The sequence below is a fragment of the Tritonibacter mobilis genome, assembly GCF_001681715.1.
Lineage (GTDB): Bacteria > Pseudomonadota > Alphaproteobacteria > Rhodobacterales > Rhodobacteraceae > Epibacterium > Epibacterium mobile.
The window spans coordinates 57,154-145,714 of record NZ_LNWY01000024.1 but is presented as its reverse complement, the minus strand read 5'-3'; the positions used below and the strand labels follow the sequence as shown (position 1 = coordinate 145,714).

85 protein-coding genes and 1 tRNA gene (1 of these 86 cut by a window edge) are annotated in these 88,561 nt (G+C 60.6%); 41 read left to right on the top strand and 45 right to left on the bottom strand.

What is annotated here, in order from left to right:
• Positions 1-473 precede the first annotated feature (473 nt).
• Positions 474-1,727, bottom strand: a complete 1,254-nt coding sequence (locus tag UB90_RS20355; protein WP_227512086.1) for a glycosyltransferase family protein — start codon at positions 1,725-1,727, stop codon at positions 474-476.
• Positions 1,728-2,139: 412 nt separating this feature from the next.
• Between UB90_RS20355 and UB90_RS20350 the strand changes: the two genes are divergently transcribed.
• Positions 2,140-2,475 carry a TfoX/Sxy family protein gene (locus tag UB90_RS20350; RefSeq protein ID WP_065326630.1) on the top strand — a complete coding sequence of 112 codons (336 nt, stop codon included), beginning with the start codon at positions 2,140-2,142 and terminating at the stop codon, positions 2,473-2,475.
• A gap of 117 nt (positions 2,476-2,592) precedes the next feature.
• Here UB90_RS20350 and ndk read toward each other — a convergent pair whose 3' ends face one another.
• From ndk to UB90_RS20335, 3 genes are all read right to left on the bottom strand, one after another.
• The gene (gene ndk, locus UB90_RS20345) at positions 2,593-3,015 is read right to left on the bottom strand and encodes a nucleoside-diphosphate kinase (protein ID WP_005616290.1); all 423 of its coding nucleotides are present in this window, start codon (positions 3,013-3,015) and stop codon (positions 2,593-2,595) included.
• Positions 3,016-3,162: 147 nt separating this feature from the next.
• The gene (locus tag UB90_RS20340) at positions 3,163-4,371 is read right to left on the bottom strand and encodes a multidrug effflux MFS transporter (protein WP_065326629.1); all 1,209 of its coding nucleotides are present in this window, start codon (positions 4,369-4,371) and stop codon (positions 3,163-3,165) included.
• Between the two features lie 122 nt (positions 4,372-4,493).
• Positions 4,494-6,083: a DUF2235 domain-containing protein gene (locus UB90_RS20335; protein WP_065326640.1), complete on the bottom strand. Its 1,590-nt coding sequence runs from the start codon at positions 6,081-6,083 to the stop codon at positions 4,494-4,496.
• Positions 6,084-6,283: 200 nt separating this feature from the next.
• Here UB90_RS20335 and UB90_RS20330 point away from each other — a divergent pair, with 200 nt between their 5' ends.
• From UB90_RS20330 to UB90_RS20320, 3 genes are read left to right on the top strand one after another with little or no spacing between them, the layout of a single operon-like run.
• Positions 6,284-8,146, top strand: a complete 1,863-nt coding sequence (locus tag UB90_RS20330) for an ABC-F family ATP-binding cassette domain-containing protein (protein ID WP_065326628.1) — start codon at positions 6,284-6,286, stop codon at positions 8,144-8,146.
• The gene (locus UB90_RS20325; protein WP_005613274.1) at positions 8,143-8,766 is read left to right on the top strand and encodes a MarC family protein; all 624 of its coding nucleotides are present in this window, start codon (positions 8,143-8,145) and stop codon (positions 8,764-8,766) included. Before UB90_RS20330 ends, UB90_RS20325 begins: the two co-directional genes overlap by 4 nt.
• A gap of 49 nt (positions 8,767-8,815) precedes the next feature.
• Positions 8,816-9,397: a retropepsin-like aspartic protease family protein gene (locus UB90_RS20320; protein WP_065326627.1), complete on the top strand. Its 582-nt coding sequence runs from the start codon at positions 8,816-8,818 to the stop codon at positions 9,395-9,397.
• 252 nt (positions 9,398-9,649) lie between these two features.
• On the opposite strand, the gene UB90_RS20315 is transcribed toward UB90_RS20320, so the two are convergent.
• Positions 9,650-10,114, bottom strand: coding sequence for a DNA polymerase III subunit chi (locus UB90_RS20315; RefSeq protein ID WP_065326626.1), 465 nt, complete (start codon positions 10,112-10,114; stop codon positions 9,650-9,652).
• A gap of 7 nt (positions 10,115-10,121) precedes the next feature.
• On the bottom strand, positions 10,122-11,594 hold the full coding sequence (locus tag UB90_RS20310) for a leucyl aminopeptidase (protein WP_065326625.1): 1,473 nt from the start codon (positions 11,592-11,594) through the stop codon (positions 10,122-10,124).
• 222 nt (positions 11,595-11,816) lie between these two features.
• Between UB90_RS20310 and lptF the strand changes: the two genes are divergently transcribed.
• The 6 genes from lptF (at position 11,817) to rsmA (ending at position 19,476) form a co-directional block, all read left to right on the top strand.
• Positions 11,817-12,956, top strand: coding sequence for an LPS export ABC transporter permease LptF (lptF, locus tag UB90_RS20305; protein WP_065326624.1), 1,140 nt, complete (start codon positions 11,817-11,819; stop codon positions 12,954-12,956).
• Positions 12,953-14,059, top strand: a complete 1,107-nt coding sequence (lptG, locus tag UB90_RS20300) for an LPS export ABC transporter permease LptG (protein ID WP_009179244.1) — start codon at positions 12,953-12,955, stop codon at positions 14,057-14,059. The genes lptF and lptG overlap by 4 nt, the downstream gene beginning before the upstream one ends.
• Positions 14,043-16,244 (top strand): LPS-assembly protein LptD, encoded by a 2,202-nt coding sequence (locus UB90_RS20295; RefSeq protein ID WP_065326623.1) that lies wholly within the window; start codon positions 14,043-14,045, stop codon positions 16,242-16,244. Before lptG ends, UB90_RS20295 begins: the two co-directional genes overlap by 17 nt.
• The gene (locus UB90_RS20290) at positions 16,229-17,506 is read left to right on the top strand and encodes a peptidylprolyl isomerase (protein WP_009179307.1); all 1,278 of its coding nucleotides are present in this window, start codon (positions 16,229-16,231) and stop codon (positions 17,504-17,506) included. Before UB90_RS20295 ends, UB90_RS20290 begins: the two co-directional genes overlap by 16 nt.
• Complete coding sequence (gene pdxA, locus UB90_RS20285) at positions 17,503-18,483, top strand: 4-hydroxythreonine-4-phosphate dehydrogenase PdxA (RefSeq protein WP_065326622.1); 981 nt, start codon at positions 17,503-17,505, stop codon at positions 18,481-18,483. Before UB90_RS20290 ends, pdxA begins: the two co-directional genes overlap by 4 nt.
• A 150-nt stretch (positions 18,484-18,633) precedes the next feature.
• Positions 18,634-19,476, top strand: coding sequence for a 16S rRNA (adenine(1518)-N(6)/adenine(1519)-N(6))-dimethyltransferase RsmA (gene rsmA, locus UB90_RS20280; RefSeq protein ID WP_065326621.1), 843 nt, complete (start codon positions 18,634-18,636; stop codon positions 19,474-19,476).
• 90 nt (positions 19,477-19,566) lie between these two features.
• Here the strand turns inward: rsmA and UB90_RS20275 are convergent, their stop codons facing one another.
• The 3 genes from UB90_RS20275 to prfA form a co-directional block, all read right to left on the bottom strand.
• Positions 19,567-20,211 (bottom strand): DUF4167 domain-containing protein, encoded by a 645-nt coding sequence (locus UB90_RS20275; protein WP_046002319.1) that lies wholly within the window; start codon positions 20,209-20,211, stop codon positions 19,567-19,569.
• A gap of 231 nt (positions 20,212-20,442) precedes the next feature.
• Positions 20,443-21,279: a peptide chain release factor N(5)-glutamine methyltransferase gene (gene prmC / locus UB90_RS20270; RefSeq protein ID WP_065326620.1), complete on the bottom strand. Its 837-nt coding sequence runs from the start codon at positions 21,277-21,279 to the stop codon at positions 20,443-20,445.
• A complete protein-coding gene (gene prfA, locus UB90_RS20265; RefSeq protein ID WP_065326619.1) occupies positions 21,276-22,328 on the bottom strand; it encodes a peptide chain release factor 1 in 1,053 nt (350 codons plus the stop codon). Before prfA ends, prmC begins: the two co-directional genes overlap by 4 nt.
• A gap of 72 nt (positions 22,329-22,400) precedes the next feature.
• Between prfA and UB90_RS20260 the strand changes: the two genes are divergently transcribed.
• On the top strand, positions 22,401-22,709 hold the full coding sequence (locus UB90_RS20260) for a hypothetical protein (protein WP_039983696.1): 309 nt from the start codon (positions 22,401-22,403) through the stop codon (positions 22,707-22,709).
• A 100-nt stretch (positions 22,710-22,809) separates the two neighbouring features.
• On the opposite strand, the gene speB (UB90_RS20255) is transcribed toward UB90_RS20260, so the two are convergent.
• From speB (UB90_RS20255) to UB90_RS20245, 3 genes are all read right to left on the bottom strand, one after another.
• On the bottom strand, positions 22,810-23,757 hold the full coding sequence (gene speB / locus UB90_RS20255) for an agmatinase (RefSeq protein WP_065326618.1): 948 nt from the start codon (positions 23,755-23,757) through the stop codon (positions 22,810-22,812).
• The gene (gene speB, locus UB90_RS20250) at positions 23,754-24,719 is read right to left on the bottom strand and encodes an agmatinase (RefSeq protein ID WP_065326617.1); all 966 of its coding nucleotides are present in this window, start codon (positions 24,717-24,719) and stop codon (positions 23,754-23,756) included. Before speB (UB90_RS20250) ends, speB (UB90_RS20255) begins: the two co-directional genes overlap by 4 nt.
• 89 nt (positions 24,720-24,808) lie before the next feature.
• Complete coding sequence (locus UB90_RS20245; protein WP_065326616.1) at positions 24,809-25,972, bottom strand: M20 aminoacylase family protein; 1,164 nt, start codon at positions 25,970-25,972, stop codon at positions 24,809-24,811.
• A gap of 63 nt (positions 25,973-26,035) precedes the next feature.
• Here UB90_RS20245 and mazG point away from each other — a divergent pair, with 63 nt between their 5' ends.
• From mazG to UB90_RS20230, 3 genes are all read left to right on the top strand, one after another.
• Positions 26,036-26,857: a nucleoside triphosphate pyrophosphohydrolase gene (gene mazG / locus UB90_RS20240; protein WP_065326639.1), complete on the top strand. Its 822-nt coding sequence runs from the start codon at positions 26,036-26,038 to the stop codon at positions 26,855-26,857.
• Between the two features lie 126 nt (positions 26,858-26,983).
• Positions 26,984-27,925, top strand: a complete 942-nt coding sequence (locus UB90_RS20235; RefSeq protein ID WP_065326615.1) for a nucleoside hydrolase — start codon at positions 26,984-26,986, stop codon at positions 27,923-27,925.
• Positions 27,922-28,371 (top strand): GNAT family N-acetyltransferase, encoded by a 450-nt coding sequence (locus tag UB90_RS20230; protein WP_065326614.1) that lies wholly within the window; start codon positions 27,922-27,924, stop codon positions 28,369-28,371. The genes UB90_RS20235 and UB90_RS20230 overlap by 4 nt, the downstream gene beginning before the upstream one ends.
• Positions 28,372-28,445: 74 nt before the next feature.
• On the opposite strand, the gene UB90_RS20225 is transcribed toward UB90_RS20230, so the two are convergent.
• Together UB90_RS20225 and eno are read right to left on the bottom strand one after the other, a co-directional pair.
• Positions 28,446-29,057 carry a GNAT family N-acetyltransferase gene (locus UB90_RS20225; protein ID WP_065326613.1) on the bottom strand — a complete coding sequence of 204 codons (612 nt, stop codon included), beginning with the start codon at positions 29,055-29,057 and terminating at the stop codon, positions 28,446-28,448.
• 133 nt (positions 29,058-29,190) lie between these two features.
• The gene (eno, locus tag UB90_RS20220) at positions 29,191-30,468 is read right to left on the bottom strand and encodes a phosphopyruvate hydratase (protein WP_065326612.1); all 1,278 of its coding nucleotides are present in this window, start codon (positions 30,466-30,468) and stop codon (positions 29,191-29,193) included.
• A gap of 248 nt (positions 30,469-30,716) precedes the next feature.
• Between eno and UB90_RS20215 the strand changes: the two genes are divergently transcribed.
• Positions 30,717-31,955, top strand: a complete 1,239-nt coding sequence (locus tag UB90_RS20215; protein WP_065326611.1) for an MFS transporter — start codon at positions 30,717-30,719, stop codon at positions 31,953-31,955.
• A gap of 2 nt (positions 31,956-31,957) precedes the next feature.
• Here UB90_RS20215 and UB90_RS20210 read toward each other — a convergent pair whose 3' ends face one another.
• The gene (locus UB90_RS20210; RefSeq protein WP_065326638.1) at positions 31,958-32,851 is read right to left on the bottom strand and encodes a DMT family transporter; all 894 of its coding nucleotides are present in this window, start codon (positions 32,849-32,851) and stop codon (positions 31,958-31,960) included.
• Positions 32,852-33,035: 184 nt separating this feature from the next.
• Positions 33,036-33,452 carry a Fur family transcriptional regulator gene (locus UB90_RS20205; RefSeq protein WP_065326610.1) on the bottom strand — a complete coding sequence of 139 codons (417 nt, stop codon included), beginning with the start codon at positions 33,450-33,452 and terminating at the stop codon, positions 33,036-33,038.
• Positions 33,453-33,894: 442 nt separating this feature from the next.
• On the opposite strand from UB90_RS20205, the gene UB90_RS20195 reads away from it, so the two are divergent.
• The gene (locus UB90_RS20195) at positions 33,895-35,223 is read left to right on the top strand and encodes a DEAD/DEAH box helicase (protein ID WP_065326609.1); all 1,329 of its coding nucleotides are present in this window, start codon (positions 33,895-33,897) and stop codon (positions 35,221-35,223) included.
• A 218-nt stretch (positions 35,224-35,441) separates the two neighbouring features.
• Here the strand turns inward: UB90_RS20195 and UB90_RS20190 are convergent, their stop codons facing one another.
• Positions 35,442-36,860 (bottom strand): protein adenylyltransferase SelO, encoded by a 1,419-nt coding sequence (locus tag UB90_RS20190; RefSeq protein ID WP_065326636.1) that lies wholly within the window; start codon positions 36,858-36,860, stop codon positions 35,442-35,444.
• A gap of 67 nt (positions 36,861-36,927) precedes the next feature.
• Between UB90_RS20190 and UB90_RS20185 the strand changes: the two genes are divergently transcribed.
• Positions 36,928-37,380, top strand: a complete 453-nt coding sequence (locus UB90_RS20185) for a cupin domain-containing protein (RefSeq protein WP_081285626.1) — start codon at positions 36,928-36,930, stop codon at positions 37,378-37,380.
• A 150-nt stretch (positions 37,381-37,530) separates the two neighbouring features.
• Here UB90_RS20185 and UB90_RS20180 read toward each other — a convergent pair whose 3' ends face one another.
• Positions 37,531-38,658, bottom strand: a complete 1,128-nt coding sequence (locus UB90_RS20180) for an anhydro-N-acetylmuramic acid kinase (RefSeq protein ID WP_065326608.1) — start codon at positions 38,656-38,658, stop codon at positions 37,531-37,533.
• A 142-nt stretch (positions 38,659-38,800) separates the two neighbouring features.
• On the opposite strand from UB90_RS20180, the gene tyrS reads away from it, so the two are divergent.
• The 3 genes from tyrS (at position 38,801) to UB90_RS20165 (ending at position 42,111) form a co-directional block, all read left to right on the top strand.
• The gene (gene tyrS / locus UB90_RS20175; RefSeq protein WP_065326607.1) at positions 38,801-40,048 is read left to right on the top strand and encodes a tyrosine--tRNA ligase; all 1,248 of its coding nucleotides are present in this window, start codon (positions 38,801-38,803) and stop codon (positions 40,046-40,048) included.
• A gap of 292 nt (positions 40,049-40,340) precedes the next feature.
• A complete protein-coding gene (locus UB90_RS20170; RefSeq protein ID WP_065326606.1) occupies positions 40,341-41,264 on the top strand; it encodes a GNAT family N-acetyltransferase in 924 nt (307 codons plus the stop codon).
• A gap of 91 nt (positions 41,265-41,355) precedes the next feature.
• Positions 41,356-42,111, top strand: a complete 756-nt coding sequence (locus UB90_RS20165) for an SDR family NAD(P)-dependent oxidoreductase (RefSeq protein ID WP_065326605.1) — start codon at positions 41,356-41,358, stop codon at positions 42,109-42,111.
• 143 nt (positions 42,112-42,254) lie between these two features.
• Here the strand turns inward: UB90_RS20165 and UB90_RS20160 are convergent, their stop codons facing one another.
• The 3 genes from UB90_RS20160 to UB90_RS20150 all read right to left on the bottom strand — a co-directional run bounded on the left by UB90_RS20160 (position 42,255) and on the right by UB90_RS20150 (position 45,515).
• The gene (locus UB90_RS20160) at positions 42,255-44,060 is read right to left on the bottom strand and encodes an ABC-F family ATP-binding cassette domain-containing protein (protein ID WP_065326604.1); all 1,806 of its coding nucleotides are present in this window, start codon (positions 44,058-44,060) and stop codon (positions 42,255-42,257) included.
• Positions 44,061-44,122: 62 nt separating this feature from the next.
• Entirely contained in the window at positions 44,123-44,899 is a 777-nt protein-coding gene (locus tag UB90_RS20155) for a GNAT family N-acetyltransferase (RefSeq protein WP_005623427.1), read from the bottom strand.
• A gap of 148 nt (positions 44,900-45,047) precedes the next feature.
• Positions 45,048-45,515: an outer membrane protein assembly factor BamE gene (locus UB90_RS20150; protein WP_065326603.1), complete on the bottom strand. Its 468-nt coding sequence runs from the start codon at positions 45,513-45,515 to the stop codon at positions 45,048-45,050.
• 86 nt (positions 45,516-45,601) lie between these two features.
• Between UB90_RS20150 and UB90_RS20145 the strand changes: the two genes are divergently transcribed.
• The 8 genes from UB90_RS20145 (at position 45,602) to UB90_RS20110 (ending at position 52,838) form a co-directional block, all read left to right on the top strand.
• Positions 45,602-46,150: a YceD family protein gene (locus UB90_RS20145; RefSeq protein ID WP_065326602.1), complete on the top strand. Its 549-nt coding sequence runs from the start codon at positions 45,602-45,604 to the stop codon at positions 46,148-46,150.
• Between the two features lie 288 nt (positions 46,151-46,438).
• On the top strand, positions 46,439-46,645 hold the full coding sequence (gene rpmF, locus UB90_RS20140) for a 50S ribosomal protein L32 (protein ID WP_005623419.1): 207 nt from the start codon (positions 46,439-46,441) through the stop codon (positions 46,643-46,645).
• 41 nt (positions 46,646-46,686) lie between these two features.
• Positions 46,687-47,814, top strand: a complete 1,128-nt coding sequence (plsX, locus tag UB90_RS20135) for a phosphate acyltransferase PlsX (RefSeq protein WP_005623416.1) — start codon at positions 46,687-46,689, stop codon at positions 47,812-47,814.
• Between the two features lie 15 nt (positions 47,815-47,829).
• Positions 47,830-48,801, top strand: a complete 972-nt coding sequence (locus tag UB90_RS20130; RefSeq protein ID WP_005623414.1) for a beta-ketoacyl-ACP synthase III — start codon at positions 47,830-47,832, stop codon at positions 48,799-48,801.
• Positions 48,802-48,888: 87 nt separating this feature from the next.
• Complete coding sequence (gene ihfA, locus UB90_RS20125; RefSeq protein WP_005623412.1) at positions 48,889-49,191, top strand: integration host factor subunit alpha; 303 nt, start codon at positions 48,889-48,891, stop codon at positions 49,189-49,191.
• 105 nt (positions 49,192-49,296) lie between these two features.
• Positions 49,297-51,417: a MerR family transcriptional regulator gene (locus UB90_RS22620; RefSeq protein ID WP_074712620.1), complete on the top strand. Its 2,121-nt coding sequence runs from the start codon at positions 49,297-49,299 to the stop codon at positions 51,415-51,417.
• Positions 51,418-51,518: 101 nt separating this feature from the next.
• Positions 51,519-51,595, top strand: a tRNA-Pro gene (locus tag UB90_RS20115).
• 163 nt (positions 51,596-51,758) lie between these two features.
• Complete coding sequence (locus UB90_RS20110; RefSeq protein WP_065326601.1) at positions 51,759-52,838, top strand: 2'-deoxycytidine 5'-triphosphate deaminase; 1,080 nt, start codon at positions 51,759-51,761, stop codon at positions 52,836-52,838.
• 8 nt (positions 52,839-52,846) lie between these two features.
• Here the strand turns inward: UB90_RS20110 and UB90_RS20105 are convergent, their stop codons facing one another.
• On the bottom strand, positions 52,847-53,371 hold the full coding sequence (locus UB90_RS20105) for an Lrp/AsnC family transcriptional regulator (protein ID WP_009178969.1): 525 nt from the start codon (positions 53,369-53,371) through the stop codon (positions 52,847-52,849).
• An 86-nt stretch (positions 53,372-53,457) separates the two neighbouring features.
• Between UB90_RS20105 and UB90_RS20100 the strand changes: the two genes are divergently transcribed.
• The gene (locus tag UB90_RS20100; RefSeq protein WP_065332070.1) at positions 53,458-54,654 is read left to right on the top strand and encodes an MFS transporter; all 1,197 of its coding nucleotides are present in this window, start codon (positions 53,458-53,460) and stop codon (positions 54,652-54,654) included.
• Here the strand turns inward: UB90_RS20100 and UB90_RS20095 are convergent.
• The 7 genes from UB90_RS20095 to UB90_RS20065 all read right to left on the bottom strand — a co-directional run bounded on the left by UB90_RS20095 (position 54,608) and on the right by UB90_RS20065 (position 61,984).
• Entirely contained in the window at positions 54,608-54,847 is a 240-nt protein-coding gene (locus UB90_RS20095) for a hypothetical protein (protein WP_009178719.1), read from the bottom strand. The genes UB90_RS20100 and UB90_RS20095 overlap by 47 nt on opposite strands.
• Positions 54,848-54,935: 88 nt before the next feature.
• Positions 54,936-55,544: an SMC-Scp complex subunit ScpB gene (gene scpB / locus UB90_RS20090; RefSeq protein WP_227431662.1), complete on the bottom strand. Its 609-nt coding sequence runs from the start codon at positions 55,542-55,544 to the stop codon at positions 54,936-54,938.
• Positions 55,545-55,619: 75 nt separating this feature from the next.
• Entirely contained in the window at positions 55,620-56,417 is a 798-nt protein-coding gene (locus UB90_RS20085) for a segregation and condensation protein A (protein WP_009179018.1), read from the bottom strand.
• Positions 56,410-57,504 carry a glycoside hydrolase family 3 N-terminal domain-containing protein gene (locus tag UB90_RS20080; RefSeq protein ID WP_065326599.1) on the bottom strand — a complete coding sequence of 365 codons (1,095 nt, stop codon included), beginning with the start codon at positions 57,502-57,504 and terminating at the stop codon, positions 56,410-56,412. The genes UB90_RS20085 and UB90_RS20080 overlap by 8 nt, the downstream gene beginning before the upstream one ends.
• A 4-nt stretch (positions 57,505-57,508) precedes the next feature.
• On the bottom strand, positions 57,509-58,819 hold the full coding sequence (locus tag UB90_RS20075) for an SPOR domain-containing protein (RefSeq protein ID WP_074712622.1): 1,311 nt from the start codon (positions 58,817-58,819) through the stop codon (positions 57,509-57,511).
• A gap of 113 nt (positions 58,820-58,932) precedes the next feature.
• Positions 58,933-60,675, bottom strand: a complete 1,743-nt coding sequence (argS, locus tag UB90_RS20070; RefSeq protein WP_065326598.1) for an arginine--tRNA ligase — start codon at positions 60,673-60,675, stop codon at positions 58,933-58,935.
• Between the two features lie 166 nt (positions 60,676-60,841).
• Positions 60,842-61,984: a deoxyguanosinetriphosphate triphosphohydrolase gene (locus UB90_RS20065; protein WP_065326597.1), complete on the bottom strand. Its 1,143-nt coding sequence runs from the start codon at positions 61,982-61,984 to the stop codon at positions 60,842-60,844.
• A gap of 90 nt (positions 61,985-62,074) precedes the next feature.
• On the opposite strand from UB90_RS20065, the gene UB90_RS20060 reads away from it, so the two are divergent.
• Positions 62,075-62,398: a HesB/IscA family protein gene (locus UB90_RS20060; protein ID WP_009178672.1), complete on the top strand. Its 324-nt coding sequence runs from the start codon at positions 62,075-62,077 to the stop codon at positions 62,396-62,398.
• A 30-nt stretch (positions 62,399-62,428) separates the two neighbouring features.
• Here UB90_RS20060 and UB90_RS20055 read toward each other — a convergent pair whose 3' ends face one another.
• The 4 genes from UB90_RS20055 to UB90_RS20045 all read right to left on the bottom strand — a co-directional run bounded on the left by UB90_RS20055 (position 62,429) and on the right by UB90_RS20045 (position 65,156).
• Positions 62,429-63,412 (bottom strand): DMT family transporter, encoded by a 984-nt coding sequence (locus UB90_RS20055; RefSeq protein WP_065326596.1) that lies wholly within the window; start codon positions 63,410-63,412, stop codon positions 62,429-62,431.
• Positions 63,409-64,473, bottom strand: a complete 1,065-nt coding sequence (locus UB90_RS20050) for a DUF6902 family protein (protein WP_065326595.1) — start codon at positions 64,471-64,473, stop codon at positions 63,409-63,411. The genes UB90_RS20055 and UB90_RS20050 overlap by 4 nt, the downstream gene beginning before the upstream one ends.
• Positions 64,474-64,560: 87 nt before the next feature.
• Entirely contained in the window at positions 64,561-64,776 is a 216-nt protein-coding gene (locus UB90_RS22615; protein WP_065326594.1) for a DUF6749 family protein, read from the bottom strand.
• A 179-nt stretch (positions 64,777-64,955) separates the two neighbouring features.
• Positions 64,956-65,156, bottom strand: a complete 201-nt coding sequence (locus UB90_RS20045; protein ID WP_131818806.1) for a hypothetical protein — start codon at positions 65,154-65,156, stop codon at positions 64,956-64,958.
• Here UB90_RS20045 and xth point away from each other — a divergent pair.
• Positions 65,134-65,940, top strand: a complete 807-nt coding sequence (gene xth / locus UB90_RS20040; protein WP_065326592.1) for an exodeoxyribonuclease III — start codon at positions 65,134-65,136, stop codon at positions 65,938-65,940. The genes UB90_RS20045 and xth overlap by 23 nt on opposite strands.
• A gap of 158 nt (positions 65,941-66,098) precedes the next feature.
• Here the strand turns inward: xth and UB90_RS20035 are convergent, their stop codons facing one another.
• Together UB90_RS20035 and dksA are read right to left on the bottom strand one after the other, a co-directional pair.
• Positions 66,099-67,268, bottom strand: coding sequence for an FAD-dependent monooxygenase (locus UB90_RS20035; protein ID WP_065326591.1), 1,170 nt, complete (start codon positions 67,266-67,268; stop codon positions 66,099-66,101).
• Positions 67,269-67,362: 94 nt separating this feature from the next.
• Positions 67,363-67,785, bottom strand: coding sequence for an RNA polymerase-binding protein DksA (dksA, locus tag UB90_RS20030; RefSeq protein WP_005634254.1), 423 nt, complete (start codon positions 67,783-67,785; stop codon positions 67,363-67,365).
• Positions 67,786-67,972: 187 nt separating this feature from the next.
• On the opposite strand from dksA, the gene UB90_RS20025 reads away from it, so the two are divergent.
• The 4 genes from UB90_RS20025 to UB90_RS20010 all read left to right on the top strand — a co-directional run bounded on the left by UB90_RS20025 (position 67,973) and on the right by UB90_RS20010 (position 71,917).
• On the top strand, positions 67,973-68,812 hold the full coding sequence (locus tag UB90_RS20025) for an AAA family ATPase (RefSeq protein ID WP_065326590.1): 840 nt from the start codon (positions 67,973-67,975) through the stop codon (positions 68,810-68,812).
• A gap of 188 nt (positions 68,813-69,000) precedes the next feature.
• Entirely contained in the window at positions 69,001-70,428 is a 1,428-nt protein-coding gene (locus UB90_RS20020) for a DUF2927 domain-containing protein (RefSeq protein ID WP_065326589.1), read from the top strand.
• Between the two features lie 29 nt (positions 70,429-70,457).
• A complete protein-coding gene (locus tag UB90_RS20015) occupies positions 70,458-70,712 on the top strand; it encodes a hypothetical protein (RefSeq protein WP_065328084.1) in 255 nt (84 codons plus the stop codon).
• 20 nt (positions 70,713-70,732) lie between these two features.
• Positions 70,733-71,917 (top strand): vWA domain-containing protein, encoded by a 1,185-nt coding sequence (locus UB90_RS20010; protein ID WP_065326587.1) that lies wholly within the window; start codon positions 70,733-70,735, stop codon positions 71,915-71,917.
• 182 nt (positions 71,918-72,099) lie between these two features.
• Here the strand turns inward: UB90_RS20010 and UB90_RS20005 are convergent, their stop codons facing one another.
• The gene (locus tag UB90_RS20005; RefSeq protein WP_065326586.1) at positions 72,100-72,465 is read right to left on the bottom strand and encodes a hypothetical protein; all 366 of its coding nucleotides are present in this window, start codon (positions 72,463-72,465) and stop codon (positions 72,100-72,102) included.
• Positions 72,466-72,702: 237 nt separating this feature from the next.
• Entirely contained in the window at positions 72,703-73,860 is a 1,158-nt protein-coding gene (locus tag UB90_RS20000) for a VPS10 domain-containing protein (RefSeq protein WP_065326585.1), read from the bottom strand.
• A 118-nt stretch (positions 73,861-73,978) separates the two neighbouring features.
• Between UB90_RS20000 and UB90_RS19995 the strand changes: the two genes are divergently transcribed.
• Both UB90_RS19995 and UB90_RS19990 read left to right on the top strand, forming a co-directional pair.
• Positions 73,979-74,665: a M48 family metallopeptidase gene (locus UB90_RS19995; protein WP_065326584.1), complete on the top strand. Its 687-nt coding sequence runs from the start codon at positions 73,979-73,981 to the stop codon at positions 74,663-74,665.
• Between the two features lie 90 nt (positions 74,666-74,755).
• Positions 74,756-75,742 carry an LLM class flavin-dependent oxidoreductase gene (locus tag UB90_RS19990; protein WP_065326583.1) on the top strand — a complete coding sequence of 329 codons (987 nt, stop codon included), beginning with the start codon at positions 74,756-74,758 and terminating at the stop codon, positions 75,740-75,742.
• Between the two features lie 92 nt (positions 75,743-75,834).
• On the opposite strand, the gene UB90_RS19985 is transcribed toward UB90_RS19990, so the two are convergent.
• The 5 genes from UB90_RS19985 to UB90_RS19970 form a co-directional block, all read right to left on the bottom strand.
• Positions 75,835-76,377 (bottom strand): RSP_2648 family PIN domain-containing protein, encoded by a 543-nt coding sequence (locus UB90_RS19985; protein ID WP_065326582.1) that lies wholly within the window; start codon positions 76,375-76,377, stop codon positions 75,835-75,837.
• Between the two features lie 10 nt (positions 76,378-76,387).
• Positions 76,388-77,605, bottom strand: a complete 1,218-nt coding sequence (locus tag UB90_RS19980; protein WP_065326581.1) for an RSP_2647 family RNA methyltransferase — start codon at positions 77,603-77,605, stop codon at positions 76,388-76,390.
• A 150-nt stretch (positions 77,606-77,755) separates the two neighbouring features.
• Positions 77,756-77,896 (bottom strand): hypothetical protein, encoded by a 141-nt coding sequence (locus tag UB90_RS22895; protein WP_157888773.1) that lies wholly within the window; start codon positions 77,894-77,896, stop codon positions 77,756-77,758.
• A 205-nt stretch (positions 77,897-78,101) separates the two neighbouring features.
• Entirely contained in the window at positions 78,102-78,437 is a 336-nt protein-coding gene (locus tag UB90_RS19975) for a hypothetical protein (RefSeq protein WP_319822661.1), read from the bottom strand.
• The gene (locus UB90_RS19970) at positions 78,418-81,234 is read right to left on the bottom strand and encodes a [protein-PII] uridylyltransferase family protein (protein WP_065326579.1); all 2,817 of its coding nucleotides are present in this window, start codon (positions 81,232-81,234) and stop codon (positions 78,418-78,420) included. Before UB90_RS19970 ends, UB90_RS19975 begins: the two co-directional genes overlap by 20 nt.
• A 577-nt stretch (positions 81,235-81,811) precedes the next feature.
• Here UB90_RS19970 and UB90_RS19965 point away from each other — a divergent pair.
• The 4 genes from UB90_RS19965 (at position 81,812) to UB90_RS19950 (ending at position 84,146) form a co-directional block, all read left to right on the top strand.
• A complete protein-coding gene (locus UB90_RS19965) occupies positions 81,812-82,261 on the top strand; it encodes a DUF2852 domain-containing protein (protein WP_065326578.1) in 450 nt (149 codons plus the stop codon).
• Between the two features lie 77 nt (positions 82,262-82,338).
• Complete coding sequence (locus tag UB90_RS19960) at positions 82,339-82,770, top strand: RDD family protein (RefSeq protein ID WP_009178809.1); 432 nt, start codon at positions 82,339-82,341, stop codon at positions 82,768-82,770.
• A gap of 162 nt (positions 82,771-82,932) precedes the next feature.
• Positions 82,933-83,757 (top strand): arginyltransferase, encoded by an 825-nt coding sequence (locus tag UB90_RS19955; RefSeq protein WP_065326577.1) that lies wholly within the window; start codon positions 82,933-82,935, stop codon positions 83,755-83,757.
• Positions 83,758-83,762: 5 nt separating this feature from the next.
• Positions 83,763-84,146: a VOC family protein gene (locus UB90_RS19950; protein ID WP_065326576.1), complete on the top strand. Its 384-nt coding sequence runs from the start codon at positions 83,763-83,765 to the stop codon at positions 84,144-84,146.
• 140 nt (positions 84,147-84,286) lie between these two features.
• On the opposite strand, the gene UB90_RS19945 is transcribed toward UB90_RS19950, so the two are convergent.
• The 3 genes from UB90_RS19945 to UB90_RS19935 form a co-directional block, all read right to left on the bottom strand.
• A complete protein-coding gene (locus UB90_RS19945) occupies positions 84,287-86,641 on the bottom strand; it encodes a TRAP transporter large permease (RefSeq protein ID WP_065326575.1) in 2,355 nt (784 codons plus the stop codon).
• A 16-nt stretch (positions 86,642-86,657) separates the two neighbouring features.
• Positions 86,658-87,605: a TRAP transporter small permease subunit gene (locus tag UB90_RS19940; protein WP_009179126.1), complete on the bottom strand. Its 948-nt coding sequence runs from the start codon at positions 87,603-87,605 to the stop codon at positions 86,658-86,660.
• Between the two features lie 141 nt (positions 87,606-87,746).
• Positions 87,747-88,561: the 3' portion of a TRAP transporter substrate-binding protein gene (locus UB90_RS19935; protein ID WP_009179192.1), read on the bottom strand. 271 nt of this gene lie beyond the right edge of the window; 815 of the gene's 1,086 nt are visible here — the last part of the coding sequence; its start codon lies beyond the right edge, outside the window; it ends in the stop codon at positions 87,747-87,749.

Sequence of the window (88,561 nt, the reverse complement as noted above, 5' to 3'; positions counted from 1 at the left end):
TTTTGTCAACACGTCCTAGAAGGCCACAATAATGCGGCAAGCTCCAGCACACCTGTCGGATTGAGCAGACCCGTTGCTCGCTTGTGGCGCTGCTTGCGCCCCGCAGTATGATTTCCGCACGCCCCTGTCGCACCTACGGCATTGGATATCAGACAGCGTGTCGCGATGGATCGTTTTCGGACTTCGCTCAACCCAACACCATATCATCACGCTGCGACGCAAACTGGCAGTTCGATTGCCTTTCTCAACGGCTGCGGCCCTTCTAGAGTTGAGATGCGACCTCCTCGCGTGCTCCCTCCCACCGTGACGGTATCACCAGGACCCTTCCCCCTCGCACATAAGCCTATGGCGCACAGTCTCCTGATATCATGCGGTTTCACTCGGCTCTCAAAAATAGGGCGAGGTCCATAAAAAGACGCCCCGCGTGGGCGCGCGGGACGTCAGTAAGCCGGGTTGCGGGACAAGAGGGGGGGTTAGGCAACTCCGGCGGGGGGAAGGCTGTGCAGCGGGCTGTGGTCCTTGGTGCCCGTCAGCGGGGTAACTTGTAGCTGGATCAAGACAAGCGTGCCCGATCCAGGGTTTTCGATGCGACGCGAGCGACCACAGGGGATACGGGCGCTCTGCCCTTCCCAAACAAGTCGAACATGATCGCCAAGCGTCACCAACACCGATCCCTGCGCGACAACCCAATGCTCCGCGCCCCCCGCACCGGCGCTGAGTTCCAACGCGGCTCCGGGCGCGATGGCCATACGCTGCAGGGTAAAACCAGGCCCCATCGCGAGGGTTTCGTGACGGCCCCATTTGTGCTCGGTGCTACGCGCTGTCAATGCGTCGTCTTCGGTGGCCTGAGCAAGGCTTGCGTAGACTGCCATCATATCGGCAGCATGCGGGTGCAGATCAGAGGAAGCGGCACGTGCAGCGCCTGAGAGATCTTCTGCAAGATCCTGATCCCAAGCAGATATCGCGCGATCGGCCGCTGCATCCTGATCCCATTGCTGTACTTCGCTCCAGGCCGGATCAAGCTGAATGGCGCAGACGTTATCGATCTTTTCTGCAACCGCTTTTTCAAAGGTGATCGCTTTGACGCGCCGGTAGGTTGCCGCATCCAACATCTTTGTCCCATCGACTGCCTCGGCCCGCTGCAACGCATTCTTGACCGGCAGAAAAAGACGGCTTGCGTGGCTCTTGAACGCCGCAAGCAACACGTCAACGCGGGCGACATAGATCCCCATGCCCCAGAGCTGATGGTTGCCCTGCAATAGATGTGAAAGCGTGGTTTGGCGGCCAGAGGCCAAAACGCGACTTACGGCCACCGGCACGTTCTCATGCGGCTGAGACACCACTTCCATAATGCCGTAGCCAGCATAGGCCCGTGTGGTGCGCTGACCAAGCATCACAATCTCGCCGCGCTGCGCGGCAGGGATGGCGTTGCAGAGCGCCAGATCGAGCTTGCGCGCATCTTCCAAATCGGCAGAGGCCGGAGCGACGACCACAAGTGCGCCGGGCATGTGACGCAGGGAGAGAACCGCACTCAGGAGGGCTGCGGCAGGCTTGTGGGTGTCGGGTTCCACGATCAGGCGGGCTTTGCGGTGTGCGGATTGACGGTCGACCAGCGGCGCGCTGTCTTGGGTGGTGACAACAACCGGTGCTGAGAAGACGTCGCCAGACAGGGCGGACAAGAGCCGTTCAAACCGGCTGGGTGCGCCGGGCGCGGCTTCCAGAGGCATTGGGCACACCCCGCTCGCCCGTTCACTTGACTGGTGTACGCTGCCTGCGAGAATGATGGGGTGTAACATTGGAACCTCTTGGTGTTTGTATTCCGATGTGTACAAATCTAATTGAGTTTGCATGTTCGTACGTCCTATCCATCGGTTTCTGCGGCCCTCCCCAAAGGATAGGACCACGCCTTCGGGATAGGGTTTACCCACGCCGAGGGTCACAAAATCACAGAATTTTCAGGTAACATTATTTCGCCGCCCACACACTAACGCCCGTTAACCATGATCTGGCTAACACATTGGGATCATTAACCATTAACTTGAGAATCAGTGCCAGCACAGCCACTGGCGCTCCTCCCTTATACGCAGTGGCGATCCATTCAGGGCTGACGTCAGCGCGGGGCCAGAGTATGGTCGCCTCATGAGCACACCCGTTTCCTCCATTAAGAACCTCGGCCCCGCTTTTGAGGCCGCCTGCACCCGTGCGGGCATTCACTCGGCCGAAGAATTGCGTGCCCTTGGCGCCGATGCGGCCTATGGCAAGTTGCTCGAGAGTGGCGGCAAGCCGCACTTCATCGGCTACTATGTGTTGGTGATGGCGTTGCAGGGCCGCCCGTGGAACGACTGCAAAGGCGAGGAGAAGAAAGCGCTGCGCACACGCTTTGATGCGATCAAGGACCAGAGCTTTGACAGCGACCGCTCGGCATTTGATGCGATCCTGAATGAAATCGGTGTGGTGGAGCGTCGCCCCGGCTGAATTGCAGGCCATATCTCACCCACAAAAAAGCCGCCACGCGCGGGGCGTGACGGCCAAAATTCTCAGCGGTTCAATGATTGAACTAAGTTCGCCGTCGATTGCTCAACGGCTAAACTATTAGCCAACCAGCTCGAGACCGGAGAAGAAGTAGGCGATTTCTACAGCTGCGGTTTCCGGAGCGTCGGAGCCGTGCACAGAGTTTTCACCCACGGATTCTGCAAACTCGGCGCGGATGGTGCCGGGGGCTGCGTCTGCCGGGTTGGTTGCGCCCATGATTTCGCGGTTCTTTGCGATAGCGCCTTCGCCTTCGAGAACCTGCACGACCACCGGAGCGGAGCACATGAATTCGCACAGCTCGTCATAGAAGGGACGCTCGGCGTGCACTTCATAGAACTTGCCAGCCTGTGCTTTGGTCATGTGGATGCGCTTTTGTGCAACAATGCGCAGGCCTGCTTCTTCGAACTTGGCGTTGATTGCGCCAGTCAGGTTGCGGCGGGTTGCGTCGGGCTTGATGATCGAAAAAGTGCGTTCCAGTGCCATCGGGCGATCTCCTTGAGACATTCTGAGGTCGATTAGGTCACGGTGGCCGCGATGACGGTCGCCGCAACATTCTGGCGCCGGGTAGCACGACAGCCCGCCCATGGGAAGAGGCTTGTGCCCAGCGCTTAGGCGAAAGCCGCGTATGGATCAGCCATGCGCGGTTTCCAATGGATCCTGAAGGTCGACAACCAACACATAGATCGCCGAGATCAGTGCCAGAAGGCTTGCGCCCAGCATGATCCCCAGCACCGCATAGGGCGCGGTCTCCGGCTGTACCGCGATCCCCGTCACGGTGGTCAATGCCGCGCCCAGCGCCACCGTCATTGCCCCCGAAAGCCCTGCAGCGCTGCCCGCGAGTTCCGGGCGTACGGACATCAAACCCGCACTGGCATTGGCGATGGTCAACCCGTTGCCCAGCCCGACACATATGGCAGAGCCGAAAAAGACCAGCTCACTCCCCTGCCCAATCCAGAACAGACCAAGGCCCAGCGCAGGCCCCACACAGGAGATCACCCGACCGATCATAATTAGCGTCATGAGGGGAAGCCGCTGAGCCATTTGCCCGGTGACAAAGTTCCCCACCATGAAACCACAGGTGATGATGCCGATCCCCAGCCCCACCATTGCCGGGCTGAGATCAAACCAAGCCGCAGCCACCATCGGCGCGCCCGTGACAAAGGAGTAGAACCCTCCAATCGAAAAGGCGACGCAGGCCGAATAGCCCCAGAAGCGGCGCGAGGCAAAGAGATGCGGATAAAGACGCATCTGCGCCCGGAACGTGGCTGAACGATTGGTATTGGTCTCTCCCATATCGCCCCACGTGAGCCAGAGCACCAACAGCCCAAGTCCCGTATAGAGCCAGAACCCTGCCCGCCAGCCAAAGGCCATATCAAGCGCGCCTCCGATCATCGGCCCGGTCATCGGGGCCAACGCCATGATCATTCCCATATAGCCGAGTTTACTCGCCGCTTCGCTGGGCGGGTACATATCGCGAATAACCGCGCGCGAAATCACCTGCCCGCTGATGATCGCGCCTTGTAGCAGGCGAAAGCCGAGAAACACCCAAATGTTGCTTGCCAATGCGCAGCCCACAGAGGCCAGCACGAACATCGCACAACACAACAGCATCACCTTACGCCGACCATAAAGATCCGACATCGGCCCCATGACAATCTGAAGCGCTGCAGAGATCGCGAGGTAGCCAGCAACCGAAAGATTGGCGAGCCCGTAGTCGACCTGAAACTCTTTGGCGATGCCGGGCAGCGAGGGCAGGAACATATTGAGCGACAGCACCGACAGTGCAGTGCCAACGATCAGTGTCATCAGCGTTGGGGGTGTTTGGGCTGCGCGCAGCATCTGCCTATCCGTTCTCTCCGCGCGTGACAGCGATGGCCTGTGCCGGCGGATACCTTGGGTCCTGCATATGTTAAACAGTGCTCTTGGTTCGGATACAAGTGCGCTATTCTTAGATGCCTGCCCTAGCTGAGCCGTGTCACCTCAACGCGCAGCACACCGGCGTTGTTGCCGTACATTTGCCATGCGTCATTGGCAAAGAGGTAGAGATAACCGCTTTGACTCGGCGCGATCACCGCTTCCTGACCAAGGCAGTGGTATTCGTGATCAGAGACCTCGTCCTCGCTGGTTTGAGTCACCTGCCCGTTGGCGATTGCTCCGATAAGCGCAAACCAAGGCGCGCCATCAATGCGGCGCGAGAATGGCACATCAGCGCTGGCAAATCCCTTGCGCATCCGGATCGCTTTGCGCAGCAATTCGGGAACCGCCGCCAACGCATATCCGATCTTGCCCAGATATATCCCCGGATTTGCCCCATCAGCGGTGGCAGGGATCGATGCATCCTGCCATTGCCCTTTGGCCTTTATCCGGTATTGGGCCCCCCGCTCCAAATATACCCCGGTGGCGTTCCAACGCTTGCGTGCCGCCGCGATGGTCTCGGTGCTTTGGGCGACGCCCAACACATGGGTGGGCCAATAGCTTTTTTCTCCCGGTGGGGATGTCATGTGCCGCGCAATCACCGAGGCATCAAAACGGGTACGGCTGGTCCAATCGGCCACATCGGCTGCGGCCTCCGACACCTCGGGGACAGCACGCGGCCGGGTGGGACGCAAACGAAACCAGCCCAGATAGGAATTGTGCCGCCGCGCGAACGCATCCGGGTTCATACGCCCCGGTGAGATCTCGCGCAGAGCAAGACCATTGGCCCGTGCCTCTTGCAGCATCCATTCCAGCGTCAGATCCCCAAGGCCGCTATCGGCGTAGCTGCCGCCGACATCACCGTGAACGCCGGGGAACCAACGCTGTTCGACATCCTGCCCCCGCGCCCAATCTGTCCAGAGCGTCGGGGTAAAATCCTTGCGCCGCTCATCCATCGCCAGCGCATGGCGGGCGCATTCCACATTGCGGCCCAATGTGGTGTCGCCAAACTCATGTTTGAGAACATCCCCAAGGAGCAGCCGCAACAGCCCCTTGTCATCCGGAATGCCCAGCGCGCCGACCGTGTCCCAAACGCCGATGAACCGAAAGCCGATATCTGCTGTCTCGTTGTGGAACTGGACCGACACTGGGCGCTCTTCCAGAAACTGTTTCTGAAGCCCTGCCTTCTCGTCTCCTGCTTTGCGCGCCTGATAGGTCCGCATCAAGCGTTTCACCACCTCCCAGCTGTCCTCATAGGGCGACAGATGCGCGGGGCGTAAATCAGCAAGCCCCACTTTTGAGACCATCCCCGCAAGGCTCCGTACCGTGTAGGCCCCTCGACTGAACCCAAACAGATAGATCTGATCGCCCGGCTCATAGGTCTCGGCGAGGAACTTGTAAGCACTCATGATATCATCTTCGAGCCGGAGCCCGATGGCCCCTCCCAGCATGCGTCGCAATAGTCCGCCGGATGTGCCGACCCCGCGCCGGTAGTAATCGATCTGTTCGATCCCATCATGACCGGTCCGGGCCACCAGAGAATGCAGCTTCGCCACATTGGTCGGTGTCGGCACGCCTCCGGTGTGCTGATCTGCGGTGTTCCATGTGCCATCACAGCAAATAATCAATCGACGCATGATAAAATCCCCCTTTGGTTCAATCTCGCCCCCGTGCCGCGCACCCATCACGCCCCAGAGGCTGCCTCAAATAATGTCTAGCGTAACATGGACGCGATCCTCGCCAATGTGAGAAATCCGCTGTTCTTGCGCATAACTCATGACTGCCTCGTGACGGATAGTGATTGACCACCCCGGTCCCTTTCGACATGAGAGACCTCATGCTTAGGATCGATAACATTACCTATTCCGTCGAAGGCCGCCCCCTTATGGAGGAGGCCTCTGCCACTATCCCAACCGGTCACAAGGTCGGTGTCGTGGGCCGCAATGGCACCGGCAAATCCACCCTGTTCCGCCTGATCCGCGGAGAGCTTGCGCTGGAGACCGGTTCCATCACCCTGCCCTCTCAGGCGCGGATTGGCGGTGTGGCACAAGAAGTCCCCTCGTCGGACACATCCCTGATCGACACGGTGCTGGCAGCCGATACCGAGCGTGCGGCGCTGATGGCCGAGGCCGACACCGCAACCGATGGCACCCGCATTGCGGAAATCCAGACCCGGCTGGTGGATATTGACGCATGGTCCGCCGAGGCCCGCGCCGCCTCGATCCTCAAGGGGCTTGGCTTTGACGATCAGGACCAGCTGCGCCCCTGTTCCGATTTCTCCGGCGGCTGGCGGATGCGCGTGGCGCTTGCGGCGGTGCTCTTTGCACAGCCCGACCTGCTGCTGCTGGACGAGCCGACCAACTACCTCGACCTTGAAGGTGCGCTGTGGCTCGAAAGCTATATCGCGCGCTATCCGCATACGGTGCTGATTGTCTCTCACGACCGCGGGCTTTTGAACCGGGCGGTGGGGGCGATCCTGCATCTGGAGGATCGCAAGCTGACGCTCTATCAGGGCACTTACGACACCTTTGCCGAAACCCGCGCCGCGCGCATCGCCGTGGCACAATCCGAGGCGCGCAAGCAGGAAACCCGCCGCGCCCATCTGCAAAGCTTCGTGGACCGCTTCCGCGCCAAGGCCTCAAAGGCGAAGCAGGCCCAGTCTCGTCTCAAGATGATCGAGAAGATGAAACCGATCTCAACCCCGCAAGAGGCCGCGCTGCGGGCGTTCACTTTCCCGGAACCCGAAGAGATGTCACCGCCGATCATCCAGATCGAAGGCGGTGTCACCGGCTATGGCGACGTGGAGATTCTGAGACGCCTCGACCTGCGCATCGACCAGGATGATCGCATCGCGCTTCTGGGTAAGAACGGTCAGGGTAAATCCACCCTGTCCAAACTGCTCTCGGACAGGCTGCCCCTGATGGCGGGCAAGATGGTGCGCTCGTCCAAGCTGCGCATTGGCTATTTCGCCCAGCATCAGGTGGACGAGCTTTATGTGGACGAAACCCCGATCGATCACCTGCGTCGACTGCGTCCCCATGAGGCACCCGCAAAATGGCGCACGCGTCTGGCGGGCTTTGGCCTGCTGGCCGCGCAGGCCGAAACCGCAGTCGGGCGGCTGTCCGGTGGTCAAAAGGCCCGCCTCAGCCTGCTTTTGGCGACGCTCGATGCGCCCCATATGCTGATCCTCGACGAGCCGACCAACCACCTCGACATCGAAAGCCGCGAGGCGCTGGTCGAGGCGCTCACCGCCTATAGCGGCGCGGTCATTCTGGTCAGCCACGATATGCATTTGCTGAGCATGGTGGCGGATCGGCTCTGGCTGGTGTCAGATGGCACCGTGGCGCCTTATGATGGCGATCTCGACAGCTATCGCGAAATGCTGCTGATGCGCGACAAACCCGCCCGCAAAGCGGATGCAAAAGCCGCGTCCAAGCCAAAGCCCAAGCGCGCCAGCCGCGATCAGATCCTTGCCCTGCGCAACGAGGTCCGCAAGGCCGAGGCCCGCATCGAGAAACTGACCGAGATGCAGGACAAGCTGGACGAAAAGCTCGCCGATCCGGAGATCTACGAGTCGAGCCGTGCCGGTGACCGGGCGGTCTGGCAGAAAAAACACGCCGAATGCATGGACGCGCTGGACCGCGCCGAGGAACTCTGGATGAAGGCACTTGAGAAACTGGAGGTCGCCGAGGCGCAATGATCGACACCGCGTTCCTGATCACCTCATTTGTGACGCTCTTTGTGATCATTGACCCGATCGGGTTGATGCCGGTGTTTCTGGCGTTGACCCAGGGCATGACCAGCAAGCAACGCCGCGCCATCGCCATTCGTGCCTCGATCACAGGGGTCGGCATCCTCGCGGTCTTTGCGCTGTTTGGCGAAAGCGTTCTGGGCTTTATCGGGATTTCCATGCCGGCCTTTCGCGTTGCAGGCGGCATCCTCTTGTTCCTCACCGCGCTCGATATGCTGTTTGAGCGCCGCACCGCGCGTCGTCAGCACCAAGGCGACGAGATCGCCCCCGAGGATGATCCCTCTGTCTTTCCCATGGCTATTCCGCTGATCGCGGGGCCCGGTTCCATCGCCACGGTGATCCTCCTGACCGGGCAGCATCCGGGCATCGAGGGCTTTGCCTCGGTGATGGCCATTGTAGTGGCGGTGATTGCGCTAATGCTGGGGATGTTTTCGATTTCGGGCCTACTGGAGCGTCTGCTGGGTCCCGTCGGCATCAATGTGGCAACCCGGTTGCTGGGGATGCTTCTGGCCGCGCTTTCGGTGCAATTCGTGCTTGAAGGTCTGCGAGCCTTTGGCTTTGCCAGCTAGACATAGGTGCGGTGAACACCTACCTCCCTGATATGGAGGACAAAGACCCATGAATTCAGACGATATCGGCCAGCTGATCTATCTGGTCCTGCTGCTACTGGCAGTGGGATCTTGGGTCTTTGTGCAAAACCGTCAGACCCTTGGTAAAACAGCCCAACAATTGCTGATCTGGGTTTTGATTTTTCTCGGTGTGATTGCCGCCTACGGCCTCTGGGACGATATTCGCGCAACGGTCATGCCGCAACAGGCCGTGCTCTCTGAAGAAGGCCAGATCTCAGTGCCCCGCGCCCGTGACGGACACTATTATCTGACGCTCAAGATCAACGATAAGCCAGTGGAGTTCCTTGTCGATACTGGCGCCAGCGACATGGTCTTAAATGCCGAAACGGCACAACAACTCGGGATCGATACGGGGTCTCTTGTTTATCTGGGGCGTGCGATGACGGCCAATGGCGAAGTCCGCACCGCGCGCGTGACACTCGAGAGCGTCACCTTAGGGCCGATCAGCGATCAAAATGTCTCGGCTTGGGTCAATAAGGGCGCATTGGAGCAATCCCTGCTGGGGATGGGGTATCTTCAGCGTTTCTCTGGCATTGAAATTCGCAACAATGAGCTGATCCTCACCCGTTGAAATCGTGCCTCACGGCGCGGGCCTCCGGCGGGGATATTTGTGGTTAGAAGAAACTGGAACCTGCCACACAAGCGGCGCGCGCCCATGCGGCAGGTCCTCTCCTAACACGGCCATCGGCTTCCCAGCCTGTTCCGCAATCCTATCAGTGCGCAAACTGGTTACCGAAACCTTTCTGCATGGCACAACTGACGCTCTTCTAACGCTAAATATCCCGGGGTGAATTGGCCGCTCGGCCAAGAGGGGCAGCGCCCCTCATTCCCCGCTTTCGGCCTTTTTCTCCCAGCGCCCGCCTTCTTCGGACCAATATTGCGCCGCACAGCCTGCCGCCGTCAGCGCCTTCCACTGGCCGCGCGCCTGCTGAACCGCATCCGGATCGGTTCCGTCAAACAATATGCAGACCCGCTCCAGCGCGGAGACTTCCTCGGGCGTCACCTCTGCCCCATCCACGCTCATCACACAGGTGGCATCGTTTGGTGCATCAGCGGACGTGGTCAGCAGGATCGGCTGCAGTTTATCATGGGGGCCGCCTGCAAGCCCGTGCGGCAGGAATGTCGCGTCCCCGCCCAGCCAAAGCGTATCATCCAGCCACGCTAACCGTTCAGGATCACGCCCGCGCACGGCGATACGCCAGCCCGCGCCCCGTGCCTTGTCGAGCAAAACAGGTAGCGTTTCCTGCAAGGGCTTGCGGGTCAGGTGATAAAAATAGGCGGCCCCCATTGCGGTGTTACTCTGCCTCGAACTGATCTTGTACCAGACGGCTCAGCGCCATCACGCCCCAACCGGTCGCCCCTTTGGGCGCATAGGCTGTGTTGGATTTCACTGAGGCCACACCGGCGATATCCAGATGAATCCAGGGGGTGCCGTCCTTGATGAAACGTTGCAGGAACTGCGCCGCCGTGATCGAACCCGCCGGGCGACCACCGACGTTTTTCATATCCGCCACATTGGATTTGAGTTGATCGTCATAGGCCTGCCCCAAGGGCATCCGCCACGCGCCTTCGCCTTCGGCCTCAGCGGCCTTGAGGAATGCAGAACAGAGCTTGTCGTCGTTGGAGAACACGCCCGCATTGTCATGCCCCAGACCGATGATGATCGCGCCTGTGAGGGTGGCCAGATCGATGACACCGGCCGGTTTGAACCGCTCTTGCGTATACCAGAGCACATCACAGAGCACCAAGCGCCCCTCGGCGTCCGTGTTGATGATCTCGACCGTGTCGCCCTTCATGGATTTCACCACATCACCGGGACGGATCGCCGTGCCGGAGGGCATGTTTTCCACAAGCCCCACAAGCCCCACGACATTGGCCTTTGCCTTGCGCAGCGCCAGTGCCCGCATGGTGCCCGCAACAACGCCCGCGCCGCCCATGTCCATGGTCATGTCTTCCATGCCGGCAGCCGGTTTCAGCGAGATACCACCGGTGTCGAACACAACGCCCTTGCCGACCAGCGCCAGCGGGGCTGCGTCCTTGTCGCCGCCGTTCCATTTCATGACAACAACCTTGGAGGGGCTGGCAGACCCTTGGCCGACACACAAGAGCGTGCGCATGCCGAGCTTCTCCAGCTCGGCTTCCTCCAGAACCTCCACCTCAAGACCGAGCGAGGTCATGTCCTCCAGCCGCGCGGCAAATTCGGTGGTGGTCAGCACGTTTGCGGGTTCGTTGACCAGATCGCGGGTCATATGCACGCCTTCGGCCACCGCCATAAGCGGCGCAAAGGCGGCTTCGATCTCTTCGGGCTTATTGTGGCCGATGGTTACGGTGCCGGGCGTTTCCGAATCCGCGGATTTATGCGCATCAAAGCTGTAGCTGCGCAGCGCCAGCCCCAACGCCAGATCGGCGGCGCGGGACATGTTCCCCGCCTTCACCGTCAGCGCTTTGTTGCCGCGCGCTTCGGCCAGTTTTGCGCCAGCCTTACGCGCCTCGATCGCGGTGATGCGACGGGGGAGCACAACAACATGCAAGGCCTCAGCCGCCAGACCCGCAGGCCATGCCAGCGTGATCACCTGACCGGTCTTGGCCTTAGCAAACCCATCGGAGGCGATCAGACGCGCCACCGCGCCCTTGCTCAGTCGATTGGCGCTGCGGGCAGCCTGATCCATTGTGCCTTCGGGCGTGACCACCACGGCCAGATGGCCTTCGACCTCGGCCAGCGATTTCGGATCAAAGGTAGAAAAACGGATCGGGGTGAGCGCGCTCATTCAAATCTCCTGTGGTTGATCTGCTCTTGTCGCCGCTTACGCATCTGGCTGACAGTCCCGTAACAGGTAGCTGTTGGCAATGCTGAATACCAGAGCAGGCAGTGCGCGAATTACAATCCTTACCGATCAGGCATCTGCCGGGGAAGATTGCAGTTTTCCCCCCCGCACAATTCCTCTAAGGTCCGGCGAACAGTCCGAGCGCAAGATCTATGGGGGGATCGGGTGTCACGATACGACAGATATGTGCTGTCGCAATATCTTTTGTTCTTTGGCTTTTTTGCCTTGATTCTGGTGGCCGTGTTCTGGATCAACCGGGCCGTTAGCCTGTTTGACTGGCTCATTGGCGACGGGCAGAGCGTGTTGGCGTTCCTTGAGATCTCCGCGCTGAGCCTGCCGAACCTTGTGCGTATGGTGTTGCCGCTGGCAGCCTTTGCCGCAACGGTCTGGGTCACTAACCGGTTGAATTCAGAGAGCGAACTGACGGTATTGCGTGCAACAGGGTCTAGCCCCTGGCAATTGGCGCGCCCCGCCATGGCCTTTGGCGTGTTGAGCGCGGCGATGATGTCGGCGCTCAGCCTGTTCTTGCTGCCTGCGTCCTTGGCTCAAATGCAACTGCGCGAGGCGGAGCTCTCGCGAAGTGTCAGCGCCAAGCTGTTGAATGCAGGTAATTTCTTGCACCCCAGCGCGGGCATTACATTCTTTATTGGCAGCATTGATCCCGATGGGACACTCAACAATGTATTCCTGACAGATCAACGCGACCCCTCGGTGGAAATCACCTACACCAGTGACCGCGCCTATCTGGTCCGCGAAGACGACATGGCGCATTTGATCCTCGTGGATGGTCTTGCACAGCGCAAAGAGGCGCATAATGATCGGCTGTCGACCACGGCCTTTGCCGATTTCTCATATCCATTGGGCGACCTTTCGCCTGCGCGCACGATGGGCGCGCGACCGCTGCGCAATATCCCTACTCTTGATCTGCTCAGGGATCGCGATGACATCACTCAAAACGAGGGCCACAGCGCCGGTGCGCAAGCAGAAGAGCTTCATCTGCGCTTTGCCCGCGCTGCCGTGACCTTTGCGGTGGTGATGATTGGCGTCTCTACCCTGCTGCTTGGTGGCTTTAGCCGATTTGGCATCTGGAAGCAGGTTCTGGTGGCCTTTGTGCTGCTGATCCTGATTGAGGGTATGCGTGGCGTGGTCTCTGAGCCGGTGAGAGACAATGCGCAAATGTGGCCATTGATCTATCTGCCCGCAGCGATTGGCGTGCTGATATCCGTGATTTTCCTGCATCTGGCGACCCGCCCGCAGGCTCTGGCCCGCTTCAGGCCGCGCCGCAAGCAGGAGACGGCCACATGATTCTCGATCTCTACTACGCCAAGCGCTTTTTTCAGTGGTTTTTGGTGATCGCCGCTGTGTTGATGAGCCTCGTCATGCTCATTGACCTGAGCGAGCAGTTCCGCCGTTTCGATGGGCAGGATCTGCAATTCGGACAATTGCTGGAGCTGACGCTTCTCAACACACCCGCAGCCCTGAATGAATTCCTGCCGCTGATCATGATCCTGACCACCATCGTTCTTTACGTGGGAATGGCGCGCAGCAGCGAACTCGTGGTCACGCGCGCGCTGGGGCGTTCCGGCATCCGGGCCTTGTTGCCGCCTGTGGTGGTTGCGCTGATCCTCGGTGGGCTGGCGGTGAGTACGCTCAACCCGATTGTTGCGGCCACCACCAACCGCTTTGACTCGCTGTCGGAAAGCTACCGTCAGACTGGCGGCCCGGCGGCCGTGTCGCTGAGTGGCGAAGGGCTGTGGTTGCGTCAGGGCGGCCAGAACGGGCAATCGGTCATCCATGCTGCCAACTATCGCGGGGATGCGGAAAACCTGTTTCTCTATGATGTCTCGATCCTGACCTATACTCCGGACGGTGGTCCGACGCGGCGCACCATTGCCGCTGAGGCCCGGCTTGATGGCGAAGACTGGGTGCTGCGTGACGCAAAAGTCTGGCAGCTGATCGTTGGCGTCAACCCGGAGCGCAGCGCCAAAAGCTATGACGAATTGCGCCTGCCCACCACGCTGACCAATGAACGCATTCGCGACACTCTTGGCTATGCGGAGGGGATTTCGATCTATGAGCTGCCCCAGACCATCAAGTCGCTCTCTGAGGCTGGGTTTTCGACCACCCGGTTTCAGGTCTGGCTTCAGGTGGAACTGGCACGGCCCTTGTTCTTGGTGGCGATGGTGCTGGTGGGGGCGGCCTTTACCATGCGCCACACCCGCCTTGGGGGAACCGGCATTGCCGTGCTGACGTCGGTCCTGCTGGGTTTTGCCCTTTACTTTGTCCATAATTTCGCGCGGATACTTGGCGAAAACGGGCAGATTCCGATTTTGCTGGCCGCGTGGGCGCCGCCAGTGGCCTCGATACTATTGACGATGGGATTGCTCCTGCATGCCGAAGACGGTTGATTTCATAAAAAAGCGGCGAGGAGCGCTGCTGTCCACGGTTGTACCTTTGTGGCTGGGGCTTATGGCCGCGCCTGCGCTGGCGCAGACCTCGGCTCTGGCATCAGAAGCCGTCGGCGCGGCCCCGGCCATGCTGGTGGCGGATCGGGTTTTTGTATCCCCCGACCGCAAGCTCGTGGCCGAGGGCAATGTCGAAGCGTTTCAGGGCGATATTCGCCTGCAAGCCAATCGCATCACCTATGATCGTCAAACTGGTGTCCTCAATATGGAAGGACCGATCCGCATCGATCAAAGCGGCTCCATCACGGTGCTGGCCAATGCGGCGGAACTCGACAGTGGCTTGCGCAACGGGATTTTGCGCGGCGCGCGCATGGTATTTGACCAGCAGGTGCAACTGGCCGCCCTGCAGATGACGCGCGTCGAGGGGCGATATTCTCAGCTCTATAAAACCGCCGTCACCTCCTGCCATGTCTGCGAGGACGGAAGCCCGCCCCTATGGCAGATCCGCGCAGAGCGCATCACCCATGATGAAGCCGAACGTCAGCTCTATTTCGAAGGTGCTCAGCTGCTGATCAAGGATGTGCCGGTGTTCTATTTTCCGGCCCTGCGCCTGCCCGATCCAACATTAGAGCGCGCGGACGGCTTCCTTGTACCGTCGCTCTCCAGTTCCTCAACGCTCGGGCTTGGGCTGAAGCTGCCCTATTTTGTGACCATCGGGCCGCACAAAGACCTGACCATCACCCCTTATCTCTCTGAAAAAACCACCACGCTTGATCTGCGCTACAGGCAGGCCTTCCGCAATGGCGACATCGAAATCTCCGGTGCTTTCAGCCGCGACGATATTCAGCCCGATGACAGCCGGGGTTATCTATCGGTACGTGGTGATTTTGATATCCCCTATGATTTCAAACTGGGATTTGATCTCAAGACTGTCTCGGATGATGCCTATTACGCGGATTACGATATCTCGGATACAGACCGCATTCGGTCCGAATTGTCCCTGAACCGGGTGCGGCGTGATCAGTTGATCGAAGGGAAGATCTACAATTACAAAACCCTGCGCGACGCCGAAAATCAGGATTTCATCCCCTCGACGATCCTGACCGGTACATTTGAACAGCGCCTGTTTCCCAAATATGTCGGCGGCGAATTACGTCTGCGGCTGAATGCAGCGCAATTCACGCGAAAATCCTCGCTGGACGCCACGCTTGCGGATGCCAACGGACGCGATATGAGCCGCGTCTCCGCCGATGCCACATGGCTGCGCAGTTGGATTTTGCCTTGGGGCGTCGAATCCATCTGGACCGCAGGCATCGGCATCGACAGTTTTGCGCTCTCTGATGATGCAGCCTTTGACAATGACGCCACCCGCGTGACCCCAAAGGCCGCATTGACCCTGCGTCGCCCGATGACCCGCCAGACCGCCTCCGGTGCGGTGCAGGTGCTGGAACCGATCGTGCAATTTGGCTGGACCAATGTGAACGGCGACGACACGCCGAATGAGGCCAGCAATATCTCGGAATACGACCAAGGCAACCTGCTTGCTCTCTCACGTTTTCCGGAAACCGATGTGCGAGAAGACGGCGACACCTTGATTTATGGCGTGAATTTCGCACATTTCGACACCACCGGCTGGTTTGCAACTGGCACCATCGCCCAGATTCATCGCGACCAAGCGCAGTCAGGCTTTACCTCTTCTTCGGGACTGGACGGACGAAACTCAAACGTGCTTGTGGCCGGTCAACTGGGCCTACGCAACGATCTGACCCTCACGGCGCGCACCCTGTTTGACGAAGAATGGTCGGTGACAAAGGCAGAATTTCGCGGCGATCTGGAGCGTGACCGGGTCTCTCTTGCGGGCAGCTACTTGTGGCTGCAGGCCGATCCTGCGGAAAACCGCGTGCAGGAAACCTCGGAGCTGTGGTTTGACGGCGCCTATGACCTCAACCAGATTTGGCGCGCAAGCGCCAATATGCGCTATGACATTACCGATGGGCGCGCGACCCGTGCAGGCCTTGGTCTCACCTATCGCAATGAATGCGTGACCCTCGACCTATCGCTCAGCCGTCGCTATACCTCGACGACAAGTGTTGAGCCATCAACAGATTTCGGATTTACACTGTCGCTCAACGGCTTTTCCGTAAAGAGTGGCGATACAACAAGCAGGCGATCATGCAGCAATACGTAAACTTCCGCCAGATTCCGCTGGCCCTGATCAACTGGACCCGTCAGGCAACCTGCGCAGGCGGGCTGGCACTTGCGGTTGCATTGACGCTCCCCGCCGCCGATGTCGGGGCGCAGGGGCTGTTTTCGCCCGTGATCACCGTCAATGAGGATGTGATCACCACCTACGAGCTGCAACAGCGCGCCCGTTTCCTCACTGTGCTGGGCTCTGTTCAGGGTGATCCGCTGGAAACCGCCCGCAACGATTTGATCGAGGACCGCCTGAAACGTCAGGTCATGCGCGAAGTCGGGCTGACGCTGAGCGAAGACGAAATCACCGAAGGCATGCGTGAGCTGGCGCAGCGTGCCAATCTGTCGCTCGAGGAATTCCTTTCTGGCCTGCGTCAGGCAGGTGTGGACCCGGAAACGGTGCGTGATTTCACCTCTGCCGGACTTGGCTGGCGCGAATACATTCGCGGCCGCTTCCTTGCGCAGGCACGCCCGTCCGAGGCCGAAATTGACCGCGCCATGGGCACCGCCGGCACCGGTAGTGTGCAGGTGCTTCTGTCGGAAATCATCCTGCCACTCACCCAGGAAAACGCGGCGCAAATTCAGGAACTTGCCACTCAGATTTCCGAACTGAAGAACGAGGCAGCCTTTACCGCATCTGCCGCGCAATTCTCCGCCTCCGACAGTAGCGCCAATGGCGGGCGTCTGCCGTGGATGTCGCTCAGCCGACTGCCGCCACAGCTGCAAGAGGTTGTGCTTGGGCTGGAACCCGGCCAGATTACCCAACCTCTGCCCATGCAGGGCGCGATTGCCATTTTCCGCATGCGCGGTCTGCGCGAGGTCGACGGGCGCAGCGCCAGCTTTGCGGCGATTGATTACGCCACCTATCGCATTCCCGGCGGGCGCAGCGCCGAGGCTCTGGCACGCGCCACAGAGCTTCGCAATGAGATCGACACCTGTGATGATCTTTATGGCATCAACAAAGATCAAAACCCGGACATCCTATTCCGTGGCAGCAAAGCGCCCAAAGACATCCCACAGGATATCGCGCTGGAACTGGCACGGCTGGACGCCAATGAATCCTCGGCAACCCTCACCCGCGACAATGGCCAGACCCTGCTGTTCGTCATGCTCTGCGGTCGCACCAGCGAATTGGTCGCCGCACAGGAAAACGCACGCGCATCAGTGGCAAACGCATTGGTGCAGCAGCGCCTCAACGATCTTGCCGAAAGCCATGTGGAACAGCTGAAAGCCGACGCTCGGATCGAGATCCAATGACACCAACGCCGCAGGTGATTGCGCTCTCCTGCGGCGAACCTGCGGGGATCGGACCGGAGATTGCCGTCGCCGCATGGGATCATCTGCGCGCAGACTGTCCTTTTGTCTGGATCGGTGATCCACGCCACCTGCCTGAGTACACGCAATGGCGGCAGGTAAATGCGCCTGCGGACGCACGTGATGTCTGCGCAACCGCCCTGCCCGTCATTCCGCTCGCATTTGCAGGCGATGCCGCCAAAGGCCGGGCTGATCCTAAGAATGCCGCCGGGGTGATCCAGTCCATTGAAACCGCGGTTGGCTTGGTCACCTCCGGGCAGGCTTCTGCGGTCTGTACCGCTCCAATTCACAAAAAAGCGCTGATTGATGGAGCGGGCTTCTCTTATCCCGGCCATACCGAATTCCTCGCCGCGCTCGCAGGCGTGGATCATGTGGTGATGATGCTCGCCAGCGCGCAGCTGCGCGTGATACCGGCGACCATCCATATCCCCCTGAGCGCCGTCCCAACGGCCCTCACCCCCGCCCTCCTGCGTCAGGTCATCACCATCACCGCAAGTGGCCTGCGCGATCAGTTTGGCTTCACATCCCCACGCATCGCCATCACGGGCCTGAACCCCCATGCGGGCGAAGGCGGCGCCATGGGACAGGAAGAACTCGACTGGATCGCGGATCTGATCGCTGACATGCAACACGAAGGCCATGCTCTCACCGGCCCCCACCCCGCCGATACATTGTTTCATGCAGCGGCCCGGCAACGCTATGACGCAGCGATCGCAATGTATCACGACCAAGCGCTGATCCCGATCAAGACGCTGGATTTTGACAAAGGCGTCAATGTGACCCTTGGTCTGCCTTTTATCCGTACCTCTCCGGATCACGGCACCGCCTTTGACATCGCAGGCCAAGGCCTCGCTACCCCTTCAAGCCTCATTGAGGCACTGCGTCTTGCACAATCCATGGCGGCCACGCGCGCGGGCTGACCTGCCTCTTCTAACCCAAAATATCCCGGGGAGTGTGAGGGGCTGCGCCCCTCACCTGAACAAGCCTGCGCGCAGGGCATTTGCCCGGCGCACCGTTTCACAACAAAAGCCGCTTTCCAGATCGGTATCGGCCCCTTATGAAGACGCATCATGAGCGCCATCGACAATCTCCCCCCGCTGCGTGAGGTCATCGCGACCCATCAGCTCTCGGCCCGCAAATCGCTGGGCCAGAATTTCCTTCTGGATCTAAACCTGACTGCGAAAATCGCGCGTCAGGCTGGAGATCTGACTGGCTGTGACGTGCTGGAAATCGGCCCCGGCCCCGGCGGCCTCACGCGGGGGTTGCTGAGCGAAGGCGCTCGCAAGGTGCTCGCCATTGAAAAAGACCAGCGCTGCCTGCCCGCGCTGGCAGAGATCGCCGATGCTCATCCGGGCCGCCTGGAGGTGATCAATGGCGATGCGCTGGAGATCGACCCGCTGGCGCATCTGACCCCCCCGATCCGCGTCGCCGCCAACCTGCCCTATAACGTCGGCACCGAACTGCTGGTACGCTGGCTCACCCCAAAGGACTGGCCGCCGTTCTGGCAAAGCCTCACCTTGATGTTCCAACGCGAAGTGGCCGAACGGATCGTGGCGCAACCCGGCTCCAAAGCTTATGGGCGGCTTGCGATCCTTGCGCAGTGGCGCGCGGAGGCCAAGATCGCCCTGTCGCTGCCACCGGGGGCCTTTACGCCGCCGCCAAAAGTGTCCAGCGCCGTGGTCCATCTGACCGCCCTGCCAGAGCCGCGTTTCCCGGCCGATGCGGCCATCCTCAGCCGCGTGGTGGCTGCCGCCTTCAACCAGCGCCGCAAGATGCTGCGCGCCTCGCTCAAAGGCGTCTCGCCCCAAATCGAGGATCACCTGAACGCCGCAGGCATCCCGCCTACAGAACGCGCAGAGCAAGTCAGCCTAGAAGGGTTCTGTGCCCTCGCCCGCAACCTCGCGCAGACTTGATCTCTCCGAGCGGTCAAAAAAACACCCAACAACGTAAAAAACCCCGCAGCAAGCGCTACGGGGTTTTCTTTCATCTCATGCAAAGCAGCCTTATTCGGCGGCTTCCTGCGGCTCATCCGGCTTTGGTTTGGGCTTTGCGCGGCTGCGCTTTGGCTTGGCCTCCGCCTCCGGTTTTGCCTCGCCGGTCTCTCCATCTTTGGGAGCTGCCGGTTTGCGGCTGCGTGGTTTGCGCGCCGGCGCTTTCTTGGCGGGTGCAGCCTCGGGATCGGCAGTCTTGCCTTCCGGTGTTTCCACCAAACCGCTGTCATCCTGCGGCACCTGAGGCGCGGCCTCACGCGGGTCGGCGATCTCGGGCTGTGGCCCATCACCTGCAGCAACCTCGGCCGCTTCGCGCTCCTGACGCTCTAGACGCTCGGCGCGCTCACGGTCACGCTCAGCTTGGCGTTCGCGGTTCTGGCGTTCCTGCTCTTCGCGCTTGGATTCGATCTCGCGCTGCGCCTCGTTCAGCATACGCAGGTAATGTTCCGCGTGCTGCTGAAAATTCTCGGTTGCCACACGGTCATTTCCAAGCTGCGCATCGCGCGCCAGCTGGTTGTACTTATCGATGATTTGTTGCGGCGTTCCGCGAACCTTACCCTCGGGTCCAGAGCTGTCGAACACGCGGTTGACAACATTGGCCCCATTCGGGCGATTACGGTTCGACTTCGAACGCGAACGTGATTTTGACGATCTCATATGCCTAACGTCAGCCTTGGTTCTAATTGTCGAAGACCGCGTACCGCGCTTCCTGCGCATGGGCCTGCGAACGTTTTTGGGCTTGGCGTCGCCGAGAGGTCCGTTGACGTCCTCTTGCAACAGCGACACCTTGAGTAACCACGTTCCTCCGTCACAAACAAGGGGGGAACGTCGGTTTTTTGTCTCTTTTTGCATGGAGACTTCAAAATATAGCGCAATTGGGCCCTAAAGTCACGGATTTCGGCCCAAAACGACACGATCCCGACTATCGAGATCGGGCAGCACCGTCACCTCAACTAGGCCCGCAGCCCGCATCATTTCGGCCACAGCGGCCCCTTGGGTTGGACCGATCTCAACCAGCACACGCCCCCCTTGCGCCAGATGACACCCAAGCCCCGCGCAAATCAGCCGATAAGCGCTGAGACCATCAGCCCCATCCGTCAGCGCCATTTGCGGCTCATGTTCGCGCACCTCTTCCGAGAGATCATCCATCTCGTTCAAGGCGATATAGGGCGGGTTGGAGACGATCAGGTCAAACTGGCCTTTGACGGCAGAGAACCAATCCGACTGGCGAATGTCAGCCCGTGCCTCGACCCGGTGCAACACCGCATTGGCGCTGGCCTGCAGGCAGGCAGCCTCGCTCAAGTCCACACCGAGGCCCAGCGCACCCTGCTGTTCCGCCAAAAGCGTCACCAGAATGCAGCCCGAACCCACACCAAGATCCAGCACCCGCTCGAATGGTTCTGATAGGGCAGATTCGATCAGGGTCTCAGTTTCGGGGCGCGGATCCAGCACCTCCGCCGAGACCTTAAACCGGCGCCCGTAGAAATCCCGCTCGCCGATCAGATGCGACACCGGCACCCGGATCGCCCGCAGGGAAATCAACTGGTCGTAGCGCTCTGCCACCTCGTGCGAGAGTTCCTCGGGTGCAATCAGCGTCACCCGCGCCGCCTCAATGCGCGCCGCATGGGCCAGAAGCACCCGCGCGTCGCGCGCCGGATCGTCCACCCCCGCCGCCCGAAGACGTGCGGTCGCAGCAACCATGGCCTGCGCGGCGGTGGTGGTCATTGCCCCATCTCCGCCAGAAGTTTTGCCTGATGTTCGGAAATCAGCGCATCGATGATCTCATCCAGATCTCCCCCCATGATCTGCTCTAGCTTATAAAGCGTGAGGTTGATCCGGTGATCCGACATGCGCCCTTGTGGGAAATTATAGGTGCGGATGCGTTCCGAGCGATCTCCCGACCCCACCTGAGAGGCGCGATCCGCTGAGCGTTCGCTGTCGATGCGCTGCCGTTCCAGATCATATAGCCGGGTTTTCAGCACCTGCATTGCGATCTCGCGGTTGCGGTGCTGGGATTTCTCGGAACTCGTCACCACCAGTCCTGTGGGCAGGTGCGTGATCCGCACCGCCGAGTCGGTGGTGTTCACGTGCTGCCCGCCCGCACCGGAAGAGCGCATGGTATCAATGCGCAGGTCATTGGCGTCGATCTTGATATCCACGTCCTCAGCCTCTGGCAGTACCGCCACCGTGGCCGCAGAGGTGTGAATGCGCCCGCCACTCTCGGTGACAGGTACGCGCTGGACGCGGTGCACACCGCTCTCATACTTGAGCCGGGCAAAGACACCATCGCCATTGATCCGCGCCACCAATTCCTTGAGCCCGCCCAGTTCGGAGACCTGCTCTTCGATCACGTCGATCTTCCAGCCCTGCGCCTCGGCATAGCGGCTGTACATACGGTAAAGATCACCGGCAAACAGCGCCGCCTCATCGCCCCCGGTTCCGGGACGGATTTCCAGGATCGCCGCACGGCTGTCGGCTTCATCTTTGGGCAAGAGCGCCAGTTGCAGCGCATGCTCCGCCTCTGGCAGCGCCGCCTTCAGGGTGGGAATTTCTTCTTCTGCCAGCGCCTTCATATCCGGATCGGCCAGCATTTCCTCAGCCTCGGCCAGATCACTCAGCAACTGGCGATAGGCGCTAATTTGCTCTGCAACCGGGCGCAGGTCGGAATATTCCTTGGCGAGTTTTGCAATGTCGCCGCCTGCCCCATCGGCCATTGCGGCTTCAAGGTACTGATAGCGTTGCAGGATCTGTTCCAGCCGGTCTTCGGGGATCATGTCGTGGCGTGTCTCGCTGTTGGGTGCGCCTCTTGCTTTGGCGCGGGGCTTCACCTGTGATAGGCTAGAGCCATGAAACATGCCAGTGGTCTTGTCCGGTTTGCAGCCTGCGCCGCTCTTGCGGCGGGGGCTGCTTTTGCGCCATTCGCGCGGGCCGATGTCACCGGCCCTGGCGGCAAAACCATTGATTGCTACTGCACCGACACCAAAGGCGGGCGTATTGAGCTGGGCGAAACCATCTGCCTGCAGGTGGATGGGCGCATGTTCATGGCGCAGTGCCAAATGTCGCTGAATGTGCCGATGTGGCGCAAGGTCGAGGATGGCTGTCTCTCAGCGGAAAACCGTTTCAGCCCGCTGCCCCAAACACTCCCGCGCCTTTAAGGCGCTGATCGCCGGGCGATAGCCCGGCGCCCGGCCCAACGGGAGCGGATCAGCGTTGCTGATCTGGCGACGGGCGGGAGCCTCCCGCTTGGGCTTGTCTTTACTCGGATGCGCGCTCCGGCAGGATGCAGAGCAGTTCGTAGATCAGGTTGGCCGCCACCAATGCGGTATTGCCCGACGGATCATAGGGCGGCGACACTTCCACCAGATCGCAGCCCACCACATTCAGCCCCTTAAAGGCGCGGATCAGCTCCAGCGCCTGCATGGTGGTCAGCCCGCCGATTTCAGGCGTGCCGGTGCCCGGTGCAAAGGCCGGATCAAGGCTGTCGATATCATAGGAAATATAGACCGGACGTGCGCCAATATCGCGGCGAATTTCCGCGCCCATATTGTGCAACGAACGATTCCACAGCTCGGACGCAAGGAAATGCTGAAAGCCCCAGCCCTGTGGTTCCTTGAAATCATCCGGCCCATAGCCGGTGCCCCGCAGACCGATCTGATAGACCTTGTCGGCCTCTAGCAGCCCCTCCTCATAAGCGCGGCGGAACACCGTGCCATGGGTTTCCTTCTCGCCGAACATCTCGTCATTGACGTCTGCGTGGGCATCCACATGGATCACCGCGACGGGGCCGTGTTTGCGCGCAATCGCGCGCAGGATCGGCAGGGTGATCGAATGATCTCCCCCCATCGCCAGCGGCATCACCCCGGAGGCAAGGATCGCATCATAGCTTTCCTCGATGATGCGCAAGGAGTCCGCAAGGTTGAACGTGTTGATCGCCAGATCGCCAATATCCGCGATATTGAGCGTCTCAAACGGCGCCGCGCCCGTGGTCATGTTATAGGGGCGGATCATCGCGCTCTCGGCGCGGATCTGTTTGGGGCCAAACCGGGTGCCGGACCGCCAGGATGTGCCAATATCCATTGGCACGCCCAGAATGGCCACATCCAGCCCCTCCAGCGAGGTGGCCTGCGGCAGTCGCATAAACGTCCCCGGCCCGGAAAACCGTGCCAGATCATTGCCGCTGATGGGTTGATTGAACTCGCTCATCGTCCTGTCATCCTCCAGCCCAGAAGGCAGATAATACTCATGGCCACATGGGCGCCCGCAATGGCGGTGGCGCCGGTGGTGTCAAAGGGCGGTGAAACCTCGACGATATCGCCGCCCACAATGTTGATGCCACGCAGGCCCTTCAGGATGGCCTCTGCCTGCGCCGTGGTCAGACCGCCCCAGACCGGCGTGCCGGTGCCCGGCGCATAGGCCGGATCAAGGCAATCGATGTCAAAGGTTAGATAGACCGGCCGGTCGCCCAGAACCTCGCGGATGCGGCGCGCGGTCTCGACCGGGCCGATCTCATGCACGGTGGGGGCATCGATGGTCGGCACGCCGAGATTGTCCTCATTGGTGGTGCGAATGCCCACCTGCACCGAGGTTGCGGGATCAATAATGCCGGATTTCACCGCCTTGTAGAACATCGTGCCATGATCGACGCGGCTGAAATCATCATCGGCCCAGGTATCGCTGTGGGCATCGAAATGCAGCAACGAGATCGGCCCGTATTTCTCAGCATAGGCCTTGAGGATCGGAAAGCTCACATAATGGTCGCCGCCAATCGCAACCGAGGCCGTCTCCGTCGCCAGAATGCCCCGGATATGGTCCGTCAGCGTGTCGGGAAAGGCCGGAACATTGGCATAATCAAACGCCAGGTCACCATAATCCACAATCGCCAGTTCGCTTGCAGGGCAAATGTCCCACCCATAAGGCGCATCCGGGCTTTGCAGGGCAGATGCCTCACGCACCGCACGCGGCCCAAGCCGAGTGCCGGGCCGGTTGGTCACCGCCTGATCAAACGGGATGCCCGTGACCGCGATATCCGCATGTGTCAGATCCTTAGTGTAGCGCCGTCGCAGAAACGATGTTGCCCCGCCAAAGGTATTCTCAAAGCTGAGACCCTTAAGATCCTCGCGAGTAAAGGCTTGATCTACCTGTGTTTTTGCGTCTTCCAGCGCCATGTCGGACTGCTCCCTATTCTCGGGTTATGCTCACGTCCTAGCCAATGCAGGCGGGCTTGTCATCCGAAAGCCCGCCACCGATTGCGATTTCACGCCAAAGGCTGTGCTTTCTCCACCAGACGGGCAAAGAACGACGCCCCGACCGGAGAGATCTCATCGTTGAAATCATATTCCGGGTGATGCAGCCCGGCGGTGTCGCCTTGACCAAGGAACAGATAAGCGCCGGGACGAGCTTGCAGCATATATGAGAAATCCTCCGCCCCCATCTCGCGGCCCGCATCCCCCTGCACATTAGCATCGCCAGAGATTTCGCGCGCAATATCGGTGGCAAAGGCCGCCTTTTCAGCATCATTGATGGTGGCGGGATACCCAACCGCATAATCAAGCTCTGCATCCACTCCGTAAGCCACCGCACAGCCCTTCACGATCTCATCAAAACGCGCCATCACCATGCGCTGCACCTCCGGATTGAAGGTGCGCACCGTGCCGTTGATATAGGCGGTTTCGGGGATCACATTGTCGACGGTGCCGGTGTGGATCTGAGTGACGGAAATCACCAGATCCTCGGTCGCATGATGGTTGCGGCTGACGATGGTCTGGATCGCTTGCGCCATGCCACAGGCGGCCATCACCGGATCACGGGTCTCATGCGGCATTGCACCATGACCGCCCAGCCCTTTGATGTTGATGGTAAACTCATCCACCGCCGCCATCAGCGCGCCCGGCGTGGTGACAAAATGGCCAACCGGCAGCCCCGGCGCATTGTGCAGCGCGTAGACTTCCTTGATGTCAAAGCGCTCCATCACGCCTTCCTCAACCATGATCTGCGCGCCGCCGATCACCTCTTCGGCGGGCTGGAACAGCAGCGCCACCCGGCCTTTGAAATTGCGCGTCTCGGCCAGATATTTCGCCGCGCCGAGCAGCATCGTGGTGTGCCCGTCATGGCCACAGGCATGCATTTTCCCCGGTTCCTGAGACTTGTAGTCCAGATCGCGCACCTCGGTGATCGGCAGTGCGTCCATATCCGCGCGCAGACCAAGGGTCGGCCCGTCGCCCTGACCCTTGATGATGGCCACAATCCCGTTCTGCGCGATCCCGCCGTGGATCTCATCAACGCCGAATGTCTCAAGGATCTCAGTCACATATGCGGCGGTCTTTACGGTGTCCAATCCCAGTTCAGGGATCTGGTGAAGATGGCGTCGCCAGGTCTTCATGTCTTCGGCATAATCGGCGATGCGGTTCACGACCGGCATGGGGTGGACTCCTGTCAAATAGTCGGGATGATGCAGCAGAACACGAAATCCCGGGCAGGTGCAATGAGCGACGACAGGTTGATCCACGATGAAAATGCAGGAATCGAACGGCTCTTGGAAATTATGCGTCGCCTGCGCGATCCCAAAACCGGCTGCCCATGGGATATCGAACAAAGCTTTGCCAGTATCGCGCCCTACACCATCGAAGAGGCCTATGAGGTCGCCGACGCCATTGAGCGCGAAAAATGGGACGAGTTGAAAGGCGAGTTGGGCGATCTTCTGTTCCAATCGGTCTTTCACGCGCAAATGGCAGAGGAAGCCGGGCATTTCACCTTTCAGGACGTGGTCACCACCATGTCCAACAAGATGGTCTCGCGCCATCCACATGTGTTTGGCGACGAGAGCCGCGATAAATCCGCCGACCAGCAAACGCAGGATTGGGAGACGATCAAGGCCGCCGAACGCGCTGCCAAGGCAGAGACCGGTGCGCTGGATGGTGTTGCCGTGGGGCTGCCCGCCTTGCTGCGGGCCTACAAGCTGCAAAAACGGGCCGCGCGGGTCGGGTTTGACTGGCCGTCCGCCCAGAACGTGCTGGCCAAGATCGCCGAAGAATCTGCCGAGTTGGTCGAGGCTCAAGAGAGTCTCACTCAGGATGAAGTCGAAGAAGAGTTTGGCGACCTTCTGTTCGTGATGGCCAATCTGGGCCGCCATCTCGGCGTTGAACCCGAAGCCGCCCTGCGTCGCACCAACGCCAAATTCACTCGCCGTTTCAAGGGAGTAGAGGCCAAACTTGCCGCTCGCGGCAAGCGCGCAGAGGACAGCGATTTGGATGAAATGGACGCGCTTTGGAACGATGTAAAAGCTGAGGAAAAAGCCCGCAGCTAACCCGCCCGCCCGGCCTCTGACGCCGGAACTTTGATCATTTGTTGTGCGCTTGCGCTCAAAACACATAGCCGTGCAATGCACAGACCCCGGTTTGTCGCCGCCCACTTACCCCGATGGAGCCCCCCAATGCCCCCCCGCAAAATTATCATCGACACGGACCCGGGACAGGACGATGCGGTCGCAATCCTGCTGGCTTTGGGCTCTCCCGAAGACATTGATCTGCTCGGGATCACCACGGTCGCCGGAAATGTGCCGCTGGCCCTGACGCAAAAGAACGCCCGCATCACCTGCGAAGTTGCAGGACGGCCAGAGATCAAAGTGTTCGCCGGCTGTGATGCCCCGCTGGAGCGCCCCCTCGTCACCGCCGAACATGTCCACGGCAGCACTGGCCTCGACGGGCCGGATCTGTTTGAGCCCACCATGGCGTTGCAGGACCGGCATGGCGTCGAGTTTATCATCGACACCCTGCGTGCAGAGGCCCCCGGCACCGTGACGCTCTGTCCTCTCGGCCCGCTCACCAATATTGGAGCGGCTTTTCGCAAAGCTCCCGATATCATTGATCGCGTTCAGGAAATCGTCCTGATGGGAGGCGCTTATTTCGAGGTCGGCAATATAACCCCGGCTGCAGAATTCAACATCTACGTCGATCCCGAAGCCGCCCGGGACGTCCTCGCCTCGGGCGTCAAGATCACCATGATGCCGCTTGATGTCACTCACAAGGCGCTGACCTCGCGGGCACGGGTTCAGGCCTTTCGCGACCTTGGCAGCCGCGTCGGCAACTTCACCGCAGATATGCTTGATTTCTTTGAACGATTTGACGTTGAGAAATATGGCTCCGAAGGTGGTCCGCTGCATGACCCTTGTGTGATTGCCTACCTGATCCAACCAGAACTGTTCTCCGGCCGCCACATCAACGTCGAGATTGAGACCGCCTCTCCCCTGACCCTCGGGATGACAGTTGCGGACTGGTGGGGCGTTACAGACCGTCCAGCCAACGCGCTGTTCATCGGCGATGTCGATGCAGACGGTTTTTTTGCCCTGCTGACCGAACGGCTGGGCCGACTATGAGTGCCTCTCTACATCTCGCCCGCCCCGAAGATCTGGAAAAACTGCTCACCTTGGTGGAGGGATTTCACGCCGAAGAAGGCATCGACAGCACGGATGAGCAACGGCGCGGCGCGCTGCTACCGCTCCTCGAAGGGATCCCCTATGGCGCAATCTACCTGATCGGCCCGGTGCGTGCGCCTATCGGCTACATCATTGTGACCTTCACATGGTCGGTGGAGTTTGGCGGCCTCGATGGGATGATTGATGAGTTCTTCATTCGCCCCGCCGTGCGCGGACGCGGCATCGCCACGGAGGTGCTTCATGCCCTGCCCCGCACCCTTGCAGAGGCAGGCGTGCGCGCCCTGCACCTCGAGGTTGATCGCGACAATGAACCCGCAATCAAACTCTACACCCGCGCCCGCTTCAGCGCCCGCGAGCGTTACATTCTCATGAGCCGCGCGCTCTGATCAACGCCGCCGCCTTTTCAACTTCTTATAAATATCTCGGGGAGCGCGAGGGGCTGGCCCCTCGCCCCCTCACCTCACACCTTGATCAGAGGGATATGCGGGGCGCGCGCCTCTGGGATCAGACCTGAAATCCGTGGATCATCCGCAATTTCAACAGCGCGCCCATAAGGCACAAACCCCGAGCGCGTATAAAACCCTAGCGCCTGCGGACTGTCGAGCGTACAGGTATGCACAAAGAAGCGGTTGATATCGCGGGAAAATGCACGCGCGATGGCATGTTCCATCAGCCAGCGCCCCACACCGCCACCGATCAGATCTGCGGACAGGCCAAAGAACGACAATTCGCAATCCCCGTTCGCCATCCACTCCAGTTCCAACAGGCCCAGATCCTCGCCCTGTTTTTGCACCGACCAAACCTCGACCGCATCCGATTTCAGATGCGCCGCAAGGTCCGCCTCTTCCCAAAGCAGGCGTGAAAACCACAGGTAATCCTCGCCCACAAGGCGGTAGAGACCACGATACCACGCCACAGAAGGCGCATCATGCAACGCCAACGTCAGATCTGGCTGCGGTGCGCTCTTACGCGGCTTTGGGCGCACTTTCATCTCCAGATAGGTCACAACGGACGCCAGCTTTCCCACGGGCAGGTCGGTGATGCCATCCGGCAAGGTTGGGGCAAATGTCATAGCGCGCATCCGAGTATTTTGTATCCAATCTCCCCATGACTAAGGCGCTGTCCGCGCTTGCACAACCCATGCGCCAAATGCAAAACGCCCCGGATCTCTCCGGGGCGCCTGCCATCAAAGAAGTGCGTAAAAATCAGCCCTTGAGGATCGAACGCCCCGCATATTCCGCGATCTCGCCGAGGGTTTCCTCGATACGGATCAGCTGGTTGTATTTCGCGAGCCGGTCAGAACGCGCCAGCGAGCCGGTTTTGATCTGACCGCAGTTGGTCGCGACGGCGAGGTCAGCGATGGTGGCGTCCTCGGTCTCGCCAGAGCGGTGCGACATCACATTGGTATAGCGCGCGCGATGCGCCATATCGACTGCTTGCAGGGTCTCGGTGAGCGAGCCGATCTGGTTCACCTTCACCAGCATGGAGTTGGCACAGCCGCGCTCGATGCCTTCTGCCAGACGCACCGGGTTGGTCACGAACAGATCGTCGCCCACCAACTGCACCTTATCGCCAATCTGGTCGGTCAACGCCTTCCAGCCGTCCCAGTCATCCTCGGACATGCCGTCCTCGATCGAGATGATCGGGTAGTCATTGACCAGAGCGGCCAGATAGGCGGCGTTTTCTTCCGAGGTCAGGGTCTTGCCCTCGCCCGACAGGACGTATTTGCCGTCTTTGTAGTACTCAGTGGCTGCACAATCGAGCGCGAGGTAGATCTCCTCGCCGGGCTTGTAACCCGCCTTCTCGATGGACTTCAGAATGAAATCAAGTGCTTCACGGGTGGAGGCAATGTTGGGGGCAAAGCCACCCTCATCGCCGATCCCGGTGGACAGACCCGCCGCCGACAGCTCTTTTTTCAGGGTGTGGAACACTTCAGAGCCCATGCGGACCGCGTCGCGGATGTTTTCCGCAGCGACCGGCATGATCATGAATTCCTGAATATCGATCGGGTTATCCGCATGCTCGCCACCGTTGATGATGTTCATCATCGGCACCGGCAGAACCCGTGCCGCCGCACCGCCGACATAGCGATAGAGCGGCTGGGTGGTGAAATCCGCCGCCGCCTTGGCCACCGCCAGCGACACGCCGAGGATGGCGTTTGCGCCCAGACGGCTCTTGTTGTCGGTGCCGTCGAGTTCGATCATCGCGCGGTCGATGGAGACCTGCTCGGTGGCATCAAAGCCCACCAGCTCATCGGCGATCTCGCCATTGACGGCTGCAACCGCCTCAAGGACGCCCTTGCCCATGTAACGGGACTTGTCGCCGTCGCGCTTTTCCACCGCCTCATAGGCACCGGTCGATGCGCCAGACGGCACCGCCGCGCGGCCCATGGTGCCGTCTTCGAGAACGACATCGACTTCGACGGTGGGGTTGCCCCGGCTGTCGAGGATCTCGCGGGCGTGAATGTCGATAATGGTGCTCATCGCAAATGGTCCCTCACTGTGACACGATTTGCCCCCGGTCATAGCAAGCCCGTGTAAAAAGTAAACCTGAGGCGTTATCGCTAACGGTCGTTATTCGAGAGGTTTAACCCTAACATTGGGAAATTTTCTCCACTGCCCTCGCTGCCCTCACCTCACGCCGCGACAAAAATGACGCGGCAGCGGCGTGAAGCATCACGATGGTAGCGCTCACCCTTGCGTGCAATTCTTAACAGATCAAGCATACGCGCATGTCCAAACCCATCCGATTCCACGAATTTCTCCTCAGCAACGCGCCCTATCTTTCGGCGGGTGTGCTGCTGACCTTTCTGTCGAGCTTTGGGCAGACCTTTTTCATTTCGATCTTTGCCGGGCAGATCCAGACGGAGTTTGGTCTCAGCCATGCGGGCTGGGGCGGGCTTTATATGGTGGGAACTACGGCCTCGGCTCTGTTGATGGTGGCGGCGGGGGGCCTCTCGGACATTTTGCGGGTGCGTCAGCTCGGTGCCCTCGTGCTCTGTGGGCTGGCGGCGGCCTGCGTGCTGATGGCGCTCAATCACAACTACTGGGTCTTGCCGCTGTCGATATTCGCTCTGCGGTTCTTTGGTCAGGGCATGAGCACCCATCTGGCGATCGTCGCCATGGCGCGGTGGTTTGTCGCCACGCGCGGACGGGCGCTGTCGATTGCGGCACTTGGCGTTGCCCTTGGGCAGGCCCTCTTGCCACTGATCTTTGTGGCACTGATGACGATACTGGACTGGCGCACGCTCTGGCTCGTCAGCGCTGCCGTTTGCCTTATGGGCGCACCTGTGTTGGTGCGGTTGCTCTCGCAGGAACGCACGCCGCAATCCTCCTCAGAGGATGTCAGCAGCACTGGCATGGACAACCGCCACTGGACGCGCTGGGAGGCTCTGCGCTCTCCGGTGTTCTGGTTGATGGTGCCATCCATTCTGGGACCTGCGGCCTTCACAACGGCATTCTTCTTTCACCAGCTTCATTTTGCTACTACCAAAGGCTGGACCCTGTTGGAACTGGTGGCGTATTTCCCCTTTTTTACCGTGATGTCGGTCGTCTCAATGCTGGTGGCGGGCTGGGCGCTGGATCGCTGGGGCGCAACACGGCTGATGCCGCTTTATCAGCTGCCCCTGGTCGCGGCCTTCATCATCTTTGCCACCGTCTCCAGCGGCGTGGGCATGGCTGCGGGGTTCCTCTGCATGGCGGCCTCGGTCGGGGCGCATTCGGTACTGCCAAGTTCGTTCTGGGCCGAAGTCTACGGCACCCGCAGTATTGGCGCGATCAAGTCACTGGTGATGGCGGTCATGGTCTTTGGCACCGCCGTCGGGCCGGGCCTGACCGGGCTGCTGATCGACCTTGGCATCAATTTTGACAAGCAAGGCTATGGGATCGCGGTATATTTCCTGCTCACCACCCTCTGCATGGTGTTCGGTGTTGCAACCGCACGCGGGCGGCTAACAGCCGCCACCGCCTGAGATCAGGCGGGCTGTACCGCCATCCGCGCGGCCCGACGGGCCAGACGGCGTTCACGCACAAAGGTATAAAGCCCGGTGGCAATGATCAGCGCCGATCCCAGCAGCGTCATCGCATCGGGGCGCTCGGAAAACACAATCGCGCCGCCAATCATTGAAAACACCAGACGCGAATAGCGAAACGGTGTGATGACCGCCGCGTCGGCAATCCGCGTCGCTGTGACGATGCCATAATAAGCCACCACCCCAAAGATCGTACCCCCTGCGAGCATCCCCCACTCAAAAGAGGTCGGCGCAACCATTGTCTGTGGTGTCAACAACAGCATCGCTCCGCCCGCGACGACAACCGCAAGATAGGCCTGAACGCTCACCACAGAAGACGGAATGCTTGCGGGCATCCGGCGGGTCATCAGATCACGCGCAGCCACGCAGAGCACCGAAACCAGCACCAACAGCGCGTTGGGCTCGAACCCTGCCAAACCCGGACGGATGATGATCAAAACACCGATAAAGCCCACAAAAATCGCACTCCACCGGCGCCAGCCCACTTGTTCCCCCAGAAACAGGGCCGCGCCCATGGTGATCGCCAACGGCGTCGCCTGAAACACCGCCGCCACCACCGAGATGTCGACCAAGGCCAGCGCGGTGGCAAAGCTCATCGCAGCGCCCCCTTCCGCCAAGGCGCGCAACACAGGCATCGGCTGCCATGCATCGCGGCTCCAGAGACTCTGTTTTTGCAAGCGCAATGCGACAAAGAACACAACACCCGCGCCAAGACCGATGAACAAGAGGATCTGGCCCACAGCGAGGCTGCCGGAGAGTTGCTTGATGAACAGATCCTCGATGGTAAAGCCAACCATCGCGATCAGCAGCAGCACAATACCTTTGACATTATCCATGGGGCGCGCGTCCTTGGCGAAAGCTCGGAAATTTTGCCAGCCATCGCGCGATGCGACCGCATGACGCAAGGCCCAAATCATGCCCGCATCAGCAGAAGTTGTGACGCCATGCATTCACAACGCTGATAGGTCATCCACCTGCGGGATATGGATTGTCATGGAGATAAAGCCAGCCTGACGCGGTTCAGCCGTTCTTTTTGAGTGGCACGCCATAGAGTTCGAGCTTGTGGCCCTTGAGCTGATAACCCAGCTTTTTGGCGATTTTTTCCTGCAGTTCTTCGATTTCCGGATCGCAGAATTCGATCACTTCACCGCTGTTGAGATCGATCAAATGGTCATGATGATCGCGGTCTGCATCCTCATAGCGCGCACGCCCATCGCCGAACTCAAGCCGTTCAAGAATACCTGATTCTTCAAAAAGTTTGACGGTGCGATAGACCGTCGCCAAAGAAATCCCGGAATCCTGTGCATTGGCGCGGGCATGCAATTCTTCCACATCCGGGTGGTCGTCGCTTTCCTGCAGGACGCGGGCAATGGTGCGCCGCGGCGCGGTCATACGCAGGCCGCGGGCCTCGCAGCGGGAGATAATCGTATCTGTCATGCCTGTTACGTCCCTGTCGTTCACTGCGGGGTCCCTTGCTTGGCGCTTCTTTTTAGCGAATGCAAGCCACATCGCAAACAGCCAACTTGCCGCCCCCACCATTGACATTTGTGCCGCGCCACGCCATTTGCGCCTCAGGCACACCCTCTGCCGCGTGAGCAGAGATCCGCAGCGCCGCCAGCCCATCAATGGTTTGGCCCGCCCCTGTCCCTTGCACTTGCTGATGTTAGCAGGCGTTGAATGGGCAGTTTGCAACGGATCTTGTCGGGGATGCCATGGTTCCAAGATCACGCGTGGGGCTAGTTGCGGCAGATCGACCGAACGGCATGCGGCCGTCTGGGTCTGAGGTCTCCGCCCCACTGAATGATCGGGAGGTACGGCTAAACGCCTGCCCCCGAAACGGCTGTGCGCCTGCGGGCGGCAGCTGTTGAGAGGACTTTGAATGACTGAATTTTCCACGATGGATCTGCCCAAGCACCTGCACACCCGCATGGAAGCCATGGGTTTTAACACCCCCACCCCCATTCAGGCGCGCGCGATCCCGCATGCTCTGAACGGTCAGGATGTACTGGGTCTCGCCCAGACCGGCACCGGCAAGACCGCGGCCTTTGGCGTGCCGCTGGTGGCGCAGATGCTGGAATATGGCCAAAAGCCCGCCGCCGGGACCGTGCGCGGTTTGATCCTTGCCCCGACGCGCGAGCTTGCAAACCAGATCGCTGAAACCCTGCGTGGCCTCACCGAAGGCAGCCCGCTCAAGACCGGGCTGGTGGTTGGCGGTGTCTCCATCAATCCGCAGATCAACCGATTGTCCCGTGGCACCGACATTCTGGTCGCCACGCCCGGACGTCTCTTGGATATTCTCGACCGCAAGGCGCTGGATCTGGGATCTTGTGACTTTCTGGTTCTGGACGAGGCCGACCAGATGCTGGATCTGGGCTTTATCCATGCCCTGCGCAAGATCGCAGCGCTTCTGCCCGAAAAGCGCCAGACCATGCTGTTCTCGGCCACGATGCCCAAGCAGATGAACGAGATCGCAAATGCCTATCTCAAGAGTCCCGTGCGCATTGAGGTGACCCCTCCGGGCAAGCCCGCCGCCAAGGTGACACAGTCCGTGCATTTCATTGCCAAGGCAGAGAAACTCAGCCTTCTGAAGGAGTTGCTGGCCAAACATGATGGCGAGCGTACGCTGGTCTTTGGCCGCACCAAACACGGCATGGAAAAGCTGATGAAGGTGCTGGACAAGGCAGGCTTCAAGGCCGCCGCGATCCACGGTAACAAAAGCCAGGGCCAGCGCGAACGGGCGTTGAAGGCCTTTAAGTCAGGCGAGATCACCGTTCTGGTGGCGACGGATGTGGCGGCACGCGGGCTGGATATTCCGGATGTGAAATACGTCTATAACTACGAGCTGCCCAATGTGCCGGATGCCTATGTGCACCGGATCGGCCGCACCGCGCGCGCGGGCAAGGATGGTCAGGCCGTGGCCTTCTGTGCCCCCGATGAGATCGGCGATCTGAAAGCGATCCAGAAAACCATGGGCATCACCATTCCTGTGGCCTCGGGCCGCGCCTGGGAAGAACTGCCCGATCCGGCCGCCAAACCCGCGCGTGGTGGCGGACGTGGTCGCCCCGGCGGCGGTGGTGGCCGTGGCAAAGGCAGCGGCAAACCCGGTGGTGGGCGTCGTCGCTTTGGCGGTGGCAAATCCGAAGGGCAGCCCGGTGGTGGCGAAGCCCGGAACTCCGCGGGCGGTGGCGGGCGGCGGCGTAAATCCTGATCGAAGCGCCCTTTCGAACAGCGCGCCTACGGCGCGCAGGCTCAAGATCCGTGGATCTTGAGCCTCCCTCCCGGGCATTCTCCCGCCCCTTTCACAGGCGCTAAAGCGCCAACAAAAGCGTTGGGCCGCGCAGGCCGCGCCAAAGGCGCGGCCTGCGCCCCCGGGCGACGCGGAACGCGGCGCAAAACCTCTTGCCTTGGCAGGGCAGACCCTTCTGCTCAGGTGCCGCAGAACGTCGCCTGTACAACCTCATCCTCCGCAGGGGGGCGGCGCAGATCGGCAAATTCTTCGCTGGTCTCAAACGGCGCCGCCAATGCGGTCATCAGACGCTCAAACGGTGCATAATCACCTGCCACCGCCGAGGCGATCATCTGCTCGATCCGGTGGTTGCGCGGGATCAGAACCGGGTTGGCACGCGCCATTCGCGCTTGGGCATCAGTTTCGCGTTGTATACGCTCTTTCCAGCGCGCCTCCCACGCATCAAAGCTTGCAGGCTCAAGAAACTGATCGCGGGCATTTCCCTCAAAAAGCGCGCGGAAGCTATTGGTGAAATCGGCCTGCCCTTGCGCCATCACTTGCAGCAGATCGCTCACCAATTCCAAATCGCCCTCAGCGACAGTGCCGATGCCGATCTTTGCACAGAACTGGCGCAGCCATGCTTCTTGCAACAGATCCGGCATAGCGTGGACGATTTCGGTTGCTTCATCGAGCACGCTTTCGGGATCGTCCTCCAGCTGAATCAGCGCCGTGGCGAGTTGCGCGAGGTTCCAGACCGCGATCTGCGGCTGGTTCGCATAGGCATAACGCCCGGTGCGATCAATCGAAGAAAACACCCGGTTTGGATGATAGACGTCCATAAAGGCGCATGGACCATAATCGATGGTTTCCCCTGCGATGGAGGAGTTATCCGTATTCATCACCCCATGAATGAACCCCACGCCCATCCACGCGGAGATCAGCTCTACCTGTGCATCCCGCACCGCCCGCAACAGCCCCATTGGCCCCTGCGCCTCCGGGTAGTGGCGCGCAATAGCGTAGTCCGTGAGGGTCCGCAGCGCCTCTTGATGGCCGCGCGCGGCAAAGATCTGAAAGGTGCCCACGCGCAGATGGCTCCGCGCCACACGGGTCAGAACCGCCCCGGGCAAGCCCCCCTCGCGCCAGACCGTCTCGCCCGTTGCCACGGCTGCCAGCGCCCGCGTGGTCGGGATACCCAGCGCGTGCATGGCCTCAGAGACCACATATTCCCGCAGAACCGGGCCGAGCCAAGCGCGCCCGTCGCCATTGCGCGAATAAGGCGTGGGACCGGAGCCCTTGAGCTGGATATCACGGCGAATGCCATCGGTGCCCACAACCTCGCCCAAAAGCACCGCGCGCCCATCGCCAAGCTGCGGGTTGTAACTGCCAAACTGATGCCCCGCATAAAGCTGCGCCAACGGATCAGCCCCCTCAGGCACCACATTGCCGCCAAAGATGTCGGCCAGTTCCTCATCGCGCCCGCGGGTGATCCCCAACCGGGCGGCAAGCGCGTCATTGAAGGCGATGAGCCGAGGGGCCTTTACCGGGGTTGGGGCCTGCCGGCTGTAGAACTCGGGCGCAAGTTGCGCATATGTATTGTCAAACGGGATATCGAGGGTCATGGGCCAAACATATGCCGCCCCACCTGAATTACCACCCGCAATCACACCAACTCCGGAGCCATAGTGCATGACGCAGGACATGAGCGCAGATGAGATTATCCAGATCCTTGGACTGGAACGCCACCCCGAGGGCGGCTGGTACCGCCAGACCTGGGTTGAGGACACCGGCGAAGACCCCCATCGTCCCTCATCTCGGCCCTGTGGCACCTGTATCTACTTCCTGCTTGGCGCGGGCGAGCGCAGCCACTGGCACCGGGTCGATGCCACGGAAATCTGGCTCTATCACGCAGGGGCGCCGCTCATCCTCTCCCTTTCAGAGACCGACCAAGGCCCGGCCAGCGATCACCTGCTGACCCCAAACCTGCGTGAGGGCCGCCCGCAGGTGATTGTTCCCAAAGATCACTGGCAAGCCGCACGCAGCACTGGCGCGTGGACATTGGTCAGCTGCACGGTGTCGCCGGGGTTTGAGTTTTCCGGCTTCACCCTCGCGCCGGAAGGCTTTGACATTCCACGCAACTAACCACGCCTGAGGTATTTCGCTTCGGGCAAAGCCCGAAGCGACCCGCGCCGCGCAGCCGTTCCGGCTGCGCGGCGCTCGGCCCAACGGGAGCGGGTGCATTTCATATGCGGCCCGCGACGGGCGGGAGCCTCCCCGTCCTTGAGAAACACATTAACTGGCGCGCGCAGTCCAACCCTCGGGCACCGTCACAATGCCGCCGCCGACACAGGCGCGCACGCCGGTTGTGCGGGGTGCAGAGGTTGCCATGCCCCGCGCCACCCGCACCGCCAGATAGGCAAAAGCCTGTGCCTCCAGCATATCGCCATCCAGCCCGACGGCCTCCACTGGTTCCACCGGGCAATCCAGCGACACGCTGAGCATTTCCATCAGCACCGGGTTATGCCGCCCCCCACCGGTGACCAGCACCTTTGCAGGGGCCACAGGGCAATGCTCCATCCCCTGCGCCACCGCAGCGGCGCACATGGCCGTAAGTGTAGCAGTGGCATCCGCATTGCTCAACTCGGTCACAAGACCAATCATTTCCGGAAAATCATTTCGGTCCAGAGACTTCGGCGGCATCCTTGAGAAATAGGGTTCTGCCAGAAACAGCTCCAGCGCGCCATTCTCGACCACACCTTCACTGGCCACCTTGCCGCCTTCATCCATCTGAAGGCCAAGACGCGCCTGCAGGAAATCATTGATCGGCGCATTGGCAGGCCCTGTGTCAAACGCCAGCAAGGCACCCGCATCCTCGGGGCGCTCCACCCGCGGATCAACATAGGTGAGATTGCCGACACCCCCGAGGTTCAGAAAACACAACGGCTCCGTTGCGCCAATGTAGCGTGCGCAGGCGTGGTGGAAGAACGGCGCCAGCGGTGCGCCCTCGCCGCCCATACTGACATCATCAGTGCGGAAATCCCAAACCACCGGTCGCTCCAGTGCCTCTGCCAGAATGCCACCGTCGCCCACCTGAAGCGTGCCCTGCAAACGCGGCGCATGTGCGACCGTCTGGCCGTGAAATCCGATCAGATCCACATCCAGATGATCCTTCATCACCTCGATATGCGCGGCCTCAACCACCCGTGCCGCAGCCGTTACCGCATCGCCACTCCATTGGCCGAGGGCCGCTCGCAGCGCCTCACGTTCCGCGCTTGAATAGGCGCGATAGCCCGTCTCGCCAAAGCCGAAAATCGCCTGTCCGTCGGTCTCCAGGACCGCAACATCCACCCCATCGAGCGATGTCCCGCTCATCGCCCCCAGCGCCCGCACCGGGCCTGACTTGGATATGGCTCTGCTCATCTCTGCACACTTCCTTGCAAAACCGGGCCGTACCGCCCGTTGGCAGACATATTACACCGCGCAATTTGTCCCGAAAACAGGTTCCAACCGGTTGCGATGCGATTTATACAGCCGCTTGCATATTCAAAAGCCGAGGCATGCTATGACCTACCATCCGAAATCGGACTTCATCGCCATCATGATGGAACGCGGGTTCCTGGCGGACTGCACCGATTATCAGGGTCTCGATGAGGCGCTGGTGAGCGGTACGCAGACGGCATACATCGGCTATGACGCCACAGCACAGTCGCTGCATGTGGGTCACCTTCTGAACATTATGATGCTGCGCTGGTTGCAAAAAACCGGTCATCGCCCGATCACCCTGATGGGCGGCGGCACCACCAAGGTCGGCGATCCTTCGTTCCGCTCGGACGAACGCCCTCTGTTGGGGCCCGAGCAGATCGACGCCAATATCGCCGGCATGCAGAAGGTATTTGCCAAATACCTCGACTACGGCGAGACTGGCGCGATGATGCTCAACAACGCCGAGTGGCTGGATGGGCTCAATTACCTTGAGTTCCTGCGCGACATCGGCCGGCATTTCTCGGTGAACCGGATGCTGTCCTTCGAGAGCGTGAAATCGCGCCTTGATCGCGAACAGTCGCTGTCCTTCCTCGAATTCAACTACATGATCCTGCAGGCTTATGACTTCCTTGAGCTAAACCGCCGCTACGGCTGCGTTCTGCAGATGGGCGGCTCGGACCAATGGGGCAATATCGTCAACGGGATCGACCTCACCCGCCGGGTGCTGGATCACGAGATTTTTGGCCTGACCTCGCCGCTTCTGACCACCTCGGACGGGCGCAAGATGGGCAAATCGCAAGGTGGCGCGATCTGGCTCAATGACGAAATGCTGAGCCCTTATGAGTTCTGGCAGTTCTGGCGCAACACCACGGACGCCGATGTGGGGCGGTTCCTGAAACTCTATACCGAGCTGCCGGTTGCGGAATGCGACCGTCTGGGCGCGCTTCAAGGGTCTGAGATCAACGAGGGCAAGATCATTCTTGCCAATGAGGTGACGTCGCTCCTGCACGGGGCCGAAGCCGCCAAAGCCGCAGAGGCCACCGCGCGCGAAGTGTTCGAGAAAGGCGGCGTGGGCGATGATCTTCCGACCCTGTCGCTCTCGGCTGCAGAGCTGGGCGAGGGTATGTCGATCGTGCAGATCATTGTAAAATCAGGTCTGGCCAAATCCGGCAAGGAAGCCAAGCGGCTGATCTCTGAGAATGGCGCAAGGCTCGATGATGCACCGCTTACGGATGCGGGTTTGATGATCGACGCGGCAGCGCTTGCGTCGCCGATCAAGCTCTCTGCGGGCAAAAAGCGCCACGCGCTGGTGCAGCTCGACGGCTGAGCGCCTAGCGCAGATCAAGAGCTGTCAGGAGGGGCGTTGCCCCTCTTGGCCTACGGCCAATTCACCCCAGGATATTTGGGGTTAGAAGAATGAGCCTTGCGATTTCGTGCTACAGGAAGGCGAAATCGATCAACGTCAGTATGATAAAGGTTGGAATTGACAGCGCCGTGGCGATCAACAGCGCCGCGCATTTTGTCATACGCGCGCCGGGGGCGGTTTTTCCGTAGATTTTAACGGTCCTTTTCATGGTTTCATTAACCATGAATTAGGTTTCAATCCTGTTAATGGCGTCATGTTTGATCTTGGCTCCGCAGCTGTCATGCCCCGCACCTTGAAGCGTACAGAAACCATCCGCGCACTCCCGCAATCGACCGAGTTTTCGCGTGCTCTGCAGATGTTGGGACAACGCCCGATGCGTCTGGACCGCATGCAGGATATGCTCGTATTGCGGCGGAAAGTTTGGGGCCTTCCGGTTGCGATGATCAATCGCGCAGAGCTTCACAAACCCGCACGCCTGCTGGAAATCCTGCAAGAAGAAGGGCTGCGGCGCACGCCTGTGATTTTATCGCCGGAACGCCCGGTACCCGAGCTTGCACGTCTTGGGGCGCTGCCCCTGATGACTCCGGCCAGTGTTGGCGTGGTTGATATCCACCCTGATCGTACTCTGCGACGCAGCGGGCTGGAGCAGAAATGGCGCAATCGGCTCTCACACGCGGAGACACAAGCTTTGCGCATCACCCGGCAGAACATGCCGATGGTCCCCGATCACTGGCTGCTGCGCGCCGATGCCGCGCAACAGAAACGGCGACGCTATCGCAGCTGGCCCACCGCCCTGACACTGGCCTATGGCGAGGCCAATCGCGGCGCGGCCAAACTGTTTGAGGCGCATGAGGGGCGCGAGACGGTTGCAGGCATTCTGGTGCTCACCCATGGCGATGGGGCAACCTATCATATCGCGCATAGTACGGATCGCGGGCGGGGTCTGTCGGCGCATAACCTATTGATTTGGAACGCGATGGAGTGGCTTGCCTCTAAGGGCATTCGCCAGCTCGATCTAGGCGTGATTAATACTGAGGATGCCAGCGGGCTTGCACGGTTCAAACTGGGGACTGGCGCGCGCCTAGAACGTCTGGGGGGAACATGGCTCTATTGGCCTCCGATGGGACGGCGTTTGGCGCCTCTGGCGTCGATCGATCTGAACCTGATGGGGGCCTGACTCTCGCCTCAGGGGGAATGACCGCACTAGACAGCTTCGGCCTGCCATGATTATTTGAACATGTGTTCATTTCATGGGAGGAGCGGGACAGATGAAACTCGCAACCACACGCGCCGTGGTCACTGGCGGCGCATCCGGTCTTGGGGAGGCCACCGCTCGCCATTTCCGCAACGCAGGTGCTGAGGTGACCATTCTGGACCGGGACGTTGATCGTGGTCAGAAAATCGCTGAAAGCATCGGTGCGCATTTTGCTGAAACCGATGTGACCAGCGAAGACAGTGTTGAAGCTGCAATCGCGCTGGCGGTGGAGAAAATGGGCGGCTTGAGCGCGGCCGTAAACTGCGCCGGCATCGCTCACGCGATCAAGACAGTTGGCCGTGACGGCCCGCATCCCCTTGGTGCGTTTCAGAAAACCGTCGATATCAATCTGGTGGGGAGTTTTAACGTTTCGCGTCTGGCGGCGGCAGAGATTGCAAAAAACAGCCCCGAAGCAGATGGCGCGCGAGGCGTCATCATCAACACCGCTTCGATCGCCGCTTTTGATGGTCAGAAGGGCCAAGCGGCCTATGCGGCGTCCAAGGGTGGTATCGTGGGCATGACCCTGCCCATGGCACGAGATCTCGCTTCTTCAGGGATTCGGGTGATGGCGATTGCGCCGGGAATTTTCATGACGCCGATGCTAGCGGGCCTGCCCGAAGAGGCACAAGCCCAGCTTGCCGCCGATGTGCCAAACCCTGCCCGGCTGGGGCAGCCGGAGGAATACGCGCGCCTGGCCGGGTTCATCGTCGAAATGGGCTATCTGAATGGCGAGGTGATCCGCCTCGACGGCGCGCTGCGGATGCGTTGACTCCCAGGTGTCAACGGCGGGAGCCCTCCCGCCCGTCCTCACCGCCCCCAAAGGGACGGATCGATCCCATTGGGCCGAGCGCCGCGCACCCCGCAGGGGCGCGCGGCGCTGGTCGCTTCGGGCAAAGCCCGAAGCGAAACACCTCATCCGGCGGCTTTTTCTTCCAAGAGTAGCCATTCCTCTTCGGATGCGGCCAGTTTTTCCTGTCGCTCCACAAGCGCCTCAGTGGCTTTCTTGAACTTCACCGGTTCGCGCGTGAACAGCTCTGGATCTGCCATCAGCTCTTCGAGCTTGGCGATCTCCTTTTCCAGCCGGTCAATCTCGTCGGGCAACGCCTCAAGCCGGTGCTTTTCCTTGAAACTGAGCGCCTCTTTTGGCGATTCGGCTTTTGGCTTCGGCTTAGAGGCTTTTGTTTTTTCGACCTTTTCGGGTCCCTCAACCGGCGCGCGCTGTGCGAGATAATCGCTCCATCCGCCCGCATAGGCCGTGGCCTGCCCCTGACCTTCCATCGCCACCGTCGTGGTCGCCACACGATCCAGAAAATCGCGATCGTGGCTGACCAGCAGCACGGTGCCGTCATAGGCGTCCAGAAGCTCCTGCAGCAGATCCAGCGTCTCCACGTCTAGATCGTTGGTCGGCTCGTCCAGCACCAGCATATTCGACGAGCGCGCCATCAGTTTGGCCAACAACAGCCGGGCCTTTTCACCGCCCGAAAGCGAGCGCACCGGCGCGCGGGCTTGGCGCTCGTCAAAGAGGAACTCCTTCAGATAGCCGACCACATGTTTGGGCTGCCCGCGCACCATCACCTGATCCGCCTTGCCGGAGATCCCCATCAACGGGTCGGCGGTGAGGTTCTCCCACAGGCTCGAATCACCATCGAGCTGATCGCGAGTCTGGTCGAACACGGCGATTTCCAGATTGGTGCCCAGTTTGACCGTGCCCCCATCCGGGGTTTCCTGCCCCAAGAGCATCTTCAACAGCGTCGTCTTGCCCACCCCGTTGGGGCCGACAAAGGCCACACGCTCGCCGCGCTGCACAGTTAGGGAGAACCGGTTGAGGATCTGCTTGTCGCCAAAGCTTTTGGCGATGCCCTCGGCCTCGATCACCTTACGGCCGGATTTTGGCCCCGCCTCCAGTTCCATCGCCGCCGCGCCCTGCCGCTTGATCTGGCTGGCGCGTTCGGATTTCAGATCCTGCAAAGCGCGCACCCGGCCCATGTTGCGTTTGCGCCGGGCCGAGATCCCCTCAACCGCCCAGCGGCTCTCGGATTTGATCAGCCGGTTGAGCTTGTGGCGCTGCATGTCCTCGTCTTCCCATACCTTGTCGCGCCACGCTTCAAAATGCTCAAACCCCTTGTCCTGACGGCGTACCTGACCACGGTCCACCCAGAGCGTGGCACGGGTGAGTGCGCGCAGGAACGCCCGGTCGTGCGAAATCAGCACAAAGGCGGCGCGCGTCGAGGCCAGCTCGCTCTCCAGCCAAGAAATCGCTTCAATATCAAGGTGGTTGGTCGGCTCATCCAAGAGCATTAGCTCGGGCGCTTCGGCCATAAGCTTGGCCAGCGCAGCACGGCGGCGCTCGCCACCAGAGGCAGTCTCCACCGGACGGGCGGGATCGAACTTCAGCCCCTCTCCCGCGCGTTCCACCTTATAAAGCTCGCCGGGTTCCAGCTCTGAGGCGGCAAAATCCCCAAGCGTCGCAAACCCCTCCATTTTGGGGTCCTGCTCCATATAGCCCACGGAATTGCCGGGCGGGATCACGATGGAGCCGGCATCCGCCTCCACAAGACCGGCCATGACTTTCATCAGGGTCGATTTACCCGATCCATTGCGCCCCACAAGCGCCACCCGGTCACCGGGCTGCACCACGAGGTCGAGGTCGGAAAACACCGGATCGCCACCAAAGGTCAGCGAAATCCCGGACATCTGCAAAAGAGGAATACGTGCCATAGGAGCGGAGCTAAACCGCGCCGCTGCCTTCGTCAACGTGTCATGAGATGCAGAAGGTGCGCCTAGCCCGCAACAGCACGCAGCAGGCGCTTGCGGGCGGGGGGGATGGCACCGATTTCAAGGCCGGTGAACACATGCAGCGTGTTCATATGCCGGTCGACCACCGCGTGATCGCTGACCCAACCGCCCATCATCAGATAGGTGCGCAGCAAGGGCGGCATCCGCAGCATCGCCTTTTTGGCGTCCGGTTTGCGGCGCAGCCGCGCGGCAAAGCGGAACACATCGGGTGCCTTAACACGGGGCAGCCAGCGTTTGGGGGCCAGATGGCGATGTTTCAGCATCGCAAAGGCATCCAGATAGTCTTCGGTCTCGGTCCCGGCAAACGACGAACAGCCAAACAGCATCTGGATGTTCTCACGATCCACAAAGGTGGTCATCGCCCCCCATGCAACGCGCAAAATGTCCGGGTCATTCCAGCCCTGATGGATGCAGAACCGGCCCATTTCCACCATGCGACCCTCAAAATCCTGCAACCCCGAGAGATCGTAATACTGTGCGGAATAAGTGCGCGCGACCTCTGCGCCGCCCTCCAGAACCAGCATGCGGAAACAGCACACCAATGCCCCGTTGCGCGTATCTTCGACCAGAACATGGGCGCAAGTGTCGTCAAACCCGTCGCGATCAATCTCTGCAGTGCGAAAACACAAGGTCCGCAAAGCCTGAACCGCAGTGACATCCGCAGGCGTTGCCGCAAGCCGGGCCTGATAGCGCCCTTTCGTCAGCAAAATTTCGGCATCGGAGAACGTGTCGGGGGATTGGGACCGGGAGGACATGGCCATGGTCTGCTCGCGTCTGCTTGTTCATTAGCTTGCGCCGCCCCAAGAGGCGACGGGTGCTTTGCATTGCTATCACAAAACATGTGAAGTCCGGGTGACGAATTCATCCCCCGGACCAAATTTAACTGCTGCCATGCGATATCGCAGGGCCTTATTGCAGGAAGCTACCCGGATTAAAGTTGCCGAGGTTGCCAATCAGCTGACGCAGGAAGGTCTTGTCTTCGAGGCTCGAGTCGGTGACCCGGCGCTCCAGCGGGATGACCCGACCGTCTGCCAATGTGTAGCGCTGAACGCTGTCGACAACGCCGCGCCCGTCAAAGGTGATCGCGACCAGATCGCGCGAGACCACCTCAGGCTGCTTGGCGCCAAAGCGTTTGATGCGCGAGGTCACGTAGTAATAACCGCTGTCATCCACGAGCGAGTCGATGGTCGGCTCTCCGATGGTCTCGGAAACCGAATCGCGGGTATCGACACCGACCACAACTTCGTTCAAGAGTTCCGGCCCCGGAATCCAGCCATGCTTGCGATATTGGGCGGTACAGGCGGTCACCACCACCAACGCGCCGACGAGAAGCGCACTCCGCATCGCGGATTTTACGGTCTTCGGACTTGCAATCATGCGCTTCCCCTGTCGTTCGGGTTGATAAAGACTGAAGTCCCGATTACCTAACTCGAGCTAATGGTTCAAGAAATGAAAGTACACTCGTGAGTTCGACCCCACCTGAAACTGCCGCCCTGCGGGTTGCCGATCTGCCGCAGAACCGCCCCACGCGGTTCACACTGACGCCAGAGGCCAAAGCGCTGACGGATATTGCCAGTGAGCTGGGCGTTGACGCGTTGCGCAAGTTGCGTTTCGAAGGCGAGATCAAGGCCCGCGGCAAACGCGACTGGGTTCTAAAGGCCAAACTCGGCTTTACCGTAACACAGCCCTGTGTCGTCACGCTGGAGCCGGTAACAACCCGGATCGACACCGACGTGCAACGCCTCTTCCTCGCGGAGCTCGACATCCCCGACGAGGCCGAAGTCGAGATGGGCGAAGATGATAACATCGACGAACTTGGTGACGTCATCTCTCCTTATGATGTGATGCTGGAAAGCGTTGCGCTCAATCTGCCGCAGTATCCGCGCAAGGATGGCGCGGAACTTGGTCAGCATGTGCATGCTGAACCGGGCACGCAGCCGATGACGGATGAGGACACCCGCCCCTTCGCAGGGCTTGCAGATTTGCTCAAACCCGGCGACAAGGACTCCTGAGACAAAAGGCTCAATCGGGCACAGGCGACCGTGGCTTCGGTGAAAGGCGGAAATTTCCACCCTTCTGATGTTGGCACTGGCGCTCAAGACCGCTGAGCTCTAAGAAATCGCTTGCGCAAACGAAGATTCGCAGTATTTTCGCGCGCTCATCGGAATTTTTGGTTGGACATCGGAGAGACTGCGGCCTACACGCACGTCACACCGGACGTCACACCGATTGACACGGAAACATGAAACGCGCCTGAAGGCTCTGCTGCTTGATGGCCCTAGTTAGACAAAGGTTGAGACATGGCTGTCCAACAGAACAAAGTATCCAAATCGCGCCGCAACAACCGCCGCGCGCACGATGCTCTGGTTGCTGCAAACCCGAACGAATGCTCCAACTGCGGTGAACTGCGTCGTCCTCACCACGTGTGCCCCTCCTGCGGCCACTATGACGACAAAGAGATCGTAGCTCAGGCCGACGAGATCGACCTGGACGAAGACGCGGCCTGAGTCGAAACGGGATCACGAATGCCAGGCAGGCACGCAGTCGTATGACGGGTAACACCGCTCCATCGCAGGCAGATGCCCGCCGCACCGTGATTTCGGTGGACGCCATGGGTGGCGATGCCGGCCCGGCCGTAGTGGTCGCGGGCATCGCCAAATCCGCGAGCAAGAATCCCGACATCGGGTTTCTGCTCCATGGCCCTGTCGAACAGCTTGAACCCCTTGTGGCCCGCAGGAAAACCCTGAAGGGCCGCGTGGAGATTCGTGACGCACGCGATGTGGTCACGATGGAAGACAAGCCAAGTCAGGTCATGCGCAATGGCAAGGGCACCTCAATGTGGTCTGCCCTCGAATCCGTGCGCTCTGGCGAGGCGGATGGCGTGGTATCCTGTGGCAATACTGGCGCGCTGATGGCGCTGTCGATGCTACGGCTGCGCAAACTTCCGGGCGTTAACCGCCCGGCGATTGCGATTCTCTGGCCCTCGCGCAATCCGCAGGGCTTTAACGTCATGCTCGACGTGGGCGCCGATGTGCGCGCCGATGCAGAGGATCTGCTGCAATACGCCCTGATGGGCACCTCCTATATCCGCAACTCGATGGATCTCCCCTGCCCACGTGTGGGGCTGTTGAACGTCGGCACCGAAGAGCACAAAGGCCGCGCAGAGCTGAAAGAAGCCTATGCGCTGATCTCTCAGAACGCGGAGAAGGCTAATTTCGAGTTTGTGGGCTTTGTCGAGGGCAGCGACATTCCCGGCGATATCGCCGATGTGATCGTGACCGACGGCTTTACCGGCAATGTCGCGATCAAAACCGGCGAAGGCACCGCCAGCCTGTTGCGTTCGGCGATGCGCGAAGCCTTTGAATATTCGATTCTATCGCGCCTTGCGGCGCTGTTGGCCTATACCTCGCTGTCGCGCCTCTCCAAGCGGATCGACCCACGCCGGGTGAACGGTGGCGTTTTCCTTGGCCTCAATGGCACTGTTGTGAAATCACATGGTGGTGCCGATGCGACCGGTGTTTCGGCCGCGGTGAAACTGGCGTTTCTCCTTGCAGAACAAGGATTTGCGGAAAAGCTTGCAGCCCGGGTTGCATCCGCCGTAGAGCTTGCCCAAGATGACGCAACGTCCGCAGACGCGGGCGGTCCCGGCGATTCTGAGACCGGGAGTTTGAATTAGAAGGCAGGCAAACGAATGACGCGACGCGCAGTTGTGATTGGCGCAGGGCACTACCTCCCCGAACGCATTGTTGAAAACGCGGAATTCGAGGCCACGCTGGAGACCTCAGACGAGTGGATTCGCTCCCGCTCTGGTATTGAACGCCGCCATTTTGCCGCCGAAGGTGAAACCACCTCGCAAATGGCGACCCGTGCAGCCGAGGCTGCGCTGAAATCCGCCGGTCGCACCGCAGAAGATGTGGACGCCATCGTGCTGGCCACCTCAACCGCCGATCTGACCTTCCCCTCTGCCGCGACTATGGTCCAGTCGCAACTGGGCATGACCAAGGGCTTTGCCTTTGATGTGCAGGCGGTTTGCGCGGGTTTTGTCTATGCGCTGTCCAATGCCAATGCGCTGATTGCCTCCGGTCAGGCCGACCGGGTGCTGGTTATCGGTGCCGAGACGTTTTCGCGCATTATGGACTGGAGCGACCGCTCAACCTGCGTGCTTTTTGGCGATGGCGCTGGCGCGCTCCTCCTGGAGGCGCAAGAGGGCGCAGGCACCCCAGAGGATCGCGGTATCCTTGCCACGGATCTGAATTCTGACGGTCGTTACAAGGACTTGCTCTATGTGGATGGGGGTGTGTCCACCCAATCCACCGGCCATCTGCGCATGCAGGGCAATCAAGTATTCCGCCACGCGGTGGAAAAACTGGCCTCAACTGCAACCACCGCGCTGGAACGCGCCGGGGCCAGCACCGACGACGTGGACTGGATTGTCCCGCATCAGGCAAATATTCGTATTATTCAAGGCACTGCAAAGAAAATGGGCTTGCCCATGGACAAGGTGGTCGTGACCGTTCAGGATCACGGGAACACCTCAGCTGCTTCCATTCCACTGGCTTTGTCCGTCGGCGTTGAGCGTGGCCAGATCAAACCGGGTAATCTCATCGTGACCGAAGCCATTGGCGGCGGTCTGGCGTGGGGTGCTGTGGTTTTGCGGTGGTAATGCGAGGGAAACCGCGTCTTCCAATTCATTGATATTGACAGGTAAATTCCTGACCTCCTATTGTTTTGGGAAACAACGGGGATGGCAATGACAGAGAAAACGATTACGAGAATGGATCTGAGCGAGGCAGTGTTTCGCGAAGTAGGCCTGTCACGCAACGAAAGCGCGCAACTGGTGGAGAGCATGCTCCAGCATATGTCCGACGCTTTGGTGCGCGGCGAACAGGTAAAGATCTCTTCCTTTGGTACCTTTAGTGTGCGCGATAAATCCGCGCGTGTCGGGCGCAATCCCAAAACCGGTGAAGAAGTGCCGATCCAGCCCCGCCGGGTGCTGACCTTCCGCCCCTCTCACCTAATGAAAGATCGCGTCGCGGACGGAAATAAGAGTTAACCGTCGTCGACTATAATGTTCGATGTCTCAATCTTGGCCCCCATCAGCGGGGCCACATCCATTTGCGCCAATCCTGTGCGCCACAGTGAATAAAGGGTCGTCCCAATGTCCAAGTCTCCTGACGCCTTTCGCACCATCAGCGAAGTCGCAGAATGGCTGGATGTCCCGGCCCATGTGCTGCGGTTCTGGGAAAGCAAATTCACGCAGGTAAAGCCAGTCAAACGCGCGGGGGGGCGGCGCTACTATCGCCCCACCGACATGCTGCTTTTGGGCGGCATTCAGAATCTGCTGCACGACAAAGGCCTGTCGATCAAAGACGCTCAGGCGCTCTTGCGTGAAGAAGGCATCCAGCACGTCCAGTCCTTGTCCAAACCTCTTGATGGCGAGGAAGAAGACGAATCACCGATTGAGGCAAAACCGGCGAGCAAATGGGTTGATCCCGCAGCCGCCGAGCCCGAGGCGGAAAAGCCGCGTCGCCCAGTGGTAGACCGCGAACCCCTCAGTGAAGAGGAACACGCGCCGCGCAAAGTGGCACCGCCCGCACCGCCGCCCTACCCTGCGGGACCGCCCAAAGCGGCCCCCACACCTGCGGCACCGGGTGCCGACGCGCCGCAGGCCGACGTTGCACCTTCGGCCCCTGTTGAGGCGCCATTGCCTGAATCGGATACGGCGCATGCACCGGCAAGCACCTCGCATGAGGTGGAATCGCCCGCGCCTGACTCGCCGGCACCTGCCGCCGCCGCCCCTCAGGCGTCAGAAAACGTGGCACCCACAGGGCCTGTGTCAGACGACAACACACCGATTGCAGATCATGCGCCCTCCACCGCGTTTGAGGATATGGGCGCTGCGCCTGTCGCTCCCTCACCGACAGCTGCACCGCAATCGGATGTCGCGCCTCAGACCACACCTGTCGCCCCAGCGTCCACTCGCCCGCCAGAAGCGCCTGCGCCCTCCGTTGGCGCCGCTCCTGCGGCTCAACCTGCCCCGGCTTCGGGTGCAGCGCAGCCCTCGCAGCCCAGCCTCTCTGCCGACGAGCCAAGCGAAACGGCACCGGCGGAGCTGCCACAGTCTGAGCTTTCGGCTGACGATCACTCAACCGACGCGCCCATATCCGCCGCGCCGCAGGAACAGGCCGTCGATCAGATTGCCATGCCCTTTGATCTGCCCGATGCCCCCGCACCCACGCGGGATGTGGCAAGTCAGGCGCAAGCGATCCAACAGGCCACCTCCCCGGCTTCTGCACCTGCACCGACAAGCGCCGCAAGCGCTCCCGCATCGAGCCATCAACAGGATTTCTTTGCCGCGCCGCCGCAGCAACAGACCGCCACCTCGCCTCAGTCGGAGCCTCAGTCGGAGGAGTTGCCAGCGGGTTTGCCCGAGGTTTCGCAAGAGCTGGGCACCGATGAGGCCACTCCCGAATCTCAGCCCATGGACGTGGCTCCTGCGACAGAGATGCGCGCGCCAGAGGTTTCCGAAGATATGATCGCAGCCGAGGACGTGGCGACAGAGGAGGTTGCGCCCTCTTTTGACGCACCGCCCGTTGACGAAAGTGCCGAGTTGCCAACAGAGGCGACCCCCGCTGCAGATCCTGTCGCAGAAAATGATTTCTCCTCAGACACCCCGGACGAGGTCGCAGAGACCGAGTTTGGCTCGACAGCAGAAGAAGAGGTGACGCCCGAAGAAACGGTCCAAGTGCCAGAACCGGCTCCGTCCTCCGATCCGGCTGCCGAAATGGCTGCGGCCATGGCGGCAGCGACAGCCGCACTTTCTGAGACACCTTCCGTCGAATTCGAGACAGACACTCCGGAGTTTGCCTCGGACACCACTGAGACAGACATCACCGATGCGGATGCTGAAAACATCTTTGCCGCAGTGGACGAGCCGCAGGATGATGCGATTGCGGACGCCGAGACCTCTCTCGATGCCGCCGCACAATCCTCCCTCCCGGAATCTGACTTTACCGCTCCGGATCAAGACCTTGCGGATGGTATGGATGCGGAACACGCGGCACCAGATGTTGCCGAGGCACCAGTCTCCGATATGGAACTGGGCAACAGCAGCACGCAACCGCGCCCCCGCATGATCGAGGTTTCAGACACCCCCACAGGTGATCTTCCGGCTGGATTGTTGCAGCGTCTGTCCGCACTCAACGCGCTGTCGGCTGTGCAGCAAGGGGAGCTTCGTGAAATTGCAACAGCCCTGCGCGGCATCATTGCATCGCGATAACCTTTGAAATCCCGCGCCCCCCGTGGGCACTTTGAAAAAGCGTGAAAAAATCGAATTCGCCTCTTGCCCCTGCCGCAAAAAGCAGTAGAAAGCTCCAACAACGGGCTATGGCGCAGCCTGGTAGCGCGTCCGTCTGGGGGACGGAAGGTCGCAGGTTCGAGTCCTGCTAGCCCGACCATAACAAAACGCCCGAGCGGTCAACGCTCGGGCGTTTGTGTATCCGCCACCTGCTTTGCCGTTGGTTTTCAAAGAGAATTCGCAACGCGCATCAAAGATATTGTGGCACGACAGAATATGCGTCAGCCTCCCTCGGGACAGGGACGCCATCAGGGGAACGGCATATGACCGGTGTTTTGCCCAGCCAGACGATCGAAACCATGCTCGCGCGCGAGGAGATCAAACTCGCCGCCCCCTTGATTGAGGGCCAAATCCAGCCCGCCAGCCTCGATCTGCGATTGGGCACCGTTGCTTACCGGGTGCGCGCGTCGTTCCTCGCGGGTCAGGGCCGCACTGTGGCCGAGCGCCTTGAAGAGTTTGAAATGCACCGCATTGACCTCAGCGATGGCGCGGTGCTGGAAAAGGGCTGCGTCTATGTGGTGCCCTTGATGGAATCGCTGGACCTGCCCTCAGACGTCACCGCCGTGGCCAACGCCAAAAGCTCCACCGGGCGGCTCGACCTTCTCACCCGCACCATCACCGATGGCGGCGAAGAATTCGACCGTATTCGCGCAGGCTATTCCGGCCCGCTCTATGCCGAGATCTGCCCGCGGTCGTTTTCCGTTCTGGCGCGTCCCGGCATGCGCCTCAATCAGATCCGCTTTCGCAACGGTCAGGCGGTGCTTGACGATGCCACTCTGGCCAAGCTGCACGCCGAAACCCCGCTGGTGGATGGCGAGGCTGTCATCGAGGATGGGCTGGGATTTTCCGTCGATCTGCGCCTGCCCGGCACCGATCTGGTGGGCTACCGCGCCAAACCGCACACGGGCGTGATCGACCTCGACCGGATCGCCGCCTACGACCCCCGCGACTATTGGGAGGAAGTGCGCAGCGACAAGGGCCGGATCATCCTTGATCCGGGGGCGTTTTATATCCTCGTGAGCCGCGAGGCCGTGCATATCCCGCCCGAATACGCCGCTGAGATGGCGCCTTATCTTGCGATGGTCGGCGAGTTCCGGGTGCATTACGCGGGCTTTTTTGACCCCGGCTTTGGCCATGCCGAAGCGGGCGGCGCTGGCTCTCGCGGGGTGCTTGAGGTGCGCTGCCATGAGGCGCCGTTTGTGCTCGAACACGGGCAAGTGGTGGGCCGTCTGGTTTATGAGCGCATGGCCGAACTGCCGCAACAGCTCTATGGCGCGGGCATTGCCTCGAACTATCAGGGCCAGGGGCTGAAACTGTCGAAACATTTCCGCGCACCGGAGTAACCGCCAGATCAACGCGGGTAGCTGACGCGTTCCAGATCTGCCGTGACATCGGCCTGCGCTGCACGTTCCAACACTGTCGACAGTGTCAGATAGGTGCTGGTGCCGCGCACGCCCTCAATGTCGTAGATCTTGGACAACAGCCCCTCCAGCGCATGCGGGCTTGCGACGCGGACCTTCATGATCAGGCAAGTATCCCCGGTGGTGGAGTGGATTTCCTCCACTTCGGGAAATTGCTCCAGCGCAATAATCTCGCGGGTCTTGCCCCAGCCGATGGTATCGACATGAACAAAGGCGAGAATGGGTTTGCCCACCTGCGCGCCGTCGATCTGTGCTACGGTGGCCTTAATCGCGCCAGACGCCCGCAACCGTTTCACCCGTTCATGCACCGCCGGGGCCGAGAGGCCGACCTGCTCGCTGATGGCGGCATAGGATTGGGTTGCGTCGCGGCTCAATGCGCCTAATATTTTTCGGTCCAGGGCATCAATACCCCGGCTGGAACGGGAGCTGCTCCGAATGGTCTCTGTTTTTTCCATCTCTCGGTCTTTAACATCTTCACAGAATGACTTTCACCGATTAGGCCAAACTGCCGAATGAAATTCAACATCAATCGAGACCTCTCATGTCACCTTCTGCCCCGCCGCTCTGGATCTCTATCGCCACATTGATGTGTGCCATTGCCATCGTGGGCACCAACGCGCTGCTGCTGTCGCCGCTGGTGCAGACGGTGGGGGCGGATCTTGCGGCCAGCCCGGCGCAGGTGCTCTGGGCCTCCAGCGGCTATGGGCTTGGCGTGGCGGCGGCGGCGCTGATGCTCGCGCCCATAGGCGACCGCATCGGTGCAGGCCGGCTGTTGCGGATGGCCCTTGCCGCGCTGACGCTTGGCTTTATCGCGAGCGCGCTGGCCCCCACGCTGGTCGCCCTGATCGCAGCGCAGGTGCTCTGTGGGATCGCCGGGGGGGCCGCGCTGCCGTCGATCTACACCATGGCCGCCGTGATCGCACCAAAGGGCCGCGAGGCGCGTGTGGTGGGCGCGGTTCTCACCGGCTGGACACTGTCGCTGGTGCTGGGCGTCAGCCTTGCTGCGTGGAGCGCAGAACTGGTGGGGTGGCGCATGGTCTATGGTGCGCTGGCGGCGCTCTGTGCGCTGGTCTGGGGGCTCAGCGCTCCGCTGGCACGTCTGGACGAGCCGGGCGGATCGGCAAGCTCACCTCTGAGCGCGCTCAGGGTTCCGGGGATGGGACGCGGCATTCTGGCCTCTGTAGGGCTGATGCTCAGCTTCTACGTGACCTATTCCTACACCGGCGCCCATGCCACGGTCACCCTTGGTCTCAGCACCGGTCAGGCGGGGCTGTTGCCACTGATCTATGGGCTTGGCTTTGGGGGCGCGGTGCTGCTCGACCCGCTTTTGGACCGGATCGGCATGGCGCGGGCCACAACGCCGGTTTTCCTCGCGCTCAGCCTTGTTTACGTGGCCATGGGTGTCTTTGGTGCCAGCTATCCGCTGTTTCTTGCACTGGCGGTTCTGTGGGGGATCTTCCAGCACTTTGGGCTGAACCTGCTGGTGGCGCGTCTGACGGTACTGGATGTGCGCCAGCGCGGTGCCATCATGGGGCTTTACTCCACCACCACATATCTCAGCGTCTTTGCAGCCCCGTTTGTCGGCGGGATCGGATTTCAGGCCCTCGGCATCCTAGGCTGTGTGCTGATATCAGCCGCGCTCACCACGATTGCCGCGATTGAGGCGCTCAGCCTGCGCCGCACACTCCCCTTCAGGACTGATCCCGCTGCGCCCGACGTGCCCGACGCGCCTGCCTGACTTCACGGATGCGCTCACGCTCGGCCTGTTCTTCTGGAGTGCGTTCGGCGCGCTGCGGCGGGTGATCTCCACGGCTTGATTTCTTGCCGCCGCCACGTTTGGCGACAGCGTTGATCCCGGCGTTTACGCCCGCGTTCACCGCCCGCCCGATCAGGCGGCGCAGGACCATATTGGCGATCCGGTCAAATCCCATAAAAACCTCGCTGGGGTTGCTGTGATATCAACTGCACTCTTCCATATAGGGGCAGAGTGCGGCGATTTCTTGGCATCGCGCACTTGCATCAGTCTTCGTCGAACAACTCTGGTTGTTCTGCGTCGCGGCGTTCGTCCTCGCTGTCGCCCTGACCGATGGGGAATGCGCCCGGTGGTGGGCGGTTTTCCAAGAGCCCGGCGGCGCGCAGCTCCTTAAGCCCCGGCAGATCACGCGCGCTTTCCAGACCAAAGTGATCCAGAAAGGTCGGCGTCACCACAAAGGTCACCGGCCGCCCCGGTGTCATCTTGCGCCGCCCCAGCCGAATCCACTCCATCTCCAGAAGCTGGTCGATGGTGCCGCGCGACACCGATACGCCGCGGATCTCTTCGATCTCGGCCCGGGTCACCGGCTGATGATAGGCGATGATCGCCAAAGTCTCGATGGCGGCGCGCGACAGCTTGCGGCTCTCCACCGTTTCCTTCTGCATCAGATAGCCAAGATCCGGCGCCGTGCGCATCGCCCATGTATCGCCCACCTGCACCACGCGCACACCGCGCCCCTCATAGCGCTTGCGCAGATGCTCCAGCGCCTCGCCCGGGTTGCAGCCATGCGGCATGCGCGACATCAGATCGCGCACCGTCACAGGCTCCGCACTGGCGAAGAGCACCGCCTCCACCATGCGTTCCTGTTCCGCCATGGGGGGCGCATCAAACAGGCTGTCGCTGTCACGGCGCGGCGGCTGCTGCGCGTCAGTCTGGGTCTGGTCGTCCAATCAACTCTCCTCTGGCCGGTTGCGCAGCTGGATCGGGGCAAAACTCTCGCTCTGGCGGATTTCCAGCTTGCCCTCCTTCACCAGTTGCAGCGAAGCGGCGAATGTCGCGGCGGTGGCCGAGCGGCGCTTGACCGGGTCACTGTGCCAGCCATCCGGCAGGTAGCTCAGCATATCGGTCCAACTGCCGGTAAAGCCAAGCAGCCCGCGCATGCGTTCTAATGCTTCTTCCATGGTGAACACGCTGTCACGGTCCATCACAAAGGGGCGGAATTCATCCTTGGTGCGGATGCGGGCATAGCCCTGCATCAGGTCGAGGAGGTTCGCGGTGTAGGTCACCGTCTTGATGCGCTGCACATCCTCGGCCTGTCCCCGCGCAAAGAAATCGCGCCCCAACCGGTCACGCGCCATCAGGCGGGCCGCCGCATCGCGCATGGCCTGCAAACGCTCCAGTTGGAAGGCCAGATGTGCGGCCAGTTCCTCGCCGGAGGGGCCTTCCTCTTCGGGGTCCGGGGGCAGCAGCAGGCGGGATTTCAGGAACGCCAGCCAGGCCGCCATTACCAGATAGTCGGCCGCCAGCTCGATGCGCAGCTCCTTGGCCTTTTCCACAAAGGTCAGGTACTGGCGCGCCAGCTCGTAGACAGAGATCTGGCGCAGATCGACCTTCTGCGTGCGCGACAGCGTCAGCAGCAGATCAAGCGGCCCTTCAAAGCCCTGCACATCCACGATCAGCGCCTCCGCTTCGAGCCGCTCCTCGACCGTCAGTGTGTCCTCTGGAAATAGCGAGTCTTCGTCAGCCATATACCTGTCCGCCCATGAGGGCAGATAGTTCCGCTTCCACCGCCTCGGTGTCAAGCGCAGCAGGGGTTTGGCGGCAGGCGAATGCGGCCTCGGCGCGCCGTTGTGCGGCGTCAGTCATCAAGCCGGCAGCCTCCACAACGGCAGCACGGGCGGCCAGCGAGGAGTTGCAGAACAGCGCAACATCGCAGCCTGCATCGAGGGATGCCCTCGCAATTGCCCCGGCCGCCATGTCTGGATCGTCTGGCCGCAGACCTTCCCCCCGGTAGGGCGCTTCGTCCCCACCCAGGCTCGGGCGGTGTCCTGGTTTCTGAAGCTCAGGTGCCCACAAGGCCTTCATCGAGATGTCATCCGTCATCACCAGACCATCATAGCCCAGTTCCTGCCGGATCACCTGCATCATCACAGGCGAGAGCGTCGCCGGGCGCGGATCAAACGCGTCGTAAACCAGATGTGCCGTCATCGCCATCGGCAGATCCCTGAGTTGCGCAAAGGCGGCAAAATCCTCGGCCCGCAGCACCTCGACCGGGGCCGTCACATGTGGCAGATCATGGTGGCTGTCCATGGTGGAGCGCCCATGTCCGGGGATATGTTTCATCACCGGCACCACGCCACCATCCAGATGCCCCTCGGCACAGGCGCGGGCAATGGCGGCCACATCGGCGGCATCGGTCCCGTAACAGCGATTGCGCAGGAACGGATGCGTCCCCGCGCCCGCGACATCCGCCAGCGGCGCACAATTGCTGTCGATGCCAAGGTCGTGCAGTTCCGCCGCAATCAGCCGCGCCCGCAGATACATCGCCCGCATGGGGTCAGAGGCTGCCTCCAAATGATCCAGCGCCGGACGCCACTCGCGCGCAAGCGGCGTGCGCAACCGCTGCACCCGACCCCCTTCCTGATCAATGGTGATCAGACAGTCATGCCCCGCCGCCGCGCGAAAATCATCACACAGCGCGCGCACCTGATCGGCGCTCTCGATATTGCGGGCAAAGAGGATAAAGCCAAAAGGCGCTGCTTCTCGAAACAGCGCCTTTTCATCAGCCGTAAGACGCAGACCTTCTGCGTCGAGGATCGTCGCACCAAACCGCATTGGATCAGCGCATCGTCACAGGGATACAATCCGCATTGCCCGCCACAAGGGCAGAGCAGAAGCGACGTGCATCCGACAGATCTTCAAATCCATGGGCGCGCAGACGGTAGAAAATACGGCCACCGCTTTCGGCGCGCTGCACCACCCGCGCCTTGTCATCAAAGAACTCACCAAACTTGGCGCTGATCCGGGTCCATTCGCTGCGCGCCACTTCGGCGCTCTCATAGGCACCAAGCTGAGCCAACCGCGTGCCCACTTCAAGGCTCTTGGGGTCGATATCAACGGTACCACGCGCAGGTTGCACAGCTGCCGTCCCGGATGCAGGCGCAGGCGAGAACCGGGCCGGGCGCACCAGCGGACGCGGGGTTTCACGCACACCCGGCGCATTGCGCACCGCTGCCGGAACAGTGGTGATCGCCGCAACATCCGTGGTGTCCAAAGGTGCGGGCTGCGTGATCGAGGCAGATGTTTCGCGCAAATCCTCAAGCGGGATCGCATCTTCGGTGAGCGACGCCACAAGTGCGTCGATATCATTGTTGCGCTGCTCCAGCGGCGACACCTCTGCCACCTCTTCTGGGCCTTCAACCGTGGCACTCAGGCCAGAATCCTGCGCGGCATATTCTGCTTCCAACGCAGCTTCTTCCTCAGCCGCCTGTGTCAGGGTTGGGATCGGCTGGTCATCTTCGGTCAGCGCAATCGCCTCGGGTGCCAGTTGCAGACGGTCTGCCGGATCTTCGGCGATGCCATTGGCGGCGACCGAATTCACCGCAAGCCCCTGATTGTCGGCCAATTCACCGCCCGGGTTCTCCGGCGCAATCCGCATCGGTCCAGAAAGCGCGCTCACCACGGGTACACCGGACACATCCCGCATGATCAGCTTGTAGCCCCACATGGAGATGCTCACCACCAGCGCAATCGACGCCGCAGCGCCCAGAAATGCCGCCATACGACCCAATTCGCTGCGACCGGGCGGAGGCGCAAAAAGCTCGGCCTCATCGCCACCATAGCCATCGCCATAGTCGCCCACATAGTCATAACCGGCTTCGGGATACCCGCCTTGCGCGCTTGCTCCTCCTGTCGCCCCCCCGACACCGGAGAAGGTGCCGACATTCACGGTCGGCGACTGGCTGATGCCAAAGCTCGGATAGGATGTCTGCGCCACTGGCTCCGCCTCGGGCTCCGCCGGATAGCTCTGCACCGGATCGGGTGCGCGCGAATACTGATGAGAGGAGAACGGATCGAAAGCGGAGCCTCCGCTGTCACCATCGCCATTTGAAGAGGGAGCGCCCGCGCCCACCTGTGCAAAATATGCCATATCCGCCTCACTGCCCGATTATCGCAGACACCCCACCACCGAAATAAGGGCGGGATATCTGCGCTTTGGGTCTCTTGATCTGCCTCGATCCGGCGGTTCGGGTGACTTTGGTGTCACATCTCCTGCGCCGGTTTGACGCCAAGAATACCAAGCCCGGCGGAAATGACAATGGAAACAGCCCGCGCCAGCGCCAAATTGGCATGTGTTGCCGATTCGCTGCTCTCGTTAACAAATCGTAAACTTTCTTCAGATTTGCCAAGGTGGTACAGCCCGTGCAGATCTGACGCCAGATCATAGAGGAAAAACGCAATCCGGTGCGGCTCATTGGTGCGCGCCGCGATCTCAACCTGACGCGGCCACTCGGCGATTTTCCGCGCGACCGACAGTTGCGCCTCATCTGTAAGCTGGCCCAGATCCGCCGCGTTCAGTGTCGCATCATCACAGGCGATCCCCGCCTCGCGCGCTTTGCGTAGGGTCGAGTGGATCCGCGCGTTGGCGTATTGCACGTAAAAGACCGGATTGTCCTTGGACTGCTCCAGCGCCTTATCGAGATCAAAGTCAAAGCCCTGATCGTTCTTACGTGTCAGCAGCATAAAGCGGGTCACATCCGCCCCCACCGCATCAACCACATCGCGCAGGGTCACAAAGGTCCCTGCCCGCTTGGACATCTTGAACTCCTGACCGTCCTTAAACAGCTTCACCAACTGGCAGAGTTTAATATCAAGCGGCACCTGACCATCAGAGAGCGCCGACACCGCCGCCTTCATCCGTTTGACATAGCCGCCATGATCGGCCCCAAAAATGTCGATCAGCATGTCAAAGCCACGGCTGACCTTGTCATAGTGATAGGCGATATCGGGCGCAAAATAGGTCCATGCGCCATCGGATTTCTTCACCGGGCGATCAACATCATCGCCGTGCTCGGTGGATTTGAACAGGGTCTGGACGCGGGGCTCCCAATCGTCAGGCTTTTTGCCCTTCGGCGGCTCCAGCACGCCTTCATAGATCAGGCCCTTGGCATCAAGGCTCTCCAGCGCGGCTTCGATCCGCCCGGTGCCATAAAGCGATTTCTCCGAGTAGAAGACATCCATCTTCACGCCCAAGAGGCCCAGATCCTCACGGATCAGATCCATCATCATCTCGGTGGCAAACGCGCGCACCTCTTCCAGCCAGACATCCTCGGGCTGGCCAACGAAGGTATCGCCAAACTTCTCTTTCAGCGCCGCGCCGACGTCTTTCAGGTATTCCCCCGGATAGGTGCCATCGGGGAATTCCACACTCTGGCCATGGGCCTCGAGGTAGCGCAGATAGGCGGAGCGGGCGAGCACATCGACCTGCGCGCCGCCATCGTTGATGTAATATTCGCGGGTGACGTCATAACCTGCGTAATCCAAAAGGCTCGCCAAGGCGTCGCCAAAGACCGCACCCCGCGTATGGCCCACATGCAGCGGGCCTGTCGGATTGGCGGACACATATTCCACGTTCACCCGTTTGCCCTGCCCCATGTCAGAGCGGCCATAGGCCTCACCCTCATGGAGCGCCTTGCCCAGCACGCCCTGCCAGACCGACAGATCCAGCCGCAGGTTCAAAAACCCCGGCCCCGCCACCTCGGCAGAGGTGATGCGCGCATCCTGACCGAGCTTTGCAGCCAGCGCCTCGGCAATATCGCGCGGCTTCATCTTTGCAGGTTTCGCCAGAACCATCGCCGCATTGGTCGCCATATCCCCATGCGCCGCATCTCGGGGCGGCTCCACGGCAACATTGGCAAAATCGAGCCCCTCCGGCAGGGCCCCCTCGGCCGTCATGGCCGCAAGGCTGTCGATCACAAGCGTACGGATATCGGTAAAGAGGTTCATATCTGGCGTCCCATAGGTATCAGCTTCTGCGGATACCGAGGGGCGCGCTCAGGGTCAACCGCCTAGCACGGCCTGCCCTCAGCCACCCCATCTCTTCTAACCCCAAATATCCCGGAGCGCGAGGCAGAGCCTCGCATCCCCGACCGCCTCAAGAGACGTCAGAAAATCACGCCCCAAGCGCCAGCTCATCATAAAGCTGCAGTGCAAAGCGATCCGTCATCCCGGCGATATAATCCGAGACGATCCGCGCACGGTCCGTCTCGCTCTCGGCTTTACGGATTTCTGCGTGCCAACGCTCCGGCATCGCCATGGTGTTCTTAAGGTAATAGGCAAACAGCGCCTTCACCACCACGGCCACACGTTCGCGCACCACCATCACCGAGGGCGCGCGGTACATCTGCGTGAACATAAATCCCCGCAGCTCTTTCAACTGAGCCCAGACCTCATCCGAGAACGTCACAACCGCATGATCCAATGCGCGGATTTCTTCGACCGATTGCGCGCCAGAGGCGGCGACCTTGGCCCTAGATGTGTCGATCACGTCGCTCACCATCACCCCGAAGAACCGGCGCAGCGCCTCATGGCGGCGGCGACTCTTATCAAGGCCCGGATATTTTGCATCCACCTCCGCATAGGCCGGCGCAATAATCGACAGGCTGCACACATCGTCATCGTTGAACAGGCCCGCACGCAGACCGTCATGCAAATCGTGGTGGTTATAGGCGATGTCATCCGCCAAGGCCGCCACCTGCGCCTCGGCGCTGGCGTGAGTGTGCAGCTCCAGATCAATACCATTATTACAGGCCGCCAGCGCCCACGGCAGATCGCCGACCACGGGGCCGTTGTGCTTGGCAATCGCCTCCAGCGTCTCCCATGTGAGGTTCAGCCCATCAAATTCGGCATAGTGTTTTTCCAGCGCGGTCACGATGCGGATCGCCTGCGCATTGTGATCAAAGCCGCCGTAAGGCGCCATCATCTCATGCAGCGCATCCTCGCCAGTGTGGCCAAAGGGCGTATGACCCAGATCATGCGCCAGCGCCACGGCCTCGGTGAGCTCCTGATTAAGCCCCAGCGCCCCCGCAATGGTACGCCCCACCTGCGCCACCTCGATCGAATGGGTCAAACGGGTGCGGTAATTGTCGCCCTCGTGCTCGACAAAGACCTGTGTTTTGTGCTTTAGCCGCCGAAAGGCGCTGGCATGGATAATCCGGTCCCGATCCCGTTGGAACGGCGAGCGAAAACTGCTCTCTTCCTCGGAAACGGATCGCCCGCGCGAACGGTCGGGCATGGTGGCATAGGGCGCGTACATGTGTTTCTTTTCCCCGGCAAATCTTGTCGCCTCGCGCGCACCTTTCTATATTTGACCTGACGCTGCAACACGCCATCGGAGAAAACCAGCATGCAACTGCCCCCAAAAGTGACGGATCGCGCCTTTGACCGGCTCGCCGAGATTGGCGCAGCGGATCAGGGCCAGGCCCTGCGCATCGCGGTCGAAGGCGGCGGCTGCTCGGGCTTTCAGTATGAAATCGCGCTCGACACGCCCAAGGCGGATGATCTCGTGCTCGAAGGCAAGGGTCAGAAAGTCGTCGTCGACGAAATCTCCCTGCCCTTTCTGGAAAACGCGGTGATCGACTTCACCGAGGAACTGATCGGCGCGCGCTTTACGATTGAGAACCCCAACGCCACCTCCAGCTGCGGCTGCGGTACGTCCTTTTCCATGTAATCTGAGGGTAGTCGCTGGCGTGCTGGGGGCTTAGCGCCCCGCCCGCCACGCGCCACCGCGCCGGACACTGCGCCCTTCGGTGATGCCGCGCGCCTCAGGGCGCCCGCGGCGTCGGCTGGCGTTGGGCGTGACGACTGCGGCGGCCACCGGCACCCTGCGCGTGCCCTGCGCCTGATCCCAGATCAAAAACACCCCGGATGCCGCAACCACTGCCATCCCGAGATAGGTCGAGACAAAAGGCACTTCGCCGAAAAACAACAAGCCGATCAGGGCCATCCAGACAAATTGCAGATTGAGCAACGGCGTCACCGTGTAGGCTGGCAATTGTCTCAGCGCCAGAACCAGCAGCCAGCGCGCGCCAAACAACAATACGGCATAGGCTCCGATCCACCCGACATCCGCACCTTCCATCGGGCGCCAGACGAAGGGCAGAAAGCACATCATCACGATGCCCAGCGTCAGATTGGGGTAAAACACCTGCGCCAAGACATTGCTGTCATAGCGGCTGATATAGCGCGCCATGATGATCGACAGCGTCCCAAAGCCCACGCCACTCACCGCCAGAGCCGAACCAATGACACCGCCCACCTGCACCGTCGGGCGCATCACCAGAATACCCACGACCCCAAGGCTGAGCGCCAGCCACACGACAGGACGGATGCGTTCCTTCAGGATCACCCCGGACATCAGCGCCGCCATCAAGGGCATCAACGCGATAAAGACAAAAACCTCCGCCAGGGCCAGATAGCGAAACGCGAGATAAAACGACGTACAGGACAGAACGGTCGCAGCCGAACGCAGCATCATGGCCCGCCTGCAGGTGGTCCGCAATCCGTCGGGGTGCCCCTGCACCCGGCTGACAATCGCGCAAAACCCGGCAACCAGCAGACCGGAGACCGCGAACAATTGTGCCGGGGCAAATCCCCCGGCCATCATCTTTACGATCCCATCCGCAGCAGCAATCAGCCCCGTGTAGAGCAACACCGCCAACACCCCTGCGGTGATGGCATTCATGCGCTGCCCACTTGGCCGAACCGAGAGAATGTCTCAAAGAAAGGTTCGAACACTTGAGTGCTTTCTTCGGCGCGACGCAGCACGTCCCCCTCTTCGGAACTGAGCGATTGCAGCAGCGGCTCGCGCACCCGCGCCCAAGATCCGGGCGCTTGATCCAACAGGGTATAGAGTGCCATCGACATGCCTCGCAACGCACCGGGACGCCCCGGCCCTTCAATCACAACCGTACCTTTACAGTCTGCATCAGAAAAACCCGTGCGTCCAACCAGAAGTTGAAACCAGTTGCACATAAGGTAGGGATGGTAGTCATCGTGACCGACCCGCCCCGGAACGGATTGCAGGGTAAATCGCTGTGTTTGTCGCTCCAGCCAATGGCACCAATCTTGCGGCGGCTGCTCATCGCAAAACGTAAGAGCAATACAAATTTCGGCCAAAAGATCGGAATCCTGATCCAAAAACGCAATCAAACCGGCAAATAATAGGCTTTGACGCTCTGGTTCTTCCAGTTGCAGCGGCTTACGACCATATTCTGTGAGGTAAAACACCACATGCGTGAGCTCATAAGCCGCCTTACGATTTGGCACCGCAAAGCCTGAGGTGCGCCGCATAAAGGCGCGCAGTCGGTCATCAAGCCCCTCTACATCGCGCAATTCAACGCCGCGCCGTGCCAGCAACCTGCGCGCCTCTCCCCGTTGCAGATCCGACAGCTCATGCGCGCCTACATTCTGGCTGGTAATCCATTCAGCCATAACTTCGCCCCGCTGTCCGGGAACGCCCAGATCCTCGAGATCGAGGCAGATCGACAGAATAAACCGGTAATACTGACGGAAAAAATTCAGATGCCGGAGGCTGCCTTCATAAAAAGGAAGCAGTGGCTCAAGACCGCCTTCAGATATATTACAATCTGTGGTTTCTAAAACATTGAGAAGCTCTGCATTTTCTTTCAACCACAATACATCCAACGGATCTCTTCGGAATGAACCAAAAGATTCCAATAATCCAGACACACCGGTTCTGGCTTTATTCAGACGCGCATTGGAAAAAGAAAGTACCTGCCCCATGAATACCTCTCAGGACGTAAAGAGATTGCCTCGGTGACCCGGGGAATCCGGATCACGAGACATATTCAAATAAAGCCAAGCGAGCGCTTAGCTTTCAATGCAGGTCGAAGACACCATCTGGGTCGCGTCGCCTGCCAGTGCATCCGTTGCGGAGGCGGAAATACATGTGGAACTATAAAGCGATACGTGACCGCCTTCATGTTTGCCATCGAGACATGTGGAGCTTACGAGCCCAACATTTTCACCAGCAAATGCGCCCGTTTCAACGGTAACTTCTACGACGGATTTCCTCAGTGCAACCACGGAACTTCTCCTTCTTTCCGAGCAATCAACATCTAAAAACCTGCCACCTCAAAAAAATAAAACAAGAGAATTTCAACATCCCTCACATTTAAACGCATTCACTCTTCCTTAATTTTTATTAACATCCAATTGATTCATCAAAACTATTTAAGTTATTCACAGAAATTACACAGGTTTATTCACACGCTCAATATTGCAAAACCAAATGATGTATACCCTTGGTTGCACAGGAAAACTTGCGGCTTGCCCCGGTGCAGGTGATTCTCTGTGGTCTGCAGTTGCCCCTCGGGGTGCTGTTGCTTGCGGCACTGACGGATTTCGGCGATAGACAGGAAGACGCGCAGAACGGAGGCCGCCATGAAGATCGCCAGTTTCAACATCAACGGCATCAAGGCCCGTGTGAACGCCTTGGCCGACTGGCTTGACGAAGCCCAGCCCGACGTCGCGGTGCTGCAAGAAATCAAATCCGTTGACGAAGCCTTCCCCCGTGAGATGTTTGAAGAGCGCGGCTATAACGTGGAGGCCCACGGTCAGAAGAGCTTCAATGGGGTGGCGATCCTGTCAAAACTGCCGTTGGAGGATGTGAGACGCGGCCTCCCCGGCGATGACAATGACGAACAGGCGCGCTGGATCGAAGCCACGGTGGTAGGTAAGCAAGCGATCCGCATCTGTGGCCTCTACCTGCCCAATGGCAACCCGGTCGAACTGAACGACGACGGCACGCCGGTTGCCGGGGGTAAATATGCATATAAACTCGGCTGGATGGAGCGCTTGAAGGCGCGCGCCGCAGAGTTGATGGCAGAAGAGATGCCCGCGCTGATGGCGGGTGACTATAATATCATCCCACAGGCAGAGGATGCCAAACGCCCCGAAGCCTGGCGCGAGGACGCCCTGCACCGCCCTGAAAGCCGCGCCGCCTTTCAGCGTATCGTGAACCTTGGCTTCACCGAAGCCTTTCGCGCCCGCACCCGTGGACCCGGCCATTATACCTTTTGGGACTATCAGGCAGGGGCGTGGAATCGCGATGATGGCATCCGCATCGACCATTTCCTGCTGACACCACAGGCGGCGGATCTACTGCGCGACTGCCAGATTGACAAAGACATTCGCGGCCGCGAGAAACCTTCTGATCACGTACCGATCTGGGTAGATCTGGATCTCTGACACAATAATCGCGCACAGCGGGCGCCCTCCCGCCCGTCGCGGACAGCATTAAAATGCGCCCGCTCCCGTTGGGCCGAGCGCCGCGCAGGCGCGCCTGCGCGGCGCTGGTCGCTTTGGGCAAAGCCCAAAGCGAAACCCCTCATCAAATTCAGGAGTGATTAGCGCGCCGTTTCGTCATGGCGATAGATCCAGTCAAACTGGCTCACCATTTTTTGCGGGGCGAGCGCCCCTGCCACACGCAAGATCTGGTGAGCAGGCCAACTCAGGGGCGCGCGCAGGTGATATTTCCAAGCGTTGCCATTGGCTGCCTCCACTACTTTGGTAGCGCGCGATTGACGACGGGCCTGATAGGCTGCCAATCCCGCCTCCAGATCATCCGCCGCAGACAGGCAATCCGCCAAAGCATAAGCATCTTCCAGCGCCATATTGGCCCCTTGCGCCATAAAGGGCAGCGTTGGATGTGCCGCATCCCCCAAGAGCGCCACACCGTCACGCCCCCACACCTGCGCCACCGGATGGCGAAACAGACCCCAAAGCTTCACATCGCGCACATCCGCCAGCATCTCCGCCGCAAGGCCGCCGAACATCGCGAACGCCTGCCGCAGATTTTCGGGGTCATCCCCGAGGCTCCAGCTTTCTTCCGCCCATTGCCGCCGCTCCTGAGCCGCCACAAGATTGACCAAAGAGCCGTCTTTCAACGGATAGGCCACCAGATGCCGCCCCGGCCCCATAAAGACCTGCGCTTCTGCCGGCAGATCAAACCGGTTTGGCACCGTGGCTCGCCATGCCACTTGGCCAGTAAACTTCGGCGCCCCTGCGGCGTTGAGCACCGGCCGCACCCGGGAGTGCAGCCCATCCGCGCCGATGACCAGATCAGCGCAGCATTTGGCCCCATTGGCCAGCTGCACCGTCGGGCGTACGCCCGGCACCACTGAATTTACCTTTTGCAGCAAACGCACCTGCGCGCCGGAGCGGCGCACTGCATCCGCCAGCAGATTGATCAGATCGGCGCGATGCACAAAGTAATAGCGCAAGTCATGGGCGTATTGATCCAGATCGAGACGCAGCACCTCGCGCCCCTCACGGTGATGGCGCAACACCACGGCGCGGGCGCGTTGCGAGCACCACGCCAGATCATCAGCAAGCCCCATCTCCTGCAACACCGCAACCCCGTTGGGCGTGACCTGCAGACCTGCGCCAACCTCGGATATTTCCTCGGCCTGCTCCAGCACCGTCACCTGCGCCCCAAAACGTTGCAGCAGATAGGCAACCGCGAGGCCCCCAATCCCGGCACCAATGACCGTTATCCTGATATCCTTGAAATCCATGCACCCAATGCCTGCTTGCTGAACGCAAGCTCATAACAAAAAAGCGCCGGAGCAAAAGACCCGGCGCTTTATAAACTTGTGGATGACTATAATTTTAGTCGTCGCGATGGACCTTTTCGCGCCGCTCATGCCGCTCCTGGGCCTCAAGGCTCATGGTGGCAATCGGGCGGGCGTCGAGACGTTTCAAAGAGATCGGCTCTCCGGTCACGTCACAATAGCCATATTCCCCCTCGTCGATCCGGCGGATCGCGGCGTCGATCTTGGCCACCAGCTTGCGCTGACGGTCGCGTGTGCGCAGTTCAAGAGCCCGGTCGGTCTCTTCACTTGCACGATCTGCCACGTCTGGAATGTTGCGGGTGTTTTCCTGCAGGCCCTCGATGGTATCCCGGCTTTCATCCAAAAGCTCGGCTTTCCAATTCAACAACTTGCGACGAAAATACTCCATCTGCCGTTCATTCATAAACGGCTCGTCTTCGGCCGGGCGATAGTCCTCCGGCAGAAACACGTCCTGCTTCATTTCGGCTCCTTCGGTCTGGCCCATAATCTTGGTCTCTTCAAATTTTCCAAGCATCCTGGCTCCCCCATGCCGCAGCGTTTAATCCCAAGTGCCGCGAATGTCACTACACAATAGTTGCGCGCTGTGATTATACCGGACCCTGGCATACCAATTCGGCAATACTGTGGCGCAACCGGAGGGAGAGTTCATGTTATTTCAGGGCACTAAGGACTATGTGGCAACCGAAGACCTGAAAGTGGCAGTCAATGCCGCCGTCACTCTGGAGCGCCCCTTACTGGTCAAGGGGGAGCCGGGCACAGGCAAAACCGAACTCGCCAAACAGATCGCAGACGCCCTAGGGTTGCGCATGATCGAGTGGAACGTGAAATCCACCACCCGCGCGCAGCAGGGACTTTATGAATATGATGCGGTTTCACGTCTGCGTGACAGCCAATTGGGCGAGGAACGCGTCCATGACGTGAAAAACTACATCAAGAAAGGCAAGCTCTGGGAGGCCTTTGAGGCAGACGAGAAGGTCGTGCTGCTCATCGACGAGATCGACAAGGCCGATATTGAGTTCCCCAACGACCTGCTTCAAGAACTTGATAAGATGGAGTTTCACGTCTACGAGACTGGCGAAACCATCAAGGCCAAGCACCGCCCGGTGATGATCATCACCTCCAACAATGAAAAAGAGCTGCCCGACGCTTTCCTGCGTCGCTGCTTTTTCCACTACATCCGCTTCCCCGATGCCGAGACGATGAAGAAGATCGTCGAGGTGCATCACCCCAATATCAAGCCCGACCTGCTGTCCGCCGCGCTGACGCAGTTCTACGAGATCCGCGACACCCAGGGCTTGAAGAAAAAACCCTCCACCTCAGAGGTGATCGACTGGCTGAAGCTCTTGCTTGCCGAAGACCTGAGCCCCGAGGATCTGAAACGGGATGGTGCCAATGCACTGCCGAAACTCCACGGCGCGCTCCTGAAGAACGAACAGGATGTGCATCTGTTTGAGCGCCTCGCCTTCATGGCCCGCCGCGGTCGCTGAGCGCACGGGTTTTCCCAATCGATCCGCGGCAGAGGCTGCACTTGCGGTAAATTCACGACACCCGCCACCGCTCTGATGCCATTTGATGGCAGAACTTGCGGTCCCTTCAAATTTTTGCCCAATTCTTAGTCATACTCAGTGTTTTCGCCGGGAACCTCTCCCGGTTGCTGGTGAGGCGGAACGGAAATGTGGATTTGAAACTCTATTCCTTCAGCGGAGCGCCTCAGCGTAAGCGGCGCGCAGGGGGCGCGTTGACTCCCAAAGCGCTGCTCTTGGGCTGTGCGCTGGTGGTGGCCTGTGGCCCCGCCGATACGCCGCCGTCGCGCGCATCCGCATCGCTGACCATGGATCTGCCGCCCATTCGCACCTTCCCGACCCGCGCCGCATCGCCGCCGCAGCGGTCCAACTCCGATATGGCGCGGGATTTTCTGGATCTGAGCTTCCGGCTGGAAGGTGGCACCGAGATGCCTGTCTTCACCCGCTTTGAAACGCCTGTAACTGTCGCCATCACCGGCAAAGCACCCGCCACCCTGCGCCCGGATCTGGAAGCGCTGTTGTTGCGCCTGCGCAATGAAGCCGGGCTCAGGATCAACCTGCGTCCCGCTAGTGACGTGCCCGCCTCCATCACAATCGAGGCCGTCAGCCGCGACCGTATTCAGCGTCTCTTGCCCCACGCGGCCTGCTTTGTGGTGCCCAATGTCAGCTCGATCGAGGAATACCGCCGCACCCGACGCCAGCCTCAAACCGACTGGAAGAACCTGCGCAGCCGCGAACGGCTTGCAATCTTCGTGCCCAATGATGTGAACCCGCAGGAACTGCGGGATTGCCTGCATGAGGAACTGGCGCAGGCCCTTGGGCCGCTCAATGATCTCTATCGCCTGCCGGATTCGGTCTTTAACGACGACAATGTCCATGCGGTGCTGACCGGGTTTGACATGCTGATGTTGCGCGCGACCTATGATCCGGCCCTAAAAACCGGAATGCGCCGCGCGGATGTCGCCGCCCGCCTGCCCGCGATCCTTGCGCGGCTCAATCCTGCGGGACAGCACCAGCGCTCGGCCCCATTGCCCGCAACGCCGCGTGCATGGATTGCAGCGGTGGAAACCGCCTTGGGGGGATTTGCCAACCGCGCCCAACGGGCCCGCGCCGCAAACACTGCCGCGCAAATCGCGCGTGAACAAGGTTGGCAGGACCATCGCCGCGCCTTTGGGCATTTCCTGATCGGGCGCAGCCTGCAAGCCACCGCCCCGGAACAGGCCGAAGCGCATTTTCGCACCGCTCTGAACTACCTCGGCTCCGGTCCGGACACCGCGCCGCACCGCGCATTGAACCAATCGCGCCTTGCGGCCTACGCCTTGCGCGCCGGAAACACCGCACGGGCGGAACAGTTGATCGACGCCGCCTACGCGGCCGCACAAACCAGTCAGAACGCGGCTCAGATGGCGACACTTTTGTCGCTCAAGGCCCATATCGCCGAGAGCCGCGGCGACAAACGCACCGCCGCCGCCCTTAGATCAGAGAGCGCAGGCTGGGCGCTTTATGGCAATGGTGTCGATGCTCTGCCGACCCAGCCCCTGCGCGAGGTTGCCGCAGCAGACCCATCCGCGCATCGCTGACCTTGGCACCCGGTCCAAAGCCGGGCTATATGCAGGCCAAAGACCCCCAAACGGTCGTTCCAGCCATCCCGGCGCTGCCGCTGGCCAGAACACCCCGAACTCTGGACCTGTTTCTTATGATCGTCATCATCGCCCTGTTCTTCGGTGCAGCCCTTGGCGCCTTCAAGGCCCGCAAACGTGGCGGCAATCTCGCCGATATGCTGCAATACGGGGCTGTCTATGGCATGATATTTGGTATCCTTGGCCTGTTCGGCACCATCATCACCCACCGCATGCTGGTCTGACCCAAAACAACGGAGACCTCATGTTTCAGCCCTTCTTTGAGAACCTGCGCGCCGCCGCCGTTCCGGTCTCATTGCGCGAATATCTTGCGTTTCTGGAAGGGCTCAAAGCGGGTCTGGCCACCTATGACGTGGAGGCGTTTTACTATCTCGCCCGCGCGGTGATGGTCAAAGACGAGCGCAACCTCGACAAATTCGACCGCGCCTTTGCCGCCACCTTCGAAGGTCTCGACCAGATCCCCGCCTCTGCGGTGATGGAGGCCGTGGACATTCCCGAGGAGTGGCTGCGCAAGATGGCGGAGAAACATCTCTCGGCCGAGGAACGCGCCGAGATTGAGGCTCTGGGTGGCTTTGACAAGCTGATGGACAGCCTGAAAGAACGCCTGAAAGAACAACAAGGCCGCCATCAGGGGGGCAACAAATGGATCGGCACTGCCGGAACTTCGCCCTTTGGCGCCTATGGCTACAACCCCGAAGGCGTGCGCATCGGCCAGAAGGAAAGCCGCCACCAGCGTGCGGTCAAGGTCTGGGATAAGCGTGAGTTCAAGAACTTAGACGGCGATGTTGAGCTGGGCACGCGCAACATCAAAGTGGCGCTCAAGCGCCTGCGCCGCTGGGTCCGCGAGGGCGCGCGCGAAGAGTTGGACCTCGACGGCACCATTCGCGCCACGGCAGAAAACGGCTATCTCGATGTGAAAACCCGGCCCGAGCGCCACAATGCCGCAAAGGTCTTGTTGTTTCTCGATGTGGGCGGGTCGATGGATCCGCATATCAAGCTGGTGGAGGAATTGTTCTCCGCGGCCCGCAGCGAGTTCAAGCATCTGGAATACTATTATTTCCACAATTGCCTCTACGAGGGTGTGTGGCGCGACAATCGCCGCCGCTGGGATGCGCAGACGCTAACCCATGAGGTGCTGCGGACCTATGGACCGGATTACAAATGTATTTTTGTCGGTGATGCGTCGATGTCACCCTATGAGATCGCCTATCCCGGCGGGGCAAATGAGCACTGGAACAAGGAGGCCGGTCAGGTCTGGCTGGAGCGCGCCCGTGCGCAGTGGAGCTCGCATCTTTGGATCAATCCGGTGCCGGAGAAATACTGGGAATACACTCATTCCATCCAGATGATCCGCGAGATTTTTGAGGATCGCATGGTGCCGATGACCCTCGATGGGCTGGAACGCGGTATGCGGGAACTGACACGTTAAAGGACGTGAGATACGCACCTTAACACATTGTAAAGGCTACGCTCTCTCAGATCGCAACCCGCATTTAGGGGAGCGCTTACTTTACTGACCCACAAAAAGTATCAGCCCTATTTCCCCAATGTTTCGCGCACGAAACAATAGGTCAGCTTTGCTGCCACATACCTTAGGGCACAGGGCCAATACTATCCCCAGAGCCCCCACGCCCCCAACAGGACCACCGGCACAAAAAGCCACCCCTGCGGCAAAACTCCATAGGACACCCCGCGCAAGGGCGGCACTGCGATGCCAATGCCCGCGCTCACCGCTGCCAGCAGTATCCCCGCCAGCGCCATGTCCGTGCGCCCAAACGCACCGAGACATAAAAACAGCGCCATCAGCGCCAATGCTCCGGTCACCAGATGCCAGCACAAAAGAACCGTTTCACGCACGACCGGGATGAGCTGCTGATCCGCAGCAAGGGGCCGCGCACATTGCCGTCCCCCGATGATCCCATGCACCAAGGTCCAGACTGCAGCCAACGCCGCCGCGCTCAATAAGAAGACATTCATCGGGTCAACTCCTGCTCAGTCAACAGCAGTGAACACCGGCCCCGGCAAGGGCGCTATAGGAACAAATGTCGCGGCGCATTAGGTGATCGGGGAGGCTCCCGCCCCTTTCAACACAGGCAAAGCCTGCATCAAAAGCGTTGGGCCGGGCGGCGGCCGCGCCGAAGGCGCGGCCGCCGCCCCAGCGCGATTTGCAAAGCAAAGCGCAATACCTCCCCTGTTTCACTGGCCGCACCCGGCTCAGCTGCGGTCCAGCACCTCAACCGACAGGATCGTGGGCAGGTGGCGTGCAATCTCCAGCCATTGGTCGCCTTCGTTGAAACTGGCAAAGACCGATCCAGAATTGGTGCCGAAATAGACCCCTGCCGGATCACGCCGATCGCCTGCCATGGCCTGACGCAGCACGGTGAAGAAACACCCCTCCTGCGGCAACCCGTCACGACACGCCTGCCAGCTCTCGCCCCCATCGCGCGAGCGCCAGACCGCTGCCGCCGCATCTGGAGGAAACCGCCCAAGCATGTCGCCATTCAATGGCAGCGTCCAGATCGTGTCCGGGTCGCGGGGGTGCACATGGATGGGAAACCCAAAGGTCGAAGGCAGGCCCGCGTTGATGTCGTCCCAACTGCGGCCACCATCGCGCGACTTCCAGACCCCATGGTGGTTTTGCTGATAGATCAGATCATTATCTCCCGGAGCGCGCACCATGTTATGAACGCAATGCCCGGTCTCGCCATCGCGCGGCGCTGCGGGGTGGTCGTGATGCGCGCAACTTTCCGCATTGGACATCCGGTTGCGCCGTTCCCAAGTCTCACCGCCGTCCTCGCTGGCAAAAACACCGGCAGCCGAAATCCCGCACCACAGGTGCGACGGGCGCTCCCGGTCGGTCAGGATCGTGTGCAGCACCAGCCCCGCCGCGCCCGGATTCCAGCTGTCTGCCGAGGGATGATGGCTCAGCCCGTCAACACGCGTCCAGCTCTCGCCGCCATCGCGGCTTTGCAACAAGGATGCAGGTTTCGTGCCCGCATAAAGCACCCCCTGCCCGATCCCGATGGACCAGATCTGCTGGAAGTCACTGCCAAAGGGCAGCTCGACGGGTTCATAGCCGATCATTGCCGCAAAATCGGGATCATTCTCGGCCCAGTCATCAGTGGTACCTCGAGTAAGGCGCGTGACCTGCCAGCTTTCGCCTTGATCCGATGAGCGCCAGATCCCGGCCCCATTCCACTCGCTGCCGCCGCCAGCCCAGATCGTCCCGCTCTCGGCATCGCCGACCACATGGTTGATCGGCCAGCCCTCACAGAAGGGGCCGCGCACGCGCCACCCGGTCCGATCCCTGCCCCCGTCGATCAGAAACGCGCCCTTGGTCGTGCCCACCAGTACCGTGACCGTGCCATCCATGCTTCCCCCTCCCGTATCGCCAGAAATATGCCCTAAGGTAACATGGCGCTGGCACACGGCCCCTTTAAAATTGCGCGAACCGCTTGCCGCAGAGCCGAAACCCGCCCATATCAGGTTCATGCTGAGACTGACTCCCATCCTTTTGGCGGTGATCTACGGGCTGGTGATGTACCGCCTGTCCGTTTGGCGCACCCACCGCGAACTTGATGCCCGCTCGAGCGAGCTGGCCGATCCGCATCTCAAACGTATGACCGACCGGCTTGCCGCCGCGCTGGAACTGCCGCGTATCCCGGTCTACATCTATGAGATCGACCCGGTGAACGGTCTTGCCGCCCCCGATGGGCGCATCTTCATCACCCGTGGATTTTATCGCAAGTTTCAGAACGGCGAGGTCACGGATGCGGAGCTGACAAGCGTTATCGCGCATGAGCTGGGCCACGTGGCACTGGGGCACGCCAAGAAACGGATGATCGATTTTTCTGGCCAAAACGCGCTGCGCACAGTGCTGATGATGGTAATAGGGCGCTATATTCCCTTTGTCGGTCCGTGGATTGCGGGTGTTCTTACCAGCCTTCTGGCGGCGCGCCTGTCGCGCGGCGATGAATACGAGGCCGACGAGTATGCGGCCGCCCTTCTGACCAAGGCCGGGATCGGTGTGGAGCCGCAAAAGAGCCTCTTTCGCAAGCTGGAAGAACTCACCAACTCCCGCGCGGGCATGGCCCCTGCATGGCTCATGAGCCACCCCAAGACGGATGAGCGCATTGCCGCGCTTGAACGTCTCGAAGGCAAATGGACCAACGCCTGACAATCGGACCGGATAAATAATTCCGCGCTTGCCCCTTGTTCCGCTCACAGGGCATCCCCACCTAAACCTTCCGGCAAGGAGAAGGTTTTCATGCGCTATTCCGTCCTCGACCTCGCCCCGGTGCCAGAAGGGTCCACCACCGCTCAGGCGCTTGCCAATAGTGCCGATCTGGCCCAACACGCAGAGCGTTGGGGCTATCACCGCTACTGGTTGGCGGAGCATCACAATATGCCCGGTATCGCCAGCGCCGCAACGGCGGTGATGATCGGCCATATCGCGCAGGCGACCTCCACCATGCGCATCGGAGCGGGGGGTATCATGCTGCCCAATCACGCGCCTTACATGGTGGCAGAGGCCTTTGGCACATTGGCCGAGATCCATGGACCGAGGATCGACCTCGGTCTGGGGCGTGCACCGGGAACCGATATGGCGGCGATGCGTGCGATGCGACGCGGGTTGCAGGACTCCGGAGATCGGTTTCCGCAGGACGTACAGGAATTGATCTCTTATTTCGGGCCGCAGCGTGAAGGCAGCAATCTGCGCGCCATACCCGGAGAGAACACTCAGGTTCCGGTCTGGATGCTGGGATCAAGCCTTTACGGCGCGCAGCTTGCGGCGACTTTGGGGCTGCCCTATGCGTTCGCCTCGCATTTTGCGCCGCAAGCGTTGGAGCAGGCCTTTGATGTTTATCGCCGCCAGTTCCGCCCCTCGCCGACCCTCGCCGAACCCCATGCAATGCTCGCGATCAACGTCTTTGCCGCCGAGAATGATGCCGAGGGCGAGCGGCTGCGCACCACCATGCAGCAGGCTTTTGCCCGCCTGCGTCTGGGCATGCCCGGCAAGCTGCCCGCACCGGTGGATGATATCGCGGATGTGTTGGCGCCGGAGATCCTGGCAGGGGTCAATCAGGCGCTGACCATATCGGCGGTCGGATCAAAGGAGACGGTGCGCGGAGATCTTGCGCGACTGATCGAAACTTATCAGCCGGATGAGGTGATCCTGACCGGGCAGATTCACGATCACGACGCGCGGCTGCGCTCCTTTGAGATCGCGGCAGAGATTTTGGGGAACAGTTAACAAAGGACCGCCTCCGAGCCTGAGTGGGGGTATAGCCCCCTCCCATGGGGAGGGTCGGGGGCTGTCCGACCTCTCGGTCGGACGTGGCCTTGTTATTGACCCAAAGCCTTGGCAACCCGTGGCAAGCGCGCCTTTTTCAACAGCGCCCGCATCTGCCAGACCTCGCCGGACAGCCGGTTCGCCTCTGCCAGAACCGCCTGCCCCACGGCTTCGATACCTTGGGGATCTTTCAGCCAAAAGTCATAGAGCAGTTCATCCGGCGCGCTGCGCGTCAGCCCCTCCTCCGCCAGTGTCTGGCGGGGAAAGTCCTTTGCGTTGACGGTCACAATGCCATCCGCATGGCCCGCAATCGCAGCAGCAAGCACGTGAATGTCATTCTCATCCGGCAACCACAGACGCGCCTCATGGCCCGAATTGGCCGCAACCGCCGCCTTTGGCCAGCCCGCGTTCAGCAGCGCGATCTCGGCTTTGGCCTGCGCCGCACCGGTGGGGCCAAGTTTGACCGCTGCCCGTTCCCACTCGCCCAGAATACGCGCCGACCAGAGCGGCACAAAATGCCCCGCCCGCGCCGCCCCCAACAGCATCTCGCGCATCACCGTCGGGTAGAGCACACAGGTATCCAGCAGCAGCTTCACAGGTGAGCCCTCAATCGAGACGGAAGAACACGGCCTTCAGATAGCCGCTCTCGGCCAGCTGCGGCATCTGCGGATGATCCGCGCCCGCATAGCCCGTGTGGAGCAGCTGCCCACGCCGCCCGCCCTTGCCGATCCCGCGTGCCGAAGCATTGCGGAACCGGGTCAGATCCGCCGCATGGGAGCAGGAACACAGACCCAAATATCCGCCGGGCTTCACCAAGGGGGCCGCCAGCTTTGCCACCCGCTCATAGGCGCGCAACCCCGCCTCAAGCGCTTGTTTTGAGGGCGCAAATGCGGGTGGATCACAGACCACCACATCAAATTGCGCGCCCTCCGCGCCAAGTGCCGCCAGCACGTCAAAGGCATCGCCTTGACGGGCTTCAAACCTGTCGCCGTGGCCGGAGGCCGCGGCGCCCGCTGTCGCAAGATCAAGCGCGGCAGCAGAACCGTCGACGCAGGTCGCATGCCCCGCGCCCGCCGCCAGCATCGCCAGACCAAAGCCCCCCACGTGGGAGAACACATCCAGCACCCGTGCGCCCGGCGCCACCAGACGCGCGGCAAAGGCGTGGTTGTCGCGCTGGTCATAAAACAGGCCGGTCTTCTGCCCGCCGGTCAGATCCGCCATATAGGTGGCGCCATTCATCACCACCGGCACCGGTGCCTCGGGGGCCGCGCCTTTCAGCACCGCATTTTGATCGTCCAGCCCCTCAAGCCCACGGGTGCGCCCGGAGGCGTTTTTCAGGATCACCGTGCAGCCAGTGACCTCGCCCAGCGCCTGCGTCAAAGCCTCCAGATGGGCCTCTGCCCAAGCCGCATTGGGTTGCATCACGCATGTGTCGCCAAAACGGTCGATCACCACGCCGGGCAACCCATCGGCTTCGGCGTGCACCAGACGATAGAACGGCGCATCGTAGAGCTGGGCGCGCAACTCCTGCGCCCGCGACAGGCGCGCGGCACACCACGCCACATCAATCTGCGCCTCCGGGTTGCGGTCCAGCATCCGGGCGATGATCTTGCTTTCGGGGTTTACGGCCACCAGCCCAAGGCTGCGGCCCGCCTCGTCCTCCAGCACCGCGAGGCTGCCGGGCGCGAGTTTCTTGGTGCGCCGGTCGGTCACCAGTTCGTTGGCATAGACCCAAGGAAAGCCGTGGCGGATGGCGCGGGCATTGGATTTGGGCTTCATCTTCACGCGCGGGCGTGTGGGCGGGGTCAGGGATGCATCTGTCATGGCTCCACATACCCCGAGTCCCTGCCCGCCCCAAGTGAGAAAACGAAGGCGCGCGGCGATGATTTCACCACAAATGTCGCCACGCCGTCGGACGGGATGCCGGGCGTGGCAGGTTCAGCTGTCAGTCGCGCCATTCGGCCTGCGCAAGGATTACCCCGGAAACGGAGCAATCGCAGGTGCGATATAGGTCAGTGGTTCAGAAAATGCGTTTCGCGTGGGTTGATCCGTTGCGGTACAAGCGGTCAGGATTAATCCCAGAATGCCAACTGCAACGACAGATGTGATACGCACGATAACCTCCTTTTGGGGGCACGATAGGCCCGCACTGTTTACACTGTCCTTCTGAGCGCGAAACAGGGCGGAAATCTGGCGCGATGCGTACATTTTAAGGAGTTGTTAACTATGTTTGAGGGCGCGTGCTCAATCACGGGGCCACGCCGCGGTATGGCGCAGCAGATCTTGGCGAGAGGCAGCCATTCCGCCTGTTGGGATTGGATCAGCTCTCGCCGTTTTGTCCAGAGTTTTGCCCAGAACCAAGATCCGTCAACGGTGCGCGCTCGCGCGAGCGCCAGCCACCGCGCCGCTTGGGCCGTACAGCACCGCTCAGGCCATCCCGCAACACCTGCGTCATCGGATGGTCGGGAAACTGCGGCCCGTATTGCGCCAAGAGCGTTGAAAGCGCCGCATCGGTGTCAAAATCCATCGGCGCAGAAAGTGCCCAATCCAGAAAGATGCTCCGGCATTGCGAGGCATCGAGCCCCTCTATCCGGTAGGCCTCGCGAACCAACCCCTTGGGGTCCAGAGATGCGGTCTCAGCTGAGGGTTTCGTCATCATTTTCGTCCTTCATCTCAGCCTCTGGGCCAATGGCTGTGTCGATGCAATCTGCGGCCTGTGCATAGGCGTGTTCAAGCGCCTGTTGCAGGCTGGCGATACCGTCAAAGCCGGTGCTGCGCTGCAGGAAGGCCGCCCCTCCCTCACCGCGCACCGCGCCATCTGACCCTTTGCCCGCAATCAGCCGCGCAGCACTTTGTACGGACCAATATAGATCATAGGCCGCGCGCAGGTTTTGCGCCTGCGCGTCACTTAACCAACCGCTGGCGACACCGGCCATCAGACCATCAACGACCGAGCGTGTGGGTTGCCCGGCCAAGAGCGTTCCCGCCTGTGCTGCCAGTTCAATATCGAGCATCCGGCCCGGCCCGGTTTTCGCGTCCCACGGCCCATCGGGTGATTTTGCAGCCGCAAGCCTGCGGCGCATCTCGGCCACCTCTTGCAGCACCACCCTTCGGTCCCGCGGACGGGCGAGGAAATCGCAGCGGAATTTCTCCAGATCCCGCGCGAGTGTGTCCTCTCCGGCCACCACACGCGCCCGTGTCAACGCCAGATGCTCCCAGACCCAGGCGTCGTTCTCCTGATACTGGGTGAAGCTCTGCCAACTCGTGGCCACCGGCCCCTGATTGCCAGAGGGGCGCAGCCGCATGTCCACCTCGTAGAGACGCCCCTCCGCCATGGGCGCGGTCAGGGCAGTCACCATCGCCTGAGTGAGGCGGGCATAATAGGGGCGCACCGCCAGCGGGCGTTTGCCATCGGACATTTCATCATCAAGCGGGTCGTAGATCATGATCAGATCCAGATCCGAGCTCGCCGTGAGCCGCCCTGCCCCCAGCGACCCCATCCCGAGGATCACGCAGCCGCGCCCCGGCATCGGCCCGTGTTTGGCGGCAAATTGCGCTGTAACCTTGGGGAGCAAGCCAATGATCACCGCATCTGCAATATCCGCATAGTGCTGACCGGCGGTGTCGGCATCGATCAGACCGCGCAGGTGATGCACCCCGGTGCGAAAGTGCCATTCACGGTGCCAGCGTCGGGTCAGGTCAAGCTGGCGTTCATAGTCGCTTTCACTGTCCAATGCCTCCCTGAGTTCCGCAATCAGCGCGTCACGTCCGGGCCAGTCGGCAAAAAAGCCGCCATCCAGCACCGCGTCAAACACCGAAGAATTGCGTGACAGGTAATTGGCGAGCGCGGGCGAGGTGCCAACAATATCGACCAGCAGATCAATCAGTTGCGGGTTGGCCTCAAAGAGGGAAAACAACTGCACCCCGGCGGGCATCCCGGCCAGAAACCCATCCAGCGCCAAAAGCGCTTCGCCCGGGTTGGCGGTGCGCGACAGGCGGCTCAGCAGTTCTGGTTTCAGACGTTCAAAAATCCGCGCACCGCGATCCGAACGCAGCGCCGGATAGCTGGGCCAGCGCGCAATCACCAATTGGTCGAGATCCTCCGGCAGCGGCTCTGCCGGTTTGGCGCTGGTGCCGGGCGCAAAGAAATCCTCGGTCAGACGGTGCACCTCTTCCAGCCGTGCGCGCAGATCCGCAAGAAAGGCCTCCGGCTCCACGTCCATCAGGCAGGCCACGCGCGACAGACCTTCCTCGGAGGTGGGCATGCGGTGGGTCTGGGCGTCATGGACCATCTGGATGCGATGCTCGATCTCGCGGTGGTCGCGGTAGTGACGCGCCAGCGTGTCGGACACCTCCGCCGAGATCCACTCGGCGCGCGATAGCGCCTGCAACCCCTCGACCGTGCCACGCACCCGCAGCGACGGATCGCGCCCCCCGGCAATGAGCTGGCGGGTCTGGGTGAAGAACTCAATCTCGCGAATGCCGCCGCGCCCGAGCTTCATATCGTGCCCCAGAACCGTGATCGGGCCACCGGTGCCTTTGTTCTCGCGGATGCGCAGGCGCATGTTGTGGGCGTCTTCAATGGCGGCGAAATCCAGATGCCGCCGCCACACGAACGGCGTCAGCGTCTTGAGGAACTTCTCGCCCGCCGCGATATCCCCCGCACAGCTGCGCGCCTTGATATAGGCGGCCCGCTCCCAAGTGCGGCCAAGGCTCTCGTAATACTGTTCCGCCGCCGCCATCGCCAGCGCCACTGGCGTCACCGACGGGTCCGGGCGCAGCCTGAGATCGGTGCGAAAGACATAGCCCTCGGCGGTGCGGTCATTCAGCGCCGCGCTCATATTGCGGGTGGCGCGTACCATGGCCTGACGGGCCTCAAGGAAGTCATCCCGTTCAAACCGGGTTTCATCAAAGAGGCAGATGAGGTCGATGTCAGAGCTGTAGTTCAGCTCATAGGCGCCCATCTTGCCCATGGCAAAGACGCTCATCCCGCCTGCGGTGGCGATGTCGTCTTCGCTCATCCCCGGCAGCTTGCGCCGTTTGATCAGCAGCGCGATTTCCGCCTTCAGCGCCACATCCACCGCTAACTCGCCAAACCGGGTGAGCGTGCCGGTGACCTCTTCGAGCGGCCAATGGCCCGAAAGATCGCATAATGCACAAAGCAGCGCGATCCGGCGTTTGCCTGCGCGCAGCACGGATTTCACCTGATCCGGGGCAGAGGCGCGGCAGGTTTGAAACACCGCGTCGCGCGCGCCTTCGGGATCGGACAGGGCCGCCTCGATCCAGTTCCGCTCGGAGCGGATCAAGGTTTGCAGATAAGGGCTACTGCCCGCCGTGCCGCCCAGCAGTGCCTGCCACTCGGAAGGCAGATGGCCATGATCAGACAACACCTCGGTGCTGATCGAGGAATCATAAGGGCGCGGGCAGCGGTGAACCTGAAGCGAATGAGACATGGCGCGAGACTGTGACCCCCGCCCTTGGGCGTCAATCCCCAAACACCGCGCAACCGCCTCTGTTCCGGTGGAATTCTTCGGCACGGCCCAAAAATCGGTAAGGTCTGAAACAAATGGTGACGGCGCTTACCATTTCAGACCTTCCACAAATCGCAAAACTGCGATAACATTATTTCGTGGTCACGTTCCCGTTTCGGGGACCGAGTGATGCAGGTAATGAGTTGCCCGCCCGTTCAGACCCGCTCTGACGGGCGCCCGGAATGAACCGGGCCACCGGGCGTTTTTTGAGTACACATGGTTTTGGGAGCGTGGCCGCACCCTGCACCTTTTGCTCAATCCTTCATATGGTGCCCTTCATATGGTGTCCTCGGCGCAAGCAATGGGGCGCGCATGGTTGCATTTACCCGATAAAACCTCACAAAAAACGAGCCACCATCAGAGATTATCCCCAAAAAATCAATGCCTTCATAAGTAAATGTGAAAAACATTTACATACGCCCTTGAAGGGCGATCTCCTGCTGCACATATCGGTAATGTAAATGAAGTTCACATTCACCCCAACGCCGTGGAGAACCTGATGACAAGTTACACGACCAACCTGCCGCCGACCCCGCATCAGGGGTGGCTTGCCAAAAGCGAAGCCTGGCTCGACTCAAAAGGAAAAGGCGCATGGATCGCGACAATGGTCCTTGGCTTCATTTTCTTCTGGCCTGTCGGTCTTGCAATCCTCGCCTATATGATCTGGAGCAAACGAATGTTCAAATCCTCCTGCCGCCGCCGTTCGACCCATATGCATCGTGGCTTTCACGCCATGAAATCCAGTGGTAACAGCGCCTTTGACGCCTATAAGGCCGACACGCTGGCGCGTCTGGAGCAGGAACAGACCGACTTTGAGGCATTCCTCGCCCGGCTGCGCGCCGCCAAGGACAAGGCAGAGTTCGACCAGTTCATGGACGAGCGCGCCACCCGCCCCGATGAGGGCGAAGACGAAGCAGACGAAGACGCCCCGCGTCCGTCTCAGGCCTAAGACTCCTTCTCTGCCCGGCTCACTCCGGGCAGAGTCCCTATTTTGAGATATTATCGACAACCCCGCAGGAGCCCCGAATGACCGCCCTCCCCGATCCAGACATGCAGGCCGAGTTTTACTCTGGTGTCACCGCCAAACGCCTGTTTGCCTTCCTGATCGACACTGTGTTGATCTTTGCCATCGCGGCGGTGATCGTGCCCTTCACGGCCTTTCTCGGCCTTCTGGTCTGGCCCATGCTCTATCTGACCGTTGGCTTCATCTACCGGGTTGCGACACTGGCCAATGGCTCCGCCACATTGGGTATGCGCTTTTGCGGTATTGAGCTGCGCGAACACTCCGGCGCGCGACTGGACGGCGGCAGCGCCCTGTTGCACACGGTTGGCTATACGGTCTCCATGGCGGTGCCGATCCTGCAAATCATCTCGATCCTGTTGATGCTGACCACTGCACGCGGTCAAGGTCTGAGCGACCATATGCTTGGCACCGTGATGCTAAAGCGGCGCGCATAAGCGCGCCGCCATCCCGACGCACAGCCGCGTTAATCCAATTTGCACATGGAGGCTTGTCAGCCACGGGGCGGTTGTTATCATCAAAGATCAAACCACATTGATGTCGGACCGTCTGCACTGGACGGTCCTTCACGTCTTTAATGAGAGCCGCTGACCCCACATATGCGCCACACGCTTCCCATTGCTCCTCAGTTTTACGTGACTGCGCCGCAGCCCTGCCCCTATCTCGAAGGGCGCATGGAGCGAAAGCTGTTCACATCATTGCAGGGCGATGGGGTGGAGCAGTTGAACAACTCCCTGAGCCAGCAAGGCTTCCGGCGCTCGCAGAATGTCCTCTATCGGCCGTCCTGCTCTGATTGCTCCGCCTGCATGTCGGCCCGGATCAATGTGGCAGAGTTCACTCCCACCCGCAGCCAGCGCAAGACCCTGAACCGCAGCCGCCATCTGGAGCGCCGCGCCACGTCCCCTTGGGCGACAGAGGATCAATACGCGCTGTTTCGCGACTATCTGGACCAGCGCCACGCCGATGGCGGCATGGCGGATATGGATGTGTTTGAATATGCGGCCATGGTCGAGGAAACCCCGATCCGTACACGGGTGGTGGAATACACCGACCCGGAGACCAATGCGCTGACCGCCGTGGCGCTCACCGATGTGCTTGAGGACGGTCTGAGCATGGTCTATTCCTTCTACACACCGGATTTGCCGCAGAACTCGCTTGGCACCTTCATGGTGCTTGATCATATCGAGATCGCGCGCGAGGCGGGCCTGCCTTATGTCTATCTGGGCTATTGGGTGCCCGGCAGCCAGAAGATGGGCTATAAGGCCAAATTCTCGGGCCTTGAGGTTTATTTTGGCGGCGAATGGGTACCGCTCAAAGATCCGGAGAGCTTTGCTGCCGAAGAACACCCGCTCTCGACCGCCCCGGTGGCGGAACAAGTGGCCAATATCCAACTGCCCCAAGGCAAACACCCCTCCAAGAGGTAACTTTCGTGCAATATCTCCACGCTGTCGCCCTTGTCGTACCCGATTACGACGAGGCCATCGCCTTTTACTGCAACACTCTGGGCTGGCAGCTGACCGAAGATGTGGATCAGGGACATAAACGCTGGGTGCGCATCCTGCCTCCCGGCGCATCACAGGGCAGCCTGATCCTCGCCCGCGCCGAAGGCGACACGCAACAATCCACCATCGGCAATCAGTTCGGCGGCCGCGTTGGCCTATTTCTCGCCACCAATGATTTTGAACGCGACCACCACGCGATGCAGGCTGCAGGTGTCACCTTCGAAGAAGTCCCCCGCCATGAACCCTATGGCACTGTTGCCGTCTGGCGTGATCCTTTCGGGAACCGCTGGGACCTCATTCAGTTCACCTGACCCCATAGCTCTTCTAACCCCAAATATCCCGGGGTGAATTGGCCGAATGGCCAAGAGGGGCCGCGCCCCTCACACCTCACACAAATGCAAAAGGCCCCGCAATCGCGGGGCCTTTTTCCGTTTCACAGCTATGCGCCGGATCAGTTCGGGATCAATGCCGGGACAATGGTCACAATCGCCGGGAAGAACCACAGGATCGCAAGCCCCAGCACCTGGATCAGTACGAAGGGCAGAACCCCGCGATAGATATGACCCGTGGTAACCTCCCGAGGTGCCACCCCGCGCAGATAGAACAGCGCAAAGCCAAAGGGCGGCGTCAGGAAGGAGGTCTGCAGGTTCACCGCAACCATGATCGTCACCCATTTGGGATCAAACGAGCCGCCATAGATCACCGGCCCGACAATGGGGATCACGATGTAGATGATCTCGAGAAAATCGAGCACAAAGCCAAGGATGAACAAGACGATCATCACAATGAGGAACACCGTCAGCTCATTGTCAAAGCTCTTCAGGAACTGCTGGATATAGTGTTCGCCCCCAAAGGAGATCACCACGAGGTTCAACAGCTGCGAGCCGATCAAGATGGTGAACACCATCGAGGTGACCTTGGCCGTTTCGCGCACGATCGGCGTCATCACCCCGCCCCGGAACAGCACCCAGATCCCATAGAGCAGACCAAAGAGCGCAAACAGATAGCAGCCATAGGCAAAGAAGAACGCCGCATAGCTTTCTGCCGGAACCACGTCCTGATTGATGCGCAGATCGAAATTCACGCCGGTCAGGATCGCAAGGATCACCGCAAAGGTGGCCCAGATGATGATATTGCCCGACTGGCCCTCGTCCTTGAGACGACGATAGGCTGCCAGCATGATCGCCCCCCCTGCCCCAAGCGCCGCAGCCGGCGTCGGGTTGGTGATCCCACCCAGGATCGAGCCCAGCACCGCGACGATCAGAACCAGCGGCGGGAACACCACCCGGATCAGATCATTGCGGGCACAGCGCGCCGCCGCTTCCTTGCAGCCGTAAAGCGCAAGCAATGTCGGCAGCAATATCCACGCAACCGTGGCGGAGGCCGAGGTCGTGGGTGCAATCGCCAGCACATCCACCAGCGCCAGCAGCAAGAGGCCAATGGCCCCGAGGATCAGCGGCTTGGCATCGCGCGAGGGTGCCACCCCACGGCCCACAGCTAGCGTCAGACCCAAGAGCACGATGATCGTCGCAATCCCGGTACCGATAGGTGCGGCATTGTCGATCTTCTGCGCCAGAGCGGTGGCCAGCTCTTCTTCCGAGAGCTTATGCGCCTCTTCTACGCCACCCGCGGCGTCGATTTCGGCTTGTTCGGCCACAGCCGCATCCCATGCGGACTGACCATGCAGGTCGATCATCGCCGCCTGACAGTCTGGCCCCACATTGGTGCGCAGGCTTGCAGTCTGCCCCGCGTCGGAAAAGGCCGATACGGTGATGTTCTGGCTGCCCACCAAGTTCACGCTGCTCAGAAGCACGGTGCCGACAATCAAAGCCGCCGGAACGCCGAGGAACCATGTCAGGCTCTCGCCTCGGGTGATCGGCTCCTCATTGGCCGCACCCATCTGCACCGCCGGTGCTTTTTCCGGGTTCAGCAGCGCGTAGCCAAAGGCATAAAGCGCATAGAGAAGGGCAAGCATGATGCCCGGCAGCAAAGCCGCCTGAAACAGCGTGCCAACGGAAACCACCGCAGGCTCACCCAGATAGGTCAGCGCATCGGAACAGCCCGCCTCCTGTGCGCGGTTTTCCTGCGCGGTGGAATAGAGATCACCGGCCAGCGTGCCCAGAAGCACGATCACGATGGAGGGCGGAATGATCTGCCCCAAGGTGCCTGACGCTGCGATCACACCCGTCGCCAGTTCCGGCGAGTAGTTGTTGCGCAGCATGGTCGGCAGGGCCAAGAGGCCCATGGTCACAACGGTTGCGCCCACGATCCCGGTGGAGGCGGCAAGAAATGCGCCCACAACCACGATGGACACCGCCAGACCGCCCGGAAGCGGGCCAAAGACGCGCGCCATGGTGGTCAGCAGATCGTTTGCGATCTTGGAGCGTTCAAGCGTGATGCCCATCAGAACGAACATCAACACCGCCAACAGCGTCTCAATGGAAGCGCCTGCCAGAACCCGCTCGTTGATCCGGTTCACAATGAAGGACACGTTGCGGTCCATCGCAACTTCCCAGCCTTGCGGGAATACGGGTTCGCCGATCCGTGGCAACTCCGGGTATCGGAACACCGAAATCACATCCGGCTTCACGCCGGAATTGACAATATCGCGGTAGGCCTGACTGGAAGTGTCAATGGCCTGATGCATCAGCAGACCGGCACTGTCCAGTGCGGCGATGATCCCAAAGGAGATGACCCCGGCGCCCCCGATGGCAAAGGCCACCGGAAAGCCCGAGAGAATGCCCCCGAAGAGGCAGAGAAAGACGATGATCAGGCCGATTTCGACGCCATCAAGTCCGAATAGCATGGGTGCTGTCCCTTAGTTAATGAGCGCCTTCATAGGCTTCTTCGCCTTCGCCAAGCGTATCTCTGTCGAGGTATTTCCCTTCTGACTCTTCGCCCTCGATGAACTCGAGGAAAGAGCGATAGAAGAACGCCACCGCATGCAGGAACACGAGGCCCGCAAAGGCGACCAGCAGGATCTTAAAGAGGAAATAGCCGTCAAAGCCGTTGGGCGAGAAGCCGATGGTTTCGACATTCCAGCGCAGCGCGCGGGCCTTCATCACCAGACGGTCCAGCTGATCGGACGCCGAAGGTTTCGGCACGATCAGGTGACGCCACAGGAAGAACCAGCCGTACATCCACGTCAAAACCGCAACCGGCATCATGAAGATCAGCGAGCCGACCATATCGACCACACGTTTGGCACGATGCGAAATCCCGGCATAAACGAGGTCCACCCGCACATGGCCGCCCTGCACAAAGGTGTAGGTGACACAGAAACACACCACGAGCGCGTTATAGAGCTTCAGCTCTTCGGCGAACCACGAGATGTCTTTTTCCAACGCGATCCCGAGACCGAAACTCATGTCCGGGCGGGCAAAGACGCGCTGCATGAACACGATGATGATCTGCTGAACCACCATCAACAGCCCGGCCCAGGCAAAGAAACGGCCCAAGCCGTTGGCAAAGCCCTCAAGCGCGCGCACCATGCCCCACATAAAGCCGCGGAAGTACATTCCGACGCCCGTCAGTACGAGGAACGTGGTGAAGATCACAAAGAAAAACTCGACCGAGCCACCGTAGTAGACAAAGCGCATCACAGAGGCTTTGTCCTCGGTGGTGCCAGCCCAGGTCAGCCAGTCGAGCCATAGCTCGGGATGGGTGACGGCATAGCCGAGATTATAAAAGGCGCCAAAAACATTAGAGGCGAGCCACCATAGGAAGCCGCCAATCGCGCCAAAAAAGGAAATACTCATGTCGTCCTGCATGGCTCCCCCGGAAGTTCAGGCAAGCGGTCGGGCGCGTCTGTCATCGGAGAGCTCCGGCGACGCAGCTTTTTCAGACCGCGAGTGCAAAAGAGATCCCCCGCACCCTGCGCGGGGGATCCGTTTCAAGTTCACAACCGGGGATTAGCCCAGAACGCGGTCGCGCTGTGCAACATAGGTGCCGGAGGAGGTGTTGATCCAACCCGAAGAGGACTTCATCGACGCCATCGCGCTGTCGTAGATCTTCTTGTAGAGATCGTCGCCCATGTTTTCCTGATGCACTTCCATGGAGGCCTTACCAAAGGCATCCCAGACGCTATCGGGGAATTCCATGACCTTGACGCCACCGGCCTGCAGACGCTGCAGCGCTGCACCGTTGTTGGCGAGGAACTGGCTCAGGTTCCACTGGTGCGCTTCGGCAGAGGCGATCTCGATCACTTTCTGATGCGCTGGCGACAGGCTCTCAAAGACGTCGCGGTTGGTCGCAACAGAGAGACCCGCACCCGGCTCGTGGAAGCCCGCGGTGTAGTAGGTCTTGGTGATTTCCTGGAAACCGGCTTTTTCATCCGCCCAAGGGCCGATCCACTCGGTGCCGTCAATCGCACCGGAGGAGAGCGCCTGATACACTTCAGAGCCCGGGATGTTCTGAACGGATGCGCCCAGTTTGCCCAGTGCTTTACCGCCGAGACCCGGCATACGGAACTTGAGACCGTTGAAGTCATCGGGGCTGTTGATCTCTTTGGAGAACCAACCACCCGCCTGTGCGCCGGTGTTGCCGCCGAGGAAGGATTTCAGACCAAAGATCTGACCCAGCTCGTCGTGCAGCTCCATGCCGCCGTCCTGATAGTACCAGTTCGCCAGTTCCTGCGCGGTCATGCCGAACGGCACAGCGGTAAAGAACGCATAGGCCGGGTGCTGACCGACGAAGTAGTAGTCGGCACCGTGATACATATCGGCCT

Coding starts and splice junctions, on each gene's coding strand:
- UB90_RS20355 (WP_227512086.1), bottom strand. CDS start 1,727: ATGCCTCTGGAAGCCGCGCCCGGCGCACCCAGCCGGTTTGAACGGCTC.
- UB90_RS20350 (WP_065326630.1), top strand. CDS start 2,140: ATGAGCACACCCGTTTCCTCCATTAAGAACCTCGGCCCCGCTTTTGAG.
- ndk (WP_005616290.1), bottom strand. CDS start 3,015: ATGGCACTGGAACGCACTTTTTCGATCATCAAGCCCGACGCAACCCGC.
- UB90_RS20340 (WP_065326629.1), bottom strand. CDS start 4,371: ATGCTGCGCGCAGCCCAAACACCCCCAACGCTGATGACACTGATCGTT.
- UB90_RS20335 (WP_065326640.1), bottom strand. CDS start 6,083: ATGCGTCGATTGATTATTTGCTGTGATGGCACATGGAACACCGCAGAT.
- UB90_RS20330 (WP_065326628.1), top strand. CDS start 6,284: ATGCTTAGGATCGATAACATTACCTATTCCGTCGAAGGCCGCCCCCTT.
- UB90_RS20325 (WP_005613274.1), top strand. CDS start 8,143: ATGATCGACACCGCGTTCCTGATCACCTCATTTGTGACGCTCTTTGTG.
- UB90_RS20320 (WP_065326627.1), top strand. CDS start 8,816: ATGAATTCAGACGATATCGGCCAGCTGATCTATCTGGTCCTGCTGCTA.
- UB90_RS20315 (WP_065326626.1), bottom strand. CDS start 10,114: ATGGGGGCCGCCTATTTTTATCACCTGACCCGCAAGCCCTTGCAGGAA.
- UB90_RS20310 (WP_065326625.1), bottom strand. CDS start 11,594: ATGAGCGCGCTCACCCCGATCCGTTTTTCTACCTTTGATCCGAAATCG.
- lptG (WP_009179244.1), top strand. CDS start 12,953: ATGATTCTCGATCTCTACTACGCCAAGCGCTTTTTTCAGTGGTTTTTG.
- UB90_RS20295 (WP_065326623.1), top strand. CDS start 14,043: ATGCCGAAGACGGTTGATTTCATAAAAAAGCGGCGAGGAGCGCTGCTG.
- UB90_RS20290 (WP_009179307.1), top strand. CDS start 16,229: ATGCAGCAATACGTAAACTTCCGCCAGATTCCGCTGGCCCTGATCAAC.
- pdxA (WP_065326622.1), top strand. CDS start 17,503: ATGACACCAACGCCGCAGGTGATTGCGCTCTCCTGCGGCGAACCTGCG.
- rsmA (WP_065326621.1), top strand. CDS start 18,634: ATGAGCGCCATCGACAATCTCCCCCCGCTGCGTGAGGTCATCGCGACC.
- UB90_RS20275 (WP_046002319.1), bottom strand. CDS start 20,211: ATGAGATCGTCAAAATCACGTTCGCGTTCGAAGTCGAACCGTAATCGC.
- prmC (WP_065326620.1), bottom strand. CDS start 21,279: ATGACCACCACCGCCGCGCAGGCCATGGTTGCTGCGACCGCACGTCTT.
- prfA (WP_065326619.1), bottom strand. CDS start 22,328: ATGATCCCCGAAGACCGGCTGGAACAGATCCTGCAACGCTATCAGTAC.
- UB90_RS20260 (WP_039983696.1), top strand. CDS start 22,401: ATGAAACATGCCAGTGGTCTTGTCCGGTTTGCAGCCTGCGCCGCTCTT.
- speB (WP_065326618.1), bottom strand. CDS start 23,757: ATGAGCGAGTTCAATCAACCCATCAGCGGCAATGATCTGGCACGGTTT.
- speB (WP_065326617.1), bottom strand. CDS start 24,719: ATGGCGCTGGAAGACGCAAAAACACAGGTAGATCAAGCCTTTACTCGC.
- UB90_RS20245 (WP_065326616.1), bottom strand. CDS start 25,972: ATGCCGGTCGTGAACCGCATCGCCGATTATGCCGAAGACATGAAGACC.
- mazG (WP_065326639.1), top strand. CDS start 26,036: ATGAGCGACGACAGGTTGATCCACGATGAAAATGCAGGAATCGAACGG.
- UB90_RS20235 (WP_065326615.1), top strand. CDS start 26,984: ATGCCCCCCCGCAAAATTATCATCGACACGGACCCGGGACAGGACGAT.
- UB90_RS20230 (WP_065326614.1), top strand. CDS start 27,922: ATGAGTGCCTCTCTACATCTCGCCCGCCCCGAAGATCTGGAAAAACTG.
- UB90_RS20225 (WP_065326613.1), bottom strand. CDS start 29,057: ATGACATTTGCCCCAACCTTGCCGGATGGCATCACCGACCTGCCCGTG.
- eno (WP_065326612.1), bottom strand. CDS start 30,468: ATGAGCACCATTATCGACATTCACGCCCGCGAGATCCTCGACAGCCGG.
- UB90_RS20215 (WP_065326611.1), top strand. CDS start 30,717: ATGTCCAAACCCATCCGATTCCACGAATTTCTCCTCAGCAACGCGCCC.
- UB90_RS20210 (WP_065326638.1), bottom strand. CDS start 32,851: ATGGATAATGTCAAAGGTATTGTGCTGCTGCTGATCGCGATGGTTGGC.
- UB90_RS20205 (WP_065326610.1), bottom strand. CDS start 33,452: ATGACAGATACGATTATCTCCCGCTGCGAGGCCCGCGGCCTGCGTATG.
- UB90_RS20195 (WP_065326609.1), top strand. CDS start 33,895: ATGACTGAATTTTCCACGATGGATCTGCCCAAGCACCTGCACACCCGC.
- UB90_RS20190 (WP_065326636.1), bottom strand. CDS start 36,860: ATGACCCTCGATATCCCGTTTGACAATACATATGCGCAACTTGCGCCC.
- UB90_RS20185 (WP_081285626.1), top strand. CDS start 36,928: ATGACGCAGGACATGAGCGCAGATGAGATTATCCAGATCCTTGGACTG.
- UB90_RS20180 (WP_065326608.1), bottom strand. CDS start 38,658: ATGAGCAGAGCCATATCCAAGTCAGGCCCGGTGCGGGCGCTGGGGGCG.
- tyrS (WP_065326607.1), top strand. CDS start 38,801: ATGACCTACCATCCGAAATCGGACTTCATCGCCATCATGATGGAACGC.
- UB90_RS20170 (WP_065326606.1), top strand. CDS start 40,341: ATGTTTGATCTTGGCTCCGCAGCTGTCATGCCCCGCACCTTGAAGCGT.
- UB90_RS20165 (WP_065326605.1), top strand. CDS start 41,356: ATGAAACTCGCAACCACACGCGCCGTGGTCACTGGCGGCGCATCCGGT.
- UB90_RS20160 (WP_065326604.1), bottom strand. CDS start 44,060: ATGGCACGTATTCCTCTTTTGCAGATGTCCGGGATTTCGCTGACCTTT.
- UB90_RS20155 (WP_005623427.1), bottom strand. CDS start 44,899: ATGGCCATGTCCTCCCGGTCCCAATCCCCCGACACGTTCTCCGATGCC.
- UB90_RS20150 (WP_065326603.1), bottom strand. CDS start 45,515: ATGATTGCAAGTCCGAAGACCGTAAAATCCGCGATGCGGAGTGCGCTT.
- rpmF (WP_005623419.1), top strand. CDS start 46,439: ATGGCTGTCCAACAGAACAAAGTATCCAAATCGCGCCGCAACAACCGC.
- plsX (WP_005623416.1), top strand. CDS start 46,687: ATGACGGGTAACACCGCTCCATCGCAGGCAGATGCCCGCCGCACCGTG.
- UB90_RS20130 (WP_005623414.1), top strand. CDS start 47,830: ATGACGCGACGCGCAGTTGTGATTGGCGCAGGGCACTACCTCCCCGAA.
- ihfA (WP_005623412.1), top strand. CDS start 48,889: ATGACAGAGAAAACGATTACGAGAATGGATCTGAGCGAGGCAGTGTTT.
- UB90_RS22620 (WP_074712620.1), top strand. CDS start 49,297: ATGTCCAAGTCTCCTGACGCCTTTCGCACCATCAGCGAAGTCGCAGAA.
- UB90_RS20110 (WP_065326601.1), top strand. CDS start 51,759: ATGACCGGTGTTTTGCCCAGCCAGACGATCGAAACCATGCTCGCGCGC.
- UB90_RS20105 (WP_009178969.1), bottom strand. CDS start 53,371: ATGGAAAAAACAGAGACCATTCGGAGCAGCTCCCGTTCCAGCCGGGGT.
- UB90_RS20100 (WP_065332070.1), top strand. CDS start 53,458: ATGTCACCTTCTGCCCCGCCGCTCTGGATCTCTATCGCCACATTGATG.
- UB90_RS20095 (WP_009178719.1), bottom strand. CDS start 54,847: ATGGGATTTGACCGGATCGCCAATATGGTCCTGCGCCGCCTGATCGGG.
- scpB (WP_227431662.1), bottom strand. CDS start 55,544: ATGGCGGAACAGGAACGCATGGTGGAGGCGGTGCTCTTCGCCAGTGCG.
- UB90_RS20085 (WP_009179018.1), bottom strand. CDS start 56,417: ATGGCTGACGAAGACTCGCTATTTCCAGAGGACACACTGACGGTCGAG.
- UB90_RS20080 (WP_065326599.1), bottom strand. CDS start 57,504: ATGCGGTTTGGTGCGACGATCCTCGACGCAGAAGGTCTGCGTCTTACG.
- UB90_RS20075 (WP_074712622.1), bottom strand. CDS start 58,819: ATGGCATATTTTGCACAGGTGGGCGCGGGCGCTCCCTCTTCAAATGGC.
- argS (WP_065326598.1), bottom strand. CDS start 60,675: ATGAACCTCTTTACCGATATCCGTACGCTTGTGATCGACAGCCTTGCG.
- UB90_RS20065 (WP_065326597.1), bottom strand. CDS start 61,984: ATGTACGCGCCCTATGCCACCATGCCCGACCGTTCGCGCGGGCGATCC.
- UB90_RS20060 (WP_009178672.1), top strand. CDS start 62,075: ATGCAACTGCCCCCAAAAGTGACGGATCGCGCCTTTGACCGGCTCGCC.
- UB90_RS20055 (WP_065326596.1), bottom strand. CDS start 63,412: ATGAATGCCATCACCGCAGGGGTGTTGGCGGTGTTGCTCTACACGGGG.
- UB90_RS20050 (WP_065326595.1), bottom strand. CDS start 64,473: ATGGGGCAGGTACTTTCTTTTTCCAATGCGCGTCTGAATAAAGCCAGA.
- xth (WP_065326592.1), top strand. CDS start 65,134: ATGAAGATCGCCAGTTTCAACATCAACGGCATCAAGGCCCGTGTGAAC.
- UB90_RS20045 (WP_131818806.1), bottom strand. CDS start 65,156: ATGTTGAAACTGGCGATCTTCATGGCGGCCTCCGTTCTGCGCGTCTTC.
- UB90_RS20035 (WP_065326591.1), bottom strand. CDS start 67,268: ATGGATTTCAAGGATATCAGGATAACGGTCATTGGTGCCGGGATTGGG.
- dksA (WP_005634254.1), bottom strand. CDS start 67,785: ATGAAGCAGGACGTGTTTCTGCCGGAGGACTATCGCCCGGCCGAAGAC.
- UB90_RS20025 (WP_065326590.1), top strand. CDS start 67,973: ATGTTATTTCAGGGCACTAAGGACTATGTGGCAACCGAAGACCTGAAA.
- UB90_RS20015 (WP_065328084.1), top strand. CDS start 70,458: ATGCAGGCCAAAGACCCCCAAACGGTCGTTCCAGCCATCCCGGCGCTG.
- UB90_RS20010 (WP_065326587.1), top strand. CDS start 70,733: ATGTTTCAGCCCTTCTTTGAGAACCTGCGCGCCGCCGCCGTTCCGGTC.
- UB90_RS20005 (WP_065326586.1), bottom strand. CDS start 72,465: ATGAATGTCTTCTTATTGAGCGCGGCGGCGTTGGCTGCAGTCTGGACC.
- UB90_RS20000 (WP_065326585.1), bottom strand. CDS start 73,860: ATGGATGGCACGGTCACGGTACTGGTGGGCACGACCAAGGGCGCGTTT.
- UB90_RS19995 (WP_065326584.1), top strand. CDS start 73,979: ATGCTGAGACTGACTCCCATCCTTTTGGCGGTGATCTACGGGCTGGTG.
- UB90_RS19990 (WP_065326583.1), top strand. CDS start 74,756: ATGCGCTATTCCGTCCTCGACCTCGCCCCGGTGCCAGAAGGGTCCACC.
- UB90_RS19980 (WP_065326581.1), bottom strand. CDS start 77,605: ATGACAGATGCATCCCTGACCCCGCCCACACGCCCGCGCGTGAAGATG.
- UB90_RS19975 (WP_319822661.1), bottom strand. CDS start 78,437: ATGACGAAACCCTCAGCTGAGACCGCATCTCTGGACCCCAAGGGGTTG.
- UB90_RS19970 (WP_065326579.1), bottom strand. CDS start 81,234: ATGTCTCATTCGCTTCAGGTTCACCGCTGCCCGCGCCCTTATGATTCC.
- UB90_RS19965 (WP_065326578.1), top strand. CDS start 81,812: ATGACAAGTTACACGACCAACCTGCCGCCGACCCCGCATCAGGGGTGG.
- UB90_RS19960 (WP_009178809.1), top strand. CDS start 82,339: ATGACCGCCCTCCCCGATCCAGACATGCAGGCCGAGTTTTACTCTGGT.
- UB90_RS19955 (WP_065326577.1), top strand. CDS start 82,933: ATGCGCCACACGCTTCCCATTGCTCCTCAGTTTTACGTGACTGCGCCG.
- UB90_RS19945 (WP_065326575.1), bottom strand. CDS start 86,641: ATGCTATTCGGACTTGATGGCGTCGAAATCGGCCTGATCATCGTCTTT.
- UB90_RS19940 (WP_009179126.1), bottom strand. CDS start 87,605: ATGCAGGACGACATGAGTATTTCCTTTTTTGGCGCGATTGGCGGCTTC.